This window comes from Corynebacterium atrinae (assembly GCF_030408455.1).
Taxonomy (GTDB): Bacteria; Actinomycetota; Actinomycetes; order Mycobacteriales; family Mycobacteriaceae; genus Corynebacterium; species Corynebacterium atrinae.
This window is the reverse complement of sequence record NZ_CP046977.1, coordinates 54940-166830: the sequence shown is the minus strand read 5'-3', so window position 1 is coordinate 166830 and position 111891 is coordinate 54940. Positions and strand designations below refer to the sequence as shown.

Annotated in this window: 112 protein-coding genes and 4 tRNA genes (2 of these 116 cut by a window edge); 58 read left to right on the top strand and 58 right to left on the bottom strand. The window is 63.6% G+C overall.

Going from position 1 to position 111891, the window contains the following annotated elements; translation table 11 throughout:
• Positions 1–1043 carry the 3' portion of an FAD-dependent monooxygenase gene (locus CATRI_RS00885; protein ID WP_290218787.1) on the top strand. Its footprint begins 847 nt before the window's first position, so the window shows 1043 of its 1890 coding nt (coding positions 848–1890); its start codon lies off the left edge, out of view; it ends in the stop codon at positions 1041–1043.
• Positions 1044–1192: 149 nt separating this feature from the next.
• On the opposite strand, the gene CATRI_RS00880 is transcribed toward CATRI_RS00885, so the two are convergent.
• The 5 genes from CATRI_RS00880 to CATRI_RS00860 all read right to left on the bottom strand — a co-directional run bounded on the left by CATRI_RS00880 (position 1193) and on the right by CATRI_RS00860 (position 4731).
• Positions 1193–1268: transfer RNA gene (locus tag CATRI_RS00880), tRNA-Arg, on the bottom strand.
• 75 nt (positions 1269–1343) lie between these two features.
• Positions 1344–2927, bottom strand: coding sequence for an SLC13 family permease (locus CATRI_RS00875; protein ID WP_290218786.1), 1584 nt, complete (start codon positions 2925–2927; stop codon positions 1344–1346).
• A 207-nt stretch (positions 2928–3134) separates the two neighbouring features.
• Positions 3135–4490 (bottom strand): magnesium transporter, encoded by a 1356-nt coding sequence (gene mgtE / locus CATRI_RS00870; RefSeq protein ID WP_290218784.1) that lies wholly within the window; start codon positions 4488–4490, stop codon positions 3135–3137.
• Positions 4491–4562: 72 nt separating this feature from the next.
• Positions 4563–4638 (bottom strand) — tRNA-Arg (locus CATRI_RS00865).
• A gap of 4 nt (positions 4639–4642) precedes the next feature.
• Positions 4643–4731, bottom strand: a tRNA-Ser gene (locus CATRI_RS00860).
• Between the two features lie 106 nt (positions 4732–4837).
• On the opposite strand from CATRI_RS00860, the gene hisC reads away from it, so the two are divergent.
• Together hisC and CATRI_RS00850 are read left to right on the top strand one after the other, a co-directional pair.
• Entirely contained in the window at positions 4838–5866 is a 1029-nt protein-coding gene (gene hisC, locus CATRI_RS00855) for a histidinol-phosphate transaminase (protein WP_290218782.1), read from the top strand.
• On the top strand, positions 5867–6247 hold the full coding sequence (locus CATRI_RS00850; protein ID WP_290218780.1) for a phage holin family protein: 381 nt from the start codon (positions 5867–5869) through the stop codon (positions 6245–6247). It begins immediately after the preceding gene.
• Here the strand turns inward: CATRI_RS00850 and CATRI_RS00845 are convergent.
• Positions 6244–6501: a MoaD/ThiS family protein gene (locus tag CATRI_RS00845; RefSeq protein ID WP_290218778.1), complete on the bottom strand. Its 258-nt coding sequence runs from the start codon at positions 6499–6501 to the stop codon at positions 6244–6246. The two genes, CATRI_RS00850 and CATRI_RS00845, sit on opposite strands and share 4 nt — an antisense overlap.
• A 29-nt stretch (positions 6502–6530) precedes the next feature.
• Here CATRI_RS00845 and CATRI_RS00840 point away from each other — a divergent pair, with 29 nt between their 5' ends.
• The 4 genes from CATRI_RS00840 to CATRI_RS00825 are packed head-to-tail and all read left to right on the top strand — an operon-like array spanning position 6531 to position 9628.
• Positions 6531–7709 carry a molybdopterin molybdotransferase MoeA gene (locus CATRI_RS00840; RefSeq protein WP_290218775.1) on the top strand — a complete coding sequence of 393 codons (1179 nt, stop codon included), beginning with the start codon at positions 6531–6533 and terminating at the stop codon, positions 7707–7709.
• On the top strand, positions 7691–8164 hold the full coding sequence (locus tag CATRI_RS00835) for a MogA/MoaB family molybdenum cofactor biosynthesis protein (RefSeq protein ID WP_290218773.1): 474 nt from the start codon (positions 7691–7693) through the stop codon (positions 8162–8164). The genes CATRI_RS00840 and CATRI_RS00835 overlap by 19 nt, the downstream gene beginning before the upstream one ends.
• The gene (locus tag CATRI_RS00830) at positions 8154–8615 is read left to right on the top strand and encodes a molybdenum cofactor biosynthesis protein MoaE (RefSeq protein ID WP_290218770.1); all 462 of its coding nucleotides are present in this window, start codon (positions 8154–8156) and stop codon (positions 8613–8615) included. The genes CATRI_RS00835 and CATRI_RS00830 overlap by 11 nt, the downstream gene beginning before the upstream one ends.
• Positions 8612–9628, top strand: coding sequence for a ThiF family adenylyltransferase (locus tag CATRI_RS00825; RefSeq protein WP_290218767.1), 1017 nt, complete (start codon positions 8612–8614; stop codon positions 9626–9628). The genes CATRI_RS00830 and CATRI_RS00825 overlap by 4 nt, the downstream gene beginning before the upstream one ends.
• Here the strand turns inward: CATRI_RS00825 and CATRI_RS00820 are convergent.
• A tRNA-Ser gene (locus CATRI_RS00820) sits at positions 9607–9694 on the bottom strand. The two genes, CATRI_RS00825 and CATRI_RS00820, sit on opposite strands and share 22 nt — an antisense overlap.
• A 63-nt stretch (positions 9695–9757) precedes the next feature.
• Here CATRI_RS00820 and CATRI_RS00815 point away from each other — a divergent pair.
• Positions 9758–10717, top strand: a complete 960-nt coding sequence (locus tag CATRI_RS00815; RefSeq protein ID WP_290218765.1) for an NAD(P)H-quinone oxidoreductase — start codon at positions 9758–9760, stop codon at positions 10715–10717.
• Here the strand turns inward: CATRI_RS00815 and CATRI_RS00810 are convergent.
• Positions 10714–11886: an aminotransferase class V-fold PLP-dependent enzyme gene (locus tag CATRI_RS00810; RefSeq protein ID WP_290218762.1), complete on the bottom strand. Its 1173-nt coding sequence runs from the start codon at positions 11884–11886 to the stop codon at positions 10714–10716. The genes CATRI_RS00815 and CATRI_RS00810 overlap by 4 nt on opposite strands.
• 170 nt (positions 11887–12056) lie before the next feature.
• On the opposite strand from CATRI_RS00810, the gene wzm reads away from it, so the two are divergent.
• From wzm to glfT1, 4 genes are all read left to right on the top strand, one after another.
• A complete protein-coding gene (gene wzm / locus CATRI_RS00805) occupies positions 12057–12953 on the top strand; it encodes a galactan export ABC transporter permease subunit Wzm/RfbD (RefSeq protein WP_290218760.1) in 897 nt (298 codons plus the stop codon).
• 9 nt (positions 12954–12962) lie between these two features.
• The gene (gene wzt, locus CATRI_RS00800; protein WP_290218757.1) at positions 12963–13769 is read left to right on the top strand and encodes a galactan export ABC transporter ATP-binding subunit Wzt/RfbE; all 807 of its coding nucleotides are present in this window, start codon (positions 12963–12965) and stop codon (positions 13767–13769) included.
• 265 nt (positions 13770–14034) lie between these two features.
• Positions 14035–14919 (top strand): endonuclease domain-containing protein, encoded by an 885-nt coding sequence (locus tag CATRI_RS00795; protein ID WP_290221220.1) that lies wholly within the window; start codon positions 14035–14037, stop codon positions 14917–14919.
• Positions 14920–14924: 5 nt separating this feature from the next.
• Positions 14925–15851 (top strand): galactofuranosyltransferase GlfT1, encoded by a 927-nt coding sequence (glfT1, locus tag CATRI_RS00790; protein WP_290218755.1) that lies wholly within the window; start codon positions 14925–14927, stop codon positions 15849–15851.
• Between the two features lie 2 nt (positions 15852–15853).
• Here the strand turns inward: glfT1 and CATRI_RS00785 are convergent, their stop codons facing one another.
• The 4 genes from CATRI_RS00785 to CATRI_RS00770 all read right to left on the bottom strand — a co-directional run bounded on the left by CATRI_RS00785 (position 15854) and on the right by CATRI_RS00770 (position 18260).
• Positions 15854–16240: a GtrA family protein gene (locus CATRI_RS00785; protein WP_435384211.1), complete on the bottom strand. Its 387-nt coding sequence runs from the start codon at positions 16238–16240 to the stop codon at positions 15854–15856.
• 93 nt (positions 16241–16333) lie between these two features.
• Positions 16334–17212, bottom strand: a complete 879-nt coding sequence (locus tag CATRI_RS00780; protein ID WP_290218752.1) for a hypothetical protein — start codon at positions 17210–17212, stop codon at positions 16334–16336.
• A 41-nt stretch (positions 17213–17253) separates the two neighbouring features.
• On the bottom strand, positions 17254–17751 hold the full coding sequence (locus CATRI_RS00775; protein ID WP_290218750.1) for a hypothetical protein: 498 nt from the start codon (positions 17749–17751) through the stop codon (positions 17254–17256).
• A 2-nt stretch (positions 17752–17753) separates the two neighbouring features.
• On the bottom strand, positions 17754–18260 hold the full coding sequence (locus tag CATRI_RS00770; protein WP_290218749.1) for a hypothetical protein: 507 nt from the start codon (positions 18258–18260) through the stop codon (positions 17754–17756).
• Between the two features lie 31 nt (positions 18261–18291).
• Between CATRI_RS00770 and CATRI_RS00765 the strand changes: the two genes are divergently transcribed.
• On the top strand, positions 18292–18543 hold the full coding sequence (locus CATRI_RS00765) for a hypothetical protein (RefSeq protein WP_290221215.1): 252 nt from the start codon (positions 18292–18294) through the stop codon (positions 18541–18543).
• Positions 18544–18625: 82 nt separating this feature from the next.
• Here CATRI_RS00765 and CATRI_RS00760 read toward each other — a convergent pair whose 3' ends face one another.
• On the bottom strand, positions 18626–18769 hold the full coding sequence (locus tag CATRI_RS00760; protein WP_290218747.1) for a hypothetical protein: 144 nt from the start codon (positions 18767–18769) through the stop codon (positions 18626–18628).
• A 391-nt stretch (positions 18770–19160) separates the two neighbouring features.
• Positions 19161–19283, bottom strand: a complete 123-nt coding sequence (locus CATRI_RS00755) for a hypothetical protein (RefSeq protein ID WP_290218745.1) — start codon at positions 19281–19283, stop codon at positions 19161–19163.
• A gap of 704 nt (positions 19284–19987) precedes the next feature.
• Between CATRI_RS00755 and dprE1 the strand changes: the two genes are divergently transcribed.
• From dprE1 to CATRI_RS00735, 4 genes are read left to right on the top strand one after another with little or no spacing between them, the layout of a single operon-like run.
• Positions 19988–21403 carry a decaprenylphosphoryl-beta-D-ribose oxidase gene (gene dprE1, locus CATRI_RS00750; protein WP_290218744.1) on the top strand — a complete coding sequence of 472 codons (1416 nt, stop codon included), beginning with the start codon at positions 19988–19990 and terminating at the stop codon, positions 21401–21403.
• A 19-nt stretch (positions 21404–21422) separates the two neighbouring features.
• Positions 21423–22187: a decaprenylphospho-beta-D-erythro-pentofuranosid-2-ulose 2-reductase gene (gene dprE2 / locus CATRI_RS00745; RefSeq protein WP_290218743.1), complete on the top strand. Its 765-nt coding sequence runs from the start codon at positions 21423–21425 to the stop codon at positions 22185–22187.
• A gap of 2 nt (positions 22188–22189) precedes the next feature.
• A complete protein-coding gene (locus CATRI_RS00740; protein WP_290218742.1) occupies positions 22190–24289 on the top strand; it encodes a galactan 5-O-arabinofuranosyltransferase in 2100 nt (699 codons plus the stop codon).
• A gap of 22 nt (positions 24290–24311) precedes the next feature.
• The gene (locus CATRI_RS00735; RefSeq protein ID WP_290218741.1) at positions 24312–27716 is read left to right on the top strand and encodes an arabinosyltransferase domain-containing protein; all 3405 of its coding nucleotides are present in this window, start codon (positions 24312–24314) and stop codon (positions 27714–27716) included.
• 19 nt (positions 27717–27735) lie between these two features.
• On the opposite strand, the gene CATRI_RS00730 is transcribed toward CATRI_RS00735, so the two are convergent.
• The 4 genes from CATRI_RS00730 to CATRI_RS00715 form a co-directional block, all read right to left on the bottom strand.
• A complete protein-coding gene (locus CATRI_RS00730) occupies positions 27736–29277 on the bottom strand; it encodes a glutamate synthase subunit beta (RefSeq protein ID WP_290218740.1) in 1542 nt (513 codons plus the stop codon).
• 1 nt (position 29278) lies between these two features.
• On the bottom strand, positions 29279–33868 hold the full coding sequence (gltB, locus tag CATRI_RS00725; RefSeq protein WP_290218739.1) for a glutamate synthase large subunit: 4590 nt from the start codon (positions 33866–33868) through the stop codon (positions 29279–29281).
• A 97-nt stretch (positions 33869–33965) separates the two neighbouring features.
• Positions 33966–34835: a PrsW family intramembrane metalloprotease gene (locus tag CATRI_RS00720; protein ID WP_290218738.1), complete on the bottom strand. Its 870-nt coding sequence runs from the start codon at positions 34833–34835 to the stop codon at positions 33966–33968.
• Entirely contained in the window at positions 34832–35431 is a 600-nt protein-coding gene (locus CATRI_RS00715) for a hypothetical protein (protein ID WP_290218737.1), read from the bottom strand. Before CATRI_RS00715 ends, CATRI_RS00720 begins: the two co-directional genes overlap by 4 nt.
• Before the next feature lie 43 nt (positions 35432–35474).
• Between CATRI_RS00715 and CATRI_RS00710 the strand changes: the two genes are divergently transcribed.
• Positions 35475–37415, top strand: a complete 1941-nt coding sequence (locus CATRI_RS00710; protein ID WP_290218736.1) for a M13 family metallopeptidase — start codon at positions 35475–35477, stop codon at positions 37413–37415.
• Between the two features lie 12 nt (positions 37416–37427).
• Here CATRI_RS00710 and CATRI_RS00705 read toward each other — a convergent pair whose 3' ends face one another.
• Complete coding sequence (locus CATRI_RS00705) at positions 37428–38045, bottom strand: CG0192 family protein (RefSeq protein ID WP_290218735.1); 618 nt, start codon at positions 38043–38045, stop codon at positions 37428–37430.
• A gap of 74 nt (positions 38046–38119) precedes the next feature.
• Here CATRI_RS00705 and CATRI_RS00700 point away from each other — a divergent pair, with 74 nt between their 5' ends.
• Entirely contained in the window at positions 38120–39028 is a 909-nt protein-coding gene (locus tag CATRI_RS00700) for an alpha/beta hydrolase (protein WP_290218734.1), read from the top strand.
• 6 nt (positions 39029–39034) lie between these two features.
• On the opposite strand, the gene CATRI_RS00695 is transcribed toward CATRI_RS00700, so the two are convergent.
• From CATRI_RS00695 to CATRI_RS00665, 7 genes are read right to left on the bottom strand one after another with little or no spacing between them, the layout of a single operon-like run.
• The gene (locus tag CATRI_RS00695) at positions 39035–40075 is read right to left on the bottom strand and encodes a YihY/virulence factor BrkB family protein (RefSeq protein WP_290218733.1); all 1041 of its coding nucleotides are present in this window, start codon (positions 40073–40075) and stop codon (positions 39035–39037) included.
• Positions 40068–40340: an MGMT family protein gene (locus tag CATRI_RS00690; protein WP_290221213.1), complete on the bottom strand. Its 273-nt coding sequence runs from the start codon at positions 40338–40340 to the stop codon at positions 40068–40070. Before CATRI_RS00690 ends, CATRI_RS00695 begins: the two co-directional genes overlap by 8 nt.
• Positions 40333–41139: a VOC family protein gene (locus tag CATRI_RS00685; RefSeq protein WP_290218732.1), complete on the bottom strand. Its 807-nt coding sequence runs from the start codon at positions 41137–41139 to the stop codon at positions 40333–40335. The genes CATRI_RS00690 and CATRI_RS00685 overlap by 8 nt, the downstream gene beginning before the upstream one ends.
• Complete coding sequence (locus CATRI_RS00680) at positions 41140–41433, bottom strand: RNA-binding S4 domain-containing protein (protein WP_290218729.1); 294 nt, start codon at positions 41431–41433, stop codon at positions 41140–41142.
• A 14-nt stretch (positions 41434–41447) separates the two neighbouring features.
• Entirely contained in the window at positions 41448–41777 is a 330-nt protein-coding gene (locus tag CATRI_RS00675) for a heavy metal-binding domain-containing protein (RefSeq protein ID WP_290218728.1), read from the bottom strand.
• The gene (locus CATRI_RS00670) at positions 41774–42424 is read right to left on the bottom strand and encodes a LysE family translocator (RefSeq protein ID WP_290218727.1); all 651 of its coding nucleotides are present in this window, start codon (positions 42422–42424) and stop codon (positions 41774–41776) included. The genes CATRI_RS00675 and CATRI_RS00670 overlap by 4 nt, the downstream gene beginning before the upstream one ends.
• Before the next feature lie 9 nt (positions 42425–42433).
• Positions 42434–43156 (bottom strand): SDR family NAD(P)-dependent oxidoreductase, encoded by a 723-nt coding sequence (locus CATRI_RS00665; protein ID WP_290218725.1) that lies wholly within the window; start codon positions 43154–43156, stop codon positions 42434–42436.
• Positions 43157–43197: 41 nt separating this feature from the next.
• Here CATRI_RS00665 and hrpB point away from each other — a divergent pair, with 41 nt between their 5' ends.
• The gene (hrpB, locus tag CATRI_RS00660; RefSeq protein ID WP_290218724.1) at positions 43198–45555 is read left to right on the top strand and encodes an ATP-dependent helicase HrpB; all 2358 of its coding nucleotides are present in this window, start codon (positions 43198–43200) and stop codon (positions 45553–45555) included.
• Here the strand turns inward: hrpB and CATRI_RS00655 are convergent.
• A complete protein-coding gene (locus CATRI_RS00655; RefSeq protein WP_290218722.1) occupies positions 45552–45779 on the bottom strand; it encodes a hypothetical protein in 228 nt (75 codons plus the stop codon). The genes hrpB and CATRI_RS00655 overlap by 4 nt on opposite strands.
• Positions 45780–45804: 25 nt before the next feature.
• Entirely contained in the window at positions 45805–46572 is a 768-nt protein-coding gene (locus CATRI_RS00650) for a TSUP family transporter (protein WP_290218720.1), read from the bottom strand.
• 25 nt (positions 46573–46597) lie between these two features.
• Here CATRI_RS00650 and CATRI_RS00645 point away from each other — a divergent pair, with 25 nt between their 5' ends.
• The 3 genes from CATRI_RS00645 to CATRI_RS00635 are packed head-to-tail and all read left to right on the top strand — an operon-like array spanning position 46598 to position 48396.
• Positions 46598–47662: an AbrB family transcriptional regulator gene (locus tag CATRI_RS00645; protein ID WP_290218719.1), complete on the top strand. Its 1065-nt coding sequence runs from the start codon at positions 46598–46600 to the stop codon at positions 47660–47662.
• A gap of 1 nt (position 47663) precedes the next feature.
• Positions 47664–47996 carry a pirin family protein gene (locus CATRI_RS00640; RefSeq protein ID WP_290218716.1) on the top strand — a complete coding sequence of 111 codons (333 nt, stop codon included), beginning with the start codon at positions 47664–47666 and terminating at the stop codon, positions 47994–47996.
• A 28-nt stretch (positions 47997–48024) separates the two neighbouring features.
• Positions 48025–48396 carry a pirin family protein gene (locus tag CATRI_RS00635; RefSeq protein ID WP_290218714.1) on the top strand — a complete coding sequence of 124 codons (372 nt, stop codon included), beginning with the start codon at positions 48025–48027 and terminating at the stop codon, positions 48394–48396.
• Positions 48397–48398: 2 nt separating this feature from the next.
• On the opposite strand, the gene CATRI_RS00630 is transcribed toward CATRI_RS00635, so the two are convergent.
• From CATRI_RS00630 to CATRI_RS00620, 3 genes are read right to left on the bottom strand one after another with little or no spacing between them, the layout of a single operon-like run.
• The gene (locus CATRI_RS00630) at positions 48399–48728 is read right to left on the bottom strand and encodes a YciI family protein (RefSeq protein ID WP_290218712.1); all 330 of its coding nucleotides are present in this window, start codon (positions 48726–48728) and stop codon (positions 48399–48401) included.
• Positions 48729–48749: 21 nt separating this feature from the next.
• The gene (locus tag CATRI_RS00625; RefSeq protein ID WP_290218709.1) at positions 48750–50429 is read right to left on the bottom strand and encodes a DUF885 domain-containing protein; all 1680 of its coding nucleotides are present in this window, start codon (positions 50427–50429) and stop codon (positions 48750–48752) included.
• 26 nt (positions 50430–50455) lie between these two features.
• Entirely contained in the window at positions 50456–51031 is a 576-nt protein-coding gene (locus CATRI_RS00620; RefSeq protein ID WP_290218707.1) for an LOG family protein, read from the bottom strand.
• Positions 51032–51057: 26 nt separating this feature from the next.
• Between CATRI_RS00620 and CATRI_RS00615 the strand changes: the two genes are divergently transcribed.
• From CATRI_RS00615 to panC, 5 genes are all read left to right on the top strand, one after another.
• Complete coding sequence (locus CATRI_RS00615; RefSeq protein WP_290218704.1) at positions 51058–51816, top strand: NAD-dependent deacylase; 759 nt, start codon at positions 51058–51060, stop codon at positions 51814–51816.
• Positions 51817–51827: 11 nt separating this feature from the next.
• Positions 51828–53108 (top strand): MFS transporter, encoded by a 1281-nt coding sequence (locus CATRI_RS00610; RefSeq protein WP_290218702.1) that lies wholly within the window; start codon positions 51828–51830, stop codon positions 53106–53108.
• Between the two features lie 61 nt (positions 53109–53169).
• Positions 53170–54234, top strand: coding sequence for an ROK family protein (locus CATRI_RS00605; protein ID WP_290218700.1), 1065 nt, complete (start codon positions 53170–53172; stop codon positions 54232–54234).
• A 22-nt stretch (positions 54235–54256) separates the two neighbouring features.
• On the top strand, positions 54257–55054 hold the full coding sequence (gene panB / locus CATRI_RS00600) for a 3-methyl-2-oxobutanoate hydroxymethyltransferase (protein WP_290218698.1): 798 nt from the start codon (positions 54257–54259) through the stop codon (positions 55052–55054).
• Positions 55054–55863 (top strand): pantoate--beta-alanine ligase, encoded by an 810-nt coding sequence (panC, locus tag CATRI_RS00595; RefSeq protein WP_290218695.1) that lies wholly within the window; start codon positions 55054–55056, stop codon positions 55861–55863. Before panB ends, panC begins: the two co-directional genes overlap by 1 nt.
• On the opposite strand, the gene CATRI_RS00590 is transcribed toward panC, so the two are convergent.
• Positions 55860–56366, bottom strand: a complete 507-nt coding sequence (locus CATRI_RS00590; RefSeq protein WP_435384171.1) for a gamma carbonic anhydrase family protein — start codon at positions 56364–56366, stop codon at positions 55860–55862. The genes panC and CATRI_RS00590 overlap by 4 nt on opposite strands.
• The gene (locus tag CATRI_RS00585) at positions 56363–56944 is read right to left on the bottom strand and encodes an HAD-IA family hydrolase (protein ID WP_290218692.1); all 582 of its coding nucleotides are present in this window, start codon (positions 56942–56944) and stop codon (positions 56363–56365) included. Before CATRI_RS00585 ends, CATRI_RS00590 begins: the two co-directional genes overlap by 4 nt.
• Positions 56945–56976: 32 nt before the next feature.
• Here CATRI_RS00585 and CATRI_RS00580 point away from each other — a divergent pair, with 32 nt between their 5' ends.
• Positions 56977–57525: a DNA-3-methyladenine glycosylase gene (locus tag CATRI_RS00580; protein ID WP_290218688.1), complete on the top strand. Its 549-nt coding sequence runs from the start codon at positions 56977–56979 to the stop codon at positions 57523–57525.
• A gap of 9 nt (positions 57526–57534) precedes the next feature.
• Complete coding sequence (locus tag CATRI_RS00575) at positions 57535–58041, top strand: GNAT family N-acetyltransferase (protein ID WP_290218685.1); 507 nt, start codon at positions 57535–57537, stop codon at positions 58039–58041.
• On the opposite strand, the gene CATRI_RS00570 is transcribed toward CATRI_RS00575, so the two are convergent.
• Together CATRI_RS00570 and CATRI_RS00565 are read right to left on the bottom strand one after the other, a co-directional pair.
• Entirely contained in the window at positions 58038–58583 is a 546-nt protein-coding gene (locus CATRI_RS00570; RefSeq protein ID WP_290218683.1) for a hypothetical protein, read from the bottom strand. The genes CATRI_RS00575 and CATRI_RS00570 overlap by 4 nt on opposite strands.
• A complete protein-coding gene (locus CATRI_RS00565; protein WP_290218681.1) occupies positions 58576–59241 on the bottom strand; it encodes a DUF1801 domain-containing protein in 666 nt (221 codons plus the stop codon). Before CATRI_RS00565 ends, CATRI_RS00570 begins: the two co-directional genes overlap by 8 nt.
• Before the next feature lie 140 nt (positions 59242–59381).
• Here CATRI_RS00565 and CATRI_RS00560 point away from each other — a divergent pair, with 140 nt between their 5' ends.
• The 4 genes from CATRI_RS00560 (at position 59382) to CATRI_RS00545 (ending at position 64125) form a co-directional block, all read left to right on the top strand.
• On the top strand, positions 59382–60740 hold the full coding sequence (locus tag CATRI_RS00560) for a dicarboxylate/amino acid:cation symporter (protein ID WP_290218678.1): 1359 nt from the start codon (positions 59382–59384) through the stop codon (positions 60738–60740).
• Positions 60741–60764: 24 nt separating this feature from the next.
• Positions 60765–61844: an App1 family protein phosphatidate phosphatase gene (locus CATRI_RS00555; protein WP_290218674.1), complete on the top strand. Its 1080-nt coding sequence runs from the start codon at positions 60765–60767 to the stop codon at positions 61842–61844.
• A 1012-nt stretch (positions 61845–62856) separates the two neighbouring features.
• Positions 62857–63726: a Fic family protein gene (locus CATRI_RS00550; protein WP_290218672.1), complete on the top strand. Its 870-nt coding sequence runs from the start codon at positions 62857–62859 to the stop codon at positions 63724–63726.
• Positions 63727–63801: 75 nt separating this feature from the next.
• On the top strand, positions 63802–64125 hold the full coding sequence (locus CATRI_RS00545) for a type I restriction-modification enzyme R subunit C-terminal domain-containing protein (protein WP_290218670.1): 324 nt from the start codon (positions 63802–63804) through the stop codon (positions 64123–64125).
• Positions 64126–64237: 112 nt separating this feature from the next.
• Here the strand turns inward: CATRI_RS00545 and CATRI_RS00540 are convergent, their stop codons facing one another.
• Entirely contained in the window at positions 64238–65335 is a 1098-nt protein-coding gene (locus CATRI_RS00540) for a Fic family protein (protein ID WP_353959730.1), read from the bottom strand.
• A 141-nt stretch (positions 65336–65476) separates the two neighbouring features.
• Between CATRI_RS00540 and CATRI_RS00535 the strand changes: the two genes are divergently transcribed.
• The 7 genes from CATRI_RS00535 (at position 65477) to CATRI_RS00505 (ending at position 73884) form a co-directional block, all read left to right on the top strand.
• Positions 65477–67045: a class I SAM-dependent DNA methyltransferase gene (locus CATRI_RS00535; protein ID WP_290218667.1), complete on the top strand. Its 1569-nt coding sequence runs from the start codon at positions 65477–65479 to the stop codon at positions 67043–67045.
• Positions 67042–68232, top strand: a complete 1191-nt coding sequence (locus CATRI_RS00530; RefSeq protein WP_290218665.1) for a restriction endonuclease subunit S — start codon at positions 67042–67044, stop codon at positions 68230–68232. The genes CATRI_RS00535 and CATRI_RS00530 overlap by 4 nt, the downstream gene beginning before the upstream one ends.
• Positions 68232–69152 carry a restriction endonuclease gene (locus tag CATRI_RS00525; protein ID WP_290218662.1) on the top strand — a complete coding sequence of 307 codons (921 nt, stop codon included), beginning with the start codon at positions 68232–68234 and terminating at the stop codon, positions 69150–69152. The genes CATRI_RS00530 and CATRI_RS00525 overlap by 1 nt, the downstream gene beginning before the upstream one ends.
• A gap of 147 nt (positions 69153–69299) precedes the next feature.
• Positions 69300–69701 carry a DUF6941 family protein gene (locus CATRI_RS00520; RefSeq protein ID WP_290218661.1) on the top strand — a complete coding sequence of 134 codons (402 nt, stop codon included), beginning with the start codon at positions 69300–69302 and terminating at the stop codon, positions 69699–69701.
• Positions 69629–69910, top strand: a complete 282-nt coding sequence (locus CATRI_RS00515; protein ID WP_290218660.1) for a DUF4258 domain-containing protein — start codon at positions 69629–69631, stop codon at positions 69908–69910. Before CATRI_RS00520 ends, CATRI_RS00515 begins: the two co-directional genes overlap by 73 nt.
• A 10-nt stretch (positions 69911–69920) precedes the next feature.
• Positions 69921–70247, top strand: a complete 327-nt coding sequence (locus tag CATRI_RS00510) for a DUF2283 domain-containing protein (protein ID WP_290218655.1) — start codon at positions 69921–69923, stop codon at positions 70245–70247.
• Between the two features lie 94 nt (positions 70248–70341).
• The gene (locus tag CATRI_RS00505) at positions 70342–73884 is read left to right on the top strand and encodes a DEAD/DEAH box helicase family protein (RefSeq protein WP_290218650.1); all 3543 of its coding nucleotides are present in this window, start codon (positions 70342–70344) and stop codon (positions 73882–73884) included.
• 54 nt (positions 73885–73938) lie between these two features.
• On the opposite strand, the gene CATRI_RS00500 is transcribed toward CATRI_RS00505, so the two are convergent.
• On the bottom strand, positions 73939–75210 hold the full coding sequence (locus CATRI_RS00500) for an ATP-binding protein (protein ID WP_290218647.1): 1272 nt from the start codon (positions 75208–75210) through the stop codon (positions 73939–73941).
• A gap of 240 nt (positions 75211–75450) precedes the next feature.
• On the opposite strand from CATRI_RS00500, the gene CATRI_RS00495 reads away from it, so the two are divergent.
• Both CATRI_RS00495 and CATRI_RS00490 read left to right on the top strand, forming a co-directional pair.
• On the top strand, positions 75451–75828 hold the full coding sequence (locus CATRI_RS00495) for a TetR/AcrR family transcriptional regulator (RefSeq protein WP_290218644.1): 378 nt from the start codon (positions 75451–75453) through the stop codon (positions 75826–75828).
• Positions 75829–75852: 24 nt separating this feature from the next.
• Positions 75853–76209 (top strand): hypothetical protein, encoded by a 357-nt coding sequence (locus tag CATRI_RS00490; RefSeq protein ID WP_290218641.1) that lies wholly within the window; start codon positions 75853–75855, stop codon positions 76207–76209.
• Between the two features lie 22 nt (positions 76210–76231).
• Here the strand turns inward: CATRI_RS00490 and CATRI_RS00485 are convergent, their stop codons facing one another.
• From CATRI_RS00485 to CATRI_RS00475, 3 genes are read right to left on the bottom strand one after another with little or no spacing between them, the layout of a single operon-like run.
• A complete protein-coding gene (locus CATRI_RS00485; protein WP_290218639.1) occupies positions 76232–76843 on the bottom strand; it encodes a LutC/YkgG family protein in 612 nt (203 codons plus the stop codon).
• The gene (locus tag CATRI_RS00480) at positions 76844–78352 is read right to left on the bottom strand and encodes a LutB/LldF family L-lactate oxidation iron-sulfur protein (protein WP_290218636.1); all 1509 of its coding nucleotides are present in this window, start codon (positions 78350–78352) and stop codon (positions 76844–76846) included. It abuts the gene before it with no gap.
• A complete protein-coding gene (locus tag CATRI_RS00475; protein WP_290218632.1) occupies positions 78349–79158 on the bottom strand; it encodes a (Fe-S)-binding protein in 810 nt (269 codons plus the stop codon). Before CATRI_RS00475 ends, CATRI_RS00480 begins: the two co-directional genes overlap by 4 nt.
• A 173-nt stretch (positions 79159–79331) precedes the next feature.
• Between CATRI_RS00475 and CATRI_RS00470 the strand changes: the two genes are divergently transcribed.
• The 3 genes from CATRI_RS00470 (at position 79332) to CATRI_RS00460 (ending at position 82205) form a co-directional block, all read left to right on the top strand.
• Positions 79332–81002 carry an L-lactate permease gene (locus CATRI_RS00470; protein WP_290218629.1) on the top strand — a complete coding sequence of 557 codons (1671 nt, stop codon included), beginning with the start codon at positions 79332–79334 and terminating at the stop codon, positions 81000–81002.
• 84 nt (positions 81003–81086) lie between these two features.
• Entirely contained in the window at positions 81087–81803 is a 717-nt protein-coding gene (locus CATRI_RS00465; protein ID WP_290218626.1) for a FadR/GntR family transcriptional regulator, read from the top strand.
• A gap of 123 nt (positions 81804–81926) precedes the next feature.
• Positions 81927–82205 carry a DUF1540 domain-containing protein gene (locus tag CATRI_RS00460; RefSeq protein ID WP_290218624.1) on the top strand — a complete coding sequence of 93 codons (279 nt, stop codon included), beginning with the start codon at positions 81927–81929 and terminating at the stop codon, positions 82203–82205.
• 79 nt (positions 82206–82284) lie between these two features.
• Here CATRI_RS00460 and CATRI_RS00455 read toward each other — a convergent pair whose 3' ends face one another.
• The gene (locus CATRI_RS00455) at positions 82285–83058 is read right to left on the bottom strand and encodes a hypothetical protein (RefSeq protein ID WP_290218622.1); all 774 of its coding nucleotides are present in this window, start codon (positions 83056–83058) and stop codon (positions 82285–82287) included.
• A gap of 141 nt (positions 83059–83199) precedes the next feature.
• On the opposite strand from CATRI_RS00455, the gene CATRI_RS00450 reads away from it, so the two are divergent.
• Positions 83200–83985, top strand: coding sequence for a CPBP family intramembrane glutamic endopeptidase (locus tag CATRI_RS00450; RefSeq protein WP_290218618.1), 786 nt, complete (start codon positions 83200–83202; stop codon positions 83983–83985).
• On the opposite strand, the gene CATRI_RS00445 is transcribed toward CATRI_RS00450, so the two are convergent.
• Both CATRI_RS00445 and amn read right to left on the bottom strand, forming a co-directional pair.
• The gene (locus tag CATRI_RS00445) at positions 83982–84911 is read right to left on the bottom strand and encodes an RNase H family protein (RefSeq protein WP_290218613.1); all 930 of its coding nucleotides are present in this window, start codon (positions 84909–84911) and stop codon (positions 83982–83984) included. The two genes, CATRI_RS00450 and CATRI_RS00445, sit on opposite strands and share 4 nt — an antisense overlap.
• Before the next feature lie 98 nt (positions 84912–85009).
• Positions 85010–86437: an AMP nucleosidase gene (amn, locus tag CATRI_RS00440; RefSeq protein ID WP_290218610.1), complete on the bottom strand. Its 1428-nt coding sequence runs from the start codon at positions 86435–86437 to the stop codon at positions 85010–85012.
• Positions 86438–86812: 375 nt separating this feature from the next.
• On the opposite strand from amn, the gene CATRI_RS00435 reads away from it, so the two are divergent.
• Complete coding sequence (locus tag CATRI_RS00435) at positions 86813–88051, top strand: IS256 family transposase (RefSeq protein WP_290218607.1); 1239 nt, start codon at positions 86813–86815, stop codon at positions 88049–88051.
• 848 nt (positions 88052–88899) lie between these two features.
• On the opposite strand, the gene CATRI_RS00430 is transcribed toward CATRI_RS00435, so the two are convergent.
• Positions 88900–89412: a ferritin gene (locus CATRI_RS00430; RefSeq protein ID WP_290218604.1), complete on the bottom strand. Its 513-nt coding sequence runs from the start codon at positions 89410–89412 to the stop codon at positions 88900–88902.
• Between the two features lie 48 nt (positions 89413–89460).
• On the opposite strand from CATRI_RS00430, the gene CATRI_RS00425 reads away from it, so the two are divergent.
• A complete protein-coding gene (locus tag CATRI_RS00425; protein ID WP_290218602.1) occupies positions 89461–90420 on the top strand; it encodes an esterase/lipase family protein in 960 nt (319 codons plus the stop codon).
• On the opposite strand, the gene CATRI_RS00420 is transcribed toward CATRI_RS00425, so the two are convergent.
• The 3 genes from CATRI_RS00420 to CATRI_RS00410 all read right to left on the bottom strand — a co-directional run bounded on the left by CATRI_RS00420 (position 90417) and on the right by CATRI_RS00410 (position 93515).
• Positions 90417–91343: a Sir2 family NAD-dependent protein deacetylase gene (locus tag CATRI_RS00420; protein ID WP_290218597.1), complete on the bottom strand. Its 927-nt coding sequence runs from the start codon at positions 91341–91343 to the stop codon at positions 90417–90419. The genes CATRI_RS00425 and CATRI_RS00420 overlap by 4 nt on opposite strands.
• Before the next feature lie 4 nt (positions 91344–91347).
• A complete protein-coding gene (locus tag CATRI_RS00415) occupies positions 91348–92700 on the bottom strand; it encodes an aspartate aminotransferase family protein (RefSeq protein ID WP_290218594.1) in 1353 nt (450 codons plus the stop codon).
• Positions 92701–92771: 71 nt separating this feature from the next.
• Positions 92772–93515: an SDR family oxidoreductase gene (locus tag CATRI_RS00410; protein WP_290218591.1), complete on the bottom strand. Its 744-nt coding sequence runs from the start codon at positions 93513–93515 to the stop codon at positions 92772–92774.
• A gap of 12 nt (positions 93516–93527) precedes the next feature.
• Here CATRI_RS00410 and CATRI_RS00405 point away from each other — a divergent pair, with 12 nt between their 5' ends.
• A complete protein-coding gene (locus tag CATRI_RS00405; protein ID WP_290218589.1) occupies positions 93528–94940 on the top strand; it encodes a succinic semialdehyde dehydrogenase in 1413 nt (470 codons plus the stop codon).
• Here CATRI_RS00405 and CATRI_RS00400 read toward each other — a convergent pair.
• The gene (locus tag CATRI_RS00400; protein WP_290218586.1) at positions 94937–95116 is read right to left on the bottom strand and encodes an Rv0909 family putative TA system antitoxin; all 180 of its coding nucleotides are present in this window, start codon (positions 95114–95116) and stop codon (positions 94937–94939) included. The two genes, CATRI_RS00405 and CATRI_RS00400, sit on opposite strands and share 4 nt — an antisense overlap.
• Positions 95117–95193: 77 nt before the next feature.
• Here CATRI_RS00400 and CATRI_RS00395 point away from each other — a divergent pair, with 77 nt between their 5' ends.
• Entirely contained in the window at positions 95194–96123 is a 930-nt protein-coding gene (locus tag CATRI_RS00395) for an alpha/beta hydrolase (RefSeq protein WP_290218584.1), read from the top strand.
• Positions 96124–96254: 131 nt separating this feature from the next.
• On the opposite strand, the gene bsaP is transcribed toward CATRI_RS00395, so the two are convergent.
• Complete coding sequence (gene bsaP, locus CATRI_RS00390; RefSeq protein WP_290218582.1) at positions 96255–96494, bottom strand: biotin synthase auxiliary protein BsaP; 240 nt, start codon at positions 96492–96494, stop codon at positions 96255–96257.
• Positions 96495–97490, bottom strand: a complete 996-nt coding sequence (gene bioB, locus CATRI_RS00385) for a biotin synthase BioB (protein WP_290218578.1) — start codon at positions 97488–97490, stop codon at positions 96495–96497. It abuts the gene before it with no gap.
• Positions 97491–97584: 94 nt separating this feature from the next.
• Between bioB and CATRI_RS00380 the strand changes: the two genes are divergently transcribed.
• Both CATRI_RS00380 and CATRI_RS00375 read left to right on the top strand, forming a co-directional pair.
• A complete protein-coding gene (locus tag CATRI_RS00380; RefSeq protein WP_290218576.1) occupies positions 97585–98913 on the top strand; it encodes a M20/M25/M40 family metallo-hydrolase in 1329 nt (442 codons plus the stop codon).
• 29 nt (positions 98914–98942) lie between these two features.
• Complete coding sequence (locus CATRI_RS00375; RefSeq protein WP_290218574.1) at positions 98943–99605, top strand: lipocalin family protein; 663 nt, start codon at positions 98943–98945, stop codon at positions 99603–99605.
• Here CATRI_RS00375 and CATRI_RS00370 read toward each other — a convergent pair.
• Positions 99602–100786, bottom strand: coding sequence for an MFS transporter (locus CATRI_RS00370; protein ID WP_290218571.1), 1185 nt, complete (start codon positions 100784–100786; stop codon positions 99602–99604). The two genes, CATRI_RS00375 and CATRI_RS00370, sit on opposite strands and share 4 nt — an antisense overlap.
• A 102-nt stretch (positions 100787–100888) precedes the next feature.
• Here CATRI_RS00370 and CATRI_RS00365 point away from each other — a divergent pair, with 102 nt between their 5' ends.
• From CATRI_RS00365 to CATRI_RS00345, 5 genes are all read left to right on the top strand, one after another.
• Entirely contained in the window at positions 100889–101917 is a 1029-nt protein-coding gene (locus CATRI_RS00365; RefSeq protein ID WP_290218568.1) for an ABC transporter substrate-binding protein, read from the top strand.
• 18 nt (positions 101918–101935) lie between these two features.
• Entirely contained in the window at positions 101936–103546 is a 1611-nt protein-coding gene (locus CATRI_RS00360; protein ID WP_290218566.1) for an ABC transporter permease, read from the top strand.
• A gap of 5 nt (positions 103547–103551) precedes the next feature.
• A complete protein-coding gene (locus tag CATRI_RS00355) occupies positions 103552–104595 on the top strand; it encodes an ABC transporter ATP-binding protein (protein ID WP_290218564.1) in 1044 nt (347 codons plus the stop codon).
• 58 nt (positions 104596–104653) lie between these two features.
• On the top strand, positions 104654–105406 hold the full coding sequence (locus CATRI_RS00350) for an SGNH/GDSL hydrolase family protein (protein WP_290218563.1): 753 nt from the start codon (positions 104654–104656) through the stop codon (positions 105404–105406).
• Between the two features lie 132 nt (positions 105407–105538).
• The gene (locus tag CATRI_RS00345) at positions 105539–106510 is read left to right on the top strand and encodes an Abi family protein (protein WP_290218561.1); all 972 of its coding nucleotides are present in this window, start codon (positions 105539–105541) and stop codon (positions 106508–106510) included.
• A 133-nt stretch (positions 106511–106643) separates the two neighbouring features.
• On the opposite strand, the gene CATRI_RS00340 is transcribed toward CATRI_RS00345, so the two are convergent.
• From CATRI_RS00340 to CATRI_RS00310, 7 genes are all read right to left on the bottom strand, one after another.
• Positions 106644–106859: an OB-fold domain-containing protein gene (locus tag CATRI_RS00340; RefSeq protein WP_290218560.1), complete on the bottom strand. Its 216-nt coding sequence runs from the start codon at positions 106857–106859 to the stop codon at positions 106644–106646.
• A gap of 4 nt (positions 106860–106863) precedes the next feature.
• Positions 106864–108021, bottom strand: coding sequence for a thiolase domain-containing protein (locus CATRI_RS00335; protein WP_290218559.1), 1158 nt, complete (start codon positions 108019–108021; stop codon positions 106864–106866).
• Positions 108018–108671, bottom strand: a complete 654-nt coding sequence (locus CATRI_RS00330) for a CoA transferase subunit B (protein ID WP_290218557.1) — start codon at positions 108669–108671, stop codon at positions 108018–108020. The genes CATRI_RS00335 and CATRI_RS00330 overlap by 4 nt, the downstream gene beginning before the upstream one ends.
• Before the next feature lie 3 nt (positions 108672–108674).
• On the bottom strand, positions 108675–109379 hold the full coding sequence (locus CATRI_RS00325; RefSeq protein ID WP_290218554.1) for a CoA transferase subunit A: 705 nt from the start codon (positions 109377–109379) through the stop codon (positions 108675–108677).
• 12 nt (positions 109380–109391) lie between these two features.
• Positions 109392–110150: a 3-hydroxybutyrate dehydrogenase gene (locus tag CATRI_RS00320; RefSeq protein WP_290218552.1), complete on the bottom strand. Its 759-nt coding sequence runs from the start codon at positions 110148–110150 to the stop codon at positions 109392–109394.
• A gap of 21 nt (positions 110151–110171) precedes the next feature.
• Positions 110172–111602 (bottom strand): GntP family permease, encoded by a 1431-nt coding sequence (locus CATRI_RS00315; RefSeq protein WP_290218549.1) that lies wholly within the window; start codon positions 111600–111602, stop codon positions 110172–110174.
• A 186-nt stretch (positions 111603–111788) separates the two neighbouring features.
• Positions 111789–111891, bottom strand: the 3' end of a protein-coding gene (locus tag CATRI_RS00310; protein ID WP_290218547.1) for a PucR family transcriptional regulator. 1082 nt of this gene lie beyond the right edge of the window; 103 of the gene's 1185 nt are visible here — the last part of the coding sequence; its start codon lies off the right edge, out of view — the gene reads right to left on this strand; the stop codon is at positions 111789–111791.

Genomic DNA, 111891 nt, shown 5'->3' with positions numbered 1-111891 from the left:
ACCAAGGCGCCATCCGCAACACCCCGCTCGAAGCTGTCATTCGCAAGGCCAACGAGATCACTCACCCGTACTACGTGGACGTTAAGGAGGTCGCCTGGCATTCCATCTACGAGGTCGGCCACCGCCTCGTCGATGCCTTCGACGACGTCGATCTTGATATCAACCCCGATGGACATCCGCGCATTTTCCTCACTGGAGACGCCTGCCATACCCACTCCGCAAAGGCCGGCCAAGGCATGAACGTGTCGATGCAGGACGGTTTCAACATCGGCTGGAAACTCGGCCACGTCCTTGATGGCCGAGCCTCCGAGGACCTATTGAAGACGTATTCGGGTGAGCGCCAACCGGCTGCGCAGAATCTGATCAACTTCGACAAGGAATGGTCAACACTCATGGCCACTCCGCTCGATGAATTGGAAGATCCAGACGCGATCGAGAAGTACTACGTCGAGGCTGAGGAGTTCGCCGCCGGGTTCCTCACCACCTACGAGGAGAACCTCATCACCGGTAGCACCGAGCATCAAGACCTAGCCACCGGCTTCCCAGTCGGCCGCCGCTTCAAGTCCCACCGGGCGATGCGCCGCTGTGACGCGAACGTTCTCCATCTGGGCCATCAACACTACGCGGACGGCCGGTGGCGAATCTACGCCTTCGCCGATACCCCACCACCGGGTCAGCCCTCGAAGCTCACCGACTGGGCGCAATGGCTCCATGAGTCGGAGGAGTCCCCGGTCCGAGCCCACACCCCAGTCGAAGGTGATGAGAACGCCTACTTCGACGTCAAGGTCATCTACCAGCAGCACTACCACGATTTTGATGTCACCGACGCCCCAGAGGCCTTCCGTCCGAAGGTCGGACCGCACAAGCTCAAGAACCTGGAAAACGTGTGGTCCGCGCTGAGAGAAGAAGACATTTTCGACGCCCGCGGCATCAGCCGCGATGGCGCCGTCATCGTGGTCCGTCCGGACCAGTACGTCGCTGCGGTTCTACCGCTGGATGACACCCAAGCGCTGGCGGACTTCTTCGCCCCCATCCTGGGCTGAGCGGAACCCAAAACCGGCACTTCCTAACAACTTGGCGGGTGTGGAAGGGGGATTGACCCCGGAGTTGTTAGGAAGTGCCGGTTTCGCCGGCCCCACCAGCGAAAAATTCAGGGCCTCCCACCGAAACCGGTGGTAGGCCCTGAACTAGATGGTGCGCCCGGAGGGATTCGAACCCCCAACCTTCTGATCCGTAGTCAGATGCTCTATCCGTTGAGCTACGGGCGCCGGCCGCTGTGAGTTTCTCACTGTGCAACGAGAATGTACTTTACCCTCGTTGCCAGTGACAAACAAAACCGCTGCTTAGACGACCAATCCGAAGACCGGGACGGCGATGAAGTAGGCGGCGAGGGTGATGAGGATGACGGCGATGACGTTGAGCCAGATGCCGCCCTTGATCATGTCGCCGATCTTGACGTAGCCGGAGCCGTAGGCGATAGCGTTCGGCGGGGTCGCGACGGGGAGCATGAACGCACAGGTGGCTGCGAGTGCGACGGGGATGGTGAGAAGGAGGACGTTCATGTCCGTCGAGCTGGTCAGGCCGATGCCGACTGCGACGCCACCCATGATGGGAAGGAAGGTCGCGGCGGTGGCGGTGTTGGAGGTGAACTCGGTGAGGACGAGGACCAGCAGGGCGACGGCGCCCATGAGGAGGAAGATCGGTAGGACTTCGAGGTTCTTGGCCTTTTCACCGATCCACAGGGAGAGGCCGGTGGCGGTGAACATGCCGGAGAGGGAGAGTCCACCGCCGAAGAGCAAGAGAACATCCCACGGGACTTCGTTGGCGGTCTTCCAGTCGAGGAGGCGGACGCCGGTTTTTCCGTTTGCGGGAAGGGCAAACATGAGCAAGCCGGCGATGATGCCAACGATGGCGTCTTCGTAGAGGATTTCGGAGCCGGTCCAGTCGATGATTAGCGGGGCGAAAACCCAGGTGAGCGCAGCGGCAAGGAAGATGACGCCGACCATGATCTGCGGGCGGGTCCAGGGACCCATCTTCTGGATTTCTTCACGGATGAGCTCACGGCCGCCGGGGATCTGGTCCATTTCCGGCTTGAACACGTTGATGAGGACGAGCCAGGCGATGAGGGTAAAGGAGGCGGCGACGGGGACGCCGACCATCATCCACTGGCCGAAGCCGATGGTGATGCCGTGGGCTTCCTTCATGTAGCCAGCGAGCAGGGCGTTGGGCGGGGTGCCGATGAGGGTGCCCAGGGAGCCGATGGAGGCGGAGTAGGCGATGGCGAGCATGAGGCCGGTGGCAAAGTTCTTCTGCTTGCGCATACCGCCGACGATGCCGGCGGTCAGCTGCAGGACGGACAGGCCGATGGGGAGCATGACGACGGCGGTCGCGGTGTTAGACACCCACATGGAAAGGAAGCCGGTCGCGACCATGAAGCCCAAGATCAGGCGCTTGGGGCTGGTGCCCACGGCCATGACTACGGCGAGTGCCATGCGACGGTGCAGGTTCCAGCGCTGGAGACCCAGGGCCAGGAGGAAGCCGCCGAGGAAGAGGAAAATGGTGGAGCTGGCGTAGGGGCCACCCACCTGCGCGAAGGTCGCTACCTGCGCGATGGGGAACACCGCGATGGGCACGAGCGCGGTAGCGGCGAGCGGGATGGCCTCGGTCATCCACCACACGGCCATCAACACAGTGATCGCGGCAACGATACGCATCGACTGGTGGGTGTATTCGGTGTCGGCTTTGGCACCGGCTGATTGGAGGACTGTCTCGGCGGCATCAGACGGGAAGATGAAGTAGACCAGTGCGGCGAGCAACAGGCCAATGATGATGCCGGCCGCTTGGCGGTGCCATTCACGGGAGTCGCGGATTTCGGTGAGATCACCTTCAGTTGTGGCGGTGCTCTCGTGTGTGTGAGGAGTGCTCATATGGCGTGCACAGTCCTTTATTCAAGTCGGGGGAGAAAATCATAGATTAGATGTGATGTTACTGACATCTAGGGTCAGAACCGGAAATTCTCACGGCTCATCGGGCGTGAACACGGTTACAGATGACCGCCACGCTTGCCTGACCTGCCCCAATCTCCCCGCGTCGGCCATATAGCACCCCCAGTATGGGGGCATCCGGCATGTACCTTAAAGGCCAAGCACAGCCTTAGCTATGAGGAAATAGATAATCAGGCCGGTGGCATCGCAGAACGTAGAGATGAACGGGTTGGAAAAGACGGCGGGGTCAGCGCCCAGCTTCTTGGCGATGATTGGCATCAGCCCGCCCACGGTCGCCGACATCATGCACACCAGCAGCAAGGTCGAACCGATAACAATCCCAATCGGCAGGCCATACACCAGCGTGGCCAGCCCGAATCCGAGGCCGCCGAGGAGGGAGCCGAGGACGACGCCGACCCGCAGCTCCCGCCAGGCGACGTGCAGGATGTCCCTGGCGCGGACGTCGCCAAGCGCGATAGCCCTGGTGACGGTGGTGGCGGCCTGGTTGCCGGTGTTGCCGCCGGTGCCGGTGAGCAGCGGGATGAACAGGCTGAGGACGACCGCCGCGGCGAGCGTGTCCTCGAATGTGTCGAGCACTTGCACAGTGAGGAGCGCGGACAGGGCGAGGACCAGCAGCCAGACGATGCGGGATCGCACGACCTTGAGCAGCGGCGTCGATAAGTAGGGCTGTTGGAGTGGTTCCGAGGCACCCGAACGGGCGGAGTCCTCGGAGTCAGCTTCTTCGACGATTTCGTGCGCGTCGTCGAAGGTGAGCACACCGACTAGGCGGTTAGACTCGTCGACGATCGGCATCGCCAGCAGGTCCAGCGCCAAGAACCAGCGAGCGGTTTCCTCCGCCGAGTCATGTGCCTCCGCCACGACCGGCGGTTTCATCAGCGTATCGACGCCCCCGTGCCCCTCCGCCGTAAACAAGTCCCGCAGGGAGGTCACACCGACGACCACGCGATCATGCGTGATCACCGGCACCGTGTAAATGGTCTCCACCTGATCGGCGACCCGCCGTAGCTCCGCTAGCGCCGCCTCCACCGTCATCGAAGCGTAGATCAGCGGCACCTCCGGTGAGGTCCGGCGACCAACCGAGCCCTTGGGGTAGCCGAGCACAACCCCGGTGACATCACGCTTTGGGTCATCAAGCGTCTTGAGTAGCCGTTCAGCGATCTCAGCGGGCAGCTCATCGAGCAGGGACACCCGGTCCTCGGGGCCGAGTTCGGCGAAGAAGTCGTAGACGGCGGCGTCGCCAAGCGCGTCGATGAGATCCGCCTGATGGGCCGCATCAAGCGCGTCGAACACCGCGATCGAACGGCTCCGAGAGAGCAGCCGCAAAACCAGCGCGGCGCGAGTCGGGGTGGAACGCTCAACGAGGGCGACGATGTCCTTGATCGGCGCCTCATCCAGCAGATCCGAGAGTTCCTCGGCCCGCTCCGGTGGAACCTGGGCGTCGGCGCGGAGGATCTTTTCCAGGCGATCGAGCACGTTGCTGGTCATAGCAAGGTCTCCTCGGTCGGGAACTGACGCCGAAATCCCCAGGCAGACCGCGGCCTATCTGGGGATTTAACTTGGTGCGCCCGGAGGGATTCGAACCCCCAACCTTCTGATCCGTAGTCAGATGCTCTATCCGTTGAGCTACGGGCGCAGCGCGGAGACGAGAGGATTCGAACCTCCGGCCCGCGGTTAAGCAGGCAACTCATTAGCAGTGAGTCCCATTCGGCCACTCTGGCACGTCTCCCGGCCCACGATGAGACACCGTGAGACCTCTGCGAATCCTACCCGGGCCCCTCCCCTGCAATCAAACCGCAATCAAACTACGTCACTATCACACTAGAATCGGGCCCATGATTCGCCCCGAACTAGCTGATATGCCAGCCTACGTCCCCGGTAAGCGCCAATTGGAGGCGCTGAAGCTCTCTTCCAACGAGGTGTGCACCGCTCCCCTCGCTGTGGCTGCCGCGGCAATGGCCGAGGCCGCAGCCGGGGCCAACCGCTACCCGGATATGGGGGCGGTGGATCTGCGGGAAGCCCTGGCTGACCAGCTGGATCTATCCCCCGACCAGATCGCCGTCGGCAGCGGGTCATCCGCCCTGTGCCAGCAGTTGGTGCAGATTGCCGCGCAACCGGGGGACGAGGTCATCTTCCCGTGGCGCAGCTTCGAGGGTTACCCCATTTTTGTCCAGGTGGTCGGCGCGACGCCTGTCCCCATTCCCCTCACCGAAGCAGGTGGCCACGATCTTAAGGCCGTGGCCGCGGCCATCACTGATCGCACTCGCCTAATCTTCGTGTGCAATCCGAACAACCCCACGGGTACCACGATCACTCAGGCCGAGTTCGACGAGTTCATGGCGAAGGTGCCCAGCGACATTATCGTCGCGCTGGATGAGGCGTACTTCGAATACAACCACGCGGAAGATACTCCGGTGGCCACGGAGGAGATCGTGAAACACCCCAACGTCGTTGGGCTGCGCACGTTCTCCAAGGCCTACGGCCTCGCTGGGGTCCGGGTGGGTTATGGCTTCGGCGCACCGGAGATCATCTCGGCGCTGAATAAGGTCGCCATCCCCTTCGCTGTGAGTTCGGTGGCCCAGGCGGGCGCGATCGCTAGCCTCAGCGCTGCCGACGAGCTCCTGGAGCGCACCGAGGAGACGGTCGAGCAGCGCGATCGCGTCGCCGATGCTCTCGGCGCGCGCCGCAGCCAGGCGAACTTCATTTGGTTGGACGGCCCCCGGGCCCACGACCTGGCCGCCCACTTGGCCGATAACAATGTCCTCGTCCGCGCGTTCCCCGAGGGGGTGCGCATCTCGGTGACCACCGAGGAGGAGGCGGATCGACTCCTGGCGGCCTGCGGACCTTACCTAAAGGAGAGTTAAATGCTTCGGTTCATTCTCAACGTCATTGTCACCGCGATTGCTTTATTCTTTGTCACCCGCATCGTTCCCGGCGTGGAGATCGTCCCCGCCGACGACACCTGGGCGTTCATCTGGGTAGCGGTGGTCTTCGTCCTGGTCAACGCCACTCTCGGGCCGGTGCTACGCCTCCTCGGTCTGCCGTTTACCATCCTCACCCTCGGGCTGTTCGCCCTCGTCATCAACGCAGTGTTGTTCCTCATCGTCGACTGGGTCAGCGGGATCTTCAACCTTGGCCTGAGCATCGACGGGTTCTGGGCGGCACTCGTCGGCGCGATCGTCATGTCGATTGCCACGTGGGTACTCGACATCGTGCTCCGCGCCGTCGGAGTGGGTCGGGACTAGCCCCCGGCGAACGGCGGGAGGACGTCGACCCGCTGCACCCCGGCGAGGGGTGTGGAGCGGGGGGACGAGCGGCCGTCGATAAGAAAGGTGCAGTGTGCGAGCACGTCCCGCAGGGTCGTGCCGGCGTCGGTGGTGCCGGTGAGGGCGCTGGCGCGGGCGTCGAGAAGCTCCCCGAGGGTGTCGGGGACGGTGTCGACAGTCTCGACGGCGGTTCCTGCGGCGGCTCGGGCGGCGGCGAAATAGCGAATCTCCACGCCCTTCAGCATGCCATTACGATGGCAGCATGGTCACCCCCGAGGAACACGCCGCGGCGATCGCGCGGTTGATCGCCGATCAGCCGGCCGTCGCCGTCCCGCTTATCGACGCCCCCGGGCGCCTCCTCGCCGCCCCCGTCACCGCCGCGTTCGACTCGCCGCGCTTCGACAACTCGCAGATGGACGGCTATGCCCTCTCCGCCGCCCACCTGGCCGGCGGGGAGTTTTCCGTCGGCGCAACTCTGCCCGCTGGGACCGACCCCAATGTCCTCTACCCGGAGGGCATCGGCGCGGAAATCGTGCCCATCATGACCGGCGCGAAAGTCCCCCGCGGCACGGCGGCGATCGTGCCGGTCGAGCGCTGCAATCCCCCCACCTTCGGCGCCGCAACCGTGACGGTTCCCGCGGGCATCCCGCTCGGGCAGTTCATCCGGCCGCAGGGAAGCGACATTGCGGCCGGGGAGTTCTTGTTGGAGGCCGGGGAGTTGATCACCCCCGTGGCCGTGGGAGTTCTCGCTGGCCAGGGCCTCACGGACGTCGAGGTCCGCGGGCGACACCGGGTGATCCTGTGCACGGGCGGGGCGGAGATCGGCTCCGATTCCGCCGCCGCCATTCCCGATTCCAACGGCCCGATGCTGCAGGCCCTGTGCGCGCAGGCGGGCATCAACGTCGCCGGGCACGTGCGCACCAACGACGACCCGGAGCAGCTCGCCGCCGATCTGGAGGCTGTCATCGAGCAGCTCAACCCCACCGCGATCATTACTTCTGGCGGCATCTCCGCCGGGGAATTCGAGGTGATCCGCCAGGTACTCGCACCGCACGGGTGGTTTGGCCACGTTAACCAGCAGCCCGGTGGACCGCAGGGGTGGGCCCGCTTCCACGGCGTGCCGGTCATCTGTCTGCCCGGCAATCCCGTGTCCACCCTCGTCAGCTTCCGCCTCTTCGTCGCTCCCCTCCTGGGAATGTCCCCCGCTCCGGTCGCTTGCCAAATGGGCACAGATGCCCCCGGCCTGCCCACCAAGGAGCAATTCCTCCGCGGCGTCCTCGCCGACCGGGTGGCCCGGCCGGTGGGCGGCGCCGGATCGCACCTGCTGGCCCAGGCCCTTCACGCCACCTGCCTCATTCGCATTCCAGCTGGCGGGGTGCCCGGTGGCGCCTCGGTGCGCGTCTACCCTCTGGGAGCATCCTCATGCGCACTGGGTTGGTAGTCGTCGCCTCCACCCGTGCCGCAGCCGGCATCTACGAGGACCGCTCGGGCCCCATTGCGGAGGACTTCCTGCGCCGCATCGGCCTGGACACCCCGGAACCGCTCGTGGTGGCGGATGCTGATATCCCCGCCACCCTCCGCCGCATCCTGGCCGACCCGCCGACGGTCCTGCTGACATCCGGGGGCACGGGCGTGACGGACGATGACCGTACCGTCGACGCCGTCTCCCCCTTCCTGGTCCGAGAGTTGCCGGGCATCGTGCAAGCTTTCTGGTCCCGCGGCCTGACCACTACTCCCCTGGCCGTCCTCTCCCGCGCCGTGGCCGGCATCACCGCGCAGGGCACGTTCGTCATGACTCTGCCCGGCTCGACCGGCGGGGTCACCGATGGCTGTGCCGTGCTGGAACCGGTGCTGCCCCATCTTCTCCTCCAGCTGGAAGGTCACCATGAGCACTGATCCCGAGTACGTCGCCGAGCAGACGGGCCTGGTCATTGGCGCCCTCATCACCGAGGATCCCCTCGCACCCCTCCTCGCTGAGGCCCGTGCGACAACCCTGACCGAGGCGATGGGTGCCCTCGTCGTCTTCGAAGGTGTGGTCCGCGACCATGACGGCGGGGAGCGCGTGCGCAGCCTCACCTACAGCGCCCACCCCACCGCGCCCGAGGTCATCGCGGAGGTCACAGCAGCGGTCAGCGCCGCCCACCCCGATACCCGCCTGTGGACGGCGCATCGCGTCGGCCCCTTGCGCATCGGTGACGTTGCATTTCTGGCGGTAGCGGCGAGCGCGCACCGCGGTCAAGCGTTCGAGGCGTGCAGCGAGCTTGCCGACCGCGTCAAGGCCGAGGTCCCCATCTGGAAGGAACAACGGCTGATCAATGGTGACACGCAGTGGGTGGGTCTCGAATGACGCAGCCAGATCCGCGCTACCGGCGCCAGATCTCGCTTATCGGCGAGCACGCTCAGGAAAAGATCCGCTCCAGCCACGTCGCGGTGGTCGGCGCCGGGGGCCTTGGCTCCCCCGCCCTGCTCTACCTCGCCGGCGCGGGCGTCGGGCACGTGACCATCATCGACGACGATGTCGTCGAACTCTCCAACCTGCACCGACAGGTAATCCACGACACGGCGGGCGTCGGCAAGCGGAAGACGGAGTCCGCGCAGGACGCGATGCTCGCCCTCAACCCCGACCTCCACATCACGCTGGTCAGCGACCGCCTGACCAGGGACAAATCCGTCGATCTCCTCCGGGGTGCCGATGTCGTCCTCGACGGCACCGACAACTTCAACACCCGCCACGTCGTCTCCGCCGCCTGCGCCACCCTCGGCGTGCCGCACGTGTGGGCCTCCATCCTCGGCTTGGACGCCCAGCTCTCCGTCTTCCACGCCGGGCACGGCCCCATCTACGAAGACCTCTTCCCCACTCCCCCCGCACCCGGCGTGGTCCCCTCCTGCGCGGAGGCGGGCGTGCTCGGCCCCGTCGTCGGCGTCGTCGGATCTGCCATGGCTTCCGAGGCGTTAAAGCTGGTCACGGGGCTGGGCACGCCGCTCATCGGCACGTTGGGCTACTTTTCCTCGCTCGACGGGCGCTGGGAATACCTCCCCGTCGCCGGCTCCCCCGCGACCGTCGACAAGCTCCTGCGGGAGGGCCCACCGTCGCAGGGCGTGCGCGAGGTCAGCACCATCCCCGATGGTGCCGTGCTTATCGACGTCCGCGAGCCCCCCGAATTCGCCACCTCCCACCGCCCCGGGGCGCGCAACGTCCCCCTCCAGGTCATCCTGGACGGCGAGTGGCTGCCCCCCGAGGGGGAGACCGTGGTCATGTACTGCGCCAGCGGGCAACGATCCGCGACAGCCGTGGCCGCCCTCGCTGCCCGCGGCATCGTCGGGCCGGCGAGCTTAGTTGGCGGAGACGGCGGGATTTGAACCCGCGGAGGTGTAACCCTCGCTGGTTTTCAAGACCAGTGCATTCGGCCGCTCTGCCACGTCTCCTCGGGGAGAAACCTTACCCGACCCACCCCCCAGCTCCGAAAACTTCCCCTACCCTGGTGAGTTATGAAGGCCATCACAGTAACCAATCCGGACGACCCCACCTCCCTCGCCCTCACCGAGGTTGACCTCCCGCAGCTCAAGGACGGCGAAGTCTTGGTGAAGGTGCAGTCCGCGGGCGTGAACCGCGCCGACCTGCTGCAGGCGAAAGGCCACTACCCGCCGCCGCGCGGGGCGTCGGAAATCATCGGCCTGGAATGCGCTGGCGTCATCGAGGACCCAGGCACCACCGACCGCGCGAAGGGCGAACAGGTCGGGTGCTTGCTCTCGGGCGGGGGATACGCCGAGTACGTTGCAGTCCCCGAAGGCCAGCTCATGCCGATCCCCGAGGGCTACTCCCTGGCCGAGACCGCCGCGATCGTCGAGGTCGCCTGCACCGTGTGGTCAAATCTGGGAATGCTCGCCGATCTACAACCCGGCCAAACGGTCCTGCTGCACGGCGGCGCGGGCGGCATCGGCACCTTCGCCATCCAACTGTGCAAGGCCCTCGGCGCGACCGTAGCCGTCACCGCCGGGTCCGCCGAGAAACTGGAAACGTGCCGTGAGCTGGGCGCGGACATCCTCATCAACTACCGCGAAGACGACTTCTCCGAGGTCCTCAAAGGCCGCTGCGATGTCATCCTCGACATCATGGGCGCCAAATACCTCAAACAAAACCTGCGCGCACTCAACGAAGACGGCCGCCTCATCATCATCGGCCTCCAAGGCGGCACCACCGCCGACATCAACCTCGGTGCCCTCCTGCCGCGCCGCCTCACCATTAGCGGCACCACCCTCCGCGCGCGTTCCACCGCCGGAAAAGCCGAGGTCGTGCGCTCCACCATCGAGCACGTGTGGCCCATGCTTATCGACGGCCGCGTCACCCACCACATCCACACCATCCTCCCGCTGGCCGACGCCGCGCGCGCTCACGCGCTGCTCGAATCCGGCGAGGTCACCGGCAAGGTCGTGCTGGAGGTGTCTTAGGCCAAGGAGGCCACGACACGGGTCAGGTGCTCGATGTCGTGGCGAGTGTTAAACGGACCCAGCGACACGGTCACCGCGCCGCCAACCTCGCCAACGCCCATTTCGTCAAAGACCTCCATGTCGGGCAACACGGTGGTGATGATGCCGTTGTCGCTCAGCCTTTGGCAGACCGTGGTCGACGGGACCCCCCGCACTGCGAAAGACAGCCGCGGAATCCGCTCCCCGAGCCCCCCATCGCCGGCCTCCCCGCTGATGCCGACCAGGTGCACGGAATAATGCGTGCCGATCATCGTGATCAGATCATCCATCAAACCCTGCAGGTAGAAGTGCATCTGCTGCAAAGAGTCAGCCACCTGCCGATGCCGGTGTCCAAACCCCTCCACGAGACCTGCCAGGTGATCAACCACGGCGGGCACCCCGCCAGCCAGGCCCGGAACGAGATCCTGCTCCACCAACGGATCAATGCGGCGGAACATCGCCGGATCACGGAACACCAGCGCCGCCATCTGCGGCCCACCCAGCTCCGCCAAGTCAAGAGCGACGATGTCCGCGCCCCAACCTTCCAAATCGACGGAACGATAAGGCGCATAAGCCGAAGCATCCACGACGACCCAGGCCCTCGAACGAGACCGCACCGTATCCACAATCTTGGCCACCGGCGCCACCGTGCCCAGGTAGGACTGCGCAGCGGAAAGGGTCACCAGGCGCGTGGAACCATCCACCAACTCGCCGAACTGCCAGCTAGGCAAAGAGCCAGTACCCAAGTCAGGCTGCGCCCATCGCACATCATCGGTCAATGACTCAAACACCGCATTGCGTTCCGGCGCGTCCAACCGGGAAAGCACGATCGAGGAAGAATAACGGAACATCGGCCGCATGGCCCGTCCCAGTTGCCCGTACAGAGCCTGCAAATTGGGACCCAGGATGACCTGCGACGCTTCGGCGTCGCAGAAGTCTGCGACTGCGGCCCGGGCGACGTCGAGAAGCATGTCACCCACCACCCGCACGGTCCCATCATCGGCCGCCACCCGACTAGATTGGCGGAAAGAACGCGCCACCGACGCTGAGACCCGCTCCGGGATCTGTGGGCAATCGTGGGCGTTGAGGTAAGTCCATCCGTCGCCAAGGGACGTGTAAAGCCCCCGAACGCTGGCCACGTCATAGACCATCTAGGACTCCTCCTTAATTACTTTCTGGCATCGCCTACCTAGTATGCCCCTTAGAGTTTCTTAATGCACGCTCGCCCCCCAGATGAATAGCCCCACGTCAACATGGTTTCCAACAGGGCCACGAACGCACAGATACCGGCGAATCCCGACCCCACCGCTAGGGTGTAGGTGTGCAGGAACAAGCCCCTACTCGTGACCTACGTGCCGACGTCGCCCGGATGACCGAGGCCATTACTACCGACGTCCCTCCCTCCCGGTCCAAGACCTTCGCCGCGGCGTGGAAAGACCTCGCCCGCGGATTCCGGCAGCACGAACTCTGGCTGCAGCTCGGTTGGCAGGACATCAAGCAGCGCTACCGCCGCTCCACCCTCGGCCCCCTCTGGATCACCATCGCCACCGGTGTCATGGCCCTGGCGCTCGGCCTGCTCTACTCGATGCTCTTCCAGCTCTCCCTCGCCGATTTCCTCCCCCACGTCACCGTCGGCCTCATCATGTGGGGCTTCATTTCCGGCTGCATCCGAGACGGCTCCGACATCTTCATCGACAACGAAGGCCTGATCAAACAACTCCCCTCCGCGTTGTCCGTCCACGTGTACCGGTTGGTGTGGCGGCAAACGATCTTCCTCGCACACAACCTGGTCATCTGGGTGATCCTCATGCTGATCTTCCCCCGCGACCTCGGCTGGGAAATCCTGCTCACCATCCCCGCCATGGCGCTGCTGATCCTCAACGGCGTGTGGGTCGCGATGTTCTTCGGTATCGTCGCCACCCGCTACCGCGACGTCGCGCCCCTCCTCGAGGCCCTCGTGCAACTCCTCTTCTACATCACCCCCATCGTCTGGACCACCCAGACCCTCAAGGAACAGGGCGGCGACGTCGCCCAGCGCGCCCTCCTCGCCGAGATCAACCCGCTGTTCCACTACCTTGAAATCGTCCGCGCCCCCATGATCGGCCAGCCCATCGCCGCCTATCACTGGTGGATCGTCCTGGCCTGCACCGCCGTCGGCCTCGTCCTCGCACTACTGGCCATGAAGCAATGGCGCTTCCGCGTGAGCTACTGGGTATAGGAGAACACCATGGTCTCGATTGACACTTACAACGCCTGCGTCGACTTCCCCATTTTCGACGCCAAGTCCCGCTCGATGAAAAAGGCCCTGCTCTCCACCGCCGGTGGCGCCATCGGCAGGAACCAAGACAACACCGTCGTCGTCGAAGCACTGCGCGACGTTAACCTCCACCTTCGCGAAGGCGACCGCGTCGGCCTCGTCGGCCACAACGGCGCCGGCAAATCCACCCTGCTGCGCCTCTTGTCCGGCATCTACGAACCCACCCGCGGCTCCGCCGACATCCGCGGCCGCGTCGCTCCCGTCTTCGACCTCGGCGTCGGCATGGACCCAGAGATCTCCGGCTACGAGAACATCATCATCCGCGGCCTCTTCCTCGGGCAGACCCGCAAGCAGATGAAGGCCAAGATCGATGAGATCGCCGACTTCTCCGAGCTCGGTGAATTCCTCAACATGCCCCTGCGCACCTACTCCACGGGCATGCGCGTGCGCCTGGCCCTCGGTGTCGTCACCTCCATCGAGCCCGAAATCTTGCTTCTCGACGAAGGCATCGGCGCCGTCGACGCCGCCTTCATGGCCAAAGCCCGCGTCCGGCTCCAGGAGCTGGTCAAACGCTCCGGCATCCTCGTTTTCGCCTCCCACTCCAATGACTTCTTGGCTCAGCTCTGCAACACCGCGCTGTGGATCGATCACGGAGTAGTCCGCACGGCCGGACTGGTTGACGAGGTCGTCGAGGCCTACGAGGGCAAGGGCGCTGGCGATTATGTCCGCTCGCTGCTCAAGCGATTCGACGACGAGCCCGAAACCAGCACTTCCTAACAACTCCGGGTGCTTTCACCCTCCCGCACCCCCGGAGTTGTTAGCCAACGCCGCTTTCCACCCTCTCACCACCGGCAAACCAGCACTTCCTAACAACTCCGGGTGCTTTCACCCTCCCGCACCCCCGGAGTTGTTAGCCAACGCCGCTTTCCACCCTGCTCCCCAGCCCACCGTCGCTTAGGGTGATCCCCAAGGGGGAAGACTCATGGGGACAAGTCACTTTCGGAAGCCGCTGGAGCCTGGCCGAGTCGTTAGCTTGAAGCTGATGGTCGACAATGGGGTGAGCAGGCATCAGGTGCATCGTTTGGTCGCCGAGGGCCAGATGTTTCGCGTCGAGCGGGGTGTTTTCACGACGTCGAAGCCCGAGGGGACACTCCTGTTGCAGGCGTTGCGCTATCGGCGGCCCCATCTCATTTTCACTGGCCGGACGGTGATCGAGTTGCTGACGGAAGCTCCGTTGACGCGGCCGATCGTCGGGATCGTGCGGCCGGAAGATTCGAATCATTCGAATTCGCTGATCACGGTGAAAAGGCGCCGTCAGGTCGAGTTCGAAGAGCATAGGGGCCTCAGCATCACTCCGCCGGCGGTAGCGGTGGCGGATGCTTTGGGGGAGGTGGAGGAGGATAAGCTCCTGGATTTTCTGGAGTCGGCGTATTCGACGCGGAAGGGGAAGCAGAAGCTGGAAGAGGATCTGCGCGGCTTCCCGAGGGTGCCGGAGAAACTCAGGTCTCTGATAAATCAAGCGGCTATCGGGGCGGATAGCCTGCCAGAGCAGCAGGTTTTCCGCGAGCTGCGGCGCCACGGGCTGAAGGTGGTGCAGAATCCGCAGATCGGCGGGTACTTCTTTGACGGGGTGATCGAGAAGTCCAAGATCATCGTGGAGATCGATGGTTACGCTTACCATTCGGCAGAGTTCCAGGAGACGTTCGTCCGGGATCGGTGGAAGCAGAATCTGGTGACGCGGCAGGGCTATCGGGTGCTGCGCTATTCGGGCAGTTGCGTGATGTATCACCTGGATAAGGTGGTGGAGCAGATTGTCGCGGCAGCTCATCGCCATCCGGCGCCGTTGTCTTCGGAGACGAGTCCAGTGTGGGTGTGGCACGAAACGTACATGAGAAACGGACCATTAGAGCTTGGGATGGCACAATAAGGAACATGCCTCACGCTGCCATTCTCCCTTTGTCTCGTTCCGGTTCGACGGCGGCGGTGATTGTGACGCACAGGCGCGTCGATTTGCTCCGGGCATCGTTGGAGCAGGTGGTAAACCAGACTCACCCGGTTGAGTGGGTGATTGTGGTGGACAATGGCTGCGAGGCGGCCGTCGAAAAGCTGGTGAGCGAACTGGCCGGTGACCGGGCTGTGTATCTGCCCAGCCGGGCCAACTTGGGCGGCGCGGGTGGCTTTGCTTATGGGTTTTTGTCGGCGCTCGCGCTGGGCGCGGAGGCAATTTGGTGTGCAGATGATGATGGCCGTCCGGCGGACGGCACTGTCTTGGCCACGCTTTACGACGTCGCCGAGGCCCACGGCCTGCACGAAATCTCACCGGTGGTCTGCAACATCGACGACCCGGATCGTTTGGCGTTTCCGCTGCGGCAGGGCTTGGTGTGGCGCCGTCGGCGGAGTGAGTTGGAGGGGGACTTCCTGCCGGGTATTGCGAGTTTGTTTAACGGAGCGTTGATCAGTGCCCGGGCGATGGAGATCATTGGTGTGCCGGACTATCGGCTGTTCATTCGTGGTGATGAGGTGGAGTATCACCGCCGTCTCGTCCGCTCCGGTTTGGAGTTCGGCACGGCGTTGACGACGGCATATCTGCACCCGGATGGCTCGGATGAGTTCCGGCCGATCTTGGGTGGGCGGATGCACACGCAGTATCCGGACAATGAGGTCAAGCGCTATTTCACGTATCGCAACCGGGGGTACATCATGTCGCAGCCGGGCATGCGGAGGTTGTTGCCGCAGGAGTATGCGCGGTTCGGGTGGTTTTTCCTCGTGCAGGAGCGGGACCCGAGGGCTTTCCTAGAGTGGCTGCGGTTGCATCGGCAGGGCCGCAATGAGAAATTTACTCGGCCGGAGAGGCAATAGACCTACTTAAAAATGAACAGCCGCTGCACCACGAAGTTGATCACGGTGGCGGTGCCTTGGGCGATGAGGAAGGCCACGACGATCGCCAGGGTGGAGCCCCAGTCCCAGCTGGTGAACAGGCGGTAGAAGCCGGCGTGCAGGCCGACGTTGACGAAGTAGGTCACGGTGTACAAAGCGGCGACCATGAAGAAGCGCTTGGATGAGGGCGCGGCTTGGAAAGTCCAGCGGCGGTTGATCAGGTAGGCCGTGATGGTGCCGAAGATGAAGCCGACGGAACGCGCCAGAACCGGACCGGCACCGAAGAATACCTGGAGGATCCAGGTGAGGCCGAGGTCGACGACGGCGGAGATGCCACCGGAGATGATGAAGCGGACGGCCTGGGTTTTCAGATCCTTCTCCTCGGCAGCGGCGGCGGCTGCGGGGGCGGAGGCTGACACGTTCGAGGGGTTAGACACGAGACAACACCCTACCCGGAGAAGGTGTCAGACTCTAAGGAGTTCGCGATAGAAGTCGAGGCGGTCGACGGGTGAGAGGGCGTCGGTGCCGTATCCGCCGACGTCGGAAAGCAGGCGCAGCGACTCGACGCAGGCGGCGCGGGTGGCGGGTCCATCGAGGGGCCAGCCGAGTCCACCCATGGTGGCTTCGAGGACGTGGTTCGATATTGCCTCGTCACCCATGCAGGCCAGGGCGAGGACGATGGCCCAGAAGGCGTCGCGTTCCATGGGGTCGGTTTCAACGGGCAATCGGTCGAGGACGGCGGAGACGTCGGCGGGCAATGTGCCCGGTCGGGTGAGGTCGAGGGCCTGCAGGAGGGGCACGAAGTCGAAGATGCCACTGCGGTCGATGAGGCTTCTGACATCGGCATTCGTTGCGGCGAGGACCTCGCGGATGGTGGTGGTGCCGGTCAGTTGCGCGTTGATGTCGGCGAGGTCGAAGTCCTGCCCGCCGAAGGAGCCGGAGCCTCCGACGCACAGTGCTCGGGGGGTGCCGGCGTCGCGTGGGTAGGACTCGATGGCGGAGATCTCGATGACCCACAGGCCCCAGTAGTAGGCAAGGGTGTCGCCTTCCCCGCGTAGATGGGTGTGGATTGCATCGGCGGCGTCGATTCGCTCTTCGCGCTGGCCCGCCCGGCTGAAGTGCCACGGTGTTGCGCCGACTTCCTCCCCGAGGCCGAAAGTGGTGACCAGAATCTCATGCAAATCGGCGAGGTGGAGCCCATCGTTGACCCCGATGTGACGGTGGACTTCGGCGTCGGCTCGGATATTGGAGGCGCGGAGGATGATGGTGCGGTCGGTTCGCTGGCGGCGCTGTCGGGCGGTCGCCAGATCGACGACGACGTTGGCGGCACCGTTACTGGACATGCTTTCCAGGGTAGCGAGAAGCCTGCCCGCCGCGCAGAATCCTATGGCAGCGGGAACGGGCGCGTTTCCGCCCCCAGCGCCTCCTGCAAGAATTTCCGGGATCGGCGCTGCCCTTCGATCGTGTGCCACGCCTCAACCAGCTCGGCGACGGCCGTCGCATAGATCCAGGCGTTTTCCGCGAGCGGTTCCCCTCGGTAGGCGTCCCGCAGCTTATCGACGTCCACGGTCCCCGACGGGACCGCCCACACCGGCGCCGTCAGCTTCGGGTTGGTCTCCTTGGCGGCGGCTACCGCCGCCTTGATTTCGGCGACGGCGGCGAGGAGGGCGCTAACAAGCTCAGTGAGCGGACGAGCGGTGTCTAGGATATAAGCGCTGGCAGTGAGGTCGCCGAGGCGGTCGGGATCGACGAAGCCACTGCCCAGAATCCACGCGCCCGCTAGTGTCCCGGAGGCGGAGGGCCCGTCCGGGGAGGTGTGCACGTGCCAGACGACGGTGCAGTCGGGCTGGGTATCGACGACCGCGATCAGCGGGTGCTCCACAGTCACTCCGCGAGCTCGAGGCGTTGGCGATGAGTGACCTCTGAAAGGGCGAAAACACTCACGCCTGCGATCGCTCCGAGGACCGTGTTGGGGCGCTTGAATCCGCGATTGCGCAGGCCCTTGACCATGCGGCGCTGCACCATGCCATCCAACTTGACTAGTCCCGCGGTAACGACACCAACCCCGCCAATAATCAGCCACGTACGAGCTGGGGAATCGACGCTAAAGTCACCGGCCTCGAATTCCCACTCGGGGCCTGCAGCTTTTCCAATATCCCCAATCGAACGGCGCAGATTATCTGCGACGACGGCAAGATCGTTGTCCGGGTCATCATCAATCGCGTTGAGGACAGCTACCGAAGCCATACCAACAGTGAGAATGCCGGTGCCAACAAGAAAGCGGAGGAACTTCGATTCGATGTAGTCAGGCAAAGACACGATGGCGCCCACGACACTTGCTTGCGCTACGCGCCCGGCCAAGGTGTCATCGAGGCTGTAGTAGTCAGTCATGGCCTTCATCCTAGCGGCTACCCTGGTGGTTATGTTCGGAAGAAACAAGGGCTTTGACCCCGAGAAGGACCAGTACGAGGGCCGTTTCATCGCCGCCGAAGAAACCAATCTCCCCCTCAACGATCTCATGACTCGGATGCTGGCGCAGGAACTGCCCATCCTGGATAGTCACGAACGCGGCACCGTCTATCGGCTGCTGCGGGAGTACGCGGAGTCGGGCCAGCCCGAGATCACGAGCCAAGAGCAACTGCCCGCGGGAATCCGAGAAATCTTGGATATCTAGGGCCGCCCAAACACAATGCAGGGCCCCACATCCTTTGAAAGGATGCGGGGCCCTGCGAGATTAGCTTGCCGCTTCGTAGTGGTTAGTACGAAGAAGTGGCGATGCCAACCAGATCCTGCACGTAGTCGCCAACGACGCTGAATGTGCCACGTGCGGAACCGGCTGCGACATCGAAGCCGCCGCGCAGGGCATCTGCGGTGGCCTTGAACAGATCGACAATAAACATGGGCATGTTCCTCTCTCTTATCTCTTCGGGCAGCTCTTTCGATCTGCCCCTTGGACGCCATAATGCCAAGCGAAGTCAGACCCCGCAATGGCTAAAACGACGATCTGAGGCATTCCCGCATGAAGAGGGCCTAATGTGAATATCCTGGCAACGCTGCAGTTCAGCGTCCTGCCGGGCCCTCGGCGTCGCCGCCGCGGCTGAGTCGAGCGACGGCGGGGCCTTCCGGATAGATGGTTCCCACATCATTGCTGTGTGGGAGCTATTCTTCCGCGATTGAGGGGCTGTGAACAGTGGTTTCTCGAAACGGATGTAGACATGAAAAAACCCCAGGCGTAAAGCCTGGGGTAATTCAGTGCTATCCCCGGAGGGATGAGCGCTTTCCTAGTTCTTCTTAGTTGAAGACGTCAGAGGAAAGGGTGGTGATGCCACCGTTGAGGGCGCCGTACAGAGCCTCGAGGGTGTCGAAGATGACCTTGCCGGCGTTGGTGAAGAGGTTCTCGATGAGGGTAGCCATGTTAGTAGCCCTTTCGTAGTGTTTTGAACAAGCCTTCTGACTTGCTCCGTGGCTATACTATCGCAAACTTTCCGCGGCGAGGGCAAATGCAGGAAGCGCTCAGGTTCCGTGATTCAAGCCACGGAAAGTACTCGTTCCGTACTGTTTTCAAACGTCAAACGCCGATTCGGCGCGCCCCATCGTTATGAAATAGTTGCATGAAAAGCCCCGGCAACTACCCCCGATCGGGGGTAAGCAAAAGGCCCGCAGAAATAAATCCGCAGGCCAGATGCCAAGCTCTAACATGGCTGGGCTAAAACGAGCGCGCATAATATGCATTCGGCTGCCGCAAGTTTCGGGCGCCAATGTTGATGCCGCTGACTCGTTTCGCTTGAGTCACAGAATAGGGTATTGCGAATCGAAAAGCAAGCAGGGAACGTTACACACGCCCGATTTTTGTGAAATTCTCGCCAAGTTGGAGCCCATGTGTTAACGCTGGCCCCACGGACGTCGATAAGGCGCAGGTCGGGTACCTGCCAGTGGCGGCCCTCACTCTCTTGTGACGACACGCCGGGCAGAAAGGTGACCAACCATCCTTTTGAGGTCGCAGTCGGCTAAGGATCACAGCTTTTCCCCAGTGCTTGCTCTGGGGGCGGCTAGGCCCGCGCGGGTAGGCTCGAGGTGCATTCATTCGTGTTTTTATCCGTCGACAGAAGAATTGGAAGATGGAACTCCACACCACAGAACAGTCCCTCTCCGGCTGGGGTCGAACGGCGGCTACCACCGCCCATGTCCTTTCGACCCCGGACGTCGAGACCATCGTCAGCGCCGTCAAGCAGGTTGCTGACGACAACTCTGACAAGCCCCTCCACCTCCGCCGCGGCGTCATTGCTCGCGGCATGGGCCGCTCCTACGGCGACCCCGCCCAAAACGCTGGTGGCCTGGTTGTCGATATCCAGGCTCTCAACCGGATCCACTCCATTGATCCGGATACCGCGACCGTCGATGTCGATGGTGGCGTGACCCTTGACCAGCTGATGAAGGCTGCCCTCCCCTATGGCCTGTGGGTTCCGGTACTGCCGGGCACCCGCCAAGTGACCATTGGTGGAGCCATCGGTCCCGACATCCACGGCAAGAACCACCACTCTGCTGGCTCCTTCGGTGATCACGTGGCCTCGATGGAGCTGCTCGTGGCCGATGGTCGCATCCTTCACCTCGAGCCGGAAGGCTCCGCGGACGACCCGGACGGCACGCTGTTCTGGGCGACCGTCGGCGGCATGGGCCTGACCGGCATCATCCTGCGCGCCACCATCAATATGACGCGCACGGAGACCGCCTACTTCATCGCTGATGGTGATCTCACCGCCAACCTGGATGAGACCGTGGAGTTCCACTCCGACGGCTCGGAGAAGAACTACACCTATTCTTCTGCTTGGTTCGATGCCATCTCACCGGAGCCTCGACTCGGCCGCGCCGCCATCTCGCGCGGCAGCCTGGCCACCCTGGATCAGCTCAAGGAGCTTAACCCGAAGCTGGCTAAGGACCCGCTGAAGTTCAACGCCCCGCAGCTGATCACCGTGCCGGATATTTTCCCGTCCTTCACCATGAACAAGCTGTCCATGATGGCGATCGGTGAGCTGTGGTGGTTGAAGTCCGGTGAGTACAAGAACCAGGTGCAAAACCTCACGCAGTTCTATCAGCCGCTGGATCTCATCGGCGAGTGGAACCGTGGCTATGGTTCCAAAGGTTTCCTGCAGTACCAGTTCGTCGTGCCGCGCGAGGCTGTCGAGCCCTTCAAGGACATCGTTCGTGACATTCAGCGTTCGGGCCACTACTCGGCGCTCAACGTGTTCAAGCTCTTCGGTGAGGGAAACCGTGCGCCGCTGTCGTACCCGATGCCGGGCTGGAACGTGTGCGTGGACTTCCCGATTAAGCGCGGGCTCGGTGACTTCCTTGATGAGCTTGATCGCCGCGTCATGGAGTTCGGTGGCCGCCTGTACCTGGCCAAGGAATCGCGTACGTCGGCGGAGAACTTCCACCAGATGTACCCGGGGATGGCCGGTTGGCTCAAGACCCGCAACGAGATCGATCCCACTGGTGTGTTCGCGTCTGATATGTCGCGTCGCCTGGACCTGAACTAATTAAGGAGAAGTCCTCACCATGCTTAATGCAGTGGGCCAAGCCCAGAACATTCTTTTGCTCGGCGGCACTTCTGAGATCGGTCTCGGCATCGTCGCAGAGTTCCTGTCCCGCGGTCCTGCCCGCGTCCTGCTCGCCGCCCGCGCCGACTCCCCGCGTATCGACGCCGCCGTGGCACAGGTACGCGAGGCCGGCGCCTCCGACGTCGAAGTCATCGACTTCGACGCCACCGATTTTGCCTCCCACCCGGGCGTCATTGATACGGCCTTCGCGCTCGGCGACGTCGATGTCGCCATCGTTGCCTTCGGCACCCTGGGTGACCAGGAAGAGCTGTGGCAGGACCAGGCCGCAGCCGTCGCCTCCGCTCAGACCAACTACACCGGCCCGGTGTCAGTGGGCGTCCTGCTGGGCCAGCGCTTCAAGGCGCAGGGTCACGGCACCATCGTCGCCTTGTCCTCGGTGGCGGGCGTGCGCGTGCGCCGTTCCAACTTCGTCTACGGCGCTTCGAAGGCCGGCATGGACGGTTTCTACACCCAGCTGGGCGAAGCCCTGCGGGGTAGCGGTGCCAACGTTCTCGTTGTGCGACCGGGACAAGTGCGCACGAAGATGAGCGCGGGCGTCGATAAGGAAGCTCCGCTGACCGTGGATGTTGACCAAGTGGCGGAAGCCACCGTCAAGGCCGTGCTTGACGGCAAGGACATCATCTATGTGCACCCCGCCTTCGAGGCGGTGGCCACGGTGTTTAACCTGACGCCACGGCAGATCTTCCGCAAGCTACCCTTTTAGGCATGGCATCTAGCAGCACCACCGCCCCTGGCGCGGCACCCGCGAAGTCTCAACGCCTCCAAACGGAGGGTTACACCAGTGACCTGCTGAGTAGGAAGCTGACCGTTGTCGCCATTGCAGCCGCTTGGGCTGGTGGTGCTGTTTTCATCCTTGCCGCTTGGTTAGTCCTGCGGATGACCACGTGGCCGGCGTTTAATACGTCGAACATGACCTACGCTCTATCCACCGCTGCGACGGTGGCGATCGTGGTGGCCGTCGGCGCGCTGACCGCTTGGTGGCTGATCGACGAACAGCAAGCTGCCAGGCGTCGAAAAGCGACGTACCGCAACGCCGTTGATGTAGCCGAGCCGGAGCCCGGTCCGGACGGCAACGTCACGCCGGTTCCAGTTCCTGCCTTGCAGATCTCCCGCCCGCGGTGGCGAGTATTCCTTACCTACCTCGTGTCGTATCTCTCGCCGGCGGCGCTGGTGGTGTCGACGATTGCGATACCACTGTCGTCGTCACGCCTGTACCTCGATGGCATCCAGTACGACCAAGGTTTCCGCACACAGTTCCTCGGACGCATGACCGAGACGCTGGGCAACCACGACATGAATTACGCGGATATGCCCTCCTACTACCCCTTGGGCTGGTTCTGGGGCGGCGGGCGCCTGGCCAACTTCCTTGGCATGCCGGGGTGGGAGGTTTATCAGCCGTGGGCATTGATTTCCATGGGCGCGGCTGCTTGCATGCTTGTCCCCGTGTGGCAGCGCCTCACGGGGTCGCTGGCAGTGTCCACCGGGATGGCACTGGTCAGCACCTGCATCATGTTGGTGATGAGCCCGGAGGAGCCCTACGGCGCCATCGTCGCCATCGGTGCCCCGGCCGCCGCCATAATGGCTCGTCGGGCCCTACTGGGTTCTTGGTTCGCTAGCTCCGCCGTCCTGCTCTACCTGGGTTTCTCGGCGACGATGTACACGCTGTTCACCGGCGCGGTCGCCCTGTCCGTGACGGCCATCGCAGCCGTGTTCACCGCCTTGCACGCCCACACCTTCGTGCCCGTGATCCGTCTGTTCTATATCGGAATCGGCTCGATGCTCATCGCGTTGATTTCTTGGGGCCCCTATCTGTGGAGCGTGGCTACCGGCCACCCGCATTCCGGGTCGTCCGCCCCTCATTACCTCCCGCCGGAGGCCACGCAGATTCCACTGCCCTTCTTCTCCCCCACCATCATCGGCCTGCTCTGTCTTATCGGATTGATCTACTTGGTAGTGCGGGCGTATGACTACGACATCCTAAGCATGGGAATTGCCCTACTGGGTTTCTACCTGTGGTCGGTTGCGTCCATGATCACCACGCTGGCTGGCAGCACGTTGTTGGGCTTCCGCATCGATATCCTCGTCGTCTTGGTTATGGCCTCTGCCGGCGTCCTTGCATTAGCCGAGCTGCGGCTAGTCGGCGTGGATTGGCTGTACCCGGACCGCTTCAATGACAAGACTCGCCGCATGATCACTATGGTCATGGTGCTTATCCTCAGCCTCGGTGGGATCGCCTACGCGCAGCGCATACCGCAGGAAAACCAAGTTGGCATCGACCAGGCGTACACCAACACCGATGGTTACGGCGATCGCGCAGACCGCTTCGCCCCCGACGCCGGACGACACTACCCGGCGATTGATGAGAAGATCCGCTCGATGGGCTACGAACCCTCCGACACGGTCGTCCTCACCGATGAGATCCACCTCATGGCCTTTAACCCTTACCTTGGTTTCCAGGCCTTCACCAGCCATTATGCTAATCCATTGGGCGAGTTCACTGAACGGAACAAGACCATTGAATCCTGGGCTAACGGCTCGTGGGCCGAGTTAGCCGACCCACAGAAGTTCATCACTTCTTTGGAAGACGCGAAGTGGCGGGAGCCGGACGTGTTCGTCTTCCGCGGCGATCTTTCCCATCCGGAGTCCGGTTGGAAGACCCACGTCGCCGAGGATATCTTCCCCAATAACCCGAACGTGCGTTACCGGGCGCTGCTGTTTAGCCCGGCCCCGTTCCTCCAGGCCCCGGACCTGTGGGATGTCTCCCAGATCGGCCCGTTTGTGGTGGCGGCCCGCGTAAAGTCGTGATCCTGCCGTAGACTCCCTTGTTGTGTCTGCAACCGTCGTGTCGAAAAAAGAGGCCCCGCAGAGTTCTCCTGCCACCGCTCCCGGCTGGCTGAAGAACCTGGCCATTGTTTCCGGGCTCCTGGGGTTTGTCCTCTTCATGTTGACCCCGTTCCTTCCGGTCAACCAGACCCAGTCGTCGCTGTCGTGGCCTCAAGGCGACAGCCTCAACTCGGTCAATGCTCCCCTCGTGGCGTACGCGCCCGAAACGCTGGAGCTATCCATCCCCATTAAGGAATCGATCGACGGCCTCCGTGACGGTCAATCCCTCGTTCTGTCGACTCTGCCCCTGCATTCCACGGACGCCACCTCTCGCGGCCTGTTCGTGCGTTCCTCCGACGGCGGCATCGACGTGGTGGTGCGCAATCAGGTCCCCTTCGAGTTGAATGCCGAAGAGGTGGCGGCGCTTGACGACGACGCGCTGCTCACCGTCTCCGCCACCGAAGACGAAACAAAGGTCGCCGTCCCCGGCGCCCGGAGCAGTGACGGCGACGCCCTCGAAGGGGTAATCAAGGACGAGGACACGCGTCCTCAGGTCACCGGTATTTACACCGAGCTGGACGATTCGCCGGCGGCGACGGCCGCGCTGGTCAATGCCGGTCTGCGGGCCGACGTCGAGATCAACTCCCGCTTCACCTCCTCGCCTTCGGTGTGGAAGTACATCGCCATGTTCGGCGGCTTGGCGTCGCTCATCGTGGCCCTGTGGTGCCTGCACCGCATGGACGGCCTCGACGGCCGTTCTTCCCGCCGTTTCCTGCCAGCCGGCTGGTACAAGCCCCGCCTGCTCGACGGCATCGTGGGCTTCATCCTGGTGTACTGGCACATCTTCGGCGCAAACACCTCCGACGATGGGTTCATCCTCACGATGGCGCGCGTCTCCGAGAACGCGACGTACATGGCGAACTACTATCGCTGGTTTGGCGTCCCGGAGTCCCCCTTCGGCTCCCCCTATTACGACCTGCTGGCCCTGATGACTCAGGTCTCCACCGCGTCGGCGTGGGTGCGGCTCCCAGCATTGCTGTCGGGCTTGATCATCTGGATGATTCTCTCGCGCGAGATTCTTCCGCGCCTCGGCGCGCAGATCGACGGCCGCCAGGTGGCCCACTGGACTGCGGCGATGGTGTTCCTCTCCTTCTGGCTTCCCTACAACAACGGCACCCGCCCCGAGCCGATCATCGCCATGGGCGCGCTGCTGACGTGGGCATCCTTCGAGCGGTCCATCGCGACCTCGCGGCTGCTGCCAGCCGCGGTCGGTGTCATCCTCGCCACGATCTGCCTGGGCGCTGGCCCCACGGGCCTCATGGCCGTCGCGGCACTCCTGGCCTCTCTGTCCAGCCTCTTCCGCATCATCTTCCGCCGTCTGCCTCTGTTGGGTGCCCCGACCGGGTCCCCCCGCCGAACGATCATCACCGCCGTGTTGGCGATGGTCGCGCCGTTCCTGGCGTCCGGCACCGCGATCCTCGTGGCCGTCTTCGGCGATCAGACCTGGGCCACCGTCATGGAGTCCATCCGTGTTCGATCCGCCAAGGGCCCGTCGCTGAGCTGGTACCAGGAATGGGTCCGCTACCAGACGCTGATGGAGCAGACCGTCGACGGTTCCATGACCCGCCGCTTCGCGGTATTCATGCTCTTCCTCTGCCTCGCCATTGTCATCGCGGCGATCCTGCGCAATGGTCGCGTCCCCGGCGCGGCCAAGGGACCGACGCAGCGCCTGGTGCTCATCATCTTCGGCACCATGTTCTTCCTCATGTTCACCCCGACGAAATGGACCCACCACTTCGGCGTCTACGCCGGTATCGTCGGCGCCCTCGCGGCCCTGGCGGCCGTGGCGTTGAGCTACTCCGCACTGCGATCGACCCGCTCACGCACGTTGTTCACCGGCGCAGTGATCTTCCTGCTGGCGATCACCTTCTCTGGTACCAACGGTTGGTGGTACATCTCCAGCTTCGGTGTGCCCTGGTTTGATAAGACGGTTCAGTTCAAGGGCTTCGAGGCTTCCACCCCGATCCTCTTCCTCGCTCTTGCAGTGCTGGCGCTGGGCACAATCCAGTCCTTCATCACCGACCTGCGGGTGGCCAAGGCCGAGACCGAAGGCAACCTCGACGAATACCGAGCCGAGCGCAAGCGGAAGCTGCAGCGCTGGACCGGGCTATCCTCCGCCCCCATCGCCATCGCCTGCGCGTTGATGGTTGTTTTCTCCATGGCGTCCCTGGGCAAGGGCTTCGTCTCCCAATACCCGGCGTATTCCGTCGGCTTGGGAAACCTGCGTTCGCTGGCCGGAAAGTCCTGCAGCCTGGCCAACGATGCGCTCTTGGAGACCAATACCAACGATTCATTCCTGACCCCCGTGGGCAATGTCCCGCTGGCGGAGTCACTCGAATCCGAGAGCCACCGCGGTTTCGCGGCTAACAACATCCCGTCCTACATCGGGCAGGACGAGGCTTCCACGACGTCTGTCGGTGCGATTGCCGACGCCGAGCGTACCGGCGAGGCAGAGCAGTCCACCGGTCAGGACAGCGGCACCACCGGTGGTGTGCGCGGCGAGGTCGGCGTTAACGGTTCGACCGTGAAGCTGCCCTTCAAGCTCGATTACCACAAGGTTCCGGTCGTCGGCTCCTGGACATCTGGCCAGCAGCTGCCCGCTGAGATCACCACCGCCTGGTACGAGCTGCCCAAGGCCACCGAGGAGGCCCCGCTGGTGGTGGTGTCGGTCGCCGGACGCATCGAGCACCACGACATCAACGGCGTGCTGCACGACGGCCAGGAGTTGGTCCTTGAATACGGCACCCGCGGCCCGGACGGCCAGATCGACGAGTCTTCCGTCGGCGAGCTGGAAATGTTCGATATTGGCCCCCAGCCGTCCTGGCGCAACCTGCGCTTCCCACTGGATCGCATCCCCGAGGAAGCCAATGTGGTGCGCATCTCCGCCACCGACCTCAGCCTCGATCCGAAGCAGTGGCTGGCGTTTACCCCGCCTCGCGTGCCCACCCTGGACTCGTTGAACAACATCATCGGTTCGGAGAAGCCGGGCTTGCTCGACTGGTCGGTCGCCCTGCAGTTCCCCTGCCAGCGCACTTTCGACCACTTCGCCGGAGTCGCCGAGATTCCCGAGTACCGCATCTCTCCCGATCACCCGGGCAAGTCGACGCTGACCCCGTTCCAGGACTACGCCGGCGGCGGCGTCATGGGCACCGCCGAGGGTGTCAACGAGTCTTATGAGCTGCCGAGCTACACCCGCAACGATTGGCACCGCGACTGGGGCTCCATCGAGATCTACGAGCTGCGGGAGAACTCCGCGGGCGTTACGCCGGATGAGGCCACGATCGACCTGGAGGTTATTCCGCGGTCGGGCCTGTGGTCGCCATCGAAGATGATGATCGCGACCAGCTAGCCTCAACTAACACAGCCGGTTAGGCCCTCAGCGGCATCGTTGAGGGCGTCGCGGCCACCGGCAGGGCGGTCTCGCCCATGAGGTCGGCGTCGACGGCGGCGGCAGCGGCACGCCCCTCGGCGATGGCCCACACGATGAGCGACTGGCCGCGGCCGTTATCTCCAGCGACGTACACCGGCGGCTTGAAGCCGGGCATCAGCGGCTTGATAGAGGCGCGGTACTGTTCGTCGCGCACCATGCGCCCGCGGTCATCGAAGGCGATGCCGAGTTCATGGACCAGGCCACCGCGCTCGGCGCCGGTGAAGCCCAGGGCGAGGAAGACCAGGTCGGCGTCGAAGGTGAACTCACTGCCCGGCACAGGAGTGCGGACGCCATCGATCACCTCGATTTCCACGCAGCGCAGGCCGGTGAGCACCCCGTCAGTGCCGAGGAACTCCACGGTGTTGGCCGAGAAGACGCGCTCGCCGAGGGTGGAGCCGGGCTGGCGGGTAGCCAGGCCCAGCGCCTCGATCTCGTCCGCCGTCTCATTACCGGTGATGACGTATTCGCCCTCCTCGTGAGCGGTCGCCTGCCGCCACACCAGCGGGTAGGTCGGCCAGGGGGTCGCGGCGGAGCGCACCGCCGGGGCCGGCGGGCGGATATCAAACTGGGTGACGCTCGCGGCACCCTGCCGCAGGGCGGTGCCGAAGCAGTCGATGCCGGTGTCACCGCCACCGATGATGACGACCTTCTTGCCGCGGGCGTCGATTAGCGGGGCGGCGAAGTCGCCTTCATTGACGCGGTTTTGCAACGGCAGGTAGTCCATCGCCTGGTGGACCCCCTCGAGGTCCCGGCCATCGGCGGGGAGCTCGCGGGCCAGCGGCGTGCCGGTGGCGAGGACGACGGCGTCGAAACGCGCGAGATCTTGCACGGTGGGCGACACCCCGGTACGGAAGGTGGTGCCTTCGGCGCGCATCTGCTCCAGGCGGCGGTCGAGCCAGCGGTTTTCCATCTTGTAATCGGGGACGCCGTAGCGCATGAGGCCGCCGATGCGGTCGTCGCGTTCAAAGAGCGTGACGTTGTGCCCGGCGCGGGTGAGCTGCTGAGCGGCGGCCATCCCGGCGGGGCCGGAACCGACGACCGCCACGGACTGGCCGGTGTCAAAGGAGGGAGTGATGGGGACGACCCAGCCCTCCTCGAAGCCCTTTTCGGCGATGGCGAGCTCGATGTTTTTGATGCTCACGGACTCGTCGTTGATCGCCAGGACGCAGGCCCCTTCGCACGGCGCCGGGCAAAGGCGGCCGGTGAACTCGGGGAAGTTGTTCGTGGCGTGGAGGCGATCGAAGGCCTCTTTCCAGCGGTTTTGACGCACGAGGTCGTTCCACTCGGGAATGATGTTGCCCAGGGGGCAGCCTTCGTGGCAGAAGGGGACGCCGCAGTCCATGCAGCGGGAGGCCTGCTGTTGGATCTGGCCGTCCGGCGCGTCTTCGTAGACCTCGCGCCAATCGAGCAGGCGCAGCGGCACGGGTCGGTGGCCCGGCTCGGCGCGCTGGAATTTACGGAAACCATGCGGATCAGCCATGTTAGTTCACTGCCTCCATGATCGCGGTGTTGACGTCGCGGCCTTCCCGGCTCGCGAGGTCGATGATGTCAAGAACTTTTCGGTAGTCGCGCGGCATGACTTTCACCAGGTCACGCGCCTGCCAGCTGGTGGTGGAGCCGGTGAGGCGGATGTGTTCGTCGATGATGTGCTCGAGGAACTCGATGTCGTCAGCGGAGAGCTTTTCGACGTCCACCATCTCGCCGTTGACCTTTCGGTCAAGGTCGCCCACGGGGGCGAGGTAGGCAATGCCGCCGGACATGCCGGCGCCGAAGTTGTCGCCAACCTCGCCGAGGACAACGACCCGGCCACCAGTCATGTATTCGCAGCCGTGGTTACCGATTCCCTCGACTACGGCCGTCGCGCCGGAGTTGCGGACGCAGAAGCGTTCGCCCACGGCGCCGGCGATGAAGATCTCACCACTCGTCGCACCGAAGCCGATGACGTTGCCGGCGATGATGTCGGGATCGCTGGCATCGATCTGCGTCGGGGCGCTGTCGTGTGGTCGGACGATGATCCGGCCGCCCGAGAGGCCCTTGCCCACGAAGTCGTTGGCGTCGCCGACGAGGTCGAGGGTGAGGCCGCGGGGGATGAAGGCGCCGAAGGAGTTGCCGGCGGAGCCGGTGAGGGAGACGGCGATCGTGCCATCGGGCAGGCCGTTGGCGCCCGCGGCGCGGGTGATGCGCGAGCCGGTCATCGTGCCGACGGTGCGGTCCACGTTGCGGATGGGGTAGCGCAGGTGCACGGTCGGGGCGGGGCTCGACGACATCCAGGCAGGGGCGTTGGAGCTGGAGGCGGCTGCGGCGGCGTCGATAGTCAGTTGGGCATCGCGGATGATGCGCTCATCGAGGATGCCTTCCAGCCCGTGCTCCTGCGCGCGGGTCTGGCGCACGTTCTGGTTGCGGAAGAAGGGCGAATCCGGGACTTGGAACACGGGGCTGAGGTCGAGGGTGGCCGCGCGGGGGTTCGCCTGGGTGAACTCCGCGTCGCTGCGCTGGCGCAGGACCTGGGCCTGGCCGACGGCCTCGTCGATGGAGCGGAAGCCCAGCTCAGCGAGGTACTCGCGGACCTCTTGGGCGAGGAAGGTGAAGAAGTTGACCACGTGTTCGGCCTGGCCGGTGTACTTCGCCCGCAACTCCGGATTCTGCGTGGCCACGCCGACGGGGCAGGTGTCGAGGTGGCACACGCGCATCATGATGCAGCCCTCGACGACGAGCGGGGCAGTGGCGAAACCGAACTCCTCGGCGCCGAGCAGGGTGGCGATGACGACGTCGCGGCCGGTCTTGAGCTGGCCATCGCACTGGACGCGGATGCGGTCGCGCAGGCCGTTGAGCAGGAGGGTCTGCTGGGTTTCGGCGAGGCCGAGCTCCCACGGGCCACCGGCGTGCTTGAGCGAGGTCAACGGGGAAGCGCCGGTGCCGCCGTCGTGGCCGGAGATGAGCACCACATCGGCGTGCGCCTTGGACACACCCGCGGCGACCGTGCCCACGCCGGCCTCGGCGACGAGCTTGACGTGGATGCGGGCCTGCGGGTTGGCGTTCTTCAAGTCGAAGATCAGCTGCGCGAGGTCCTCGATGGAGTAGATGTCGTGGTGCGGCGGCGGGGAAATGAGCCCGACGCCCGGGGTGGTGATGCGCACCTCGGCGATCCAGGGGTAGACCTTGTTCGGCGGCAACTGGCCGCCCTCGCCCGGCTTCGCGCCCTGGGCCATCTTGATCTGGATGTCGGTGCAATTGTTGAGGTAATGGCTGGTCACGCCGAAACGGCCCGAGGCAACCTGCTTGATGGCGGAACGCTTCCAATCGCCGTTGGGTTCCACGGCAAAGCGCGCGGGGTCCTCGCCGCCTTCGCCGGAGTTGGACATGGCGTGCAGGCGATTCATGGCGATGGCCAGGGTCTCGTGCGCCTCGGCGGAGATGGAGCCGTAGGACATGGCGCCCGTGGAGAAGCGGGTGACGATGTCGGCGATCGGCTCCACCTCGTCCACGCTGATCGGCGGCCGGTCGGAGGCGAATTCCATCATGCCGCGGATGGTGGCCAGGCGACGCGATTGATCATCGACGGCGCGGGTGTAGTCGCGGAAGATTTTGTACTGCCCGGTGCGGGTGGCGTGCTGCAGCTTGAAGATGGTCTCCGGGTTGAACAGGTGGTATTCGCCCTCGCGGCGCCACTTGTATTCGCCGCCAAGCTCCAGCTCCCGGTGGGCCAGCTCCTCTGGTCGGGGTAGGAAGGCGTTGCGATGCCGCGCTTCCACGTCTGCGGCCAACTCGCCGAGCCCGACGCCGCCGATGGGAGATGCGATGCCGCCGAAGTATTCATCGAGGAGGTCCTGGGACAGACCCGTGACGTCCGCCAATTGCGCTCCGCGGTAGGACGCCACGGTGGCGATGCCCATCTTCGACATCACCTTGAGCACGCCGGAGGTCGCGGCCTTGATGTAGTTCGTGCAGGCCTCGTCGAGGGTGAGGTCGCCGAGCTGGCCCTTCATCCGCAGCTCATCGATGGTTTCGAAGGCCATGTACGGGTTGATGGCGTCGGCACCGAAGCTGGTGAGCATCGCCAGGTGGTGGACCTCGCGGGCGTCACCGGCCTCGATGACCAGGGAGGCTCGGGTGCGGGTCCGCTCGCCGACGAGGTGCTGGTGCACGGCGGAGGTGAGCAACAACGAGGGGATCGGCGCGTAGCGCTCGTCGGACTCGCGGTCCGAGAGCACAATGAGGCTGGCACCATCCCGGATGGCGGCCGATGCTTCTCGACGCACGCGGTCAATCGCCTCGCGCATACCCGCACCGTGGTGGGCCACCGGGTACAAACCGGAGATCACGGCGGTACGGAAGTGCTCCCACTCACCGTCGTCGTTGGCATGGCTGAGGGTGGCCAGCTGGTGGTTGTCGATCACCGGTCCTGCCAGGCGGATGCGGCGAGCCGCCTCCGAGGTGGGGTTGAGCACGTCCTTCTGCGCACCCAGCAGGGTGTGCATCGAGGTCACGGGCTTCTCGCGGATCGAATCCAGCGGCGGGTTGGTCACCTGGGCGAAGCGCTGTGCGAAGAAGTCATAGAGCATTCGGGGCCGCTGCGAGAGGGCCGCAATGGGAGTATCCGACCCCATAGAGCCGATCGCCTCGGCGGCGTTGAGGGCCATGGGGGCGATGATGAGATCGACGTCCTCCTCCGTGATGCCGAAGACGCGCTGGCGCAGGACCGCCCGGTTATGGGGCATGTACTCGTAGCGGGTCTGGGGGAGCTGCTCGATGGGGACGAAGTTCTCCCGGATCCACTGCCGGTAAGGCTTGGCGTTGGACAGCGAGGATTTGATCTCCGCGTCCGGGACAATGCGGCCAGCGGCCGTGTCCACGAGGAACATCCGGCCCGGCTGGACGCGGGTGCGCTTGACGACGTCCTTGGGGTCCAAGTCCAGCACACCAGCCTCGGAGGCCATGACCACCAGGCCGTCACGGGTGACCCAAATGCGTCCCGGGCGCAAGCCATTGCGGTCCAGCACGGCGCCGATGAGCGTGCCATCGGTGAAGGCGACGGCGGCGGGACCGTCCCAGGGCTCCATGAGGCAGGAGTGATACTCGTAGAAACCACGCAGCTCGGAGCTAATGGTGGGGTTGTGCTCCCAGGCCTGGGGGATCATCATGGCCACGGCGTGCGGGAGGGAGTAGCCGCCGAGGTGGAGAAGTTCCAGGGCCTCATCAAAACGCGCAGTGTCGGAGCCGTCCGGGGAGCAGATGGGCAGGACCCGGTCGAGGGGGCCGAGCAACTCCGAGTCGATGAGAGCTTCGCGGGCACGCATCCAGTTCTCGTTGCCCTTGACGGTGTTGATCTCACCGTTGTGCGCGACGAAGCGGTACGGGTGGGCCAGCGGCCAAGAAGGGAAGGTGTTGGTGGAAAAGCGCGAGTGGACCAGTGCCATCGCGGATTCGAGCCGGGGGTCACGCAGGTCGGTGTAGAACTCCGCTAGCTGCGGGGTGGTCAGCATGCCCTTGTAGATGACCGTGCGCGAGGACAGCGAAGGGAAATAGACGGTGTCTTCGCCGTGCTTGGTGCCCAGCTCCCGGGCGCAGCGCTTGCGGATGAAGAACATCACTCGGTCGAGGTCAATTCCAGTGCGGCGACCTGCGGAGAGGAAGATCTGCTCGAAGTGCGGCATGGCGTCCAAGGCCATGGAGCCGAGGTTGGTGGGATCGACAGGAACCTCACGCCAGCCGAGAACGGTCGCCCCCTCTTCGACGGCGATGGCCTCGATCTCGCGCTTAGCGTCGAACATGGACATGCGGCGGCGCGGAAGGAAAGCGATGCCAGTGGCGTAGGCCCCGGCGTCGGGAAGCTCGACGCCCTGAGCGGCCATGACGGACCGATAGAAGCCGTCGGGGATTTGCAGGAGGATGCCCGTGCCGTCGCCGGTGTTCTTCTCGGCTCCGGCGGCCCCGCGGTGGTCGATGTTCTCCAAGATCTGGAGACCTTTGTCCACGATGTCGCGAGACGGACGTCCGTACATGTCAGCGACGAATCCGACGCCGCAGGCATCGTGTTCGTTCCCGGGATGGTAAAGGCCCTGACGTTCCATGAGAAGTGCACCTCGCTTAGTTTTCTGACTATCGACCTATAGAAAACATCATGCGAGGGGCTCCGCGCAAGCGGATACCTGTCAACCGACCGCCCAATTACCCCCGGCTTAATGCCTCGACGCTAGCGAGCGGCCGTTGAGTGAAGGAATAGCTGGTATCGGCCTTGCACAACCGATGAGCCTTCAGCCACACCCAAATGAATATGGGATACATCACGGCTGCCACGACGACGTAATTCACTATCAGCAAGACGTTCGTCGGCCACATGAGATTCCAGGCGAAGTGAAGGGCGAAGGCCAGAAACAGCCACCCGCCCGCCGTCGCCCACCGCCACGCGGTCGACTTATTCGCCGTGAACAGGGCCAGGCCCAAGCCCCAACCGGCCAGCGCAGTGAAGACGATGTGCAGGCCCGGACCAGCAACCAGGCGCAGCCCCCACATGTACAGCGCGCCGGTGGTGTCGGAGTTGGCGTCCAGGGCCGCCCCGAACGCGCCATACATGGCGTTTTCCACGGCCTCGAATCCCAACCCGACCAAGGCACCCGTCATGAACCCATGCCAGGGACGGTTGAGACCACGGAAGGCGAAGAGAATGACGCCGACGCCTAGGAACTTGGCGATCTCCTCCGGGTACGCCCCACCGAACGAGGCCTCTAGCAGATCCCACCCCGCCTTATTGACCAAGCTAATGACCGGGAGACCAGCAAGAAAGACAAAAACAAAGCACACCCCACCTCCCCACACGATGCACGACATCACCCATTTCCAGCCTGCGCCTGCTTTCTCGGGCCACATCGGCGACAACCGCAGCAAGAGCCCGACCAGCAGGCAGTACAAGACGAGGAACACTGCACCCAAGGAGCCGCCCACCAATGAAGCAAAGAAATTCGACGCCACAAAATAGAGCATGATGGGCACACCAAGGACAACGCTGATGATCAGCGTCACGCGAAACAACATGCTCATAGCGCGATCCTCTCCGCCGGAGCGTCCCTCGGGGTTACTGACTCCAAGTAGGTTATTTCCTCTTCGATAAACCACGGCAGTTCCGAGCTGCCGCTCAAGGTCTGCCACACGTCATTGACCATGGGCAGTGCGTCCGGACCGGTTGGCAGAACCGCCACCATCGTCAGGCCCTCCTGCTCCCCACTCCCCTCGAGGGAGATGCCTACCTTGCCCAGCTCGTAGTCGATAAGCAACCGCGCATCGCCGTCCTCCCAGGTCAACGCATCCTCAGGCGGGAAGTACATGGTGATAGCGCGCATCATGCGACGTAAGGTCCGCTCCGGATCAGTGCCGCCTTCGGCGATCATCGAGTAAATCTCGCCCCCATCGCACACCCAATGCTCGCCGTTGATCAAGTCAGTTTCGTCCAGGCACTCCATGTCAAGCGGGATTGTCCACTCCATGCCCCGCATTTGTAGCTGCACCTGCTCCATCCGTTCGACTTTCGGAACAAACAGATTGAGGACCAGCGGGATGACAACGATGACAGCAGTCGCCCCGAAGAGGGCGAACCACCAGTGGCGACTAGCCGCCGGTTTGAGTCGATAGGATGACATGGTTTCCAGACTATCGTGGCGCGGCTCACCTAGAGTTGGGAGAATGAACGATCTGTACGCCTACGTCAATGGTCCCTGGCTTTCCTCCCACGTCATCCCCGATGATCGGGGCGTCGACGGCACCTTCCACCGGCTTCGCGACGACGCCGAGGCCGACGTCCGCGCCATCGTTGAGGAAGACACGGGGCGCGCCGGCCGCCTCTTCGACTCTTTCATGGACGTCGAGGGCGTCAATGCGGCCGGCATGGCGCCCCTCGACGCCGACCTAGACAAGCTCAGCGCCCCCAACGTCACCGCCTTCGCCGGTCGCCTCGGCGAACTTGAGCGCCTCGGCATCGCCGCTCCCCTCACCTTCTGGGTGGAAAAGGCCTCCGACTCCGAGGACGCCATCGCCTACCTCATCCAATCGGGCCTGGGCCTGCCCGATGAGGCCTATTACCGCGAGCCCGGTCACGCCAAAACGGTCACCGCCTACCGCCACCACATCATTGAGATGCTTGGTTTCCTCGACCCGGCGCGCCTTTTCGGCTTGAGCCCTTCCGCCGCCGCGGACCGCATCCTCGCCCTGGAGACCGAGATCGCCGCCGGGCACTGGGATGTCGTGTCCACCCGCGACGCCGTCAAGACCTACAACCCCACGGCCTGGGACGAACTCCCTGCCATCATCCGCACCCTCCTCGGAGGCGCGGGCCTGCCGGACAACAAGGTCGTGTCGATGATGCCGAGCTACGTCACGCACCTGTCTGGTCTGCTCAGCGACGACCGGCTCGCCGACTGGCAGCTCTGGGCTACGTGGCACATCCTTCGCTCCCGTGCCGGAGTCCTCCCCGCCGAGGTCGGGGCAAAGAACTTTGAGTTCTACGGCACCCTGCTTTCCGGGGCGACCCAGCAGCGCGACCGCTGGCGCCGCGGAGTCGGGCTCGTCGAATCGCTCATCGGGCAGGAGATTGGCAAAATCTTCGTCCAGCGCCATTTCCCGCCATCCTCCAAGTCGGAAATGCTCGAACTCGTGGACTACCTCATCGACGCCTACCGCACCCGCATCACCGACCTGACCTGGATGACCGCCGAGACCCGCGAACGCGCACTGGAAAAGCTCGACCAGTTCAAAGCCAAAATCGGTTACCCCGACGTATGGATGTCCTACGAGGGACTAGAATTCGGCCCCGCTGGCGCCGACCTCCTCACCAACGTCCGCGCCGCCTCCGCCTTCCTCCAGGACTACGAACTGGGCAAAATTGGCAAACCCGCCGACCGTGATGAATGGTTCTCCACCCCCCAAACCGTCAACGCCTTCTACAACCCCGTAGTCAACGACATCACCTTCCCCGCCGCCATCCTCCGCGCGCCCTTCTACTCCCCCGACATGGACGCCGCCGAAAACTTCGGCGCCATCGGAGCAGTCATCGGCCACGAAATCGGCCACGGCTTCGACGACCAGGGCTCCCAATACGACGGCCGCGGCAACCTCAACTCCTGGTGGAGCGACGCCGACCGCGACTCTTTCACCGAGCTCACCGACCAGCTAGTGACCCAATTCACCGGCCTCATCCCCGCCATCCTGCGCGAACGAGGCATTGAATCCGACGGGGTCAACGGCGAGTTCACCCTCGGCGAGAACATCGGTGACCTCGGCGGGTTGGGCATCGCTGTTGTTGCCTACCAGCGCTACTTAGCTGACCACGGCCTTACCTTCGAGACCTCCCCAACAATGGAATTCGAGGCCGAAGGATCCGACCCCGACCTCACCGGACGCACCTTCAACGGACTCCAGCGCCTCTTCCTCTCCTGGGCACGAGTCTGGCGCACTGCCATCCGCCCCGAGCAAGCCCAGCAGTATCTGGCGATCGACCCCCACTCCCCCGCCGAGTTCCGCTGCAACGTCATCGCCGGAAACATCGACGAGTTCTACCAAGCCTTCCCCTCCATCGGGCCCGATTCACCCATGTGGATCGAGCCTGAGAAGCGCGTGACTATTTGGTAGGTGCGGCGGGGGCTAGTCCAACCAGTTCAGCTCTCCGACCACCCGCTTTTCTTCCGGCATGGCGGGCAGCCAGCCGATGAGGTTCATGCGGGAGGTGTTGTGACCTACTTCGGTGGATTCGATCCGGCGGAGGAGGTGCGGGAGGCGCAGCTGGAAGGACTTCCGGCGGCCGTCGATAAGCACGGTGCCCACCGCGCGCTGGCGCGTGACCTCCAGGAGTTTGACCCCGCTGACCTCGGTTTTCCCGGAACCGGAACCGCGGATCGACAGGACTGGCGGGACGCCGTCGGAGCGGGCGGCTTCGTTGTCGCCTTCGAGGATGCAACGGATGAATTCGGCAACAGCGATGGGATCGCCGAGCGCATTAGAGACCCATCGTCTGCCCAGGACGCTGTGTTCCATGGTGGAGAGGGTGTGTTCGGGGTCGAGTTCGGCGGCGCGGTAGGTGAGGGGGATTTGTACGCTGCGGCCGTCGATGTCGGAGCCAACGAGTACTTCGATGCCGACTTCTCCGTCCGGGTCGACGAGACGATATCCGCCGAGGAGGGTAACTACGCCTCCGAAGCGGGCAGCAATGTCATCTTTGCCGGGGCTCAATTCTGCATTGTAAATTTCTGCGGTTCCGCTCATGACAGCACTCCTTGATTGTTGAGGCGGCACGTGTGACAGCCAGGGTAGTCCTTTCGGGCGCTAGGCTGGGCGCCATGAACGATGCATCTCTCTCACCCGAGCACGAACGCGAGCAAGAAGAAGCCCAGTTCCGCGCCGATTTTCAGGTCGGCGGAATTGATCGGACGATGTCTCAGGAAGAGCAGCTAGAGCAGCTATATTCCTACTTAGACGCCCACTATGAGCTCCCAGATTTCACTCCGCCGTGGAAGGGCGGGGCGGGCGATCCCGATAGGGCAGATAATTACATTGCCCGGTTGGCGGATCGGACGACGCATGCTGCGATGCTCATGCTGGGCTCTGGTCTTGATCAATCGATGCCGGGCAATGCGTGGATTGACGGGATTGAGATGGAAGAGGTCACCGAGGTCGGCGGATGTTTGTTCACACCGCCGGAGCCGACGGGCAAATGGGCGATTAGTTTTCACTCGGGAGGCTGGTGGCGTGGTTCGGGTGATGCGTTGGAAAATTCGTGGCGGCCGGAAGTGGCGGCGGCGGCAATGCGTTCGGGGACGATCATCCTCGATCTGGACTATCCACTCGCCCCGCAGCACACGCTCGCGGAGATGAATGATGTGGTGGCGCAGGCGGTGGGGGTGGCCAAGCACCACAACGCGGCATCCATCACGGGCTGGGGCTACTCTTCCGGTGCCGCGTTGGCGGCGATGAATGCCCAGCTTTTCGATGCCCTCGTGCTCACCTTCCCCGATCTTGCTTCGGTCGCTGCTCTTCCGGAGGAGATCCAGGCCGGCGAGTCCGTCCCGGCCGCGGACACCTGGCCGAGGACTCTCGTGCAGATCGCCCTGCAGGATGAGATCGCCGCCCGCCCTGCCGACGTCGGCGCGGCGGAAGTCGTGGAGTACGTCTCCCGGCACCGGGTGTCCACGCCGGAGGTCGCCCGGCAAAAGATTGCCGACGTCGCCGCCTTCCTGCGGTCGGTGTAACGCCAGCTAGTCCGCCCCGAGGGACTCCTCCCGCAGTTCCCGCCCGCGCTCGATGACCTTTTCTTTCGTCTGCTCCTGGCGCTCGAGGGCCCGGGTGCTGCGCAACGGCAGCTGAATGGTTTCTTCTGCCTCGACGCCTTCGCGCAGCTGCCGGGCGCGTTCGACTTCAGCGTCGACGGTGACTCCTAGGAGCAGGGAGATGTTGCCGCCCCACAGTGCGAAGAGCAGGGCCAGTACGGTACCAATCGCACCATAGGAGCTCAGCCCGGTGAGGAAGAGGAGGTAGAGGTAGAAGGCCCCACTGACCAGGGCGAGGCCGACCATGGCCACGCTCGCGCCGAGGCTGAGCCAGCGGAAGCGTGGCTGCTTCACGTTGGGGGTGAAGTAGTAGAGCACGGCGATGAGGACAATCGTCAGCAGGATGATCACCGGCCAGCGCACCCACGCCCAGATGGGCAGGAAGACGCTGAGCAGGTAGTCAAGCACGTCCGTGAGACCCAGCGGTTCGGCGATGGGGCCTAGGACCGTCGACACCACGACCTCGTTGAGTGCGATCGAGGAAGCGATGAGCACGATGCCTAGCAGCAGCACCAGGGTGGTCGCCAGCTGCGTAGCAAAGTTTCGGATCAACGTCCGGCCTTCCCGCAGCCCGTAAATGCTGTTGGCGCAGCGGGAAAACGCCCGCACATACGCGGAGGCCGACCATAGGGCGACGAGGATACCGGCGACCAAGCCCACGACGCCCCCAGCGGCGGTGCCGATGACCATCATGACCACTTCCCGGACGGTCTCTTGGTAGGTATCGGGGACGTAGTCGCGGATGAAATCGGCCAATAGCGATTCGACGAGGTCTGCGTTGTTGGCCAAAAAGAGCGTGGCCATGGAGTACGTGGCCAACAGCGTCGGCGCGAAGGAGAGGACCGTGAAAAACGTCAGCATGGCCGCTTTGTCCAGGCTGCTATCCAGCCAGAATTCGCGGACCGCGCGGCCGCAGGCATAGCTCCAGCCCCCGTCTTTCAGCGACGGGCGCGGAGAATCTTTAGTCATGCTGCCAGCGTACTGCGCGTCCGTTATGCGAGATTCCTTCTGCATCCCAGTGCGGCACGGAACGGGCGGGGTCGTGGGAGGAGCCATCAGCACGCACTACCCGCCACCACGCGGTCAGGTGCCCGACCTCGGCCATCACCCGGCCGACCTGCCGCGGGCCGGTCCCCACCTCGGCGGCGACCTCCCCGTAGGTGGTCACCTCGCCAGGGCGAAGCTTATCGACGACCGCGAGCACGGCCTCCTGCACATCCGTCAGCTTAGAGATCAAAGCCTTCGAGCGGGTCGGATTCCCGCCCCTCTTCCATCGGCTCGTCGACCTCACACAGGGTGAGGGTCGCCCCGGTGGAGTCGGACACGAGGCACATGCGGCCAAACTCGGAATCCCAGGGCTCGCGGATGACCTCGCCGCCGAGCTCGGGAACCTTCGCCACGACGGCATCCAGGTCGAGGACGCCGAGGTAGGTCTGCCAGAAGCTCGGGACCTGCGGCGGGAAGTTGCCCTCCGCTTTCCAGATGCCTGCGAAGGCCGCCCCGTCGAGCATGGCGGTGCTGTACGTGAAGTCCTCGCCCACCTCCATGGACACCAGCTCCCAGTCGAACAGGCCGTGGTAGAAATCAATCGCCTGGTTGAAACCGGTCGTCGCGGTGAGTTCGTGCCACACCGGGGTGCCGGGCTCGCCGGCGGCGACGAAGGAGTCCTCGCCGGCTGGTTCGATGAGGCCGAACAGCGCCCCGGCGGCGTCGACAAGCACTGCCATGCGGCCGAGCTGGACTTCCGTGGGCTCCGCCAGGACGCGCCCACCCAGGTCGACGACCTGGGTGATCTGCTCTTCGAGATTATCGGCCAAGAAGTAGGTGATCCAGGTATCGGGCATCGGGGCGCCGTCGGCGGGCTGCGGGATGAACCCGGCGACGGGCAGGCCCTGCACGCGGGCGACGCGGTAATCCTCGCCGCTGATTTCCCAGCCGAGGATCTCGGAGTAGAAGGCGGCCGACTTACGCACGTCGGAGGTGGTCAGGTCGATCCAATACGGCATTCCGCCGATGGCCTCAAAAGCCGGCATTTAGAGGTTTCTCCACTTCTCGGGGTCAAAATCGTCGTTGGCGGTGGCTTCGTCGAAGTAGTCATCCTCGTCGCCGACCGCCGTAGTCACGCGCGCGCAGGCATCACCGAGGCAGACGACATCGCCCTCGCGCAGGGTCTTGCCGCGGCGGGTATCCACCGCGCCATTGACGGTGACGTCCCCGGCGGCAATGACTTCCTTCGCTTCCCCGCCGGTGGCGACGAGATTGGCGAGTTTGATGAACTGACCTAGTTTGATGGATTCGCTCCGAATGGCAACGTCTGCAGCGTGCATGCGGGCCAGTCTACTTACCCCTGTGGGGCGATCGTCACCGCGGTGCCGGTGGCTGAGACCATCATCATGCCGTTGTCAGCGCCCATTACCTGGTAATCCACATCCACGCCGATGACGGCATTCGCCCCGAGCTCCTGGGCGCGCTGGACCATCTCGGACAGGGCGGACTCCCGGGCCCGGAACGCTTCCTTCTCATAAGCATCCGAACGCCCGCCGACGAGGTTGCGGAATCCCGCCGCGAGATCCTTGAAGGCATTGATACCGACGATGGTCTCTCCGGCGACGACGCGCAGGTACTGGGTGACTTGGTAGCCGTCCACGGACGGAGTGGTAGTGACGATCATGTCAACGATGATACGACTGCCTGCCCACCCTCGACCACCATGAGCAGGCCCAGGCCGATGAAAATGATGCCGGTCACGATGTCGATGATGGCCGAATGCTTGGCAATGCGCGCCGCCATCGCCCGCACCCCCAAAGCAAAGCCGACAAACCACGCAATGCCGGTAAAGACCAGCGTGGCGACGATGAGCACCGCCCAGCCCACGCCCATGTCGGGCCGGACGAATTGAGCAAAAATGGCACCGAAGAACAGCAGCGCCTTCGGGTTGGCCAGGTTGGTAGTCAGGCCGAGCAGCAGGGCACGGGCCGGAGGCATCGCCTCTGCTTCGGCACCAGTGGCAGCCTGAACGGGCACGCCCCGCGCCGCCCGGCCGCTGCGCACCGCACCGATTCCCATCCGCAGCAGGTACAGACCACCGAGCAGCTGCAGGGCGGTGAGGATCTGCGGGTACGCGCCGACGAGGGCAGACAGACCCAAGAGGGAGGCGAGAATCCACAGGGCATTGCCCAGCATGATGCCCAGGGCACACCACACGCCCGCGGCACGGGAGCGGGACCCCACGCGGATGAGCTGCACCACGTCGGGCCCCGGGGAGACGATCGCCGCAATCCACACGACGAGCAGGCTGACAAAGCTAGAGCTAGTCACAGGGGAAATCTACGCCTGGTCGCGCGGCATGATGTTCATCGTGTCGATGTTCACATGCGCCGGCAGCGACGCCACCCAGCGGATCGCCTCGGCGATGTCCTCCGCCGTGAGGTTGAGCTTGTCGGCGTACACGGCCTCCGCCTTGGCGGCATCACCCTTGAAGCGAACCAGCGAGAAGTCCGTGGACACGCGGCCCGGATCGATCTCGGTGATGCGAATGGGATTGCCCACCTCCTCCATCCGAAACGCCCGGGTCAGGGCGCGCAGGCCGAACTTGGCGGCGTTGTACCCGGACCCACCCGGGTAGGCGTTGAACGCCGCCACGGAACCGATGTTGATGATGAGGCCGGCGCCGCCCTCGGCGGCGTCGAGAAGCGGCAGCAACGCCTTGGTCACCCGGACGGTGCCGAGGACGTTGGTGTCATACATCGTCTGCCAATCATCCAGATCGGCCTCGCGGAGACTATCCAAGCCCAGGGCCCCACCAGCGTTGTTGACCAACAGGTCCACGCGGTCGAGGCGCGCCGCGAAGGCCGCGACCGACTCATCGCTGGTCACGTCCAATTCGATGGCCTCGCCGCCCGTGCGCTCCGCGACCTCACGGATCTTGTCCACCCGGCGGGCCGCGACAACGACGTGCCAGCCATCCGCCGCGAGCGCGTCGGCCGCGGCGGCGCCGATTCCCGAGGATCCTCCGGTGATAACAGCTACTTTCTTCTCTGCATTAGTCATGGCTTCGATAGTTGCACAAACACCTGACACAATGGGGCCTCATGAGCTTCGATCTCGCCCGGATCGGCGCTGGCCTGCCCGTCGCGGAGACGATCGACCAGCTGCCCGCGCTGCTGGCCCGCACGAACCGGGCCGTCATTCAGGCACCGCCTGGCACGGGCAAGACAACGCTCGTGCCGCCCGCGCTGGCCAACCACACCCAAGGAAAAGTACTGGTCACTGCGCCGCGCCGGGTCGCGGTGCGCGCAGCTGCGCGCAGGCTTGCTCACCTGGATGGCAGCGAGCTCGGCGATCGCGTGGGCTTCAGTGTCCGCGGCGAGCACCACCCGGGCAGCCTCGTGGAGTTCATGACCCCGGGCGTGCTGCTGCGCAAGCTCATGTCCGATCCGGAGCTCAGCGGCATCAGCGCCGTGGCGGTCGATGAGGTCCACGAGCGCCAGCTCGACTCCGATCTCGTCCTGGGCATGCTCCTGGAACTGTCAGAGTTGCGCGATGACCTGTCCATTGTGGCGATGTCAGCCACCGTCGATGTGGATAAGTTCTCTGGCCTCATGGACGCTCCCGTCCTGGAGACCGCAGCGGTGACCTACCCGCTGAGCACGCAATATTCTCCGCATCCGGGCCGTTCGTCCGGCACGCGGGAGTTCTACGATCACCTCGCCCAACTCGCGCAGGGCCACGCCGATTCGGTGCTGGTGTTCGTCCCCGGCGTTCGCGAGATCGAGCAGGTCAGAGCCCGCATCCCCGAAGCCCTGCCGCTGCACGGCTCGTTGAGTTCCGCCGACCAGGACCGCGCCTTGGCCCCCAGCGACAAGCCCCGAATCGTCGTCGCCACGTCGATCGCCGAGTCCTCCCTCACCGTCCCCGGCGTCCGCGTCGTCATCGATTCGGGCCTGTCCCGCGTTCCCCGGCGCGACGCCGCCCGCCGGATGACCGGCCTGGTCACGGTCTCCGCGGCGCAGTCGACGGCTGATCAGCGCGCCGGTCGTGCCGGACGCGAGGGCCCCGGCACCGTCATCCGCGCCTACTCCCAATCCGATTACCAGCACTTTTCACCCCACATCACCCCGGAGATCGCCACCTCGGACCTCACGCAGGCGGCGCTGATCCTCGCGGTATGGGGCACGCCACGCGGGGTCGGTCTCCCGCTTGCCGACGCCCCTCCGTCCCCCGCCCTCGACGCCGCCGAGGACGTGCTGCGCGCCATCGGCGCTATCGCCGCCGAGGGGAAGGCCACGGGGCTCGGTCGGCGCCTCGCCGCCCTGCCCGTCGATCCCCGACTCGGGCGCGCCCTGCTCACCGCTGGTCCCGCTTCTGCCGAGGTGGTCGCCGTGCTTGCCGATGCCCCGCGCGGCGACATTAGTGCGCAGCTGCGCACTCTGCGCGGGCAGCGGCCCTTCGAACGGGAGGTCGCGCGCCTGCGCCGCCTAACGTCCGGGGGCAATGGTGTTAGCGATCCGGGTGTAATCACCGCGCTGGCCTTCCCCCAGCAAGTCGCCCGGCGCGTGGGTGCGGATTACCTCCTAGCCAGCGGCACCCGCGCGTATCTCCCGCCGGATTCGCCCCTGCAGGGAGCCGAGTGGTTGGCCATCGCTGAGGTCACCCGCGCCGCAGGTTCTTCTCGCGAGGGGCGCGCGGGGGCGACGATTCGGGCGGCGGCGCGGCTGAGTGAGCAGCAGGCCAGAGACGTCATCGGCGTCACGGAGGAGGTCACGGCGACCGTCGAGGGCGGTCGTGTCCGTGGCCGGAAGCTCAGCCGCCTCGGGGCGATCACGGTGAGTTCCACCCCGGTGGCCCTGCCCCGAGATAAGGCAGCGGAGGCGCTGGCCGCGACCATCAGCGAACGGGGGCTGGAGATGTTCCACTTCTCCGACAAAGCTCAGCACCTGCGCGATCGCCTTGAGTTCCTCCACGAACAGTGTGGTGACCCATGGCCTGATCCCAGCCACGCCGACCCCACAATGTGGCTCATGCCGGAACTGACCGCAGTGGCGGACGGGGCGCAGCTCAGCAAGGTCGACATGTACCCCGCCCTGCAACGCTTGCTGCCCTGGCCGGAAGCGGGGCGGCTGGATGAACTCGCGCCGACGCATTTCCTCGCCCCCAGCGGGCATCGGCACCGAATTTCCTATGACACCCACCGGCCCGTGGTCCGCGTCAAACTGCAGGAGTGTTTCGGGATGGCCACCTCACCGGAGTACGCCGGCGTGCGCCTGCTCTTTCATTTGCTCTCCCCCGCGGGGCGCCCGCTCGCGGTCACCGACGACCTGGCGAGCTTCTGGTCCGGCCCCTATTCCCAGGTCCGCGCGGAGATGCGCGGCCGCTACCCCAAGCACCCCTGGCCGGAGGATCCGTGGACCGCCCCGGCGACGGCGCGGGTGAAGAAACGGAAGGATTAACCTTCGAGGAGCCGGAATCCGGCGGGCAGCTCAGCGCCGTCAAAGGCTCCGGCTGCGCGGGCGAGCGTCGGGAGGACCTCCGGGCTGGCGATGATCTCCACCCCCAGCTCCCCGTACACCTGTGCCAAGAACAGCTCCCGGGAAATGAAGTCCAGCGTTGCGTTCACGTCTCCGGCGAGCTCTTCGGGAGCTCGAACCTGGTGGCTATCAACTTTGATGCTCATGACTTCAACATAAAGAGCCGTCCTGTTAACGACCTGACAGCTGCTGCCACGCCAGGTAGGAACTCATCATGACAACCACGACGAGCAAAGCTACCCGCACGAGTCGGGCGCCTCCGCCGAGGATCGTCCGCGCCCCGAGCTGTGCGCCGATGATGTTGGATACGGCCAATGCCAGACCCAGCTGCCACCAGACGTGGCCTCCCCACGCGAAAACGACGAGGGCACCAAGGTTGGTCGCCGTGTTCACGACCTTTGCCATCATCGCCGAACGCAAGAAGTCTTGGGAGAGCAGCGCCGTGAACGCCATGATGAGGAACATGCCCGTACCGGGCCCGAAGATGCCGTCATAGAAGGCGATGCCCGCGACGGCCACGAGCAGGGCCCAGCGCCGCCACGTTTCGATCGGCTTGTCGCTGGGCGTGCCCTGTCCGAAGGACGGGCGCAACGCCACGAAGGTGCCCACCGCCAGCAGCAAGACGATGATGATGGGCCGCATGACGGCGGCGTCGATAAGCGCGGCGGATGCCGCTCCGGCCCCGGAACATACCGCAGCGATGGGCACGAAACGCCAGCTAATCGGCGCTTTCAACTTCCGGACCAAGGTCACCGTCGCCGAGGCCGTACCCGAGACGGACACCATCTTGTTCGTGCCGAGGGCCGTCGCCGGCGCGAGCCCCGGGACGACGGCCAGCAGTAGCGGAATCATGATGAGGCCGCCTCCACCGATGACCGCATCTATCCATCCGGCGACAGCGGCACCCGCGAGAAGCGTTATCCAGATCTCTGCACCCATGGAACTAAGGGTAGGGTGCATTGGCATGAACACGGTAGTAGCGCGCTGGCTTATCGTTGCTCCTTGTTCCGTTGCCCTGGGCACTCTCTTCGCGTTGTGGAACGTCCCCGCGGCGTGGATCCTGGCGGCGATCATCGTGTCCGGGACGATGGCACTGGTCAGCGGGGAGGAGCTGCCGCTCAACGATGGCATCTACCGCTTCGGCCGCGGCATTATCGGCATGCTGGCCGCCCTGCCCCTGCTCGGAGTGCCGCTTGGTGTGCTCGGCGGCTACCTGCTTCCGGGGCTACTGGTCTCGATCGTGACGTTGGGGATCGGCATCGGCGGCGGGGTGTTGTTGGCCTCGCGAGAACGTACCGTCAGCCCCGAGACGGGCATCCTCTCCATGCTCGCCGGTGGGGCCTCAATCATGCCGGTCCTAGCGCGGGAGGTGGGCGCTGATTTCCGCTTCGTCTCCCTCGCCCAGTATCTCCGACTGCTCGTCGTGTCTATTTCATTGCCACTGATCACGGCGCTGTTCTCCGCCCCCTCCTCCGGGTCCGCAGCGTCGGCTAGCGACCAGGTCTGGTTCATGATGATCGCTATCACCGTCATCGCTTTGTTCGGAGAGAAAATCGGCGCGCTCGTCCGGCTCCCGGTGCCCAGCGTTCTCGGGCCGCTGTTGATCACGGTGGGCGTATCGCTCCTACTTCCCGACGGCCTCACCCTCGTTCCCCCGGACCTGTTCCGCATCATCGCCTTCCTCGCGATCGGCTGGATGTGCGGCGGCGCGCTTTCCCTGCCCGCTCTGAAAGCCTTCGGTCGCCAGCTGCCCGCCACAGTGACCTTCATCGTTGTCATCATCGGCGCCTGCGCGCTCACCGCGTGGCCGCTGACCCACTGGTTGGATATCTCCTACTTCGAGGCTTACCTCGCCACCAGCCCGGGCGCGCTGGAGACGGTCCTCGCCTTGTCCAGCGAAGGTGGGGCCGGGCCGGTCGTTGTGGCCGTTCAGCTCATCCGTTTGCTTGCCGTCTTGCTCATCGCAGGCTGGCTGCCGCAGTTGATTCGGTTGATCACGCGGAGACGCGGCAAGGACGAAGGTAAATGACATGTCAACAACTACCGTCATTCGTTCCGCCGACCGGGACCATTGGCGCGACCATGCCATCCTCTCTCGGCAGTCATTTCCCGCCACCGGCAATTTCGACCTCGCGGCCAATTCCTTCGGCCTGCTCATGGTGTTCAATGACGATGTCGTAGCTCCCGGCGAAGGCTTCAGCATGCATCAACACGACAATATCGAGATCGTCAGCTGGATCGCCGAGGGAGCACTCCGGCACCGCGACTCCGGCGCTCCCGACACCACAGTCCTGCCGGCGGGCTCGGCGCAACTGATCTCCGCAGGTTCCGGGGTGAGCCGCTCAGAAGTTAACGCCAGTTAACGCCGCCGGTTACACCAGCCGGGAAAACGTGCGCGTAGTCCAGAGCTGGCTAGCCACCAACGAACTCGATACCACCCCTTTCCACGCCACCTACGACGCTAATGCGGACCTGGCCAGTGGAGAACTCATCCAGATTGCCGGGGCCGATTCTCCCCTGCCCATCAGGGCACGGCAGGCGGCCCTGTGGGCGGGGCGCCCCCGCGCAGGCAGCACCGTTACCATTCCCCAGGCACGCTACCTGCACGTCTACGTGGTCTCCGGGGCGATCACCCTCAATGGGCACCAATTGACAGAAGGCGACGCTGCCCGCCTCACCGACTCACCAGAGACAAAAGCCACTACTAAGGAAAACAGCGAGATCCTCGTTTGGGCGATGGACCGCGCCATCAACCCCGCGTAGACCTACATCTCGAGTTGGCGCACCTCGATGGCCTGCCCACAGGCAGCGGCGGCACGTTGGGCAACTTCCGCGGCCTCATCTTGCGAGGGGACGTCGACGATCCAGAAGCCACCAAGCTGGCGGCCCGAGACGGACGAGGGGACACGGGAACCATCGCCCAAGACCATGAGGGCGGTCTCCGGCGGCTGCAACGCGTTGACGTACACGAGGATGCCGGCCTTCTCGATGTCAGCGTTGAACGCGCTGACCGCCGCGAAGGCGGCCTGCATGTCCTCGTCGGACTGGTAGGCGGGTGCTCCGTCGTGGTGCACCGAAAGCATGAACTGGGTCATACCCAGCCATGCTAGTGCACGTTAATCCAGAACCTGTTCCCGGAGGATCGACATCGGGATCGATCCCAGCGACAGGGCGCGGCGGTGGAACTCTGCCACCGATTGCCCCTGGGCTACGGCCTCGTCGCGGGTCTGTTCCCACAGGCGCTGGCCCAGGGCGTAGGAGGGTGCCTGGCCGGGCCAGCCTAGGTAACGGTTGAGCTCGAAGCGAAGGTTAGCCCCGTCCATGGCGGAGTTTTCCCGCAGGAATGCCTTGGCGTAGGTGGCATCCCAGACCATGGAACCTTCGGGGACGCGCTTGCCCAGATGGACGCCGATGTCGAGGACGACGCGCGCGGCGCGGAGACGCTGGGCGTCGAGAAGCCCCATGCGCGTGCCGGGATCATCGTGGTAGCCCAACTCCGCCATGAGCTGCTCGGAGTACAGCGCCCAACCCTCGCCATGGCCGGAGTTCCAGCAGGCGACGCGGCGCCACAGGTTGAGCCGAGACCGCTCGACGAGAGTCTGGCCGATCTGGAGGTGGTGGCCGGGGACTCCTTCGTGGAAGACCGTGGTCAATTCCTGCCAGGTGTGGAAGGTGTCTTGACCGGCGGGGACGGACCACCACATGCGGCCCGGGCGGGAGAAGTCATCGGACGGCGGGGTGTAGAAGATGCCGCCGGTGCCGGCCGGGTCGATGGCGCATTCGATGGTGCGGACGGGCTCGGGGATGTCGAAGGCGCTGCCGTGGAGGTCGGTGACGGCCTGGTCGGCGGTCTTCTGCATCCAGGAGACGAGCTCGTCGACGCCGTGGAGGGTGTAGCGCAGGTCATCGTTAAGCTGGCGGAACGCCTGGCGCACGTCGGAGGTTTGGTAGAGCTCGCGGGCGATGGCCTGCTGCTCGGCGTCGATCTCCCGCAGGCGCTCCAGGCCCCAGGTGTAGGCCTCATCGAGGTCGACGGTATCGCCGACGAAGAGGTGGGAGAAGCGCGCGTAGCGTTCGCGGCCGACGGCGTCCTCGCGGGGGGCGTGGGGGGCCAGGTTCTCCGATAGCCAGTCGGCCATCTCGGCGAAGGCCTGCTTGGCGCTGGCGACCTCGGCCGAATCGGCAGCAACACCCAGGTTGTCCAGCAACGAGCTGGAATCTGCCAGGTCCTGGCACTGGGAGTAGACCTCGTCGATCTGGCGGACGGGGGCGACGTGGCCGTGGCTGGCAGCCTCGGAAAGGGACTCACGGTAACCGGCCAGGGCAGCGGAGACCTTGGACAGGCGGGAACGGATCGCGTCGATCTGCTCCGGGGTGTCCTGGGGCATAAGCGTCAGCGTGTCGCGGATGGCCTGGACCGGGGAGGCGATGTTGTTCAGCTGCGCCAGGTCCTCGCCGTGGTGGTGCAGGTCCACATCGAGGCAGAGGCGATCGCGCAGGACCGCGGCGGTGACGTAGTCAATCTCGTCGAAATCATCGTCGTCGTCGCACGCATCGGTGCCGTCATCGAAGGCATCGATGTCGGCGATCATCTCGCGGGTTCGGTCGGCGATAGCGTCCCAGTATGACGGGGAGAAGTCCTGCAGTTCGCCGTCGTAGCCGGGGATGCCCCAGGCGGTAGCTTCGGTGGGCGACAGGGCGGCTAGGTCGTGGACAAACGCCTCGCAGGAGGCATCGAGCAGTGACGGTGAGCGCTCGTCGTTAAACGGCGAGGTCTCGAGGGTCTCGGAACTCATGACAGGCCAGTGTAGCGGTGACGGGCTTATTCGTCCCATTTTCCGCCGGGTGGCTCCCAGCTGGCGAAGGCAGCGAGGATCTCACCTGGCTCTTCGGCCACGATGAGCGCCTCAAGATACTTAGGCAAGAGGAAGCCTTCCTCGACGGCCCGCTGCAGCATGGCAATCAGGGGATCCCAGAATCCCTCGACGTTGCACAGGGCAACGGGGCCGGTGATGGTTCCAAGCTGCTGCATCGTGAGGACTTCGAAGACTTCCTCCAACGTGCCGGCACCGCCGGGCAGAGCGACGAAGGCGTCGGCAAGCTCCTCCATCCGCGACTTGCGCTGAGCCATCGTGTCCACGACTTCCAGCTGCGTGACCCCAGGGTGGGAGAGTTCAAGGTCGACGAGTTGGCGCGGGATGACCCCGGTCACCGCCCCCTGCTTATCGACGACCGCGTCCGCCACCTCCCCCATCAGGCCCACCGCTCCGCCGCCGTAGACCAACCGCCACCCGCGCTCGGCGAGCGCGGCCCCCATCTCCCGCGCCGCCTGAGTATAAGAAGGACGGGCCCCGTGGGAAGAGCCACAATAGACAGCCACGGCAGTAACGGACACCATGCGTCGAATTCTATAGCGTGGAAGACATGGACGTATTCCCCCAAGCCTTTGACCTGGCACGGGCAGCCCGGCGCATCGAGGTCTTCACCGGTGCCGGGATGTCGGCTGAGTCCGGGTTGCATACCTTCCGCGACGCCCAAACCGGCCTGTGGAGCAAGGTCGATCCCATCGCGATGGCCTCGATCGATTCCTGGGAACGCGACCCAGAACCCATGTGGGCCTGGTACCTGTGGCGGGCGCAGCGCTGCCGGGCAGTGGAACCCAATGCGGGACACCGCGCGATTGCCGAATGGGCGGACGTGGCGGAGGTATCAGTGACCACCCAGAACATCGATGACCTCCACGAGCGCGGCGGTTCGGCGGACGTCACCCACCTGCATGGCTCGCTCTTCGACTTCCGCTGCTCCCATTGTTCCCGCCCTTTCAACGGCGAAGTGGGCTACCCGGCTGAGCCCATCGTGCGCCTCACTCCCCCGAACTGCGAGTTCTGCGGCGGCCTCATCCGACCCGGGGTGGTCTGGTTCGGGGAGATGCTGCCCCAGCGAGCGTGGCGAGACGCGGAAGGGAGGATGCAGTCGGCGGATCTCGTGGTCATCGTCGGCACTTCCGGGGTGGTGCAACCGGCCGCGTCGCTGCCGCTCATCGCCCGCGAGATGGGGACGCCGGTGCTGGAGATCTCTCCCCAGGAAACTGAGCTGACCCGCTATGCCGATGTCTCCTGGCGCACCACAGCCGCTTTCGGGCTTCCAGAGCTGGTCACCGGGTTGCAACTAGACCGGGGCTAACATGACCTCCCGTGAGCATCCGTGACCTCCTAGCCGATACCCGCCCACTGCAGGTGCCTGCTTATCGGCGCCTGTGGACCGCGAACATCGCCACGACGATCGGCGCTCAACTAACGGTGGTGGCGGTGCCCGCGCAGATCTACCTGCTCACCGGTTCCAGCGCTTACGTCGGGCTGACGGGTTTGTTCGGCCTCGTTCCCCTGGTCATCTTTGGCCTCTACGGCGGGTCAATCGCGGATAGTTTGGATAAGCGCAAGGTCCTCATTGCCACGACGACTGGCATGATCCTCACGGCGATCATGTTCTGGGGATTGACCCTCGCGGGCAGCACCAACGTCTGGTGGCTGCTGGCGACATTCTCCCTGCAGCAAGCGTTTTTCGCGGTGAATCAACCGACGCGCACGGCCGTCAACCGGACGATTCTGCCGCTGGACCATCTTCCAGCCGGGGCAAGCCTCAACATGATGCTCATGCAGGCCGGGGCGATCATTGGGCCGTTGCTCGCGGGCGCGCTCATCCCCTTCATCGGTTTCTCCTGGTTATATTTCCTCGACGCCCTGCTGTTGCTGCCCACGTTGGGGGCGGTCCTGGCCCTGCCATCGCTGCCGCCGAAGGGGGAGGCCGGGCGGGCCGGGGTGAATTCGGTCCTCGATGGGCTGCGCTACCTGCGTCGCCAGCCGATCCTCCTGATGGCCATGCTGCTCGATCTCATTGCCATGATCTTTGGCATGCCGCGGGCGCTGTATCCCGAGATCGCCGCCGTTAACTTCGGCGAGCGGGAACCGGGTCTCATGCTCGCGCTCCTCTATTCCTCTATGGCGGCCGGTGCGGTGCTCGGGGGCTTGGTGTCGGGGTGGATTTCCCGGGTGGTGCGCCAGGGGTGGGCGGTCTTCGTCTGCGTCATCGTGTGGGGCGTGGCCATCATGGGCGCTGGCCTGGGCGTCATGCTCAGTCCCGGCGCGGTGAGCATCTACGCCTGGTTGGTGGTGTTCATGCTGGTGCTGGGCGGGGCGGCGGACATGTTCTCTGCGGCGTTGCGCACGGCCATCTTGCAGCAGTCGGCGGCGGAGCATGTGCAGGGGCGCATCCAGGGGGTGTACATCATCATCGTCGTCGGCGGGCCTCGGCTGGCCGATGTCCTACACGGGTGGGCGGCGGTCCCCTGGGGCGTGGGGCTGACCACCCTGGTGGGTGGCGCTCTGGTCATCGTCGGTACGGCGGTTTGCGCACTGTTCGTTCCGTCTTTTGTGAAGTACCGCAAGCCCTTCCCCCGAACCACCAAAACAGACTAAGTGGTCTAGATTATAGCAGTTGGATTAGACGGCATGGTCTAATTGGATGTAGGATGCCAACATGACCACTGCAGGCACCGTCTTCTCACGTCCGCGCACCCCCGCGGCCAAGTGCCTCCATCACATCCGCCTCCACCACATTGTCACCCGGAGCGAACTGGTCGAGGCCACCGGACTGTCCCAGCCCACGATCACCCGCGCGGTCGCTTCGCTTATCGACGCCGGGCTGGTCCATCAACGCACCGACCTCACCCACTCCCAGGGTCGCGGTCGCCCCACCATTCCGCTGGAGCTGGCCCCCAGCGGGTGGCTGCACGCGGGCATTTCGGTAGGCACCTCGACCACCTACATCGGGCTTTTTGATACCCGTGGGCGCACGATCCGCGACGCGGATGTGCCGACGCCGGTCGCGCGACTGTCGGAAAGCGACTTCATCGAGCACGTCATGGCCGGACTCAACCGCCTCACCGCGGGCCTGGACCGGCCGCTGGTCTCGGTGGGCGTGACCACATCCGGGCACGTCAGCCGCGATGGCATCGTCGACGCCCCCAACCTGGGGTGGCAGGGCGTCGACTTCGCGGGCCGCCTGCGCTACCAATTCTCCGTCCCCGTCGTCGTCTCCGCCGCTGTCCCCGCGATCCTCGGCTCCGAAGTGCAATCCACCGAGCTGCCCATTAATCCCTCCCCCACCCTGGCGTTATTCGCCGACGACTCGCTTGGGGCGGCCGTGGCCAACGACGCGGGCGTCTCGCAGCTCAACCTGCCCGCCGCCAGCGCCGCTTTGTCCACCGCTGGGGTGCTCAAGGGCAAGTATCCCTCCCTGACCGCGGCCGTGAACAACCCTGCCGCGCGCCCGCTGCTCGATGCCCGCGCCCGCCAACTCGGCGAGCTCACCGCCGAACTCGCCCGGGAGCACCGCCCCTCCACCATTGTTGTCGCTGGTAGCGCGTTTATCGACGACCCGGCCGCCCCGAAGCTCTTCGCCAGCGCCGCCCGCGCCGCGCTCGGCGATAACGACATCGAGCTGCGCATGATCCCGACCCACCGCGAGATCGTCCGCGCCATCGCCCGAGCCGTCGCCCTGGATCAGCTGCTCCGTGAGCCATTGGGCATGGTCACCGTGTAAATCCCGTCTATACTCATGAGCCATGTCTGCACGGATGCGCACGCGCCACTTTGCCCAGGCCAAGGCCGAGGGCCGCAAGATTTCTTGCCTGACCAGTTATGACGCCCTCACGGCCACCATCTTCGACGAGGCTGGTATCGACCTCCTCCTCGTCGGTGATTCCGCCGCCAACGTTGTCTTGGGCCAGCCTTCGACGCTGTCGATCACTACCGATGAGCTGATCACCATGTCCCGCGCCGTCGCCGGAGCCACCCAGCGCGCCTTCGTCGTCGCCGACCTGCCCTTCGGCAGCTACGAGGCCGGCCCCGCCCAGGCGCTGGCGACCGCCGTGCGCTTCATGAAGGAAACCGGCGTCCACGGCGTCAAGCTCGAAGGCGGCGTCGAGGTGGCCCCCACCATCCGCACGCTGGTCGACGCCGGCATCCCCGTCGTCGGCCACATCGGCTACACACCGCAGTCCGAACACGCCCTCGGCGGGCACGTCGTCCAAGGCCGCGGGGACAGCGCCCAACGAGTGCTTGCCGACGCCCGCGCCGTCCAGGAAGCCGGCGCCTTCGCCGTCGTCCTGGAAATGGTCCCCGCCGCCGTCGCTGCGGAGGTCACCTCCCAGCTGGACATCGTCACCATCGGCATCGGCGCCGGACCTGACTGCGACGGCCAGATCCTCGTGTGGACCGACGCCTTCGGCCTCGGCCGCGGCAAGACACCAAAGTTCGTCCGCTCCTACGCCGACCTGGGTGGGCTGCTTCTCGACGCCGCCCGCGCCTATCGCACGGATGTCGAAAGCTCTTCCTTCCCCTCCGAGGCGGAGTCCTTCTAATGCAGGTGCTGCGCACCATCTCCGAACTGCGCTCCTTCACTCCCGCCGGGGAGGTCGGCCTAGTGCCCACCATGGGCGCCCTGCATCACGGCCACGGCGAATTGGTCCGCCGCGCGCGCTCAGAAAACGACACGGTCGTGGTGAGCATCTTCGTCAACCCACTGCAGTTCACTGACCTTGGCGATTGCGCCGACTACCGCGACTACCCACGTGACCTCACCTCTGATGTCGCCTTCCTCAGCGCCTTGGGGGTTGATGCCGTCTTCGCCCCCAGCGTGGAGGAGATGTACCCGGGCGGGCTCCCGGAGATCTGGGTCCGCACCGGCGACATGGGCTCCCGCCTCGAGGGTGCCTCCCGACCCGGGCACTTCGACGGCGTGGCCACCGTGGTGACCAAGCTCTTCCTCCTCGTGCGACCCCAGCGCGCCTATTTCGGGGAGAAGGATGCCCAGCAACTGGCCATCATCCAGCGCCTCGTTGCCGACCTCAACCTCGACGTGGCCATCCGGCCTGTCCCCATCATCCGCGGCACTGACGGCCTCGCCGAATCGAGCCGCAACCAGCACCTCACTCCGGTCACGCGGGCGCAGGCTCTCGCTTTGCCGCGGGCATTGGACGCCCTGAGCGCCGGGGCTCCGCTGGCGCAGGTCCGTGCGGATCTCGCCGACGCCGAGGGCGTGGAGCTCGACCACCTCGAGGTCGTCGATCCCGCGACCCTCCTGCCCGTGGACACCCCCAGCCCCGGTGACCTAGCCGTGGCGGCGATCTATGTGGGTGGGACCAGGCTCATCGACAACCGACGGCTCTAAATCTCGGCGTGCCGCTTCGCCAGATCGACGTAGCGCCCGGCGTGGGGAATGAAGCTGGCGGATTGCTCCTCGCTGAGCTCGCGGCGCACCTTTGCCGGTACCCCAGCGGCCAGGGAGCGATCCGGGATCTCCTGGCCCTCCAGCACCACCGCCCCGGCCGCAATGAGCGCGCCCTTTCCCACGACCGAACCCGAGAGCAGCGCCGACTTCATCCCGACGAGGGTGCCATTACCCACTGTCGTGCCGTGAACCAGCGCCATGTGCCCGACCGTGACGTCGTCGCCCAGCGTGCAGGGCGCATCCGCGTCGACATGCAACACCGAGTTGTCCTGGATGTTCGTTCGTGCGCCAATCCGAATCTTGTTGACGTCCCCGCGCAGGACGGCGCCATAAAACACGGAGGAGTCGGGGCCGATCTCCACATCACCGATGACAACGGCCGTGGGTGCCACCCAGGCGCTGGGGTGAATCTGGGGGGTCTTTCCTTCAAATTCGAGGATCACGGGAGAACCTTTCGGACGGATTCGGTGCCGGTAAACAGCAGGGCTTTGAGCCCAGATTCGTTCGCGGCAGCCACGTTAATAGGATCAGCATCAAAGTAGAGAACTTCCTTCGGTGCAACATTCAATGCCGCCGCCGCGACGGCGAAGGCTCGGGGGTCCGGCTTGGCCACCCCGATATCACAGGACAAGGTGACCGCATCGAAGCTATCGATCCATGTGTGCTCGGCCCGGACCTGCTTCGCCAGCCCCGCCGGAATGTTGGTGAGGATGCCGAGCCTGACGCGGGCGTCGAAAAGCTCTTTCACCAGGGCGACCATTTCCGGATCCGCCGCGGACGTGGACTCCCAGTCCGCGGCAATCGCTTCGGCGATGTCGATGGTCTCCAACCCGGCGCGGATTTGGAGCTGGCGCCAGAAGCGCTCGTCGCTGACATCGCCGACGTTGTAGGCAGGGCGTAGCTCATCGTAGATCGGCCACATGTTTTCATCTGCGCCGATGGCGCGCTCGACGCGACGGCGACCGGCGTCCGTGCGTTCTTTGAGCAACACGCCGAAGAGATCAAACAGCAGTGCAGTCATGGCCCCACTCTACGGAAATACACTCAAGCCCCATGATCGACTTCTCCGCACCAGCCGACGTCGTCGCCCCGCAGTTGCTCGGCGCGACAATCCACATCCACGGTGTCGGCGTGCGACTTACGGAGGTGGAGGCCTACCTGGGCAGCGAGGACGAAGCCGCCCACACCTATCGTGGCCAGACCCCACGCAACGCCGCGATGTTTGGGCCGCCCGGGCGCCTCTACGTCTACCTTTCCTACGGCATCCACCGGGCCGGCAACCTCGTGTGCGCACCGGTTGGCACCGGCCAGGGCTGTTTACTGCGGGCCGGGGAGGTGACCAGCGGCGTGTCACTGGCGCAGGAGCGGCGCGGCGAGGTGCCCTTCCACCGGCTGGCGCAAGGGCCCGGAAATCTCGGCCGCGCCCTGGGCTTGAACTTGAGCGATAACGGCGCCCAGCCGGAGATCACGGAGTCTCCGGAAGAGGTGGAATGGGTGCGCGGACCCCGCATCGGGATCACCAAAAACACCGACGCCCCGCTGCGCTTCTGGATCCCCGGCCACGCAACCGTCTCGGGACGGCGCCACCGACCACCCGCGTAAGATGCAGCCATGGACACCTTCACCATTCGACAGGAGACGGAGGCGGACATCTCGGCCATCCGGGATCTCACCCTCCGCGCGTTCAGGGATGTGCCGTACTCCGAGCAAAAAGAGTCCGACATCGTCGACATGCTTCGCGACACCGACGCCTTAACTCTCTCCCTCATCGCCGTCAAAGGTGCCTCCGTCGTCGGCCACATCGCCGCCTCCCCAGTCCGCGTCGAGGATGGACGCGAGAAATGGTTCGGCATCGGCCCGATCAGCGTCGACCCCGATCGCCAAGGCGCAGGAATCGGCTCCGAACTCATGGCGCGAGCGCTGGAAGAACTCCGTGGGATCGATGCCGGTGGTGCCGTCGTACTCGGCGATCCCACCTTCTACCAGCGCTTCGGCTTCGACCGCTACGAAGAACTCACCTTCCCCGGCGTGGACCAATCCTACTTCCTGGCCATCCCGCTGAGCGATGCCGCCGTCCCCCTCGGCACCGTCACCTACCACCAGGCGTTCTACCTTTAAGGCTCGAGCACTACCTCGCGCCGCTCGTAGACGTATCGGCGCTTTTCTCCCTCCTGATACACCCGCCCTGCCGAACGCGGCACCAGCGTGCCCGCCGGCCCCGCCTGCATCACCACCTCGACGTTAACCGGCGAGGCACAATGAATGAGCAGCTCCTGCCCATTGCCGAGCGTGAAACGAATGCCGCTGTCCCGCCACCATTCCCATTCCTTCTCCCCCGCCGGCATACCAATCTGAGTGATGCCGTCCTGGACCCGCGCGATGGCAGTGATCTGGCCTTCCAGCTCGTACTCATCCCCACCAGGACTGCTCTGCGTTGGCGGGCTCACCCGCAACACGGACTCAACCCGTTCCCCTGCCGCGAAATCGATGACCGTCTCCACGTACTCGAGCTGGACGTACCCCAGCTCCGTGCGCACCCACGCCCCGAAAGCCCCGACGCCTTCATCCACCTCCAGGTCCGTGCCGTACCCGTGCACCTGCGTGCCGACGAGCCCGCGAAGCACCGCTAGGCTATCCCCATCAAGGTAAGTGCTAGTCATGGTTGCTTTCCTTCCAGGCATGCCTCACAAGTTCCTCCAGGATCCCGAGGTCGACGTCCTCCGGCTTATTCACATACACGCACGACACGGCCGTGGCATGCTTACCCAGCTTCCCCAACAACTCCTCCGAGCGCGGATGCCCCTGCAAGCCGTACAAGGAGAGCTTGGCCTTGCGGGGGCTAAAGCCGATCTGGAAAGTATCGCCCTCGCGCCCGGTCGCGTAGCGATAATGCGCCTGCCCATAACCAATCATGCTGGGACCCCACATGACCGCCTCCGCGCCATCGGTGGCCCGGGCGAAAAGCTCCAGGAGCAGGTGCCCATCCTTGACCCGGCGAGGCGAGTCGAGGCCGTCGACGAAGTCGATCGGGCTGACCGCCGTCGGGTGAGTCTTGATGTCCTTGGCCGACGTGCCAGTGTGCCCACGGGTGACGATGGTGCTGGTCGCCGGGGACGCGGGGGCGTCGATAAGCGAAAGCCCTTGGGAGATAAGTGCTGCCTGGAGGCGCTCCAGCCCGCGGGCACCGACGCCGTGGAGTGCTAACAGGTCCGGGTAGGAGATTCCGTGGAGAGATTCGAGATCGGGGTACCCCGCATCCTGAAGGGCGCGGCGGGCCGGGGCACCGACTCCAGGAACCTGGTCGTAGGGTGTGCTCATACCCTTCGAGTGTATCGACGCCTTTCCCGACCCGTAATAGACAGATTGGTATTTTTATGCCAGACTGTCCAGTCTTGACAAAGGTCAGACCACGGGCAGATAATGCCTATTAACTAGAAAATTTTCCATAAGGAGCTCGAATGTCCACCAGCACTACCCGTCGGCTGCCGGCCTGGTCCACCGGTTTCGGCGCCCAGGTCATCGCTGGCCTGATTGTCGGCCTCATCCTCGGACTGGTCGCCCGGTCCATGGACGCCGGACTGCCCGACGGCGAGCACGGCTGGCTGTCCGACATCCTCACCTGGGGCGGCAACACCTACGTCCAGCTGCTCAAACTCATGATCCCGCCGCTCATCTTCGCCGCCGTGGTCACCTCCGTGGCCAATCTGCGGAAGGTTACTAATGCCGCGAAGCTGGCCGTCTCCACCCTCGTGTGGTTCGCCATCACGGCGTTCTTCTCCGTGCTTGCTGGCATCGGCGTCGGCCTCATCATGCAGCCCGGCTCCAACACCGGCGTCGACGCCTCCGCCGCCGCCGAACCCACCACCCAGGGCTCCTGGCTCGGCTTCATCAACTCCGTCGTGCCCTCCAACATCCTGGGCCTGGGCGCCTCGGCCAACGACAGCGGCTTCGCACTGAACTTCAACGTGCTGCAGCTCCTGGTCATCTCCCTGGCCATCGGTATCGCCGCTGTCAAAGCTGGCAAGGCTGCGGAGCCGTTCCTTGGCTTCACCGAGTCCTTCCTCAAGGTTGTGCAGATCATCCTTTGGTGGATCATCCGCCTCGCCCCGATCGGCACCGCCGCACTCATTGGTAAGGCCGTGTCCACCTACGGCTGGGAAGCACTGGGCTCCCTGGGCACATTTGTGCTGGCGATCTACGTTGGCCTGGCGATCGTCATCGGCGTCATCTACCCCATCGTGCTCAAGCTCAACGGCCTGCCCGTCCTCGGCTTCTTCCGCCGCGTATGGCCCGTGACCTCGCTCGGCTTTGTCACTCGCTCCTCCATGGGCGTCATGCCGGTCAACCAGCGGATCGTCGAAGAGCGCATGGGCGTGCCCCGCGAATACGCCTCCTTCGCCATCCCGCTGGGCGCCACCTCGAAGATGGACGGCTGCGCCGCCGTCTACCCGGCCGTCGCCGCTATCTTCGTCGCCCAGTTCTACGGCATCGAGATGGGCATCACTGAATACCTGCTCATCATCATCGTCTCCGTCCTCGGCTCCGCCGCCACCGCCGGCACCACCGGCGCGACCGTCATGCTCACCCTCGTACTCTCGACCCTGGGCCTGCCGCTGGCCGGTGTCGGTCTGCTCCTGGCCACCGAGCCGATCATCGACATGGGCCGCACCGCCGTCAACGTGACGGGCCAGGCGCTGGTTGCCGCGGTCGTCGCCAAGCGAGCTGGCATCCTCGACGAAGAGACCTGGGACGCCGGGGAAGAGGGCACCCTCGCCTCCCTCGACGCCGACTCCGAGGAAGCCGCAGTTCGCGCCTAAGACCGCTCAGCTAATGTTGGGCCAATGGGACTGGCTGACATTGCGCGCAAGGTAGAACGCACCATCAACCGAGTGGGAACGCGCCAATCGACGAAAGCCGGTTGGCGCCCCACCATCACCGACTTCGCCGGCTACGGATCCCCCACCCGCGTCCACGTCCTCGGACGGGTGCTCATGCAAAACCCGGCCGCAACCGTCGAAGACGACGAGCCTATCCTTCCCCCAACTGCCCACCGCCCGCCCCGCAACCTCAAAGACCTCCGCGAGGAAGCCGGGCGCGGCTGGCGGCAGTTTTTTACGATTCAGGTCGGTTACCAACCTGTCACCGTGCGCATCGGCTCAGTAGAGGTTCACTCCCGCACCAACGACAACGGCTACATCGACGTCCTCATCCAAAACCACGGCCTCGAACCCGGCTGGCACACCGTCACCATCGACGCCGAAGGAGCGGAACCCGTTCAGGCCCGGGTGCTTATTGTCGCCCCCACCGCCCGGATCGGACTCATCTCCGACATCGACGACACCGTCATGGTCACCTGGCTCCCCCGTGCCCTCCTCGCCGCCTGGAACTCCTGGGTCCGACACACCAACACCCGCAAACCCGTCCCCGGCATGGCCGCGTTCTACCGCGAACTGCTAGCCAACCACCCCGACGCCCCCGTCTTCTACCTCTCCACCGGCGCCTGGAACACCTACGGCACCCTCGAGTCCTTCCTCGTCAAACACGGCCTCCCCGTCGGCCCCATGCTCCTCACCGACTGGGGACCCACCCCCACCGGACTCTTCCGCTCTGGCCAAGAACACAAAAAAGTCCAACTCCGGAACCTCATCATCGAATACCCCCACATCCAATGGATCCTCGTCGGCGATGACGGCCAACACGACCCCCTCATCTACGGGAACGCCGTCTTCGAACACCCCGACCGCATCGCCGGAGTAGCCATCCGCCAACTCACCCCCAGCGAACACGTCCTCTCCCACGGCACCGCCGTCCCCTTCGACGACACCCTCACCACCCACACCAGCTCCGTCCCCACCATCTACGGCGCCGACGGCTACGAACTGCTGGAACGCTATCGGGAGCACCCGTTCCCTGCGGTTTAGTCGGGGTGTGGCCGGGTTCGGTCTAGTTTTGGTCTGGCTTTGGCCTGTGTGAGATCACGCTGTCGAAGGGGCTCGGTTTTGGAGCTTTGGGGCAGGTGAAAGGACACTCTTTGATTGGGTGAAATCACACTTCGGTGGGGCGAGCAATTGCTTGGGAGTAGGAGTCGCTTCGTGCGAGGTTTCGCGTATTTCATTTACGTAATTGCTGCTCAGGCTAGGTTTTTTGTGCGCAGCTGCGCACAGTGAGCGGTGTGATGGCCTAGGTGCGGACAGGGCACGTTGACAGCCACACTGACAAAGACTGGGAAAATCGGCGCGAGCTTGTAACAGTGTGACAGCTGGATCCTATCGTCGCGCGCCATCTTTGGGATGGCCATGAGCCAAGACTACAGCGCAGGTCAGGCTAGGATTTTTGTGCGCAGCTGCGCACTTTCGAGGCACACCGAGAATGACAGTAGGATCGCGAACCGCAGTGGGAAACTAGGCCGCAATGCGTACGAACACCCTTCTGGAAGAAGCACATGGGATCAAGTACGCAAGGGGATTTATGCCTTCCCCGCACCGCAGAGTCCAACAATGAGATTGGTAGCGCCGTGAAAACATACTTAAAGAGACCCACAGAGATTGTTTAACCACCGATCCATTCGCCAGGTAGGCCATGAGGAATGGATATGGCGCTATCATGACCCCACGAGCCCCTGGCCGCATGTTTCCTCTTAGGCCTCCCCTGGTCGTCTCGTTCGGCGCTTTCCGCACGCGCCCGTGCGAAACAGCCGACAACCTACCCTTCCGCGCTTGCCCTCCATATCGGCGAGGCCGTGCCCTTCCTCAGCACAGAGCTACTTGCGAAGGTCGATCAGGCCACTATCGCCATTTCTCGTTCCGACGCCACCCAAGCGGCAACCGGGCTCCCTTCACCCCCTTATTGCTACGAGGCGAATCGGTTGCATCCTCCCGCATCGAACAACTGACATCCTCCGCTCGCTGCATTTTGGAGGCGGAACTCCTTGGTGTGGTTGGAACCAGCAACGCCGCACTCATTGTCACCGCCACCGCTCAGATAGACGCGGCGATCGCCAGCGACAGTCTCCCCAACGAGTCGCGAATTTTAGACAAGCACGGCCTACTTCTCCGCGACAGCCAACCACAGATTGCGGGACGCTACCTCGAAGAACCCGTGTGGATCGGGGGAAGTGACCTGCACCCTGTCGATTCGATGTACACCGCCCCGCATCAACGCCACCTCCCCTCACTGATGGCCGACCTCGACGTGTGGATGCAGCGTTCAAACGTGCCCGCACTCGTCCATGCCGCGATTGCCCACGCCCAGTTTGAGACAATCCATCCCTTCGTCGACGGCAACGGTCGCACCGGCCGTGCCCTTATTCACACAGTACTGCGGCATCGCGGACTTACCGTCAACGGCACGCTCCCCCTATCGGCAGGCATTCTCCGCAGCCCCGGTTCTTACTTCGACGCGCTGACTAGCTACCGCGCCGGTGACATCGCGCCGATCGTGCAGTTGGTCGCCGAAGCAGCACTGCGGGCCACAAAACTGGGCGCCTGGCTAGGCAAGGAGATCGCCGACGTCCGCGCCTCCTGGGAGCACCAGGTCACAGCCCGGCACGATGCTACTGACTGGCGCATCCTCGATGTGCTCATCAGACAACCGCTTATCGACGCCCCCCCCCCCCGCCTCGCCGCCGAGCTATCCGTCACCCCTGCCAACACGCGCAAGGCCCTGGAGCGGCTGGAGGCCGACGGCGTCGTCCTCAGCGCACAGGTGGCCAAGAACCGCCACGCCTGGCAGGCCCCAGACATCCTCGATCTTCTGGACGAGTTCGCGGAGAAGGCAGATCGCCGGGAGACCCCTGCGGGTTGATGCTGTCTCACTAAGCCGTGGTCACCGATTTCGGCCTGCCTTCCGACGTTGCGAAAATCATCAGCACCTCACTTGTTGAGGAGAGGCCCCGCCCTGCGCACCGCCCGCCCATTGATCCCGGAGCTCATCCGTCGTCTCGCCAGCCTGAACGAGGACGCGGTGCGAGCCAAGTTCTCTGACCTGCTTCAGGGTTCCACGCTGACGGCCAACCAGATCGGGTTCATGCACACGATCTTGGACGCCCTGCTGCACAGCGGTTACTTGGAGACGAAGGAGCTGCTGGAGGCACCCTTCGACGCCTACGGCAACCCCCTCGACCTGTTCACCGGAAATCAGGCGATCGCCATCAATCTCAACTCGCGCCTCACCCGTATCAACAGCTCTGCTGGGGTGGGGTAAAGGGGGCAGTCGGCGGGGTGGGGCGGAACGTGCGTTCGCCCCGATATGTCGATGGCATCACCACATCCAGGAAACGTGTCGATTTTTAAGCCTTAGATCGACATGTTGATGTTTAGGCACTGGTCAGGATATTAAGCGCGGCGGAGTTGATGAAGATTTTCTGCCGCCCGATCTTGACCTCTACGAGCATCCCCGCCTCCACTAGAGATGAAAGCCAGACGGACGCTGTCTGCCGCTTGGCCAGTCCAGAGTCAACAACATCCTGGATACGGATGTACGGGTTAATAATGAGAAGCTCTGCCATCTCAGCTGCCGGCACGCTTCCACCGAGGGAGCGGATTCGGGCAGCAGTGTCCTCTTGGAGCCCACGCAGGCGACCGATGAGCTCGAAGGCCTCTCGTGCTGCCTCCTCCACCCCCCGGACCATAAACAGAATCCATTGTTCCCATTCAGAGTTTTCCGTCACTCCGCGGAGCAACCGATAATAGGAATCCTTGTTGCTCACGATGAAGCCGGACAAATAGAGTACAGGAAGACGCAAGAGCCCTTCCTGGATGAGCAGCAAGACGTTGAGGATACGGCCGGTACGTCCATTGCCGTCATGGAACGGGTGAATCGCTTCAAACTGGTAATGAGTCATGGCCATCAGCACAAGGGGATCCACCCCATGCTCGGAGTATATGAACCTCTCCCAGGCGGTCAAGTGCCCTTCTAGGACCTCTTTCCCTTCGGGAGGGGTATACACGCGGGTCCCTCGACGAGGATCACCAATGTAGGTGCCAGGAGTGGACCGTATGAGGGCTGGTCGTCCCAGAAGGATGCTACCGATCTGCTCAGCTGATTTGAGTGACACCGGCCGATCAGTGAGATTTGCTACTCCCGCATGGAGCGCTTCCCGATAGCGCAAGGCTTCTTTGGTCGCTGGCGTGGGATCCAGGTCGACGTTCCACGCGGCTCGGAAGAGCTCATCATTGGTGGTGACGATGTTCTCGATCTCTGTCGAGGCCTGGGCCTCACGGAGCGGAATGGTAGAGGTAATGATGTAGGGATTCGGAATCAGTCGACAGGCCGTGTCAAGTGCTGCGAGTTGTTCACGGGCACGGATAACAGCCTTGAGCACGGAGATCGTCTCCACTGGCTTATCCGGCGGCAGAGCTGGGAGGTTATTGTAGGGGCGATCTGGGTGGGGTCGCGCGCGGACATCGCTCATGTCGACAGCCTAAACAGATCCCGAGAATATGTCGATATTCGGACCAGAGATCGACATCTTTTTCGTTTCGGCCCCGATCACTGCCAGTCACCTGCCCCGAGGTGCCCCAAGCCCCACACCCACCCGATAGGCTCGACTCTTATGATCACTGGCCCTCTCCGCAATCAGGTTGACCGCATCTGGGATGCATTCTGGTCCGGCGGTATTTCTAATCCGATGACTGTCATTGAGCAGTTCACCTTCCTGCTATTTTTGAAGCAGCTGGATGAGCGTCAGGCGAGTGCGGAGTTCCAACGCACCCTCGGCGTCGATGCTGCGGATGTCATCCCCGCCAACAGTCTTCACCTGCGGTGGCGGGAGCTGATGCAGATTCCGGACGGCTCCCAGCGCCGACAGGTGATTGATACTGAGGTGTTCCCGTTCCTCCGTGAGGGGCTGGGCAGCGCGGGCTTTGCCCGCCACATGCGCAATGCAACGTTCGGCATCGACAGCCCGGGCACGTTGCTCACCGTTATGGAGCTTATCGACGCCCTCTCGTTCCCCAACAAGGACATGGCCGGCGATCTCTACGAGTACATGCTGTCGAAGTTGGCGGCATCCGGCACGAACGGCCAGTTCCGCACGGTCAGCCACGTAATCGATCTCATGGTCAACCTCATGGCGCCGGCCCCGCACGAGCGGGTCATTGATCCCGCCTGCGGCACCGCTGGCTTCCTCGTTGGCTCCGCCGAGTGGACGAAGGACCATCACAGGGACGCGCTTCTCGATCCCCGCACCCGCGAGTTCTTCCCCATCCAGGCTCTGACGGGGTTCGATTTCGATGCCACGATGGTCCGCATCGCCGCGATGAACATGTTCATGCACGGTGTCACTGATCCGCAGATCTCGTACCAGGATTCCTTGCAGCAGCTCCCGTCTGGCCACGACGAAAATTACGACATCGTGCTGGCTAACCCACCGTTCGCCGGTTCCATCGATGCCAATGCCCTCGATCCGGCGTTGTCGGAGAAGTTCACCTCTAAGAAGACGGAGCTGCTGTTCGTGCAGCGTTTCCTTCAGCTGCTGCGCCCCGGCGGGCGGGCCGCAGTCATCGTCCCCGAGGGTGTGCTCTTCGGTTCCACCCGCGCGCACAAAGCACTGCGTAAACAGCTTATCGACGACCACCGCCTCGACGCCATCATCAAACTCCCCTCCGGCACATTCAAGCCCTACTCCGGGGTATCCACCGCGATCCTGTGCTTCACCAAAACGAACAGCGGCGGCACGGAGGATGTGTGGTTCTACGAGGTCCGCGCCGACGGCTACTCCCTCGACGACAAGCGCACCCCACTCCTGGCACCTCACCTCCTCGGCCCGGTCCCCCTCGAAAAGGAACCCGACCCCGAACTCGTCGACGAGCATCTCGACCCCACTACCCTCACCCCCGAGCAGCATGAAAGCAACAACCTCCCCGACGTGCTCAACAGATGGGCACAGCGTACCGGGCCCGAACGCGACCGTGCCCGTACTGAACAGTCTTTCGCCGTCCCTATCGACGAGATCCGCAACGCCAACTACGACCTCTCCATGAACCGCTACAAGGAGATCGTCTTCGAGGCCGCCGGCACCCGCGATCCCTTGGAGATCCTTGCTGAGATCCGTGCCCTCGATTCCGAAATCACCGCTGGCATCGATGAGCTGGACCAGATGCTGCGAGGTGAGCGGAAGTGACTGCGGAGCACGAGTGGCCGATAGTGAGGTTGGGGGATTTCCTCACCACCGCGAACACACCAGAAAGAATCTCGACGCCGGACGTTGAGGCTTTCATCACCGTCAAACTCCACGGTGAAGGTGCGGTCCGTCGATCGATCGGGACAGGAAAAACCCCAAGACCTTTCACCGGCTACCGAGTATCAGCAGGTCAGTTCATCTACTCTCGAATTGATGCTAGAAATGGGGCTTTTGCCATTGTCCCGCAGAAGTTAGATGGATCCGTCGTCTCCAAGGATTTTCCAGTCTTCAACATTGATATTTCACTATGCAATCCGAAATTTCTGGAGCACTTCCTAAAAACTCGCATACTCGCTGAGATGGCACGGTCGCGAAGCAGTGGAGCCACGAATCGACAAAGAATCAAGGAGGATATCCTTCTCGACTTCCAGATTCTCCTCCCCCCGCTTGACGAGCAACGGCGGATCGCGAGGATTCTGGACCAAATCGAATCATTGATTTCCAAGATAGACCAAACAATTGAACTTCTTAATGAGCTCTTAGGCTCACACTTTAGACAATGCTTCAAGTCTGACTCCACCAGGCGCAACTCAGTCAAGTTGCGATCAATTGCTTCACTTGTGGGAGGTAAAAGCATCGTTGCGAAATCGAGCGATGTCACATCACCTTTCAAGGTATTGAAAACGAGCGCCATTACATCAGGGACCTTCAATGCAAGTGAAAGCAAAGATCTACCCTCGGACTACATACCCCCTGAAGGCCACATCGTAAAGCCCGGCGACCTATTGATTAGCCGTGCAAGTGGGACAGCACAGCTAATCGGCGCAGTTTCTCTTGTCCCTCAGGGAGTCTCGGCGAATCTAGCAATTCCCGACAAGATCTGGCGTTTCAAATGGAAGAGTGCACATTCTTCCCCCACCTTCTATTATTCGTGTTTCCAACTTCCAGAAACTAAAGCACAAATTCGTCACGCAAGCTCTGGGTCTGGAGCCAGTTTCATGAAAAACATTCCAAAATCAAAATTGCTCGAAATTGACCTACCGGATGCCAGCTTCAAAGAACAAGAGTCCTTTGCAAACTTTTCATATCAAGTAGAATTCACCAAACAAAGACTTGCTCAAAAGAAGGATTTTCTCCGGCAAATTCTCATATCGATCCAATCCCGCGCCTTCCAAGGAAAGCTCTGATGGCTATTCGTACTTGGGATGGCTACCTCACCCCGGTTCTGGAGGTGCCGAAAGGTGGGATGGCCGCGGTCCGTCGTGATCTCATCGAGCAAGTGGCAAGGCAGACGGGTATCACTGACAAGGATCGTCTGGAGTACATCAACTCGGGTCAAGCGCTTTACGTAAGCCGGATCAGCTGGGCGATTACGTATCTACATCGCGCTGACTGCTTGGATCGCCCCAAGCGTGCCCACTATGCAATCAACGACCTCGGCCGGGAACTTCTCGCAGCCCACCCGGAGGGCCTGAACGGCAAACTACTTTCCCAGTTCGCGGAGGCACACGGCATCGTGCCGCCAGCGACGAGTCACAAGTTGTCGACGGTGGCGGGTGATGGCGGGGACGTCGATAAGCAACAGGAACTGACGCCGACCGAACTGATTGAGGCGGGCGTCGAGAGGCTGCACGCCAATGTGGCGGCAGACCTGCTGGACCGGCTGTATGCAAATGATCCCGCTTTCTTTGAGCAAGCCGTCCTCGACCTGCTCATCGGCATGGGCTACGGCGGCACGAAAGGCCGGGCGACGCGCACCCAGCTGAGCAACGACGGGGGGATCGACGGAGTCATTGACCAGGACGCCCTCGGGCTTAGCCGCATCTACGTGCAGGCGAAACGATACGCACTCGATCGAGTCGTGGGCCGGCCCGACATCCAAGCGTTCGTCGGTGCACTGCACGGGGAACAGGCACACCAAGGTGTGTTCATCACCACCGGGCAGTTCAGCAGTGGTGCCGTGGGGTATGCCGAGAATCTCAACGTTCGCGTGGTGCTCATCGATGGGGCCCGTCTCGCACAGCTGATGATCCGCTTCGGCGTGGGCGTGCAGGTCAAGCGCACAGTGTCGGTCGTCGAGGTGGATGAGGACTTCTTCGAGGTGTAGGGCTGAAGGCCACAACCCGGAGAAAGATCGTCCCTGTTTGACCGGAAGTGCACATCGAAGGCTTTGGCAGAGTTGCGCGCTGTCAGCTTCGGCTCCATTCGGTCACGGGGCCGCCATACGTCCTCCGCCTATGCTTAACTGTGCATTATGGCTGCAGACCTTGACTACGCGTACCTCGCAGAGTTCGCCCGGACCCAGGATGGGACGATCACATCGGTCGGGGCGAGTTTCACCCAAACTAGGTCCTCTGGTTTTCCAGCGATGATGGAACTTTATGTCGTAGGCCGCATCCGTCGACCAGAGGACGAGGCGGCTCCAACGGTCTCGATCGAAGTTCGAGGCCCCGGAGAGTCACCAGCGATTGAATTCGCAGCTACGCTCGAAGACACAGAAGATGCAGTGAAATACGATGGGAAGATCGGGACCGTCTTCGTGTTCTCCGGTCCTCTCATCCTGTCAGCGCCCGGAATCTACGAATGCCGCATATCAGTGGACGGGGAGTACGTCCGCCGCTTGGCTTTCGAGGCACTCACCCCGCAAGACCATTGATTCTCAAGTTCTCGCCGCACGCCCGGCACAGGATGAGAAGTCGAAAAATCACGGAAGATGAGGTCAGGCAGGTCTTGTCCTCACCTGAGCTCACCCGTCCTGGAGATCCTGGTCGGACCGTGTATGAGAGAAAAATAGGTAGAGTAATATGCGTCGTCGTTGTCAATGACAGCGACCCAACAGTCATCGTGACCGTGTTCGTGCGATAAGGAGGCTTCCATGACGCAAATGTCCATCACAATCGATCAGTCGGTAAACGCCGTGTACATCGCACTATCTGACGCGGAAGTCGCGCGCACGGTGCAGGTTAACTCGGCATGTCTTGTAGATCTGGATGAGTTTGACTGCTTGGTTGGCGTCGAACTACTCAACCCTCGTGGCGCGTCGCTCAGCGAGATCCAGACACATGTTCACGTAAGGAGTGAGGACATTGCTCCTTTGGGACAAGCGTTGAAGATGGTCCCTGCATACTCAATGGCGAGTGGCTCGCTGACCTCGCGGTCACAGGTCCGAGTTCGGCAGGACACCGAGTTTTCAGCTGCCTGAGACTCGCCCCCTTTACCCGAGCTTCAGCTAAGCAGCCTCGGACTCACGTTCACATGACCACACCCACGTTCGCCCTGCCGGATATGATTCACCCATGACCGCCCCCGCTCCCAGCAACTTCGCCTTCCTCGGACGCGTCTGGCCGGCATTGTTGCGGGATTGCATTCAGGCGGAACGCACGGCGCTCTCGGACCCCAAGGTCAGCTGCTTCCTGTCACGACATGTGTTGGAACGACTGGTGCACCACATTTGGGAGTTCCGCGGGCTGGGCGCCTGGGAGGCTCTGAGCCTGTTCGACCAGTTGCAGGACCCGGGGTTCACCGAGGTTGTTCCCGGCCCGCAACGCGACAAAATGCACGTCATCCGCAAGGTGGGCAACAACGCGGTTCATGGGGACCAAGTTATCCAGCCGCAGGAGGCAGTTCGCCTACTCAAGCACTTGTTCGACGTGCTCAACTATGCTACTGCTCGTCATTCCGCCCACCCGGAGTTCCGCCCCACTTCGCCCTTCGACGAGAGGTTGCTCACGCAGTCGGCCCCGCAACCTCAGATCTCTCGCGTGCAGCTGAGCAAGATGGCCGCGGAGCTGCAGGCGAAGGAGCAGGAGTTAGCGAAGTCCGCGCTCCTTCTTGATCAGGCGGAGGCCCAGCGCCAGAAACTGGCGGAGCAGCACGCTGCGGAGCAGGCCCGTTTCGCGCAGGCTCGCGCGCAGGCCGCCGCCGACCACTCTCGCCTCGAGGAGATCGCTGCCGAGCGTGACAGGGAGATTGCACGCTTGCGTGCACAGCTGCGCGAACAGCAGGCGATGGCTGCGGGGGCGGGGGCGTCGCCAAGCATTCCAGCGCAGATCAGTGAGGCCGAGACCCGGCGCGATCTCATTGACCCCATGCTCGCCGAGGCCGGATTCACGCTCGGAGACAACCTCAGTGTGGAGCATCCTGTCAGCGGCATGCCACTGTCGGGAGAAAACCGCACCGGTCAAGGCTTTGTCGATTACGTGCTGTGGGATGACAACGGCCAGCCGTTGGCGCTGGTGGAGGCCAAGAAGTCCAGCTCCAGCATGGCGGTCGGCCACACGCAGGCGAGGCTCTACGCCGACTGCCTGGAACGGCAGTATGGGCAGCGGCCCCTGATCTTTAACACCAACGGGCACGCCATCCAGCTCACCGATGATGCCGCCCACCTGCCTGGGAGCGGTGCCGGATACGGAACACGCGCGGTCGAGGGATATCCCACCACCGAGCAGCTACGCACCCTCATCCACCGGCGTCGCCACCGCCGGGACCTCGCCGCTATGACCGTCGACCCGGATATCGCTGGCCGTGCCTACCAGCTGGAGATGATCCGTCGGGTCACCGAAGCCCTCCAGCAGGAGCGACGCCGCCGAGCTCTTCTCGTCATGGCGACCGGCACTGGCAAGACGCGCGTCGCTATCGCCACCACCAAGCTTCTCCGCGAGGCCGGCTGGGTGGGTAAGGTTCTCTTCCTCGCCGACCGCACGGCATTGGTGGAGCAGGCCTATGAAAACTTCCTCACCCACTATCCGGACTCCGTGCCGGTGAATCTGCTGGCCGATCCGCGAGGCGTCGGACAGGTCTACGTGTCCACCTATCAGACGATGATGGGCCTGATCAGCGACGACGGCACCACGCCCGCCCGTTTCCGGCCCTTCGACTTCGACCTCATCATCGTCGACGAGGCCCACCGCTCCATCTACCATCGTTTCCGCCGCATCCTCGACTACTTCGACTCCTACGTTCTTGGCCTCACCGCCACCCCCAAGGACGATGTCCACCGCGACACCTACCTCTTGTTCGACATCGAGGACAAGGTTCCCACCGGGGCTTACACCCTGGAGCAAGCTATCGCGGACAATCACCTTGTGCCTTACCGCGTGCTCACCCAGGATTCGTTGTTCTTGCGCAGCGGCGTCCGCTACGAAGATCTTTCCGAGGAAGAGAAGCAGCGCTGGGATGCCCTCGACTGGGGTACCGATGACACCGGAGATCCCCTACCTCCGCCCGACGGAGCCAGTCCGGCCGAGATTAACGCGCGACTGTACAACCTCGACACGATCCGGAAAGTCCTGTCCACGCTGGTTCAGGAGGGCATCAAGGTGGGCGGCGACCATCTGGGCAAGACGATCATCTTCGGCCGCACGCAGCAGCACGCGGAGCTGATCAAGCAGGAGTTCGACCGCCTCTTCCCTGCCTACGCTCCGAAGGCGTCGCAGGTGATCACGCATTCCACCCGGTACGCCTCTGCCGCGATCAAGGAATTCAAGAATCCCACCAGCGGCATGAACGTGGCCATCAGCGTCGACATGCTCGACACGGGCATCGACGTCCCCGAGGTGGTCAACCTCGTCTTCTTCCGCCCCGTGTACTCAGCGACGAAATTCTGGCAGATGATGGGCCGCGGCACCCGACTACGCCCCGACCTCTTCGCCCCCGGAGTGGACAAGAGCGTCTTCCACGTCTTCGACTTCTGCGGCAACGCAGAAACCTTCCTCAGCGGCGAGATCGCCGACACTCCTGGCGCCCGCCAGGTCACCCTCTCCGAGCGCCTCTTCCTCAGCCGCGCCCGCCTGGTCTCGCTTATCGACGCCACCGCCTTCCGCACCGAGCTCTCCTCCCACCTGCACTCCCTGGTGCAGGCGATCCCGCCCGGCCACATCCTGGTCCGTCCACAAGACCGCCCGGTGCTGGAGCGCTACCAGTGCCGCGAGGCATGGTCCGCACTCACCGAGCGAAACGTAGAGGAACTCGCCGAGCACGTCGCCGGACTGCCCATGTCCACGATGGAGGACAAAGAATCAGCCAAGCGTTTCGACCTGCTACTCCTGCAACTACAGCTGGCTTTGATGTCGCCAGATGCGTCCTGGGAGAAGAACCGCGGGCGCGTCGAGAAGATCGCAGCGGACCTGCTCATGGTCGACAACATCGCGCCGGTGGTAGCCCAACGGGATCTACTCTCCCAAGTCGCCGACCCGGAATGGTGGACAGACGTCACGGTTGAGGACCTGGAAACAGTACGACGCGGGCTGCGTGACCTCATGGATTTCCTTCCCCAGCACAAACGCGCCACCGTCATCACCGACTTCGAGGATGAATTCGGGGACGTTGCCGAGTTCGATCTACCGACCGGCGAAGCAAGCGTGTTCATCAACGTCTCCCTCGTGGAGGAAAAGCTACGAGCCGAGCTCGAACGACATCACTCCTCGGTGGCGATGCAGAAACTGCGTACCGCTCGACCACTGACCCCCGATGATGTGAACGCCTTGGAGTTGATGATCGCCGATGCTGGCCTTGAGGGCGTGAACACCCTCCGGGAAAAGCTCGGCGCCGATTCCATCCCCGACTTCATCCGCCGCCTCGTCGGCCTGGACGAAGCAGCAATGCGGGAGGAGTTCTCGGATCTCCTCCAGGGGTCAACATTGACGGCGAATCAGATCGGATTCGTGCGCACCATCGTGGACGCCCTGGCACGCAACGGCTATCTAGAGGTAAAACAGCTCTTCGAAGCACCTTTCGACACCTACGGCAGTCTGGTGGACCTGTTCGCCGGCAATCAGGCGATAGTCGTCGACCTTAGTTCCCGCCTCCAGCGGATCAACAGTTCCACGGCCGTCGGGTAATCGGTGAGCGACATCCTTTGTTTTCCTTCCATTGTTTCTACGCTCGGGGCGACGTTACGGTCCGAACGCGGTGAGGGGGATGACCAGAATGTTGTCGGGACGTCGATAAGCAATGCCGGTAGGGACGATGACTGCCAGAACGACCGGGGATCCGACTTTCGCAGTATCGACGGTCTCCGCAAATCTGTGGAGACTGCGGGCCGCTAGCTCGATGGAGTCTTCGGTGCCCATCTTTACCTCGAATGCGGCCCACCGACCATCGCGAAGCTCAACAATCGCGTCGACTTCCAGACCATTGGAATCCCGATAGTGGAAGACCTGCCCGCCAAGCGCCTGCGCGTAAACCCGAAGATCCCTGATCACCAGCGACTCAAAGAGGAATCCGGTGTAGTTCAGATCTCCCAGCAGTTTTTGTACGCCCGCACCCAACGCAGCAACGGCCAAGGAAGGATCAACGAAGAGCCGCTTAGGCGTCTTCCTTAGCTGAGCCTTCGACCTGAGGTGCGTGTTCCACGCCGGAAGGTCCTCCACGAGGCTAAGGCGTCGCAACGCCGAGTGGTACACAGATACCGTTTCTCGATCCAACGGTCCTTCAGCCCCACCCGTATCGGATGCGATCTGCTGAAAACTCGCCTCCGTGGCCACATTGCGGGCCAAAGACGCCAGCATTCTTCGCACCATAAACGGATCACGCGAACGCCCTGACACCAATGCAACATCCACCTCGCACACCTGATCAAGGTACGCACCGTTGACAAGCACCGCGTCCTCTACATTGATACCCAGCAAACCCGGCCAGCCGCCGATCACCATGCGCTCCAGAACACCGATCAGATCCAGATCCGACCCCGCCGCTGCTGCAAACTCACCTGCAAACAGCTCCGACAAAGATGCCTTCCCCGTCGAATGCCCTGATTCAAACAATGTCATCGGGCGCATCTGAAGTGTCGCGATGCGTCCAGCACCCGAATGACGGTTGACATCGTCATTGGGAACTGAAGAACCCGTCAGAATGAACTGGCCCTTCCGAGGTGCTCGGTCATCCACCTCATGACGGATGGCGTTCCACAGATCAGGCACCACCTGCCATTCATCGATGAGTCGGGGCACGTCTCCCTTCAACGTCTGCTGAGGCAGCACCGAGGCTGTAGTTTGCGCATTCGGATCACGATCCAATCGCACAGTGCTCGCGGCATGCTGCAATGCAGTCGCGGTTTTGCCACTCGCCTTTGGCCCTTCGATGAGCACGGCTCCCATGACTGCTAGGTACCTCTCGAGCAGACCGTCCAGGATTCGTGGAACGTAGGTGCGGTTTTCGCTCGTCATGGCCCTAATAATACCCCCAGTCCGCAGTTTATAGGGATTTCAACCCGCAACTTATGGCATTTTCAACCCGCAACTTGTGGGATCGCGCATTGGGACAAGCTGATCGGCCCGCATCCACCGTCTGCCAGACCCTGTGTCATGGAGTACACCGCCAGGACCGCGAGGCGCCCTCCGCAAAGTGAGGAGCGCCACACACCCTAGTTATAGACGATCTATTCTAGAATGAGTATTCTTTAACCCATGGGAAGACCACGCGAATTCGATGAGAACCAAGTGCTGATCGGAGCAACGGAGTTGTTCGGAAAGCAAGGCTTTGATGCCGTATCGGTGGATACCATGCTCGCTTCATTGGGCTTAAACCGAGCGAGTTTCTACAAGATCTACGGCTCCAAGCACGGCCTATTCCGAATGGCTTTGGAGGACGTCTGCCACAGAGCGAAGGACGGCCATATCGACGACAGCTCGAAGGATCTCATCGTGGTGGCCCTCGTGGAGCTCGCGCCCACCAGCAAAGACCTCCGAGATCTGACGCTTCGCGCCACCACGGCGGTTTTCAACGATGACGCGAGCGCAATAGGGGAACACCTCGTCTCCCGCGCCTCAAGACCAACCAGCTAGAAACGACAACCAAAGGAGAACATCATGAACAACACCATCACTTTCACCGACACCGATCTCATTGTTGAACCCCGTGGGCTCGACAAGATGTGGTCGTTCACCGGGCGGCTGACCATTCCGTGGGAGCATGTGCGAGGTGCCACGCATGACCCCGGCACGAAGAACGAGCCCAAGGGCATGCGAGCTCCTGGCCTACGCCTCGGCCAGAAGCTCAGCGGAACGTTTCACAACGACGGTGAACGCGTGTTCTGGAACGTAAACGGCTACGAAAACACGGTTGTCATCGAGCTAGTCCACGAGCACTTCAATCGTCTCGCCATCTCCTTGGAGGATCCTGCCACCAAGGCTGCGCAGATCAATGCGAGGGCTGCGGCTCACTGACCCCAGCCCTTCATCACCCCACCTACCCCAGCAGCACTACATCCAGGGTGCGGGGACCGTGGACGCCTTCGACGCGCTCGAGCTCGATGTCCGAGGTGGCGGAGGGCCCAGAGATCATGGTGATCGGGGCGGTGGGCTCGACCCGCTTGAGGGCTTCGGGGATGAGTTCGACGATGCTGTCCACGGGCACGATGCAGATGTGGTGATCGGGGACAAGGGAAATTGCGCGACGTCCCTCGTCTTCGCGGCCGCTGAGGAAAATCGTGCCAGTTTCGGCGCAGGAGACGGTGGAGGAGGTGATCACGCCGTCGAGGGCGTCGAGGTCGCGCACGCCAAGCTGTTCGTCGAGGACCGGTTCGATGGAGCCGGGGAGCCATTCGCGCCGAAGACCAGCGGGGATGACGATGCGGGCGCCGTCGTTAAGCAGTTCGGCGATACGGTTGGGCAGGGTCTCGGCAGTCTCGCGGTAGACGCCGGCCTTGTAGTCGATAAGCCGATCTTCGAGCATCTCCAGGAGTTCCTCGCGGCCGACGTTTGAAGTCTGGCGGTAAGCGCGGGGGACCTCGGGGGCGGCGGGGTGATCGTGGAGGGCGTTGTGGATGCGGGAGAGGATCTCGGTTTTGGCGTCAGACATTTAGTTTTCCTCCTGTGCAACAGCGCCGTCGATGTCGAGTCGGTACTCGGTCTCCGAAGAGTGTTTGTTCCACCAGTTGCGGAAGGAGCTGGTGGGCGGGGTCGGCACGACGCGCTCTTGGGTCCAGCCGCTAGCGACGCCGGGGAGCCATTTGATGCCCTTGCGCCCGACGAGTGCTCCGAGGGGAAGGAAGCGTTCCGCCACGGACATGAATACGCCAGAGGACATCATGACGGAGGCTCCCTTCATCAGCAGGTCGAACTGTGAGGGGATCTTGTTGTCGTGCGCTTCGACGGCCTGGGCACGCAGGTGCACGAGGATGTCCGGGATGTTGATCTTGACCGGGCAGACCTCGTAGCAGGCGCCGCACAGGGAGGAGGCGAACGGCAGGGTGGCGTTCTCCTCGGACGTAATGCCGGTGAGCTGCGGGGAGAGGATCGCACCGATGGGCCCCGGGTAGGTGGAGCCGTAGGAGTGACCACCGGCGTGCTCGTAGACGGGGCAGACGTTGAGGCAGGCGGAGCAGCGGATGCAGTGGAGAGCGGAACGGCCGGCGGCGTCGTCAAGCACGGCGGTGCGACCGTTGTCCAGCAGGATGACGTGAACGTCCTGCGGGCCGTCACCGGGGGTGACTCCGGTCCACATGGAGGTGTAGGGGTTCATGCGCTCGCCGGTCGACGACCGCGGGAGTAGCTGGAGGAACACCTCCAGGTCATCGAAGGTCGGGACGATCTTCTCAATGCCCATGACGGTGATGAGCGTGTCCGGCAGGGTCAGGCACATGCGGCCGTTGCCCTCTGATTCGACGACGGTGAGGGTGCCGGTGGAGGCCACGCCGAAGTTCGCGCCGGAAATCGCGACGGAGGTGGAGAGGAACTTCTCGCGGAGGTGACTGCGAGCAGCCTCGGCGAGCACGCCGGGTTCGTTGGTCAGCGTCTCGTCGGTCTCCGGCATTTCGCGAACGAAGATTTCACGGATCTCGTTGCGGTTGCGGTGAATCGCGGGGACGAGGATGTGGGAGGGTTTGTCGTGTCCCAGCTGGACGATGAGCTCGGCCAGGTCGGTTTCAAAGGCGGAGATGCCTTCTTCTTCGAGGGCTTCGTTGAGGCCGATCTCCTGGGTGGCCATCGACTTGACCTTGATTACTTCGTCGACGCCCTTGGCCTTGATGAGGTCGGCGACGATGCGGTTGGCCTCCGCCGCGTCACGCGCCCAGTGGACGGTGCCGCCGCGGGCGGTGAAGTTGCGCTCGAATTCCTCCAACAACTCAGGGAGGCGGGCCCCCACGGTTTCCTTGAGCGCGGACCCGGAATTGCGCAGGTCCTGCCAGTCGGGCAGCTCATCGACGACGCGCTGGCGCTTGTCGCGGATGGTGTGCGTCGCGTGGTGGATATTCGCGCGCATCTGCTCGTTGCGCATCTCCTTCTTCGCCGCGTCGGGGAAGGGGACGTCGATGTGAATGTTGCCTTGACCGTGCACGACTGGCATACCGAGGGTGACGGGGCTCATCGCGAGGCTCCTTCCGGGATCGCGTGGCTGTAGCCGTGGGAGATATCGAGGGGGTTCTCGCGGGTGGCGGCGAGGATCTCTGCGAAGTGCAGGGTTTGGATGCCGGACTCGCCGCGATGGCGAATGGCACCACCGAGGTGGAGGAGGCAGGCGGCGTCGCCGCCGGAGCAGATCTCCGCGCCGGTGGAGCGGATGTTGCCGATCTTCTCCTCCGCCATCGCGCCCGAAACATCGGGGTTCTTCAGGGAGAAGGTGCCACCGAAGCCGCAGCATTCAGCCGAGTTGGGCAGTTCCCGGAAGTCGATGCCCTCGACGGTGCGCAGCAGAGAGGGCTGGCGATCGCCGAGGTGGAGCAGGCGCTTCCCGTGGCAAGAGGGGTGGTAGGTCACGGAGTGGGGGAAGTAGGAGCCGAGCTGCTTGGCAGCATCGGTAACCCCCAGGACGTCGATAAGCAGTTGAGAAAGCTCATAGGTGTTATCGGCCACAGCTTGGGCATCGCGGGCCAAGCCCTCGTCGCCGGCGGCGCGGGCGACCATCGGCTGCTGGTGGCCGAGGGAGGCAACGCAAGAGCCAGAAGGGGCGACGGCCACGTCATAATCGGCCTGCTGGAAGGCCTTGACGTGGTTTTTCACCACCGGAAGCGCATCGTCGAGGTAGCCGCTATTAACGTGCATCTGGGAGCAACAGCCCTGACCGGTGGGGAATACGACCTCGTGGCCGAGCCTCTCCAGGATGCGGACGGTGGCAAGGGCCACTCGGGGGTACATCGCATCAACGATGCAGGTGGAGAATAAGGCGATCTTCATGAAGCCTCCAAAGTCGATTGCCTGTGGTCAGACCATGATATGACAGTGAGCGGGGTCACGCAAGTTAGTGATGCCCCCTCGATCTACTTGACGCTGTGACCCGTGCCATATAACGTCTCTGTGGACTGACCATAGTGGTCAGGCCATACTCTACGGATTCACAGGAGACACGCGTGAGCACCTATACCGCGCTAACCGACGCCGTCGGCGGCAGTCTCGCCGTCTCGGCCCTCGTCGGCACATTGCCCCTGATCACCTTCTTCGTCATGCTGCTCGCGGTAAAGGCGCGAGCGCACGTATCGGGTCTGACCGCCTTGGCCGTCGCCATCCTCGTTGCCATCTTCGGTTTCGGGATGCCGTGGGACCTGGCCATGCTCTCGGCGTCCCAAGGCGCCGTGTTCGGCTTCTTCCCCATCGTCTGGATCGTCGTCCTCGCCCTCTGGTTCTACCAGGTCACGGTCCTTTCGGGACGTTTCGAGGACATGCGTACGATCTTTGACACCATCGGCGGCGGTGACCTGCGCATTCAGGCCATCCTCATTGCCTTCTGCTTCGGCGGACTACTCGAGGCCCTCGCTGGCTTCGGCGCCCCCGTGGCCATCACCGCGACGATGATTCTGGCGCTGGGCCTCAAGCCGCTCAAGACCGCCACCGTCGTGCTCATCGCCAACACCGCCCCCGTGGCCTTCGGTGCCGTGGCCATCCCGATCACCACCGCCGGCACCATCACCGGCCTCGACTCCGCCCACATCGGCGCCGTCGTCGGACACCAGGCTCCCTTCTTCGCCGTCATGGTGCCATTCATTCTGCTGCTGATCATTGACGGTGTGCGCGGCATCAAGGAAGCCTGGCCCGCAGCGCTTGTCATCGGCGCCTCTTTCGCCATCGCCCAGTGGTGGACCTCCACCCACTTCTCCTACGAGCTCACCGACGTCGTCGCCGCCCTCGCTGGCCTCGCCTCCGCCGTTGTCCTGCTCCGTTTCTGGCACCCGCGTGGCTCCGACCGCGTCCGGGAGAGCCTCGGCGTGGAAAAGCCCCCGGCACCGGAGTCCCTCACTCCGGGCCGCGTGTGGATGGCCGTCCTCCCCTACGTCCTCGTCGTCGCCGTCTTCGGCGTGGCCAAGCTGTGGACCTGGGGTGTTAACATCCCTGCCGCACTCGCCGCCACCGACGTCAAGATCCCGTGGCCGGGCCTCGACGGTCGCCTGCTCAACGCAGCTGGCGAGCCCATCACCGGCACCATCTACAAGTTCCAGTGGCTGTCCAGCCCCGGCACCCTACTGCTCATCTCCGGCCTGCTCGTGGCCGTCATCTACGCCTCGTTCAATGGCAATGGCCGCTTCAAGCTCTCCATCGGCAATGCCCTCGCGGAGATCGGCCGCTCCTTCTGGAAGATGCGCTGGTCCGGCCTCACCATCATGAGCGTGCTCGCCCTGGCCTACGTGATGAACTTCTCCGGCCAGACCATCTCCATCGGCACCTGGGTCGCAGGCGCTGGCGCTGCCTTCGCCTTCTTCGCCCCGGTCCTCGGCTGGCTCGGTACCGCCGTCACCGGCTCGGACACCTCCGCCAACGCATTGTTCGCAAACCTGCAGAAGACCGCTGCCACCGGCGCCGGCCTCGATCCCTACCTCATGACCGCCGCCAACACCTCCGGTGGCGTCGTGGGCAAGATGATCTCCCCGCAGTCCCTCGCCATCGCCGCCACCGCCGTCGGCATGGAAGGCAAGGAATCCGCCATCTTCCGCTCCGTCGTCTGGTGGTCCCTCGGCCTGCTCCTCCTGCTGTGCTGCTTGGTCTTCCTCCAGTCCAACGTCCTGGCCTGGATGCTGCCCCCCGCTTAAGGGAGCCCTGGGTTCTTGCTTAGAATGTTCTCCTGGACCTTCTACAAGGGCCCTTTCAAGCAGTAGTCAAGGAGTCCCCCTGCCATGGCAGCCCCCACCCGCGCTTACTCCATCGTCCTCGACTGGTTGGAAGCGCGCCTGCGTTCCGGTGAGATCTCGGTCGGCGATAAGTTGCCGGCCGAGCGCCAGCTCGCCGAGGACTTCGGCATTTCCCGCGCCTCCGTGCGCGAGGCCATCCGTGTCCTCGATGCGATGGGGCTCGTCCGTTCCTCTACGGGCTCTGGCCCGAACGCCGGGGCCGTGGTGATTTCCGAACCCTCCGCCGCCCTCGCCTGGGCACTGCGGATGCATGTGGCCACGCGGGCGCTGCCGGTGCGAGACATCGTCAACACCCGCGTGCTGCTGGAAACCCAGTCCGCACTTGAGGCCGCGGTGGCCCCCGACTCAGATCTGCGGGAGGCCTGCCTTACCCGGGCGGCTTCACTGCTGGAGCTCATGGACAATCCCGAGCTGCCCGCCGACGACTTCCACCGCCACGACGCCGAGTTCCACGTCCAGCTCGCCTCCCTCACCGGCAACGTCGTCGTGGAAACCATGATGGACTCCCTCCGCCAGGCCACAATCGGCTACGTGCAGGAGACCGTCGCCGAAGTGAGCCGTTGGCCCGAAATCAAGCGTTCCCTGCAGGAACAGCACCATGAGATCTTCCACGCCGTGCGCGAGCGCCGTGGCGAGGACGCCTCCATCGCATTGGAAGAGCACATCCTGTGGTTCTACAGTCTGCTTCCCAACAGGGACTAATTGCTTATCGACGCCCGCAAGGCAGCCTAACCTTCCTTGTTTCCCCAGGTCATGATACCTAGCATGGGGGACATCAGATACGCGTAGACACCCGAAGATCTCACATCCAAGGAGAAACGCATCATGTCCACCATCACCAAGGTCTCTTCCTGCACCACCACCGCCTGCGCCTTCAACAATGATGGCTGCACCGCTTTTGCCATCACCGTCGGCGGCACCGACGCCGCTGCCTGTGGAACTTTCTCCACCTTGGACCTGCGCGCTGGACTCGACACCGCTGATGGGCACGTCGGAGCGTGTCAACGACTCGACTGTAAGCACAACGAAAACCTCATGTGCACCTCCGCTGGCATCGACATCGTTGGTGAAGCCGCCAACTGCGCCAGCTACGCCGCCCGCTAGTTGCGGCAAGCATCAAAGCTAGAGAAAACGCGCGGAACCCTTCAGTGAGGGGTTCCGCGCGTTCCTCGGTTTCCGGTTATCAGATACGCGAAGAGGCGTTCCGGTCCGAGGTGGGTACGGCCAGAGCATCGACTGCCCGAGCCAAGTCTTCAATGGTGGTGGCGCGCTCGGCGAACGGAACGAGGACGGTGGTGACCCGCTCGTCGGTAGCCTTGAGCAGGACAATTCCGCGGGGATCAACGTCCGCGACCCACAGGCGGAAGTGATGCGAAGAACACAGGGGCTGCACCCGATCGGCCAGGATGATGCCGGGGAGGCTTCCGCCGAGTACATCATCAATGAGCTGGGACTGACGCCACACCGGGAGGCGATCGACCTGCTCGCGGGCATCAAGCTCGCGGGTATCCAGCTCCCGTGAGTCCAGCGTTGTTCCGACGAGCTCATCGAAGGATGCACGCGTGGTGCCCTGCGGCCCGCGGATGAACACGTTATCCAGCTTGAGCACTCCGAACCTTAGGTACGGGCTGGGATCGACGTCGAGCCCCGCCTCCTCGGCCGCAACCCACGTGAGGTCCGCGAGGGCATGCAGGCTGGCGACAGTGATGTCCACGTCGAACTCGAGGGACTTCCTAATCCCATCGACGCGTACCGCCGTCTCCCCCACACGATCTCCCATGCGCTCCGCATCGGCCGCGGCGCAGGCCACCACGAGCTGACCTTGGTCATTGATGCCATGGGCCAATACCGGGAGATGCGCTGTGGAGTCGACGCGATAAGGCACCAGCGACAATGCGCCGGCGCCGTGGAAGATGCGTCGAGCCAAGCTCTCTGCGTAAGTGGTGGCACTCAACATAAGCGATTCTCCCTAACCTAAGGTAAGGCTAACCTAGAACAGCTGGCGTGGTGAGTCAAGTGCCTCCCACAGATTCTTTCGCCACCCCACCCCCTGCGAAAGACTTGCGGCCGCCGGAAACTAACCCGCTACGCTTAAAAGATGCCCAAAGCTAGATTCACCACAGCGGTTCGCCCAGATACGTCGAGCGAGGATCGGCGCTGGGGCCGGTGGGACGCCTTCGCGCTTGCCTCCATCCCCGCCATCTTGCTGTCTGGTTTCCTCCTGCACCTCACCCCGCTCTCCCCGCTCGTCGCAGCCAGCACCGACTCCGTGTTCCGCCTGTTCATTGGCGCCGCGCTGATCTTCGGCTACGCGCCCATGTTCCGTGCCCACTGGGCCGCTGTGAAACGTGCCCCGTGGCGGAGCGCGGCCGTCGTCCTTGCCGGAGCAATCGGCCTGCAGGTTGCCATCGCCATCACCCGCCAAATAATGAACGTGGCGGGGATTCCCCTCTCCGGCCCCGCACCCAGCAGTGACGTTTCCGCCGACACTTCTCCAGATCCCCTGACGGCATCGTGGCCGACCCTGGCAATAATCGCCTTTGTCATGCTCTCCCCGAACATCACGGTGTTCATCGAGGAAGTAGTGTTCCGCTACACCCTGCTGGCCAAGTTGCCCGTGTGGGGCAACGCGCTGAAGCTGATCGCCGCCACGCTGGCCAACAGCATCCTCTTCGGCCTCATCCACTATTGGAACTTCAACGGTGGCATCGTGGACACGATTCCGTACATGTTCGCGGGCCTTCTCATGAACCTCGTGTTCATCTGGACCAGAAATGCCTGGCTGCCCGCGCTCATGCACCTAGTCAACAACGCCACCCTTACTTACGGCGGCTTGGCTTTGATTATCATCCTCCGACTCCTCGGCGTAGAAACCGGGGCCTAACCCGCCTTCACAGCCGGGCGAAAGTCGCGGGAGCGTGATGCCGGTACCAATTCGAGTCCGGGCTTGAGTGCCTCAGCCAACTCCGCGCGCAGCCGATTGGGGACCTTGTCCCCTTCGGGGCCGAGCCGAAACTGCACGCTGCGGCGGGCGGCCATCGCTAAGCGATCTGCACAATCATTGAGAACGTGCCCATTGTGCCCGCGAACCCAATGCACCCGAAGCTCCACTCCCCTGGCGCGCACCGCATCGACTCGTCGAATGCAGAGCTTCTCCTCATTGCTTCTCGACGTCCGCCCCACCCGGTCCGAGCCATTCAGCCGCCGCCACACAACTTGTGAGTCGGTGAGGATGTGGATGATAGGCGCCTGGCACCACCACTTCTGCAACGCCAGATCCACGGCGGCAAACTCCCCCGCCACTATCGACGGCGTCTGGATGGTCGTGGAAGCGATCTCGCCGGAGGAGTTGGCCGCGCCCAATCCCGTGAGCTTCCCAGAGAACCCACGGGAAGCGTCGGTAGCTATCACCAGCGGCGGCACGGCCTTCCACTCCTCGGCAGCGCACTCGGTGTGGAACCGCTCCGCGCAGCGTCGGGCAGTCTCCTCCAACCGCTGACCAGTAACAACCTGACGCACATGCAGTCCGGGAAAGCGCGCAGCCTCCTCCTTGAGCAAGCGGCGCACCATGGAATCAACAACATAGATTATGAGGCCGGTCTCCTGGTGTGCGTGCCACAGGTGCAAAAACGTCTCGATGACATTCTCCCGGCCGATGCGCTCCCTGTCCCCGCCCTCCTCCACGGCGTACCAATGAACGTCGGCCACTCCGTCAACCGCGTAGGTGATCAACTGGCGAGCCGGAGCACCGTCACGCTTCGGAAAGAAGCAATGCTGAATGCTAGCGACTGGAATGTGGACCGTACTCATGGCGCTTCTCCTTTGGCTGTTGGTTCCTGCTTGCCGCCACTATCGCGCAGGGTGCCAACATGGCCTCAGAGATGCTCGAACGTCGGTTCGCCAGCTAGCTATCTAAACGGCACCTCACCAATCGTGCGACGCAGCTTCCTCGTGCGCAGCCGCTCGGGATTTCGCGCCAACACCTCCATGGACCTGACCGCGCACATGACGTGGGCCTCCTTGGAATTGGAGTAGAACGCCTGCGCCTGGGCCGGCAATTTGGGCACGGCGTGCAGCGGCAAGTCGGAGACGGACAACAAGGTTCCATAAGGAATCCGATAGCGGTAGCCATTCGTCGCCAGCGCGCAGGATTCCATATCGACGGCCGCAGCTGTCGATCCGCGTAACCATTCCCACAGCTCCCGCGGGGTTTTCCACTCCCAGTTGCGGTCGTCGGTGGATAGGACCGTGCCGGTGCGCATGAGCGCCTTGTCATCGCCGTAGATCGCGTCGACGGAGTTCTCCAGCGCCCGTTGAATCTCCGGGACCGCAGGGATCGGGATGTCCCGCGGGATGCGCTCATTGAGGATCCCGTCTTGCCGCTGATAAGCGTTACCAAGGATGAGATCGCCGATGCGCATGCGCCCGTCCAGACCCGCGCAGTGACCAATCATGATCCACGCCTCGGGCCGGAGCACGGCGAGACAGTCGGTGATGGTCTTAGCGTTCGAGGGGCCCACTCCGATGTTGAGCATCGTGATGCCATCGCCGTCGCGAGTACACAGGTCGTAGCGCGGCATCTGATAGTTCGAACCGAGGTCAAGCTCCGTGTCATCGAGCCGAGCCGCGTGATCACGGCTAATCCGCGAACCGGACGGCAGGACTAGTGAGGTGTAGCGAGAATTCTCGGCCGCCAACTGTTCAACACCAAAGCTGACGAACTCCGTGGTGTGCATGTCGTAGTTGGTAAAGAGGATGTATTTCTGCAGCGACTCCACCTCAATGCCGGTGTAGTGCTCAATCCGCGCACACGCGATATCGAATCGTTGGGGCCCAAAGTGGAAGAGCGGCTTCTCAGACCCGTGGAAAGCTTCCCAATCACTATCGACGATCCCGTCATGAACGTGATCCAGCGTCGGCCGAGGAATGCACTCCGCAGCGTCGCCCGCCCTGCGGGCCTCCGAGATCCCCTCCACTCCCCGGATGTACTCCGGGGGTATGCGCACATTGGAGGGCCCCACGTAGATGTCGCACGGGTAGTTGCCTGTCAGCCGCGCCAATTGTTCGAAAAGGTAGTTTCGCATGAGGTGCGGCTTGGACAAGGTGGCGGAATACCGTCCCGCCTCATCGACATATCCGAAAGGCTCGGAGCGGTCGATGGGATGCCATTCCTTCACATCGACGACGAGCTTGGGATAGACCACGTCCCGATAAGCCTCGTAAGTCCCGTCCTCCAGGACCGCGCGCGCCAAGGATGCCGAGCGATCATACAGCTCAACAAGCTTCTCGACGGCCCCCTCAACATCTACCACCCGGGTCAGTTCCTGATCACTCACTATGAATGTCCTCCTCTCAAGCGAGGATAGTGCCGTTCCCCGCTTCCGGCAGTCTCAAGCTTTTCCCACCCCGTTCTTCCAGCTCATGCCCTACTCCCCAGGAGCCCCACCCAGGTGGCCGTCGCCGTATCTTCACCCGTCGCCGCGCGCAGCTGCGCACACTTTATCCCCTCTGAACAGCATAAATAGAAAGGAGCTAGCTCCCTGAGTCCTGCTCAAGCGGGACACTTCTACGCGCAGCTGCGCACCTGAAGGGGTTACGTCCTCTAGCGTGGTGTATCTGTAACTGCCGGTGACGACCCCCAGAGAAAATGTGGGCGACCACCGCAGTACCTTTCGAATCAACTCTTACCTCTCCTCGAAAGGGAACCCACGATGGCCGCTGGCCCCCATTCTATCGACCCGACCACCTACCTCGACGATCTACTCTCCCAGGCCTCGCCGGACCTGATGCGCGAGATGCTCCAAAGCTTCATCAACCAGATTCTGTCGACCCAGGCCGACCAGGTCTGCGGCGCCGATTACGCCACCACCAGTGATGCTCGCGTCAACGTCCGCAATGGCTACCGCCACCGCGACCTCGACACCCGCGTCGGCACCGTGGATGTCGCCGTGCCGAAGCTGCGCACCGGCTCATTCTTTCCGGACTGGCTGCTAGAACGACGCACCCGAGCCGAACGGGCCCTGACCACCGTCATCGCCACTTGCTACCTGAAGGGCGTGTCCACCCGCAGGATGAACGACCTGGTCGCCACCCTCGGGATATCCAACCTGTCGAAGTCGCAGGTATCCGAGATGGCCAAGGATCTTGACTCCATGGTGGAGGATTTCCGCACCCGGCCGCTGGATACCAGCCCGTATCTCTACGTCTCGTGTGACGCCCTAACCATGAAAGTCCGCGAAGGCGGACGGGTGGTCAAGACCTCCGTGCTGCTGGCCACCGGCGTCAACGCCGAAGGCTACCGGGAATTGCTGGGCATGCAGGTCGCCACATCCGAGTCAGTCGCCTCATGGACCGGCTTCTTCCGCGATCTCAAGGCCCGGGGCCTAGATGAGGTGTACCTGGTCACCAGTGATGCGCACGTGGGTATCCAGCACGCGATCGGCGAGGTCCTGCCGAATGCGTCGTGGCAGCGGTGCCGCACTCATTTTGCGAAGAACCTGTCCGGGCTGGTGTCGAAGACGCAGTGGCCGACATTATCGGCGATGTTCCACACGATCTTCCAGCAACCGGATGCAGCATCGGTGTGGGCCCAGACCCGCGAAGTCGTGACCTTCTGCGAGCAGAAGTTCCCGCACGTAGCCGACTACCTGGAGGAGTCCCTAGACGAGCTGTTGGCCTTCACCCACGCCCCGAAGAGCGTGTGGAAAAAAGTCTGGTCGAATAACCCCACCGAGCGGCTGAACCGGGAGATCCGCCGGCGTACCGACGTCGTCGGGATCTTCCCCAACCGGGACGCCGTGGTGCGTCTGGTGGGCGCGGTCCTGGCCGAGCAGCATGACGATTGGATACAGCAGAAGCGCTACATGTCGCTCACGGCACTGGAGCAGACGAAGGCCATGATGAGCGCCACCGTCATCGATGCCGGCGAATCCACTCAGGAGGTCGCATGAGTCGACACCACTACCGGGCTCGGGACGGCCCTTGCACCGTCATCCTGCCTGTTTTATCGAAAGGCAGAAACACCACTCCCGCGGACTTGACCCCTGAAGGTTTAGGAGCAAACGTATCGGGAATCCAACTTCACATCACCACTTGCCCGGTCCTAAGGAAACGATCCTGTGTCTTCAAACCACAGACCCCCCGATAACCGCCTACAGCGAGCAACAAATCTCAGGCGAGTCAGGGGGCGAAACCCGCACTTCCTAACAACTCCGGGGTCAATGCCCCTTCCGAACCCGCCAAGTTGTTAGGAAGTGCGGGTTTCAATCGACTCAGCACTGACCTTGAACAATGCTCACCCGCCACCCGGTGCCAAGCCGGAGCAGAATCCAACACATATGTCCCTTAACCCGCACCTGATGCCCGCGAACTACGTGCCCGGTGAGCCGACAAAACACAGACCCGGAGGGACTACCAGTCTCCGGGTCTGTGCCAGCAATGAAGAGTTAAGGGCTTCGTATCGAACGGCCTCCCAGGGGACGGGGTCAGATGGCTTCTGTCTCAGTTGGCGGTAAGAGTTGGAGGTCCCGAACCGCTAACCCGACTATAGGTTAGGCTACCCTTAAGTGCAAGGGTTTACGGGAAATTAGTTTCTCATCGCCGTTCTCTCGCCGCTCACGCTCTGGTTGGTGCCGACTTCTTTCGCCCCATCGTCCGTGGGGCTGGCCGAACCTTGTTTTTTCCGCCAAGAAAATGCCAGCCCCGGCGCGAAAATCCGACTTGCGGATGACCCCCGAACAGAGAGATCCCCCGGCCACGAAGAAGTGGCCGGGGGATCGGAGCGGCAGATGGACGGTGATTACTGCGGGCCGCCAGCGGGGGTGCGCTCGCCGCCCATCTCGGTGTCGATACGCAGCAGGCCAGAGCCGTTGTCGCCAACCAGGGTCAGTTGATCGACGATCTCGGAGACAGTTGCTTCTTCCTCGATCTGCTCGTTGAGGAACCAGTTGACCAGGGAACGGCTGTCGAAGTCACGCACTTCGTCGGCCACCTGCGCGAGGTTGCGGATCATGCCGGAGACCTTCTGCTCATGCGCGAAGGCAGCCTTGAAGGCATCGAGCGGGGAGGTGATCTCCAGCTCGTCGAGGGAAATGTCGGACAGCACCACGCGCTCACCGCGGGCCAGGAGGTGGTCGGCGATCTTCTGCGCATGCACGCGCTCTTCGTCGGCCTGGGCAGCCATCCAGGTGCTCATGCCGGGGAAGCTCAGTCGATCCAGGTCGTAGGCGAGCTGGGAGTAGATGAGGGAGGCCTGGTGCTCGGCGATCACCTGGGCGTTCATGACGTCACGCAGTTTCTGGTCCATGTTCATGGTCACCATGCTAGGGGTAACGGCGGCTGATGTCATTAGCATGGTGACATGGCCACCAATCACCTGGCTGAACTTCAGCGAGACCTCAGTACCCGGATCACCCGCATTCTGCCCACTGGCGTGGTGCGCAGACTAGACAGCGCCGAGGCCGACGACCCCAACACCGTTAACACTGCCGAGGCCGACGTCGTCGAGGACTCCCAGAGCGAATCCGTCGAGCAGCGCTACATCCGCTCGAACAATTTCCCGCTGGCCGCCCGACGCCCACCCCGCGGCCACGTCGAGGACGATTGGCGCGCCCGACCCACCAAAGAACGCCCCTGGCCCGTGGTCCTCATCCACGGCACGAGCGATTCCAACGGCATCTGGGAGAAGCTGACCCATAACCTGCGCACGGACGGGTGGGCGGTGTTCATCCCGGGCTTCGGCAATCGCAGCACCCTCACCGTCGAGGAATCTGCCTCTCAAGTTGGCGCATACATCGATGCAGTGCTGACCGTCACCGGCGCCGAGCAGGTCATCCTCGTCGGCCATTCGCAAGGCGGGGTCGTCGCCCGCTATTGGATGCACATCTATGGCGGGGCCCCCAAAGTCAAGCACCTCGTGAGCCTGGCTGCCCCCAACCACGGGACCACGATGGGCGGAATGCTCTCCTCGATCATCACCACCCGCACCGCCGAATCCATGATGAACTCGCTGGTGCAATCCTGGTTCGGCCCCTCCGGCTTCCAACTCATCACCGGTCACCCCATCATCAACGACATCAACGTCGATGGCGACACGGAAAGCAACGTCGGCTACACGTGCATCGCCACTCGCTACGACAGCCTCATCCAACCACCCGAGAGCTGCTTCCTCTACTCCGATGACCCGCAAGCGGAAATCACAAACTTCTTCATCCAGGACATCGAGCCGAAGGCTCGGGTCCTGCATGAAGACATGCCTGTCGACGCCCGCGTGCGACGCGCCGTGCGCACCGCCCTCGATGCGATCGACCTGCCCTCCTAGATCCCGAGGGCGTCGAGAAGCTCGTCGAAGGCTGGTGCCACCTGTGTGCGCCACAGCGTCGTGGCCTGGGCATCTGCCCGCCCGGGCCCGCCGTTGATCACGGTGAGCGGCTTGCCCTGCCGGCGCGCGTCGAGCGCGAAGCGGTAGCCGCTCATCACCGCCAGGGAGGAGCCCGCCACGAGGAGGGAGGCGGAGGCACCCAAGATTTCCGACGCCCGCGCCTTCCGCCCCTCCGGCACCGGCTCGCCGAAGTACACGACATCCGGTTTCAAGCGTTTGGAACCGCACCGCACACAACCAACCATGCGGAAGCGCTGCACGGTCGCCTCGGGCAAGGTGACATCGCCATCGGGGTTGACCAGCGAAGGGTCGAGGAGGATGGAATCGAAGTAGCCGGGATTGCTCTCCTCCAGGCGGCGATCGAACTCCGCGCGCGGTTCTCGCATGTGGCAGGTGAGGCACACGACGGTGTCCAGATCACCGTGCAAGTTCACCAGATTGCGCGAGCCCGCCGCCCGGTGCAGCCCATCGACGTTCTGGGTCACTACCCCGCTGAGTGCCCCAGCACGTTCGAGCTCCACGAGCGCGAAATGCGTCCGGTTGGGGCCTGCAGCCTCCATCTGCCGCCAACCGACGAAACTGCGCGCCCAATATCGATGAGAAGCGGCTGGATCGTGGCTGAATTCCTGGTACGTCATCGGGCGGTGGCGCGTCAGGCTGCCCTGTGGGCCGCGATAGTCGGGGATGCCCGAATCCGTGGACACGCCCGCTCCGGTGAGCACCATCGCGGGGCCCAGCTCGAGCTGCTCCACTAGCTGCGACAGTGCCTGCTCCGGTGGGAGCGGCGTCGCCGTTTCCTCCACCACCCGCGCGATGGAGCGCAGTGCCGAGCGGTGGAGATCATCCTTATTTAGCGGGGGCACCAGGCTATTCCGCGTATTTGGCCAACCCGCTAAGCGCCTCGTCGATGATGTCGAGGCCGCGGACGAGGTCTTCTTCGGTGATGGTCAGCGGCGGGGCGACGTGGGTGCGGTTCATGCCGATGAAGGGCCACAGGCCGGCCTTTTTGCAGGCCGCGGCGAACTCGTTCATCGGCTGCAGGTCCGCGCCCTGGGCGTTGTAGGGGACGAGTGGTTCACGGGTATCTTTGTTCTTCACCAGCTCGATGGCCCAGAACATGCCGAGGCCGCGGACATCACCGACGATGGCGTGTTTGTCTCGCATGGCCTCCAGGCGGGGGCGGATGACGCGCTCGGCGAGGTCGTTGACGTGATCGAGCAGCTGTTCTTCCTCGAAGACCTGGAAGGTAGCCACGACCGGAGCACAGGCCAGGGGGTGCCCGGAGTAGGTCAGGCCGCCGGGGAAAACCCGATCGACGAAGGTGTCATAGATGGCATCCGACATGATGACGCCGCCGAGCGGGACGTAGCCCGAGTTGGATCCCTTGGCGAAGGTGATCAGGTCCGGGGTCACGTCGAAATTGTCCACCGTAAACCACGTGCCGCAGCGGCCGAAACCGACCATGACCTCGTCAGCGATGAAGAGGATGCCGTACTTTTCACACAGCGCCTTGAGCCCCTGGAGAAACCCGGCCGGCGGGACGATGACACCCATGCCACCGACGACGGGCTCCATGATGATCGCCGCGATGGTGTGCGAACCTTCCAGCACGATCTGCTGCTCAAGGTGGGCGAGGGCCCGTTCGCACTCCTGCTCTTCCGACTCGGACCAGAACGGCGACTGGTAGGTGTAGGGCCCCATGAAGTGGACGACCCCGGAATCGGTGTGGCGGTTGTTGAAGCGGCGCGGTTCGCCAGTCAGGGTGATCGCGGTGGCGGTCGCGCCGTGGTAGCTGCGGTAGGCGGCCATAATCTTGTCTCGGCCGGTGTGCATGCGCGCCATCTTCACGGCATTCTCCACCGCCTCTGCCCCACCGTTAGTGAAGAAGACGTGGTTGAGGCCCTCCGGCGCGACCGAGGTAATCAGGCGCGCAGCTTCCGAGCGGGTGTCATTGGCAAAGGCTGGCCCGATGGTACACAGGGTCGCCGCCTGATCCTGGATCGCCTTGATCAGCGTGGGGTGCTGGTGACCGAGGTTGACGTTGACCATCTGGGAGTTGAAATCGAGGTATTCGTTACCGTCGAAGTCCCAGAAGGTGGCGTTCTTCCCGCCCGCCACAGGCACCGGGTTGAGCGCCCCTTGGGCGGACCAGGAGTGGAATACGTGCGCGCGGTCGAGGTCGAAGGCCCGCTGGCCTTGTTCTGGGGTGTGCTGTGCCATCGGTCATCCTCTTTCTTCTGGGGTTGTTGACCTACCCTAACGCCTCCACCTGCTCGGCGTCCCGGGGTTTCCTAGCCCGCGAGAAAACGGGTGAGGAATGCCGCCACTCGGCCGGGCACGAGCTTGCGGGCGATGGCCAGTGACTTGTCCAGGGGGGACACCCCGTAGTGGATTCGGCCGCGCGCCCAGCGGCCCTCGGCCGTCGCGGCCGCCCAGACGGTGTCGGCGACTTGTGCTGGGCTGATGCGCACTCCCAGACGGTGAGAAGTGGCCGCGCCGACCGTCGCCAGGTTTGTTTTTGCCCACAGCGGCATGATGTCCACGACCCGGACCCCGTCCCCGCGCCACTCCAAGTTGAGCGCCTCCGTCAGGCCCGAGACGTAAAACTTCGATGCTGAGTACACGGCGATACCGGGCTGGCCGTAGATGGCCGCGGCCGAGGACATGTTGATGAGCGTGCCACCGCCCGTGAGGTACGGGTGGGCTGCCCGCGCACCCAGAGTGACGCCAAGGCAGTTCGTAGCAATCAGCTTTTCTACCTCCGCGGCGGAAGCCGCGGCCAGCGGACCGTCGACGATGATGCCGGCGTTGTTATCGACGACGTCGATACGCCCTCCCACCTGCCCCGCGAAGTCGGCCAAGGCGGCGTCCCAGGAGTGGGCATCACGGACGTCGATAAGCCCGGCGATGACCTCCGTGGACCAGGTGACCGGCGAGATGTCGTAGGCGCCGACGGTCCACCCGGCGGCGAGGAATCGCTCGGCGACCGCACGGCCGATTCCGGTGGACGCTCCCGTGATGAAGATATTTGGCATACCGTTGATCCTATGGAAGCCAGCGAAGTCCAGAGTGTTTTTGCTCGAGCCCGGCGCGCTCAAGCCCAGTGGGCGTTGTCCCCGGTGCACCGGCGCCGCGAGATCATGCTCCGGCTGCACGACCTCATCCTGGAGAACCAAGTCGAGCTCATCGACCTCGTCCAAGCCGAGACGGGCAAGTCTCGCTCCAGCGCATTCGACGAGGTCATCGACGTCGCCCTCACCGCGCGCCACTACGCCTACCGCGCCGGCCACCTGCTGCGCACTAAGCGGGTGCGAGGTGCGCTGCCGGTGCTCACGCACACGACGGTGCAGCGGTCCCCGCGGGGCGTCGTCGGCATCATTGCCCCCTGGAACTACCCCCTCAGCATGGCGCTATCCGACGCCATCCCGGCGCTGCTGGCCGGCAACGCCGTCGTGTTGAAGCCCGATGAGAAGACCACCGGCACCGCCGTCCGCGGCCTCGAACTGCTGGAGGAAGCGGGCCTGCCCGGCGAAGTGATGCAGGTCGTGCCCGGCCCAGGCTCCACCGTCGGGCAGGAAATCGTCGCGCAGTGCGATTACCTCATGTTCACCGGTTCCACCGCCACCGGCCGGAAGCTCGCGGCGCAGGCCGGCGAGCGACTCATCGGCTACTCCGCCGAGCTGGGCGGCAAGAATCCGCTCATCGTCTGCGCGGACGCGGACATCGATAAGGCTGCCCACGGCGCGGTGCAAGCGTGTTTCTCCAACACCGGCCAGCTGTGCATCTCCATCGAACGCATCTATGTCCACGAGGCCGTCGCGGATCGCTTCCTCAGCCGCTTCCTCGCCCTGGTCAACGACTTCCGCCTCGGCCACGGCTGGACCGACGACGTCGGCTCGCTCATCTCCGCCGAGCACCTCGCGCGCGTCAACGAACTGGTCGAAGACGCCATCCTTCACGGCGCCCGCGTCCTCGCCGGCGGCCGGCCCCTCCCGGACCTCGGGCGGACGTTCTACGCCCCCACCGTGCTTATCGACGTCCCCCCTACCGCACGCCTGCATACCGAAGAGGTCTTCGGCCCCGTCGTCTACGTGGAAAAAGTTGCGACCGTGGACGAGGCCGTGGCCAAGGCCAACGACTCGTCCTACGGGCTCAGCGCCTCCGTGTGGGGACGCGAGCTCACCGCCCGCGACGTCGCCTCCCGCCTCGAGGCCGGCGCCGTCAACATCAATGACGGCTTCGGCGCTGCCTGGGCCTCGCTCGACGCCCCCATGGGCGGATGGAAAGACTCGGGCCAAGGCCGCCGTCATGCCGACGAAGGGCTGCTCAAGTACACGGAATCGCGCACCATCGCAGCCCAACGCCTCATGCCCCTTAACGGGCCGTCGCTTATTTCCCGGGAGCGCTACACCTCGCTGCTAAGCACGGCATTGCGCCTGGGCAAACGGGTGTTGCGCTAGTTCTTGTCGCCCAGCTTCTCGTCCACTGCTTCGCGAGCCGAACGAATCTTCTCCGCCTTATCCTCGCCGAGCGTGTCGGTAGCGAACTTCTCCACCTTGTCCAGCACCTGGTCAGTGCTCTCCTCGTTGTTGAGGAACTCGTTTGCCTTCGCCTTAGCCTTGTCAATGAAGCTCATGGTTTTTCCTTTCGGTAGTTTGCTAGACCTTTCCCACTTAATCTACCCCGGAATGCCCATGGAATATGCTCGGATTTATGCTCGCCCGCACACCTTTTGATGCCGAGTTAATCGCCCTCCTCGGCGCGGAACCCCCATCCACCCTCGATGCTTCCTCGCTTGCCGACGCCCGCGCCGCCATGGCCACCCCATCCTCCGCCGTCTTGCCCGTGGCCGACTCCCTCGGACTGGTGCATGAGACGGTCGCCGGTCCCGTGGAGATGTCCCTATTTCGAACCGCTGACCTGCGCGATGATGCGCCCGTCTTCCTATGGATTCACGGCGGCGGCCAGATCATGGGCACCCGCTTCAACGACATCGTCGACTACGAATTCCTGCCCCTCATCGCCGACCTCGGTTTTCTCATGATCACCCCCGAGTACCGGCTCGCCCCGGAACACCCCGGCCCAGCAGGAGTCGAGGATTGTTATTCGGCGTTGCGGTGGGCAGCAGAGAACTATCCCGGCCGACGCATCATCGTCGGCGGGGTCTCCGGGGGCGGCGGCCTGGCAGCCGGCACCTGCCTGCTCGCGCGCGACCGTGGCGAGGTGACCGTCGATTCCCAGCTGCTAGTCTGCCCCATGCTCGACGATCGTCACGTCACCCCCTCCTCTCAGCTCTTCGCCGGCGCCGATGCGCGCATTTGGCCTCGGGAAAAGAGCGAATTCGCCTGGGATGCGGTGCTCGGCCCGGGCCACGAGACCCGCGATATTTCCCCATACCTCGCCCCCGCCCGCGCCTCTGATCTCTCAGGGCTGCCTCCAACATTCATCGACGTCGGCGGCTCTGAACTCTACCGCGACGAGTGCATCGCCTACGCCGCACAACTACTTGCCAGCGGCGTCCCCACCGAACTGCACGTCTGGCCCGGCGGCTACCACGTCTTTGATGCGGTCTTCCCTACGGCTGAGTTGTCCCGCCGTGCGCGCTTTGCGCGACGGGAGTGGCTGCGCTGGCGGCTGAGTTAGGGGGCTAGTGCCAAAATTCTCTAGAATGCGCGGGGCGGAATTTTCTGACCTGGGGAAACGCTTGGTCATACGATTCATTCTAGAGAATTTTGGCACCCCACCCCGTGATCGCGACGCCCTGATCGCGACGTTTAGCGATCCAGCAGCGTCGAATCCAGCTCCCCGTGACGCGAACACTCTGCGTGCCAGCCGGTAGGCCGAATCTGCACCTTCATTCGGCGACCACAGAGCTGGCAATAGCGCGGCGGCTCGAGGCCGGCGGCCGCGCCAACCGAGAGCGGCCGCTCCTCATCGATGCCGATCTCCGCGCCGGTGTTGGGATGAAACACCGGAGCCTCGCCAGTGAAGACAGCGGCGGCGAGTTCGTCCATCTAGATAACCTTGCCCACGACCTTGATCGGGATGCGCAGGCCCTCGAGCATGTCGAGATCATCTTCCTGCGGACGACCAAGCGTGGTCAGATAATTGCCGACGATGAGCGCATTCGCCCCGCCCTTGAGACCCTGCTCGACGCCCAGGTCACCGAGGGTGAGCTCGCGTCCACCACCGAAACGCAGGGTGGCCTTGGGCATGGCCAACCGCAGCATGGCGGTGGCCTTGAGGGCTTCGGCGGCGTCGATAAGCGGGCGATCCGCGAACGGTGTGCCGGGGCGCGGGTCGAGGAAGTTGATCGGGACCTCCTCCGGCGCGAAAGCGGCGAGCTGCACGGCGAACTCGGCACGCTGGGCGAGGGACTCACCCATGCCAAGGATGCCGCCGGAGCAGACCTCAATACCGGCCTCGCGGATGAGCTCGAGGGTGCGGTGGCGCTCATCCCACGTGTGGGTGGTGGCGACGCGCGGGAAGAAGGAGCGCGAGGATTCGAGGTTGTGGTTGTAGCGCTTGACGCCGGCCGCCTTAAGTCGATCGACCTGCTCCTTGGTGAGGATGCCCACCGACACGGAGACGTGGATATCTACCTCGGCGTAGACGGCGGCGACGGCCTCTTCCAGCTGAACCATGAGGCGCTCGTCGGGGCCCTTCACGGCGGCGACGATGCAGAATTCAGTGGCGCCGGACTTCTGGGTCTGCTTCGCTGCCTCGACCAGCTCAGCGATATCAAGCTGGACGGAACGCACCGGGGATTCGAAGAGACCGGACTGCGAACAGAAGTGGCAGTCCTCCGGGCAGCCGCCGGTCTTGAGGGAGATGATGCCTTCGATCTCCACTTCCTCTCCGCACCAGCGCAGGCGGACCTGGTGCGCGAGGTCGAGGAGCTCGGGCAGCGCCTCATCGGGCAGCTCGAGAATGGCGAGGAGTTCAGCTTCGGACAGGCCTTCGCCCTTTTCGAGGGCCACGGCGCGGGCGGTGTCGAGGATGGTGGTCATTGGTCGTCAGTCTCCTAGGGCTTGAACGTTGTTCAAACAGTGTAGTCTTTGCGGTTGAACGAAGTTCAGACCAGGGTCTGAGTAAGTTGGACGCATGGCTCTTTACGAAGACACCCTTAGCCTCCTGCGCGAACTCATCCGCAATGCGTGCGTGAATGATTACACGCCGAGTTCCGGTCAGGAGGTGCGCAATGCGGATACGTTGGAGCGTTTTTTCGCTGATACTCCGGGCGTGACCATTGAGCGTTTCGAATCGGCGCCGGGTCGCGTAAGCATCGTCGTTACCCTGCCGGGCACCGATCAGGTTGCTGAGCCGTTGACATTGCTCGGCCACACCGATGTTGTCCCGGTCGACGTTGATCGGTGGACAGTTGATCCTTTCGGCGCGGAGATCCGCGAGGGTCGCCTGTATGGCCGCGGGGCGATGGACATGCTGTTTATCACCGCCACGCAGGCTGCTGTGCTTCGCGATGCCGCCCGTACCGGCCGCCCCACCGGCACCCTGACGTTCGTGGGCGTCGCCGATGAGGAGTCGCGCGGCACGCTCGGTGCCAAGTGGCTCTCCGAGGAACATCCGGAGGCGTTTTCCTGGCGGAACTGTCTCTCCGAAACTGGTGGTTCGCATCTGCCGATCGCGGACGGTTCCGATGCCCTCGTCCTCGTCGTCGGCGAGAAAGGTGCAGCTCAGCGCCGTTTGCACGTGTCTGGCGATGCCGGTCACGGCTCGAACCCGTACGGGCGGGAGTCGGCGATCGCGAACATCGCCGAGGTGGCACGTCGCATTTCGCTTATCGACGTCCCCGTCTCCCAGGACCCCCTGTGGCAGGGCTTCGTGCGTGCGTTCCGCTTCTCCCCCGAGGTGGAAGAGTCCCTGTTGGCGGGCACCGACGATACAGCCTTCGAGCATTTCGGCGACCTCAAGCGCTACGCCCACGCCCTCTCGCGGTTGACCATCTCGCCGACGATCCTGCGCGCGGGTTCCGCGATCAACGTCCTGCCCTCGTCGGCGACCTTGGACTTGGACATCCGCCCGTTGCCCGGTACGACTCAGGATGATGTGGACGCCATCCTCACCGAAGCCCTGGGCGACTTGGCTCCGAGCGTGCGCATCGAGCGGCTCATCTCCGAACCTGCCACGGTGTCCCCCACGTCCGGCCCGCTGTTTGATGCCCTCATCGACACCTTTGACGAGTTCTTCCCCGGTGTGCCCGTCATTCCGACCGTCGCCGCCGGTGGATCTGACCTGCGTTTTGCCCGCCAGCTTGGGGGCACGGGCTACGGTTTCGCTCTCCACGCCCGCGAACGCACCTTGGGCGATGTTTTCCATCTGCTCCATCACCACGACGAGTACATTGAGCTGGAAGACTTGGACCTCACGGTGCAGGCTTACCGCTCCCTGGTGCGCCGCTTCTGTGGCGTCTAACAGGCACCCGACAACTGAAAGGCTTGACCATGCGATCCATCCGCACGACCCTGCTCGCCCTGGCCACCACCGCCCTTCTTCTGCCTGGCCTCACCTCGACCGCCATCGCCCAGGACATCACCGATGGCGGCCGCCTCCTCGGCGGTTCCTCCAACCTCGTGCCCCAGGGTTCCAGCGGCGCCCCCGAGTTGTCCCAGGTCGAGCACGTGGACCCGGAGCGCTACATGGGCCTGTGGTACCAGGTCGCCGCCATCCCGCAGCCCTTCACTCTGCAGTGCACCCACGACACGACCGCGGAATATGCGCTCATCGACGACTCCACCGTCAGCGTTCGTAATTTCTGCGGCTCCCACTTCAGCTCGGACTCCGCCATTGAGGGCACCGCGACGATCCGCGACACCGACACCAATGCTTCCCTCCGCGTGAACTTCCCCGGCGTGCCCTTCCAGGACGACAACGGCCCGGTCAACTACCGCATCACTTACCTGGCCGAGGATTACTCCCTGGCCATCGTCGGTGATCCGCAGCGCCGCTCGGGCTTCGTGCTCAGCCGCACCCAAAGCCTCAGCGCCGAGCAGTGGTCGCTGGTGAACCAGACGGTGAGCAACCGGGGATGGTGGCCGTGTGCCTTCCTCACGGTGCCGATGGCCGAAGGCCGTCGCGACGTGGCACCGGTGTGCACGCTGGGTTAGGCGCGGCGTCGTAAAGCAGCCGTGAACACGGTGACGGCGGTGATGAGGACGAGGACCATCCCCGCCATCGCTGGCATGCCCAGCATGGACACGACCGGCCCGGCGACGACCCCGCCGAGCGCGCCGGTGAGGTTCATGAGCAGGTCACTGCGCCCCTGCAGGCCCGCCTTGTACTCCGGCGGGGCCGCCGTGGCCACCACCGCCGAGGACCCCACGAGCGTCGCCGACCACCCCAGCCCGAGCAGCGCCAGCGCGACCACCACAATCTTCTCGTTGCCCGCCCAGAACACCAGAAGCAGAGCGGATAGCAGCGTCATTCCCACCCCCAGCAGCATCGTCTGCCTGGCCCCCACCGTGTCCGCGAGGTAACCAAACACCGGCGCCAGGCCGAACATGCCGCCGACGTGGAAAGAAATCGTCAGCCCGATGAGCGTGAACGACGCCCCGTGCGAGTGCATGTGCACGGCGGTCATCGACATGATGGCGATCATCGCGAAGTGACTAAACGCATTCGTCACGATCGCCGACATCACCACCGGATGCTCCGCCAACTTCACCTTCGGCAACGACGTCGCCCGCGCCGCCACCGGTGCCGGCTGCGGCCTAAGCATCACCTGCAGCACCAGGATGGCGATCCACTGCGCCGCAATGCACACCACGTACGCGCCGGCGAAATTCGCCAGCCCCAGCGCCGCACCCAGGGTCTCCGTCGGGCCGAAAAGATTGGGCCCGAGGACCGCGCCGATCGTCGTCGACCACACCACCAGCGATATATCGCGCCCCTTGTGCTCATCGCTGGCAATATCCGCAGCCGCGAACCGCGACTGCAGGTTCATCGCCACCGCCGCACCGAGGAAGAAAAACCCCACCAACAAAAACCCAAAGATCCGGGTCTGCGCCCCCAACATCGCCGACAAGGCACCCACCGAACCCAGCGCCAAACCAGTGCTTAACGACGCCCTCCTCCCCCGCCGCTCCACAATCCTCGCCAACGGCACGGCCCATAGGCCCGCGCCGATCGTGGTCACGGTCGACGCTGCCCCACCCCACGCCGGGCCCGCAATATCCGCGGCCAGGATCGCACCCATAGAAAAAGTAACGCCATGTGCCAGGCCAGCCATGATCTGGGCGATCATGAGGGCAGTGAGCACGCGGCGCCGGGAAGCGACGATTTCGGCCATGGGGCTACCCTAGTTGGCTGCGAGTCATTCGTGCTGCGCGCTGAGGCGAACCGTGGGAGTCTATGAGGGTCAAAATCGTCGCCCCAGGAAAAGAGAGCCGATATGTCCACTCGCCGCCTGCTAGCAACCGCACTCGGTGTCGGTGCTTCCGCCGCTTTGTTCGTCGCCTGTGGCGAACCTTCCGAAGGTACCTCCGAAGTTGCCTCCGCTGAGGTCACCACCATTACGGTCTACACCTCGGAGCCCGAAGAAAAGGTCGACGAGATCAATGCGGCATTCGAGGCCGCCAACCCGGACATCAAGGTCTCGGTGTACCGCGCTGGCACTGGTGACCTCAACGCGCGCATCGCAGCAGAGAAGCAGTCCGGGAGCATCGAGGCCGATGTGCTGTGGGCGGCCGACGCCGCAACGTTTGAAAGCTACAAGGCTGAGGGCGACCTGGCTACCTTGCAGGACGTGGATACCAGCGCACTCATCGACGAGGCCAAGGATGCCGACAACACCTACGTGGGCACCCGCATCATTCCCACAGTTATCGCCTACAACACCTCCGTTATCGAAACCGCTGATGCCCCGCAGTCGTGGGCAGACCTCGTTGATCCGAAGTATGCCAACCAGCTGGTCCTCCCCGACCCGGCTGTCTCCGGTGCGGCCGCTTTTAACGCCTCGGTGTGGAAGAACGATTCACAGCTCGGCGAATCGTGGATCACTGCGCTGGGAGAAAATCGCCCGATGATCGCCCAGTCGAATGGCCCGACCTCCCAGGAGATCGCCGGCGGTGGTCATCCGGTGGGCATTGTCGTCGATTACCTGGTGCGCGACCTGGCAGTGGCGGGCTCGCCGATCCAGGCCGTCTACCCCACCGAGGGTGCGCCGTACATCACGGAACCAGCGGGCGTGTTCTCCACCTCGACAAAGAAGGAAGCTGCGGAACGCTACATCAACTTCTTGCTCTCTGAGGAAGGGCAGAAGATCGCAGTCGAGCAGGCCTACCTCCCGGTGCGCGAGGACGTGGGCACCCCGGAGGGCACCCCGCCGCTAGCTGATATCGCGCTGATGACCCCGAATCTGGCAGTGGTTACCGCGGATAAGGAAGCAGCCGTAGCATCCTTCCAAGCGGCCATGAACTAGCAGCTACCGAAGTTTTTCATGCGCCTTTTCTCTTCCCTCTCCTTGGCGCGCGGCGGCGTGTGGCTGATCGTCCTGGGGTTGTTCATCACTCCCTTGGCGCTCGTCATTGGCCTGGCGCTGGGAGGAAATCACCTCCCCACTCTGCTCGATCAGGGGCTCGGGACCGCAGTGCGGAATTCGTTTTACACCACCCTCGTCTCTGCGGTCGGGGCGGTCATCATGGGCACGACCATTGCTGTGGTGCTGGACCGCACTGATGCTCGCGGCGTGGCAGCCCTCCGGTTGCTGTTGCTCTCCCCGCTGCTCATTCCCCCATTCATTGGGGCGATCGCGTGGTTGCAGCTGTTTGGCCCAAGTCAGGGCATCAACCGCATCTTCGGCAGGGAGATCTGGAATATCTACGGTGCGGATGGGGTGACGCTGCTGCTCATCGTGCATTCCTACCCAATCGTCTACGTCATCATCTCTAGTGCCCTTCGCTCGATCCCCTCGGATATTGAGCAAGCGGCACGGATCAGCGGCGCCACCACCGGCACTGTCATTCGCACCATCACGCTGCCCCTCCTGCGGCCCGCTGTCCTCTCGGCGTTCACGCTGACGGCGGTGGCGAATCTGGCGGACTTTGGCATTCCCGCGCTGCTGGGTTCACCGGCGCGCTTCGAAACCCTGGCGACGATGATCTACCGGTTCATGGAATCCGGGACGGTGAGCAACCCCCTGCAGACTGTCTCCACCATCGGCGTTGTCATCCTTTTCCTCGGTATTGCGGCTGTCATGGCTGATCACCTCGTATCCCTGCACGCGGCCTCGTCGAAGTTGCACGACACGGGTGAGCCCCTGCGCTTCCAATTGGGAGCCGCCCGCTGGCCCGTCACCGTCGTGAGTTGGCTGGTCGGCCTCGCCATTACCCTCGGACCGCTGCTCGGACTGGCTTACCGCGCCCTGCTGCCTGCGCCCGGCGTGCCGTTCACGTGGGAGACCATCTCCCTGGAGAACTTCCGCCGCGCCATGGTGAACCCGCGGGTGATCGAAGGCCTGAGCAACTCCGTCGTCTTGGCGGTGGGAGCGGCGCTCATCTGCGGCGTCCTCGGTTGGTTCATCGGCGTGTTGGTCACCCGGACCCAACTCTTCGGCAACACGGCACTGACCTTGACCATCTTGTTGCCCACCGCGCTTCCCGGCCTCATCATCGGTGTTGGTTGGCTCATTCTGGGCCGCTACACCGGTATCTACAACACCATGTGGGTGATCCTCGGCGCCTACGTCTGCGCCTTCACCGCGATGGTGTTGCAGGCAGTGCGCGCGCCATTGCAAGGCACTCCCCTGGCGGTGGAGGAAGCCGCTCGCATCAGTGGCGCCGGGCGCCTGCGAGCGCTCCTCGATACCACCGGCGCGATGGCCATCCCTGCCGCCATCTCCGGGGCGGTACTCGTTGCCGTGACCGCAGTGCGGGAACTGACCGTCTCCATTCTGCTCATCGCCCCCGGCACCACCACCTTGGGCGTTCAAGTGTTCAACCTGCAGCAAGCCGGAAACTACAACCAGGCCTCCGCCCTATCGCTCATGTTCGCCCTCCTTGGCATTGTTGCCTTGTCCCTCACCGTTCGCAGCCCGGCATCCAGGAGCTGATTCCCATGTCCTTTATCGATCTCACTGATGTGACTGTCACGTTTCCCGACGGGACCATCGGACTGGAAAAGGTGAACCTCGAGGTACAAGAACACGAGTTCATCGCGCTCATCGGACCCTCCGGCTCAGGGAAAACCACGCTGCTTCGCACCATTGCCGGTTTCCTCACGCCTTCGCACGGCCAGGTCTCCGTCGCGGGCCGGGATCTCACGCAGGTGCCACCGGAAAAGCGCGGGATGGGCATGGTGTTTCAACAGCATGCGGTGTGGCCGCACATGACGGTGGCGCGCAACGTGGAGTACCCGCTGCGCCGCGCGGGCGTCGATAAGCAACGTCGACAGACGCGGGTGGAAAGCGTCCTTGACCTGGTGGGATTGTCGGATTTCGGTGCGCGCCGTCCCGCCAGTTTGTCTGGCGGGCAGCGGCAGCGGGTGGCACTGGCCCGTGCCATCATCACCGACCCCAGCGTGCTGCTTCTTGACGAAGCCCTCTCCGCCCTCGACGAACCCCTCCGCGACAGCCTGCGCCGCGAGCTCGTCGCGCTCACCCGCAGCGCCGGCCTCACCACCATCCATGTCACGCACGATCGCGCGGAAGCACTTTCGATCGCCGATCGCGTCGTTGTGCTTATCGACGGCCGCGTCCAACAGGTCGCCGATCCCGCCACCCTCCTACACCACCCGGCCACCCCGCAGGTAGCCTCCTTCATCGCCGATGCCACTCTGTTGGACGCGGTGGCCGACGGCGGCAGAATCTCCGCCCCATCATTAGGCGTGAGCTGGGCAATCGATGACGTTGATGTCCAAGGTACCCTTGGTTCTGATCTCCGGCTCGCCGTCTTGCCTGCCGCCGTCGACGTCCTGCCGGCTGGTACGCCGGGTGCCATCCCCGCCACCATCGCTTCGGTGCTTTACGACGACGGCGATTACAGCGTCACCTTGGAAACTTCCTCTCAACTGCGCTTTCGCGCCACCATGCGGGGTGAACGCCCCACCATCGGCGATGCCGTGACCTTACGCATCCACTGCCCGTTGGCCTATGGTGCTTAACGTGCGCCTTCCATTCGTTGTGATCCCCGCTGTTTTGTTAGCGAGTTGCAGCGCCCCGGTGCCCAGAGACATCCCCGAAGACATTGGGGTATATGTGGCGCTCGGCGACTCCTTCGCCGCCATGGGCAGCGCCTCAGCCGACACCACCGGGCCGGTTGAATGCTATCGCTCTATCGACAACTACCCGTCCCTCGTGCTTTCCGATCCACTCATCGGTAGCGGCACCGACGCCACCTGCTCCAGCGCCCAGACGGCCGACGTGCTGGCCAACCAGATTGATGCCCTCACCCCCGATACGGACCTGGTCACCCTTTCCATCGGCGGCAACGACATTCGCTTCGGCGACATCGCCACCTGCTTCGCCGACATGATGCGCGGTAGTGGGGTTTCTTGCTCGTCAACACTCAAGGAAACGGTACCTGCGCAGCTGGCCGCACTGCCCGCAGACCTAGACCGCGTCTACGCCGCCATCGACCAACGCAGCCCCGACGCACGAATCATCACGACCGGCTACCTGCCACTACTGAGCAACGACGAAGACTGCGCTCCGCTGGATCGCGTGCCTCGCTTTGAAGTCGCGTGGGCCGTCTCGTTGACGGAGGAGATCAACTCGGTCGTGCGGGATGCGGCGGACAGGCACGGCGCTACGTTCGCCCTCCCCGAGGATGCCTTCGCTCATACCGTCTGCGCCGAACCATCTGAGCGCTGGGCCGACGTCACGGGCGTGGAGACCGATGCCTACCCCATGCATCCGACCCCGCTGGGTCAGAAGGAGATGGCCGCAGCGGTGCTGGCGGAGATCAAGGCTTGACTGCGAAATACTTTCTAGTCAACCCGCCCCTCAACTACGAGTGGACAAGTGGCGAACCGATCGTCTATCATAATGGCAATCATTGAGCCCGCACCCGTACCCACGGGGAGCGGGCTTGATACATTTCTAACCATGACATCTCCTCCCCGCCCCCTGAAAACGTACAAGACGTACGCCCAGCAGATAGCACTGCTTAGCAGCCGCGGCATGATCATCGGAGATCACCAATTCGCCACAAAGTGGCTCCAAGAGGCTGGCTACTATCGGCTAAGCCTTTATACTCATCACTTTCGGGAAACCAATAGTCGCGGGAAGAAAGCAAATCGCTTTAGAAACGGCACTACCTTCGAGGATGTCGTCTCTTTGTATATTTTCGACCGAGAGTTACGGTATAGAGTCTTCTCAGGTATCGAAAAGATCGAAATTGCACTACGTGCCCGCATGGCTTACCACCTCGGATACTACGGCGCCGACGCGCATAAGAATGCAAGTCATTTTCGCTCCAAACCGGAGTACTCGATCCTTCTCAAGACTTTCGATAACCGATTCAAACGTGCCTTAACGAGAAACGACGAGGTCGCAGTACACCATAAAAAGAACTACGGGGGCGAGCTCCCCATCTGGGTTCTCACCGATCTCCTAGATTTTTCTGATTTATCGAAGCTCTTCGCACAATTGAGGTCCGTCGACCAACGAGCAATCGCCAAGGGGTTCGGCCTGAATGATCCGCCAAAGAAGAGAGGCGCAAGGGCTACCAACCTCGCAGGTTGGCTCCACCAGCTTTCACTCGTGAGGAATTTTACCGCGCACCATGCACGTCTTTGGGACAGACAGTTCGGTGCCAAGGACGTGTCCGACGCTGAGCGAGTAAATGGCTATTTTGAGGGATTTGGGCAGACACCTCAATCTACTGACATTTATGGTGTGTTGACGATCATGTCCTTTCTCTTGGAATCAATCGAAGGCCATATTGACTGGGCCCAAGATATGGCGGCATTTCTCACATCTTCTTCCGAATGCCTGCCATCGAAATCACTCGCAGACATGGGCTTTCCCTCTAATTGGAACAGGCTCCACCCATGGTCTCCATCCAGAGCCAAATAATTGCTGTCGGTTTAGAGGCTTGAGAGGATCCCAAATAGTTATCGTACCTTTGGGGCCTAGAATGGTGTATCCGGAGAGGATGGCAGACAAAGTCACATCGAAACCACCTGTTCTCTCGAACGCTAAATAGAGCTCAGTCCCGCAGCCGGTAATAAGCCCCGTGCTCATCCGGTTCTTCGAGCCGGTCGAGTTCATCACCGATGGCGACCTGTCGGCCGTCGGTGTAGCCGGAGACGCGGGCGGTCTCCAGGGTGCCACCCCGGTCGACGATGGCCACGCAGTAGGGGGCGCCGTCGAATCCTTGGGGTGGGGTGCGGACGATGGTGTAGGTAAAGATGGTGGCTGACATGGGTTTACTCTCCCTCGAAGATGGTGACCACGCAGGTGCCGGCGGTGCCACCCAGGTTGTGGGTGAGGCCGGTGTTGGCGGTGGCGACTTGGCGTTCGGCGGCGTCGCCACGCAGTTGTGTGATGATTTCGATGGCTTGGCTGATGCCGGTTGCGCCGATCGGATGGCCTTTGGCTTTGAGTCCGCCGGAGGTGTTGATGGGGATGTCGCCGTTGCGGGCGGTGCGGCCCTCGGCGACGGCGTCGCCGCCACGGCCGGGGTCGAAGAAGCCGAGGTCCTCGGTGTTGATGATCTGGGTGATGGTGAAGCAGTCGTGGACTTCGGCGAGGTCGATGTCGGCGGGGGTGAGGCCCGCTTGTTCGTAGGCGATGGCAGAGGCTTGGCGGGTGGCCTTGAAGCTGGTCTTCGTGGCTTTGCCGTGGAGGGTGAGGGCGTCGCCGCCGTGGCCGGCGCCGGTGATTCGGACTCCTCGCTTGCCGTGGTCCGCCACGGGGTCGGCGGTGAGGACGAGGAAGGCAGCGCCGTCGGTGACCAGCGAACAGTCGTAGAGCCCGAGTGGGTCGGCGATGGCGGGCGCGGATAGTACCTTGTCGATGTCGATCTGCTTGCGCAGCTGCGCATGGGGGTTGAGGAGGGCATTGTCGTGGGATTGGACGGCGACCTGGGCCATCTCGCGGCGGACGTTGCGGTGCTCGTGGAAGTAACGGTTGGCCACCATGGCGAAGATGCCGGGGAAGGTGAGGCCGGAGTGCCCTTCGTAGGTGATGTCCATTGCGGAGGTGAGCGCTTCGGTGACCACGGCGGTGGATTGGTGGGTCATCTTTTCGACACCGCCGACGAGCACGACGTCGTGGATTCCGTAGCGGATGGCCTGGACAGCCTGGTGGAGGGCGAGGCCACCGGAGGCGCAGGCGCCTTCGATGCGGAAGGCGGGGACGTCGATAAGCCCAAGGGTTTCGGTCATGAGGGGGCCGAGGTGGCCCTGACCGGTGAGGGTTTGTCCGGCGAAGTTGCCGATGTAGGCGGCGCCGATGCGGGTGGGGTCGACGCCGGATTCGGTGATGGCCTGGCCTGCGGCGTCGCGGATCATGTCGTGGAGGCCGCGGTCTGGGTACCGGCCCAAAGGTGTTTCGCCGATGCCGGCGACGTAGACGTCTCTCATGAATTCTTCTCCTTGGTGGGGGCGAGCGTGAACGGTCCGCCGGTTTTTTCGCGGATGTCGTCCACGGTGACACCGGGGGCGGCGTCGATAAGCACGAGTGCCCCGTCGACGATGTCGAAGACGGCGAGGTTGGTGATGATGCGGTCCACCACGCCCACGCCGGTGAGCGGGAGGGAACACTTCTCGACGATCTTCGGGGTGCCATCTTTAGCGGTGTGGTCGGTGAGTACGACGACCCGGCGGGCACCGGCGACCAGATCCATCGCCCCGCCCATTCCCTTGACGAGCTTGCCCGGGATCTTCCAATTGGCCAGGTCACCAGAGGCGGAGACCTCCATGGCGCCGAGGAACGCGGCCTTCATCTTCCCCGCGCGGATCATGCCGAAGGAGGTGGCGGAATCGAAGATCGATGCCCCGGGGAGCAGGGTGATGGTCTGCTTCCCGGCGTTGATGAGGTCGGGGTCTTCCTCCCCCTCGTAGGGGCTGGGGCCCATGCCGAGGATGCCGTTTTCGCTCTGGATGGTGACGTTGACGCCGTCGGGAAGGTTGTTGGCAATGAGGGTGGGGATGCCGATGCCGAGGTTGACGTAGTCGCCGTCGGCAAGCTCGCTGGCGGCGATGGCGGCCATGTCGTTGCGGGTCCAGGTCATGGGTCAGCCCTCCTTGAGGGGCGCGTGGGTGGGTTGGGGCCGGGTGACCAGCACTTCGATCTGTGCGGGGATCGTTGCCTGCGTGACGTGGTGGACGAAGACGCTGGGAGTGTGGATATCGTCCGGGCCGAGATCGCCCCGTCCGACGAGATTCTCCGCTTCGGCGAAGGTGATCTTGCCGCATTCGGCAGCGACGGGGTTGAAGTTGCGGGCGGCCAGGCGGTAGCGCAGGTTGCCGTCGGGATCAGCCGTGTGCGCGTGCACGAGGGAGACATCGGCGATGATGGCGCGTTCCTGCACGTAGGTCTCACCATCAAACTCGGCAGTGGGCTTACCTTCGGCAACTTCGGTGCCCACGCCGGTGCGCGTGTAGAAGGCGGCGATACCGGCACCACCCGCGCGCATCCGCTCGGCGAGGGTGCCCTGGGGGACGAGCTCCACGTCGACGCTGCCGTCGAGGTACTGCTGCATGAACAGCTTGTTCTCGCCGATGTAGCTGGCCAGGACGCGGGAGATCTGCCCCGTCTCCAGGAGCCGGCCCAGGCCAACGCCGTCGATGCCGAGGTTGTTGGACACGACGGTGAGGTCCTGCACGCCGGAATCGCGCACCATCTCGATGAGTGTGGCGGGGATGCCACAGAGACCGAAGCCACCGACGGCGAGGGTCATGCCGTCGAAAAGCGAGTCTGTGAGTTTTTGCTCGAACATGGTGGAACCTTTCTAGGAGGCGGTCCAGCCGCCATCGATGGTGTACGCGGCGCCGGTGACCATGCCGGCATTGTCGGACGCCAGCCACGTGGCCAGGGAAGCAACTTCCTCCGGCTCGATGAGCCGTTTGATGCTGGATTTGGTGAGCATGATCTCCGAGATGACCTCATCCGCGTCAATCCCATGGATTGTCGCCTGATCGGCGATTTGCTTTTCGACGAGCGGCGTCCGGACGTAGGCGGGATTGATGCAGTTGGAGGTCACGCCATGTGGCCCACCCTCGAGCGCGGTGACCTTGGAAAACCCTTCAATGGCGTGCTTGGCGGTGACATAAGCGGACTTGAACGCGCTCGCGCGCAGGCCATGCACGGAGGAGATATTGATGATGCGCCCGAAACCGCGCTCGTACATGCCGGGGAGGGCGGCGCGGACGAGCAGGAAGGGGGCTTCGACCATGAGCCGATTGATCAGCCGCCAGGCATCCGGGTCGAATTCCTGGATCGGCGAGATGCGCTGGATGCCGGCGTTGTTGACGAGGATGTCTATGTCGAGCCGGAGATCCTCGAGCGCAGCGGTGTCCGCGAGGTCGGCGATGAACGTGTCGCCTCCCAGTTCATCGGCTAGTTCTTGTGCGGCGTCGGCGTTGACGTCGCAGATGGTGACGTGTGCCCCGGCGGCAGCGAATGCCCGCGCGCAGGCGGCGCCGATTCCGGAAGCTCCGCCGGTGATGAGGGCGCGGCGGCCGGCCAAGGAAATGGTGGTGGTGTTCATGGGTGTGGTCCTCTCGGTGGGTTAGAAGATCGGGGTGAGCGACACCAGGGCAACGAGCGCCGCGACGACAGCGACCGGGATGGCCATGGTGATCACGGCGATGTCCTTGTAAGACTGCTTGTGGGTGAGCCCGCAGACGATGAGCAGGGTGATCACGGCGCCGGAGTGCGGCAGGGTGTCCAAGCCGCCAGCCGCCATGGCGGTGAGGCGGTGCATGACCTCCAGGCTGGTGCCTTCAGCCAAGGCCATGTCGCGCAGATCGTTGCCCAGCGCGTTAAGGGCAATCGTCATGCCGCCGGAGGAGGAGCCGGTGAGACCCGCGGTGATGGAAACCGTGACCACCGAGGTGATGATGGCGTTGGCCCCCATGTTGAACACGGAATCGCGCACCATGGCGAACGCCGCGACGGAGGCAACGACGGCACCGTAGCCGACCTCACTCGCGGTGGAGAACACGGGGAACATGGAGTTCTTCGCGCCCTCCGCCAGGCTGCGCCCGAGCTGGCGACGGTTGCGGAAGTTGAGGGCAACGATGAGCAAGATCGCCGCGATGATGGCCACCAGTACCGCCCACAGGGCAGAGCGGCTGGACAGGGTGATTCCGCCGTACTTCTCCTCAGAGAGGTAGTCCCAGTTGAGGGACGGGAAGATAAACAAGGTGCAGGCGAAGTTGACCACGAAGACGGTCACCAGTGGCAAGAAGGGAACGATGGCGCTTTTCGGCGGGGCGATGGTGGTGCCGCCGGAACCAGAACCGGAACCTGAGTCGAAGCCCGACGCCGCGTCAGCCTCGCCGCCGTTTTCCCGGCTGGAGAAGTGCTCACCCTTGGCTACAAGCTGGCGACGTCGGAACTCCAGCCACCCCATGCCGAGGCCGAAGATGGCCAGCGAGCCGATGAGTCCGAGGGTGGCGCCAGCGAAGGAACCGGTGCCAAAGAACTGACCCGGAATGATGTTCTGCACCTGCGGGGTACCCGGCAGCGCAGTCATGGTGAAGGTGAAAATACCCAGGGCGATGGTCGCCGGGATGAGGCGACGGGGAATATCAGCCACCCGGAAGAGCTCGCGGGCCAGCGGATACATGACGAAAGCGACGACGAAGAGGCTGATGCCACCGTAGGTCATGAGCGCGGAGGTAATGACGGTGGCGGCGATGGCGCCTCGGCCGCCGATGAGCTTGGTCACCGAGGTGGCGATGGCCTTGGCATAACCGGTGATCGTCATGAGCATGCCGAAGATCGCCCCGACCAGGAAGACCGGGAAGAAGCTACTGATGAAGTTGCCCATGGCCGGCATGAAGATCTGTGTGTAGGCGGGCAGAATCGGCGCACCGGAGAAAATCAACGCGACGACCGCGGCTAATGGGGCGGCGATGATGACCGGAACGCCGCGATACGCCAGCGTGATCAGCATGACGAGGGAGAGCAGGATGCCGATGATTCCGAGGACCACGGGAGCCTCCTTGTGATGAACGGGTGGCAGGGCCACGAGAGGACGGGGATTCGCCCACTCATGCGCGTCCGCCTAGCTTGTGATCTGGAGCACTTATTGGTGGGTGATGCGTTCCAGATTGCCCTGCGCCCTGTGACCCCCGCTACATCTGGGGATGCAATGTTTCAGCCCGTTTCTTGTAGCCAGCTACAACTGCTTCGCGGCCCCTTCGGCAGCCAAGGCCCAGGAAACTTCAATGAGCCCATCGACGTCCCCGAGGTCAGCGCCGGTGAGTTCCTCGAAGCGCCGC

Excerpts from the sequence above, each read along its gene's own strand:
- CATRI_RS00875 (WP_290218786.1), bottom strand. The coding sequence starts at position 2,927 with ATGAGCACTCCTCACACACACGAGAGCACCGCCACAACTGAAGGTGAT.
- mgtE (WP_290218784.1), bottom strand. The coding sequence starts at position 4,490 with ATGACCAGCAACGTGCTCGATCGCCTGGAAAAGATCCTCCGCGCCGAC.
- hisC (WP_290218782.1), top strand. The coding sequence starts at position 4,838 with ATGATTCGCCCCGAACTAGCTGATATGCCAGCCTACGTCCCCGGTAAG.
- CATRI_RS00850 (WP_290218780.1), top strand. The coding sequence starts at position 5,867 with ATGCTTCGGTTCATTCTCAACGTCATTGTCACCGCGATTGCTTTATTC.
- CATRI_RS00840 (WP_290218775.1), top strand. The coding sequence starts at position 6,531 with ATGGTCACCCCCGAGGAACACGCCGCGGCGATCGCGCGGTTGATCGCC.
- CATRI_RS00835 (WP_290218773.1), top strand. The coding sequence starts at position 7,691 with ATGCGCACTGGGTTGGTAGTCGTCGCCTCCACCCGTGCCGCAGCCGGC.
- CATRI_RS00830 (WP_290218770.1), top strand. The coding sequence starts at position 8,154 with ATGAGCACTGATCCCGAGTACGTCGCCGAGCAGACGGGCCTGGTCATT.
- CATRI_RS00825 (WP_290218767.1), top strand. The coding sequence starts at position 8,612 with ATGACGCAGCCAGATCCGCGCTACCGGCGCCAGATCTCGCTTATCGGC.
- CATRI_RS00815 (WP_290218765.1), top strand. The coding sequence starts at position 9,758 with ATGAAGGCCATCACAGTAACCAATCCGGACGACCCCACCTCCCTCGCC.
- CATRI_RS00810 (WP_290218762.1), bottom strand. The coding sequence starts at position 11,886 with ATGGTCTATGACGTGGCCAGCGTTCGGGGGCTTTACACGTCCCTTGGC.
- wzt (WP_290218757.1), top strand. The coding sequence starts at position 12,963 with ATGGTCTCGATTGACACTTACAACGCCTGCGTCGACTTCCCCATTTTC.
- CATRI_RS00795 (WP_290221220.1), top strand. The coding sequence starts at position 14,035 with ATGGTCGACAATGGGGTGAGCAGGCATCAGGTGCATCGTTTGGTCGCC.
- glfT1 (WP_290218755.1), top strand. The coding sequence starts at position 14,925 with ATGCCTCACGCTGCCATTCTCCCTTTGTCTCGTTCCGGTTCGACGGCG.
- CATRI_RS00780 (WP_290218752.1), bottom strand. The coding sequence starts at position 17,212 with ATGTCCAGTAACGGTGCCGCCAACGTCGTCGTCGATCTGGCGACCGCC.
- CATRI_RS00770 (WP_290218749.1), bottom strand. The coding sequence starts at position 18,260 with ATGACTGACTACTACAGCCTCGATGACACCTTGGCCGGGCGCGTAGCG.
- CATRI_RS00765 (WP_290221215.1), top strand. The coding sequence starts at position 18,292 with ATGTTCGGAAGAAACAAGGGCTTTGACCCCGAGAAGGACCAGTACGAG.
- CATRI_RS00760 (WP_290218747.1), bottom strand. The coding sequence starts at position 18,769 with ATGTTTATTGTCGATCTGTTCAAGGCCACCGCAGATGCCCTGCGCGGC.
- CATRI_RS00755 (WP_290218745.1), bottom strand. The coding sequence starts at position 19,283 with ATGGCTACCCTCATCGAGAACCTCTTCACCAACGCCGGCAAGGTCATC.
- dprE1 (WP_290218744.1), top strand. The coding sequence starts at position 19,988 with ATGGAACTCCACACCACAGAACAGTCCCTCTCCGGCTGGGGTCGAACG.
- dprE2 (WP_290218743.1), top strand. The coding sequence starts at position 21,423 with ATGCTTAATGCAGTGGGCCAAGCCCAGAACATTCTTTTGCTCGGCGGC.
- CATRI_RS00740 (WP_290218742.1), top strand. The coding sequence starts at position 22,190 with ATGGCATCTAGCAGCACCACCGCCCCTGGCGCGGCACCCGCGAAGTCT.
- CATRI_RS00730 (WP_290218740.1), bottom strand. The coding sequence starts at position 29,277 with ATGGCTGATCCGCATGGTTTCCGTAAATTCCAGCGCGCCGAGCCGGGC.
- gltB (WP_290218739.1), bottom strand. The coding sequence starts at position 33,868 with ATGGAACGTCAGGGCCTTTACCATCCCGGGAACGAACACGATGCCTGC.
- CATRI_RS00720 (WP_290218738.1), bottom strand. The coding sequence starts at position 34,835 with ATGAGCATGTTGTTTCGCGTGACGCTGATCATCAGCGTTGTCCTTGGT.
- CATRI_RS00715 (WP_290218737.1), bottom strand. The coding sequence starts at position 35,431 with ATGTCATCCTATCGACTCAAACCGGCGGCTAGTCGCCACTGGTGGTTC.
- CATRI_RS00710 (WP_290218736.1), top strand. The coding sequence starts at position 35,475 with ATGAACGATCTGTACGCCTACGTCAATGGTCCCTGGCTTTCCTCCCAC.
- CATRI_RS00705 (WP_290218735.1), bottom strand. The coding sequence starts at position 38,045 with ATGAGCGGAACCGCAGAAATTTACAATGCAGAATTGAGCCCCGGCAAA.
- CATRI_RS00700 (WP_290218734.1), top strand. The coding sequence starts at position 38,120 with ATGAACGATGCATCTCTCTCACCCGAGCACGAACGCGAGCAAGAAGAA.
- CATRI_RS00695 (WP_290218733.1), bottom strand. The coding sequence starts at position 40,075 with ATGACTAAAGATTCTCCGCGCCCGTCGCTGAAAGACGGGGGCTGGAGC.
- CATRI_RS00685 (WP_290218732.1), bottom strand. The coding sequence starts at position 41,139 with ATGCCGGCTTTTGAGGCCATCGGCGGAATGCCGTATTGGATCGACCTG.
- CATRI_RS00680 (WP_290218729.1), bottom strand. The coding sequence starts at position 41,433 with ATGCACGCTGCAGACGTTGCCATTCGGAGCGAATCCATCAAACTAGGT.
- CATRI_RS00675 (WP_290218728.1), bottom strand. The coding sequence starts at position 41,777 with ATGATCGTCACTACCACTCCGTCCGTGGACGGCTACCAAGTCACCCAG.
- CATRI_RS00665 (WP_290218725.1), bottom strand. The coding sequence starts at position 43,156 with ATGACTAATGCAGAGAAGAAAGTAGCTGTTATCACCGGAGGATCCTCG.
- hrpB (WP_290218724.1), top strand. The coding sequence starts at position 43,198 with ATGAGCTTCGATCTCGCCCGGATCGGCGCTGGCCTGCCCGTCGCGGAG.
- CATRI_RS00655 (WP_290218722.1), bottom strand. The coding sequence starts at position 45,779 with ATGAGCATCAAAGTTGATAGCCACCAGGTTCGAGCTCCCGAAGAGCTC.
- CATRI_RS00650 (WP_290218720.1), bottom strand. The coding sequence starts at position 46,572 with ATGGGTGCAGAGATCTGGATAACGCTTCTCGCGGGTGCCGCTGTCGCC.
- CATRI_RS00645 (WP_290218719.1), top strand. The coding sequence starts at position 46,598 with ATGAACACGGTAGTAGCGCGCTGGCTTATCGTTGCTCCTTGTTCCGTT.
- CATRI_RS00640 (WP_290218716.1), top strand. The coding sequence starts at position 47,664 with ATGTCAACAACTACCGTCATTCGTTCCGCCGACCGGGACCATTGGCGC.
- CATRI_RS00630 (WP_290218712.1), bottom strand. The coding sequence starts at position 48,728 with ATGACCCAGTTCATGCTTTCGGTGCACCACGACGGAGCACCCGCCTAC.
- CATRI_RS00625 (WP_290218709.1), bottom strand. The coding sequence starts at position 50,429 with ATGAGTTCCGAGACCCTCGAGACCTCGCCGTTTAACGACGAGCGCTCA.
- CATRI_RS00620 (WP_290218707.1), bottom strand. The coding sequence starts at position 51,031 with ATGGTGTCCGTTACTGCCGTGGCTGTCTATTGTGGCTCTTCCCACGGG.
- CATRI_RS00615 (WP_290218704.1), top strand. The coding sequence starts at position 51,058 with ATGGACGTATTCCCCCAAGCCTTTGACCTGGCACGGGCAGCCCGGCGC.
- CATRI_RS00605 (WP_290218700.1), top strand. The coding sequence starts at position 53,170 with ATGACCACTGCAGGCACCGTCTTCTCACGTCCGCGCACCCCCGCGGCC.
- panB (WP_290218698.1), top strand. The coding sequence starts at position 54,257 with ATGTCTGCACGGATGCGCACGCGCCACTTTGCCCAGGCCAAGGCCGAG.
- panC (WP_290218695.1), top strand. The coding sequence starts at position 55,054 with ATGCAGGTGCTGCGCACCATCTCCGAACTGCGCTCCTTCACTCCCGCC.
- CATRI_RS00585 (WP_290218692.1), bottom strand. The coding sequence starts at position 56,944 with ATGACTGCACTGCTGTTTGATCTCTTCGGCGTGTTGCTCAAAGAACGC.
- CATRI_RS00580 (WP_290218688.1), top strand. The coding sequence starts at position 56,977 with ATGATCGACTTCTCCGCACCAGCCGACGTCGTCGCCCCGCAGTTGCTC.
- CATRI_RS00575 (WP_290218685.1), top strand. The coding sequence starts at position 57,535 with ATGGACACCTTCACCATTCGACAGGAGACGGAGGCGGACATCTCGGCC.
- CATRI_RS00570 (WP_290218683.1), bottom strand. The coding sequence starts at position 58,583 with ATGACTAGCACTTACCTTGATGGGGATAGCCTAGCGGTGCTTCGCGGG.
- CATRI_RS00565 (WP_290218681.1), bottom strand. The coding sequence starts at position 59,241 with ATGAGCACACCCTACGACCAGGTTCCTGGAGTCGGTGCCCCGGCCCGC.
- CATRI_RS00560 (WP_290218678.1), top strand. The coding sequence starts at position 59,382 with ATGTCCACCAGCACTACCCGTCGGCTGCCGGCCTGGTCCACCGGTTTC.
- CATRI_RS00555 (WP_290218674.1), top strand. The coding sequence starts at position 60,765 with ATGGGACTGGCTGACATTGCGCGCAAGGTAGAACGCACCATCAACCGA.
- CATRI_RS00540 (WP_353959730.1), bottom strand. The coding sequence starts at position 65,335 with ATGAGCGATGTCCGCGCGCGACCCCACCCAGATCGCCCCTACAATAAC.
- CATRI_RS00535 (WP_290218667.1), top strand. The coding sequence starts at position 65,477 with ATGATCACTGGCCCTCTCCGCAATCAGGTTGACCGCATCTGGGATGCA.
- CATRI_RS00525 (WP_290218662.1), top strand. The coding sequence starts at position 68,232 with ATGGCTATTCGTACTTGGGATGGCTACCTCACCCCGGTTCTGGAGGTG.
- CATRI_RS00520 (WP_290218661.1), top strand. The coding sequence starts at position 69,300 with ATGGCTGCAGACCTTGACTACGCGTACCTCGCAGAGTTCGCCCGGACC.
- CATRI_RS00515 (WP_290218660.1), top strand. The coding sequence starts at position 69,629 with ATGCCGCATATCAGTGGACGGGGAGTACGTCCGCCGCTTGGCTTTCGA.
- CATRI_RS00510 (WP_290218655.1), top strand. The coding sequence starts at position 69,921 with ATGACGCAAATGTCCATCACAATCGATCAGTCGGTAAACGCCGTGTAC.
- CATRI_RS00505 (WP_290218650.1), top strand. The coding sequence starts at position 70,342 with ATGACCGCCCCCGCTCCCAGCAACTTCGCCTTCCTCGGACGCGTCTGG.
- CATRI_RS00500 (WP_290218647.1), bottom strand. The coding sequence starts at position 75,210 with ATGACGAGCGAAAACCGCACCTACGTTCCACGAATCCTGGACGGTCTG.
- CATRI_RS00495 (WP_290218644.1), top strand. The coding sequence starts at position 75,451 with ATGGGAAGACCACGCGAATTCGATGAGAACCAAGTGCTGATCGGAGCA.
- CATRI_RS00490 (WP_290218641.1), top strand. The coding sequence starts at position 75,853 with ATGAACAACACCATCACTTTCACCGACACCGATCTCATTGTTGAACCC.
- CATRI_RS00485 (WP_290218639.1), bottom strand. The coding sequence starts at position 76,843 with ATGTCTGACGCCAAAACCGAGATCCTCTCCCGCATCCACAACGCCCTC.
- CATRI_RS00480 (WP_290218636.1), bottom strand. The coding sequence starts at position 78,352 with ATGAGCCCCGTCACCCTCGGTATGCCAGTCGTGCACGGTCAAGGCAAC.
- CATRI_RS00475 (WP_290218632.1), bottom strand. The coding sequence starts at position 79,158 with ATGAAGATCGCCTTATTCTCCACCTGCATCGTTGATGCGATGTACCCC.
- CATRI_RS00465 (WP_290218626.1), top strand. The coding sequence starts at position 81,087 with ATGGCAGCCCCCACCCGCGCTTACTCCATCGTCCTCGACTGGTTGGAA.
- CATRI_RS00460 (WP_290218624.1), top strand. The coding sequence starts at position 81,927 with ATGTCCACCATCACCAAGGTCTCTTCCTGCACCACCACCGCCTGCGCC.
- CATRI_RS00455 (WP_290218622.1), bottom strand. The coding sequence starts at position 83,058 with ATGTTGAGTGCCACCACTTACGCAGAGAGCTTGGCTCGACGCATCTTC.
- CATRI_RS00450 (WP_290218618.1), top strand. The coding sequence starts at position 83,200 with ATGCCCAAAGCTAGATTCACCACAGCGGTTCGCCCAGATACGTCGAGC.
- CATRI_RS00445 (WP_290218613.1), bottom strand. The coding sequence starts at position 84,911 with ATGAGTACGGTCCACATTCCAGTCGCTAGCATTCAGCATTGCTTCTTT.
- CATRI_RS00435 (WP_290218607.1), top strand. The coding sequence starts at position 86,813 with ATGGCCGCTGGCCCCCATTCTATCGACCCGACCACCTACCTCGACGAT.
- CATRI_RS00430 (WP_290218604.1), bottom strand. The coding sequence starts at position 89,412 with ATGAACATGGACCAGAAACTGCGTGACGTCATGAACGCCCAGGTGATC.
- CATRI_RS00425 (WP_290218602.1), top strand. The coding sequence starts at position 89,461 with ATGGCCACCAATCACCTGGCTGAACTTCAGCGAGACCTCAGTACCCGG.
- CATRI_RS00415 (WP_290218594.1), bottom strand. The coding sequence starts at position 92,700 with ATGGCACAGCACACCCCAGAACAAGGCCAGCGGGCCTTCGACCTCGAC.
- CATRI_RS00410 (WP_290218591.1), bottom strand. The coding sequence starts at position 93,515 with ATGCCAAATATCTTCATCACGGGAGCGTCCACCGGAATCGGCCGTGCG.
- CATRI_RS00405 (WP_290218589.1), top strand. The coding sequence starts at position 93,528 with ATGGAAGCCAGCGAAGTCCAGAGTGTTTTTGCTCGAGCCCGGCGCGCT.
- CATRI_RS00400 (WP_290218586.1), bottom strand. The coding sequence starts at position 95,116 with ATGAGCTTCATTGACAAGGCTAAGGCGAAGGCAAACGAGTTCCTCAAC.
- CATRI_RS00395 (WP_290218584.1), top strand. The coding sequence starts at position 95,194 with ATGCTCGCCCGCACACCTTTTGATGCCGAGTTAATCGCCCTCCTCGGC.
- bsaP (WP_290218582.1), bottom strand. The coding sequence starts at position 96,494 with ATGGACGAACTCGCCGCCGCTGTCTTCACTGGCGAGGCTCCGGTGTTT.
- bioB (WP_290218578.1), bottom strand. The coding sequence starts at position 97,490 with ATGACCACCATCCTCGACACCGCCCGCGCCGTGGCCCTCGAAAAGGGC.
- CATRI_RS00380 (WP_290218576.1), top strand. The coding sequence starts at position 97,585 with ATGGCTCTTTACGAAGACACCCTTAGCCTCCTGCGCGAACTCATCCGC.
- CATRI_RS00375 (WP_290218574.1), top strand. The coding sequence starts at position 98,943 with ATGCGATCCATCCGCACGACCCTGCTCGCCCTGGCCACCACCGCCCTT.
- CATRI_RS00370 (WP_290218571.1), bottom strand. The coding sequence starts at position 100,786 with ATGGCCGAAATCGTCGCTTCCCGGCGCCGCGTGCTCACTGCCCTCATG.
- CATRI_RS00365 (WP_290218568.1), top strand. The coding sequence starts at position 100,889 with ATGTCCACTCGCCGCCTGCTAGCAACCGCACTCGGTGTCGGTGCTTCC.
- CATRI_RS00360 (WP_290218566.1), top strand. The coding sequence starts at position 101,936 with ATGCGCCTTTTCTCTTCCCTCTCCTTGGCGCGCGGCGGCGTGTGGCTG.
- CATRI_RS00355 (WP_290218564.1), top strand. The coding sequence starts at position 103,552 with ATGTCCTTTATCGATCTCACTGATGTGACTGTCACGTTTCCCGACGGG.
- CATRI_RS00345 (WP_290218561.1), top strand. The coding sequence starts at position 105,539 with ATGACATCTCCTCCCCGCCCCCTGAAAACGTACAAGACGTACGCCCAG.
- CATRI_RS00340 (WP_290218560.1), bottom strand. The coding sequence starts at position 106,859 with ATGTCAGCCACCATCTTTACCTACACCATCGTCCGCACCCCACCCCAA.
- CATRI_RS00335 (WP_290218559.1), bottom strand. The coding sequence starts at position 108,021 with ATGAGAGACGTCTACGTCGCCGGCATCGGCGAAACACCTTTGGGCCGG.
- CATRI_RS00330 (WP_290218557.1), bottom strand. The coding sequence starts at position 108,671 with ATGACCTGGACCCGCAACGACATGGCCGCCATCGCCGCCAGCGAGCTT.
- CATRI_RS00325 (WP_290218554.1), bottom strand. The coding sequence starts at position 109,379 with ATGTTCGAGCAAAAACTCACAGACTCGCTTTTCGACGGCATGACCCTC.
- CATRI_RS00320 (WP_290218552.1), bottom strand. The coding sequence starts at position 110,150 with ATGAACACCACCACCATTTCCTTGGCCGGCCGCCGCGCCCTCATCACC.